Source organism: Bradyrhizobium sp. CCH5-F6 (assembly GCF_001556045.1).
Lineage (GTDB): Bacteria > Pseudomonadota > Alphaproteobacteria > Rhizobiales > Xanthobacteraceae > Bradyrhizobium.
Window position 1 is genome coordinate 1 of record NZ_LSIC01000018.1, and the last position, 115,343, is coordinate 115,343.

Sequence of the window (115,343 nt, forward strand, 5' to 3'; positions counted from 1 at the left end):
CCTCAATCGTGGTGAATACCAGGCGGCCGAATACAAGCGCATCGGCAAGGGCGGCCGCGAGGTGTGGATTCTCGCGTCCTACAATCCGTTGCTCGACGAGAACGGCAAGCCGTTCGGCGTCGCCAAGTTCGCAACCGACGTCACCGCGGAGAAGCTGAAGAATGCCGATCTCGCCGGCCAGATCGCGGCGATCGACAAGGCCCAGGCGGTGATCGAGTTCAACATGGACGGCACGATCATCACGGCCAACGCCAATTTCCTCGGCGCGCTCGGCTATACGCTGGCCGAGATCAAGGGCAAGCATCACAGCATGTTCGTCGATCCCAGTGAGCGCGACGGTGCCGCCTATCGCGAGTTCTGGGCCGCGCTCAACCGCGGCCAGTATCAGGCGGCGGAATACAAGCGCATCGGCAAGGGCGGCAAGGAGGTCTACATCCAGGCGTCCTACAATCCGATCCTCGATCTCAACGGCAAGCCGTTCAAGGTGGTGAAATATGCCACCGACACGACCCGGCAGGTGCTGGTCCGCATGGGCAACGAGCGCGTCCGCGGCATGATGGAATCGGTCGCCGCCGGCTCGGAGGAGCTCAACGCCTCGGTGCGGGAGATCTCCGAGGCCATGACCAAGTCGCGCGAGACCGCGATGGGCGCGGTGGAGCAGGTCGCAGCCGCCGACGCGCAGGCCCAGCGCCTCACCGAAGCCGCACAGGCGATGAGCGGCATCGTCGAGATGATCAACAACATCACGGGGCAGATCAACCTGCTCGCGCTCAACGCCACGATCGAATCCGCGCGAGCCGGCGAGGCGGGCCGCGGCTTCGCGGTGGTCGCGTCCGAGGTCAAGAGCCTCGCCAACCAGGCCAAGCAGGCGACCGACAAGATCGGCCAGGAGATCGGCAGCCTCAACGGCATCTCCGGCGACGTCGTCAGCGCGCTCGGTTCGATCAAGCAGGCGATCACCAGCGTCAGCGAATACGTGACTTCCACCGCCGCCGCCGTCGAGGAGCAAAGCACCGTCACGAACGAGATGTCGAACAGCATGCAGCGCGCCGCGGCGGAAGCGGCGGCGATCGCGGCGAGGGCGTAAGGCGCCACCTCTCTCTCGGCGCTAAAAGTATCGTAGCCCGCATGAGCGGAGCGATATGCGGGAACAGGTGTCCCGGATATCGCTCCGCTCATCCGGGCTACGGCGCGCTCACTGCTTCGGCAGCTTCGCCTTCAACGCATATAACGCATCGAGCGCTTCGCGCGGGGACATCTCGTCCGGATGCAGCGCCTTCACGGCTTGCATCAGCAGCTCGGCTTCGCTCGGTGGTGCGGCTTCCGCTGCGGCGCGTGAGGGCACGGCGAACAGCGGCAGATCGTCGGCCAGCGCCCGTGCGGTCTGGCCGCGGTCCTGCGCCTCCAGCTTGGCCAGCACCGACTTGGCGCGCGTGATCACGGCGGGTGGCAGGCCGGCGAGCTTGGCGACCTGGATGCCGTAGGAGCGGTCGGCCGAGCCCGGCAGCACCTCGTGCAGGAACACGACATTGCCCTGCCATTCCTTCACCCGCACCGTCGCATTGAACATCCGCGGCAGCTTGGCGGAGAGCGCGGTCAGCTCGTGATAATGCGTGGCGAACAGCGTGCGGCAGCGGTTGCTCTCGTGCAGATGCTCGATGGCGGCCCAGGCGATCGACAGGCCATCGAAGGTGGCCGTGCCGCGCCCGATCTCATCCAGAATCACCAGCGAGCGCTCGCCGGCCTGGTTCAGGATCGCCGCGGTCTCGACCATCTCGACCATGAAGGTGGAGCGGCCGCGCGCGAGGTCGTCGGCGGCGCCGACGCGCGAGAACAGGCGGTCGACGATGCCGATCCGCGCGCGCGTGGCCGGCACGAAGCTGCCGATCTGCGCCAAGAGGGCAATCAGCGCGTTCTGGCGCAGGAAGGTCGATTTACCGGCCATGTTCGGGCCGGTCAGTAGCCAGAGCTGGCCGGACTTCTGTCCGGGCGCCGGCGACAAGTCGCAGGCATTGGCGATGAACGGCTCGCCGTTGCGCTTGAGGGCCTGCTCGACCACGGGATGGCGGCCGGCCTCGATCGCAAAGCCCAGCGATCCGTCGACTTCCGGCCGCACATAGTTCTCGTCGACCGCGAGCTTGGCGAGCGACGTCGCGACGTCCAGCAGCGCAAAACCTTGCGCCGCAGCGCGCAGATCGTCGCTGATCGCGAGCGCCTTGGCGCAGAGCCGCTCGAAGATCTCGAGCTCGAGCCCGAGCGCGCGATCGCCGGCATTGGCGATCTTGGCCTCGATCTCGCCGAGCTCGGAGGTGGTGAAGCGCACCTGGCCGGCCAGCGTCTGGCGATGGATGAAGGTGGCGTTCAGCGGCGGCGACATCAGCTTGTCGCCGTGCTGCGCCGTGACCTCGACGAAATAGCCAAGCACGTTGTTGTGCCGGATCTTCAGGCCCTTCACGCCGGTATTGTCGGCGTAGCGCGCCTGCATCGAGGCCACGACCAGGCGCGAGGCGTCGCGCAAATTGCGCGCTTCGTCCAATGCAGGCTCATAGCCCTGTCGAACGAAGCCGCCGTCGCGCTTGATCAGGGGCAATTGTTCGTCGAGCGCTCTGGCAAACTCGGATGCGAGCGCGCGCGACGGGCGCTGCAGCGCCGCCATCACCGCGGCGATCTCCTGCGGCGGCTGGTCCAATTCGCCAAGCCGCGCGAGCGCCTGGTCGGCGGCCATGATGCCGTCGCGGATGCCGGCGAGGTCGCGCGGTCCGCCGCGGCCGACCGAGAGACGGGCGAGCGCGCGCGACATGTCGGGTGCGCCGCGCAGGATGCTTCGGATGTCTTCGCGCGCGGCGGAATCCGCCACGAAGGCGCTGACCGCGTCGAGCCGCCGGGCGATCGCCGCGGCATCGGTCAGCGGCGCCGCCAGCCGCTGCGCCAGCAGGCGCGAGCCGGCGGAGGTCACCGTGCAGTCGATGGCGTCGAGCAGCGAGCCGCGGCGTTCCCCTGCCAATGTCCGCGTCAGCTCGAGATTGGCGCGGGTGGCCGGATCGATCGCCATGGTCGCGCCCGAGGCTTCGCGCGCAGGCGGCGACAGCGGCGGGTGCTTGCCGACCTGGGTGCGGTCGACATAGGTGACGGCAGCCGCCGCGGCGGTGGCCTCCAGGCGCGTGAGCTGGGAGAGCCCGTCCATGGTTGCGACGGCAAAGTAGTCGCACAGCCGCTTCTCGGCGGTCGCGCCGTCGAAGACGTCGCGGGTCAGCGGCGTCACCGCCGGCAGTTCGCGCAGGGTCTGTCCGAGCTCGCTGTCGTTGTAGAGCGCGTCGGTGACGATCGCCTCGTTCGGATTGATGCGCGCCAGCGTCGCGGCGAGCTCGCCTCCGGCGCATTCCGTCACCATGAACTCGGCGGTCGAGATGTCGATCCAGGCGAGACCGAAGCGGTCGCCGCCAGCGGAGGAGCGGGCACGCGCGATCGCCAGCAGGTAGTTGTTGGCACGCGCATCCAGCAGCGTGTCCTCGGTCAGTGTGCCCGGCGTGACCAGCCGCACCACGCCGCGGCGCACCACGCTCTTGTTGCCGCGCGCCTTGGCCGCGGCGGGATCCTCGGTCTGCTCGCACACCGCGACCCGGTGGCCGGCGCCGATGAGGCGATGCAGATAATCCTCGGAGCGCTCGACCGGCACGCCGCACATCGGGATATCCGCGCCCTGGTGCTTGCCGCGCTTGGTCAAGACGATGCCGAGCGTCCTGGAGGCGATCTCGGCGTCCTCGAAGAACAGCTCGTAAAAGTCGCCCATCCGGTAGAACAGCAGCAGGCCCTGATGCGCCGCCTTGATCTCGAGGTACTGTTCCATCATCGGCGTGACGCGCGCGGCGGCTTCGGCCTGCGGCGCGGGCGCCTCGTCGGGGGGCGGGACAGGTATCGGCTGTTGCATCGTCATGGGCGGCGCAACCTACAAAATTTCGCCTGAGCATCCTATCGGTTTGGCTTAGTAGGGCGGGTTTTCCACGTTGTCCGCAGTGGGGTGCGAGGTGCTGCCACATTCCCGGTCGTCATTCCGGGATGCGCCGACAGGCGCAGGCCCGGAATCCATCGGGCGGCAAATCGCGCGGCGGGATGGATTCCGGGCTCGCGACTTCGTCGCGCCCCGGAATGACGGAGAGTTCTGAATATGCCACCCGCGAAACCGTCAATTGACCTGCCGCGGGCGCCCTCCTAAAACTCCGCCGACATTGAAGAATTTGGCCGGACCGCGGCATTCAGGGAGAACAACGATGCGTGACGTCTTTATCTGCGATGCCGTGCGGACCCCGATCGGCCGCTTCGGCGGCTCGCTCGCCAAGGTGCGCGCCGATGATCTCGCCGCCGCCCCGATCAAGGCGCTGATGGCCAAGCATCCCAATCTCGACTGGGCGCAGGTGGACGAAGTCTTCTTCGGCTGCGCCAACCAGGCCGGCGAGGACAACCGCAACGTGGCGCGCATGGCGCTGCTGCTGGCGGGCCTGCCGGATTCGGTTCCCGGCCAGACCCTGAACCGGCTCTGCGCCTCGGGCCTGGATGCAGTCGGCGCGGCGGGCCGCGCCATCCGTTCCGGCGAGATCGAACTCGCCATCGCAGGCGGCGTCGAGTCGATGACGCGTGCGCCGTTCGTGATGGGCAAGGCGCAGGAGGCCTTCTCGCGCTCGGCCGAAATCTTCGACACCACCATCGGCTGGCGCTTCATCAATCCGCTGCTGAAGGCGCAGTACGGCGTCGATGCCATGCCCGAGACCGGCGAGAACGTCGCCGAGGAATTCCAGGTTTCGCGCGCCGATCAGGACGCCTTCGCCATCCGTTCGCAGCAGCGCGCAGGCGCCGCGATCGCAGCCGGCTATTTCGCCGAGGAGATCACGCCGATCACCATCCCCGGCGGCAAGGCCGGTCCCATCACCATCGACAAGGACGAGCATCCGCGCCCCGAGACCACGCTGGAAGGTCTCGCCAAGCTGAAGCCGATCGTGCGCAATCCCGGCACGGTGACGGCCGGCAATGCCTCCGGCGTCAATGACGGCGCCGCCGCCATGATCCTGGCCTCGGAAGCCGCGGTGAAGAAGCACGGCCTGACGCCCCGTGCGCGCATCCTCGGCCTTGCCTCGGCCGGCGTGCCGCCGCGGATCATGGGCATTGGTCCCGTGCCGGCCACTCGCAAGCTGATGGAGCGCCTCGGCAAGAAGATCAGCGATTTCGACCTGATCGAGCTGAACGAAGCCTTCGCCTCGCAGGGCATCGCCTGCCTGCGCCAGCTCGGGGTCAAGGACGATGCGGATTTCGTCAACCCGCATGGCGGCGCGATCGCACTCGGCCATCCGCTCGGCATGAGCGGCGCGCGCCTCGCGCTCACCGCCGTGCACGGCATGGAAAAGCGCGGCGGCAAGCTCGCGCTCGCCACCATGTGCGTCGGCGTCGGTCAGGGCGTCGCGGTCGCGATCGAGAAGCTGAACTGATCGTGGTTTCTCTCGCCTCTCCCCGCAAGCGGGGAGAGGCGAAGGAAACCCGCTTCCCCAAATTAGTTATATCCTATAATGATCGGCGGAAGCGTTGACCGGCCGGACTCCAATGGCCGGGGAGGAGTTCGCCGATGACATTCATCTATCCCACTGACAGCAACAAGGCACATCCGCTGCCGCTGTCGCCCGAGTACAAGAGCTCGATCAAGCGCGCGCCGAACAAGCCGCTGATCCCCATGCGCCACACGCTGTCGGAACTGACCGGCCCGGTCTACGGCCACGAAACCGTGCGCGAGGGCGACAATGATCTCACCACCCAGCACAGCGGCGAGCCGATCGGCGAGCGCATCATCGTGCACGGCCATGTGCGCGACGAGGACGGCCGCGGCGTGCCGAACTCGCTGGTCGAGATCTGGCAGGCCAATTCCTGCGGCCGCTACGTGCATGTCCGCGACCAGCACCCGGCGCCGCTCGATCCGAACTTCACCGGCGCGGGCCGCACCGTGAGCGATGCTTCCGGATACTATCGGTTCGTCACCATCAAGCCCGGCGCCTACCCCTGGGGCAATCATCATAACGCCTGGCGCCCCGCGCACATTCATCTCTCGGTGTTCGGCTATTCCTTCGTCACGCGCCTCGTGACGCAGATGTACTTCCCGAACGATCCCTTGTTCCCGTTCGACCCGATCTTCAACTCGGTGCCGGACGAGAAGGCGAGGGCGCGGATGGTCTCGTCGTTCGATCTCGAGAACACAAAACCCGAATGGGCGCTGTGCTATCGCTTCGACATCGTGCTGCGCGGCAAGAACGCCACCCCCATGGAGAACCATTAAGTGCAAGAGTCCAACGGGATCACCCCATCGCAGACGGTCGGTCCGTTCTTCAAATACGGCCTGACGCCGAACGGCGAATACGCCTGGAACGACGCTTTCACCAACTCGACACTGACCCCCGACGTCTCGGGCGACCGCATCCGCATCGAGGGCCGCGTGTTCGACGGCGACGGCGTTGCCGTGCCGGACTGCATGCTGGAGATCTGGCAGGCGGATGGGCAAGGCCGCTTCTCCGACCCGCAGGACAAGCGTGCGCTGCCGAATGCGAGCTTCCGCGGCTTTGCCCGCTGCGGTACCGACAAGGACGGCAACTACGCCTTCGAGACCATCAAGCCGGGCGCGGTGCCGGATCCCGACGGGAAGCCGCAGGCGCCTCACATCCTGCTTGCCGTGTTCGGCCGCGGCATGCTGCGGCATCTCTACACCCGGATCTATTTCAGTGACGAGGCTGGCAACGCGGCCGATCCGGTGCTGGCCTTGGTGCCGGCGGATCGCCGCGCCACGCTGACCGCGGTGCGCGAGGCCGGCAAGCCGGTGTATCGGCTCGACCTGCGGCTCCAGGGCGACGACGAGACGGTGTTCTTCGAGGTCTGAGCGAGCGTGCCGGCGAAGCCAGGTCGTCGGCACCACGTTCCTTATTCAGCGCAGTCGCGGTGGGCGTTGCCGTGCATCCGGCCCGATCGTCTCTTGCGCGCCTGTGCGTCAGTCCCGTTGACCTAAATCCGATAGAACGACGTCCAACTCCCGTAGTTTTGCGGAGCCTTTCTTCCGGGACGTTCCTGCGGGGCAATTCCGCATTTACCATATTGATCTAGGCTGCTCGCGGCTTCAGCGCGCGCCGTGGATCACTTCATGAAAATCCGTCTGTCATTGTCCTCCGCGATCGTCGCTTTCGGGATCGTTCTTGCCATCGGCTTTACGGCGGTCGTTTCCACCAGCCTCTATGCGCTGCGCGAGCTCAAGGTCGGCGGCCCGCTCTATTCCGACATCAAGCTCGGCAACGACCTGATCGCCGATATCCTGCCGCCGCCGGAATATGTCATCGAGGCCTATCTCGAGGCCACCCTCGCCATGCGCGAGCCGGACCAGCTGGCGGCCCATGCTGAGCGCCTGGTCCAGCTCCGCAAGGACTACGACGAGCGCAAGGCGTTCTGGGTGTCCTCCAGCCTCTCGCCCGACCTCAAGACCGCGCTGGTGTCGAAATCCGATGCGGAGGTGCAGAAATTCTGGAAGGCGTCCGACCAGCTCCTGCCGGCCCTCAAGGCCAAGGACGCGGCTGCTTCCGAGCGCGCCTATGCGCAGCTCAAGGACGCTTATACTGCGCATCGCGCCGTCATCGACAGCATCGTCGAGAACGCGAACAAGCAGAATGCCGCCATGGAGAAGCTGGCCGCGGACCGCGACAGCTCCATCCTCTATATCCTCCTCGGCGTCTCCGCGGCCGTTCTGGCCTTCATTGCCGCCGGTCTGCTTGGTGTTGCCCTCGGGGTGGTCCGTCCGATCGTGCGCATGACGGAGACGATGCAGAAGCTCGCGACCGGCGATCTCGCCGCCGACATTCCGTTCGCGCACCGCCAGGACGAGGTCGGCTCGATGGCGGGTGCGCTCCTGGTGTTCAAGCAGGCGGCGGTCGAGAATTCCCGCCTGCGCGAGGAGCAACTGCGGCAGGAGCAGGAGGCGACGCTTGCCAAGCGCTCCGCCCTGCATCAGATGGCCGAGACGGTCGAGCGCGAGACGGGCCGCTCGGTCGATACCGCGACCGCGGCTACTCAAGGCGTCGAGCGGGCCGCTTCCGGTCTGTCGGAGATCGCAAAGTCGCTCTCTGCGCAGTCGCAGGCCGTCGCGGCGGCCTCTACGCAGGCCCTCGGCAGCTCGCAGGCCGTCTCGGCTGCGGCCGAAGAATTGAGCGCCTCGATCCGTGATATCGCAAGCCAGGTCGCACGGACCAGCAACGTCACCAAATCGGCGGTCGCCGGCCGCGAGCAGGCGCGTTCGACCATCCAGGCGCTGGCCGGGTCGGTGAAGAAGATCGCCGAAGTCTCCGATCTCATCGGCGGCATCGCCGGCCAGACCAATCTCCTCGCGCTCAACGCGACCATCGAGGCGGCGCGCGCCGGCGAAGCCGGCCGCGGCTTCGCGGTAGTTGCCGCCGAGGTGAAATCCCTGTCCGACCAGACCGCCAAATCCACCGAAGAGATCGGACGGCTGATTGCCGAAATCCAGACTTCGACGCAGGCGGCGGTCGATGCGGTCGAGGCCATGGGGGGCCACATCGTCGAGATCGACGGCGTGGCGACCTCGGTCGCCGCTGCGATGGAAGAGCAGGATGCCGCGACGCGCGAGATCACGCGCTCGATTTCCGAATCCGCATCCGCAGCGAAGGAGGTCTCGGCCAAGATCGGCGATGTCAGCCGCGACGCCGCCTCCGTGAACGAACGCGCCGCGGAGGTCAGGCAGGCGATCGCCGGGATGGCGGCCAATCTCGAACAGCTACGGACGGTCGTCGTGCGGACCGTGCACGATTCGACCGCGGCAGCCTGAACCTGACGGCAGCTCGGCCGCTGGTGCCCGGCAGTGAGATCGTGCAGTATGGCGCGGGACAGGGGCATCGTGGTTCATGACATCTCCACAATTGCCGGCGGTCGTTGAGCCCGCCCGACTGACGGCCGCGCTGCGCCGGGGCGGCGTGCTGGACGCCGGCGCGGTGCGCGAAGTGAAGGTGCTGCACCAGCGCGACACCGTCGTGTCACATATCATCCGTCTCGGCCTGCGCTATGTCGGCGAATCCGCCGGCGCCCCGCAGTCGTTGATCCTGAAGACTCCCAATGCCGCGTTCGCGCAGACGCTGGCAAATGGCGGCCGGCGCGAGATCGCATACTACACGCAGCTGACGCCGAGCATGCCGCCGGGACTCGTGCCCCGCTGCTTCGACGGACATTTCGATGAGGACAGCCTCGCCTGGCATCTTCTGCTCGAAGACCTCACGGACAGCCACGACATCGCGACGGCCTGGCCGCTGCCGCCATCGCGCGATCAGGCAATTGCGATCGTTACAACGCTCGCACGCTGGCACGCAGCCTGGTGGGACCATCCCGGACTTGGCGACCCCGTCGGCACCTGGGCAAGCACGGAGGACAGCGCGCAACGCATGGAGACGTTTGCGGGCCATTATGACCGGTTCGCCGATCTGCTCGGGGATCGTCTCAGCGAGGAACGGCGGATCCTCTATCGTCGCCTCATCGATCGGTCGGAACGGCTCTCCGGGCGTTATCATTCACGGCGCAACATGAGCATCACCCATGGCGATGCTCATACCTGGAATTTCCTGCTGCCGCGCGCGGGCGTTGCCGATACCGTGCGCATCTTCGACTTCGATCTTTGGAGCGTCAACGTTCCGACCAACGACCTCGCCTTCATGATGGCCTTGCATTGGTATCCGGAACGCCGGCAGGCGCTCGAACGCCCGCTGCTCGGTCTCTACCACGACACGCTGATCGAAAGCGGCATCACCGGCTACACGCGCGGCGCGCTCGATCGTGACTACCGCTGGGCGGTGCTCTGGCACATCACGAGGCCGGTCTGGCAGTGGAGCATCAACATCCCGCCGCTGATCTGGTGGAATAATCTGGAACGGGTGTTCGCGGCAGTGGATGATCTCGGCTGCGAGGAACTGTTGGGATGATCTCTCGTGCCCCGGACGCATCGCATCGCTACGTGCTGCACCGCGACCGGGACACGAGATCGCGCGAAGTCGACCCTACTCCATCACCGCATGTTCCGGTCCCGCCGCCTGCTTGCGCAGCGTAGCCTTGGTCGAGCCGATCAGGAAGGCGAGCGGGATGGTGCAGAGGATGAAGACCATCACCAGCTGGTAGTCGTGCGCGAAGGCGATGATCTGCGCCTGTATGCTGACCATTCTGTCGGCCATGGCGCGGCCGGTGTCGGTGGATAGATTGATCATGCCGCTGACGTCGGGCATCTGCAGCGCATGATTGAACGGGTTGATGTGCTCGGACAGGATCGCATAGGTCCGTCTCGTTCCCTGCGTCAGCTCGGCGATGACGACGGAGATGCCGACCGAGCTCGCGACGTTGCGCACCAGGGTCAGCATCGCGGAGCCATCGGTGCGCAAATCGTTCGACAGCGTCAGGAACGCCACTGTCGAGAGCGGCACGAAGACGAGGCCGAAGCCGAAGCCCTGGATGACGCTGACGGTGACGATCTCCGGTACCTGGGTCAAATCGGTCCAGGAGGTCATCTGGAAAAGCGAGCCGGCGGTCAGCGTCAGGCCGGCGATGATCAGCGTGCGCGCCTCAAAATAACGCATCATGCGACCGACCAGCATCATGGCGAAGAAAGTGCCGATGCCGCGGGTCGCAAGCAGCAGGCCGGCGGTGATGATGGGATAGCCGATCACGTTCTGCATGTAGGGCGAGGCCAGCGCCATGGTCGAGAACAGCACGAGCCCCATGACGATCATGAAAACGCAGCCGGTGACGAAGTTGCGATCCCGAAACAGCGCGAAGCGGATGAACGGCGTCGACGTCGTGAAGGAGTGCGAGAGGAAGAAATAGAAGGCAACTGCCGAGATGATGAATTCCGCGAGAATCTCACTGGATTCGAGCCAGCCCAATTGCTCGCCGCGATCGAGCGCGAGCTGCAGGGCGCCGATCGCGACGGCCAGCGCGGCGAAGCCGAACCAGTCGAATTTGAGGCTGATATCCTTTCGGGTCTCGTCCATGAAGACAATCAGTCCGATGACCGTGATCGCGCCGAACGGCAGGTTGACGAAAAACACCCAGTGCCAGGAATAGGTCTCGGTGAGCCAAGCGCCGAGCGAGGGGCCCATGATCGGACCCATCATCACGCCCATGCCCCAGATCGACATCGCCTTGGCGCGTTCCTGGAGCGTGTAGTAGTCGAGCATCACCGACTGGGATAGCGGGACCAGAGCCGCTCCGAACACGCCCTGGAGCAGACGGAACAGCACCATCTGATTGATGTCCTGCGCCAGCCCGCACAATACAGACGCCATCGTGAAGCCGGCCGAACAGATGATGAAGATGCGCTTGCGGCCGAAGCGGTTGGAGATCCAGCCCACCGGCGCCGTCATGATCGCGGCGGCGACGATGTAGGAGGTCAGCACCCAGTTGATCTGGTCCTGCGATGCCGACAGCGTGCCCTGCATGTATGGCAGGGCGACGTTGGCGATGGTGGTGTCCAGCGCCTGCATGATGGTCGCGGTCATGGCGCAGATCGTCACCATGTTCCGGCGCAGGCCGGGGACCGTCAGGCTGGCGTTGATATCGGACATCGGATCGGCCCGGTTGCAGTCTCTGGCTTAGTCTTTGTCGTTGTCCTGGCTCGCGGTTGCCGACAGGCCGAACAGGCCGGCGAGCGAGCGCTGGTGGCCGGTATCGATGGTGGCATAGACGCTCATGCCAGCCTTCAGCTTCCGCACATGTTCGTCGGTCTCGTCGAAATAGATGCGGATCGGCACGCGCTGGACCACCTTGACGAAATTGCCCATGGCGTTCTGCGGCGGCAGGATGGCGAACTGCGCGCCGGTGCCGGGCGAGAGCGAACCGATCTTGCCTTTGAAGACGTGGTTCGGGAACGCGTCGACGACGAGCGTCACGGGCTGTCCTTCGGTCACGTAAGTGAGATCGCTCTCCTTCGGATTGGCGTCGACCCAGGGATGGGCGACGTCGATGATGGAAAACACCGGCGTACCTGCGGCGACATAGCGGCCGAGCTGGATCTGCTCGACCTGCGTCGCCACACCATCCATCGGCGCGCGCAGCATGGTATGATTGAGGTTGCGCTCGGCGTCATCCAGCTTGGCTTTCGCCTGAGCGTAAAGCGGGAATTGCTCGAGCGGCAGGTCAGGGTTGCCGAGCAATTGCGTCTTGGCATTGGAGAGCTGCTGCTTGATGTATTGCGCCTGCGCCCCGGCGGTGACCAGTGCGTTCGACGCGTTGTCGAGATCGAGCTGCGAGCCGAAATTGTTCTTCACCAGCGCCTGCTTGCGCTCGACGTCGCGCTGCCTCAAGTCGATGCCCTGCTGCGCCAGATTGAGCATATCGCCGTAGATCTTGATGTTGGCGACCAAGTTGTCGTAGGTCGTGCGGGCCTGCGCGAGTTGCGCCTTGGCTTCCTCGACGGCATGGCGGAACGGCACGGGGTCGATCTCGAACAGCTCGTCGCCCCGCTTGACCGTCTGGCCTTCTTTCACGATCACCTTCTGGATTTTGCCGGAGATGTCGGGCGTCACCAGCACCTTTTGTGCGCCGACATAGGCATTGTCGGTGCCGACGTAGCGGCCGCCATGGAGATAGAAGGTGAGGCCGCCGATGGCGACGACGACCGGCAGCACGACCAGGAGCAGGAAGCGGCGGTAGCGACGCAGGCCCGCCACCAGGCGGCGGCGGGGATCGGTGCCGGCTTTCTTGGTCGGCTTGCGGCCGTCGGTCTTTTGCTCGGGTTGGAACTTGAGGATCTGGTCAGCCATAGCGCTGCTCCTTCCGTGCTTGTTCCGCGCCGCTGGTCTGGATCGCCGTCCGCACGTTTTCCTTGATCGTCTCGAGCTGGCTGAGGAGACGATGGGCGTCCGCCGGGTTGATGCCTTCGAGGGCGTTGGCCGTGAGCTCGGACTTCAGCCCGCTCATCTTGCCGAGCAATTGCCGCCCGGCCTTCTTGAGGTGCAGACGCTTGACGCGGCGATCCGAAGCATCGCTGCGGCGTTCGATCCAGTCATTGTCGCAGAGCTTATCGATCAGGCGCGTCAGCGTGATCGGCTGCATCTCCAGAAGCTCGGCGAGCTCGGATTGCTTCATGCCCTCGCTGCGCTCGACCTTGGCCAGCACCGCCCATTGCGCGCGGGTGATGCCGAATCGCGAGGCCTCCTTGTCGGCATAGACGCGCAACAGACGGTAGAGCTCGCCGAGCGTAAAAAGGAAGTTCTGGTCGACCGACCCGCGGCTCATGAGCTTCGTCTCCAATAAGCTTGTTTATAATAAGCAAGCTTATGATTATTTCACGCGGGGTCGGCGGGACGCTGTCCCGCGGCGAGAGCATGGCTGGCAACCCCCTCGCCCCTGGTGCTTTGGGTTCCCCCGCCGAAATGCTAGAAGGCACCCGCATGACCCTCGCAAAGCCGGCATTTCCCGCGCCCGACCACGATCACGGCCGCTGCACCGCGGACGCGCTGGCGCATGCCGAGGAGGTTTGCGAGCAGCGCGCGCAGAAATTCACGCCGATCCGCCGCCAGGTGCTGAGTGCGCTGCTCTCCAGCCACCGGCCGCTCGGCGCCTATGAGGTGATCGACGAGCTCGCCAAGTCGATGGCGCGGCCGGCGCCGATCACGGTCTATCGTGCGCTCGATTTCCTGATGGCCAACGGCCTCGTGCACCGCATCGAGAGCCGCAATGCCTATCTCGCCTGCGCCGCCCATGATCACGACTCGACCTCGGCCGTGGCGTTCCTGATCTGCGAGCGCTGCGGCCTGGTCGGCGAGATCCCGTCGGCGTCCTTCGCCAAGGACCTCAACGCGGCCGCGCGCGCCTCAGGCTTCGCCCCCAAATTGTCCGTGGTGGAGATCACGGGCGTCTGCACCCATTGTCAGAAAACTGCATAGACCAACAACGGCGCAAAGCCGGTATTCGGGAAGAGATGTCCTCAGCTCAAATCGTTCCTTCCGCCGCGCGCCCCCTCAGTGCCGGCGCCATCGCCCTGATGCTCATGCTGTGCCTGACCTGGGGATTCAACCAGATCGCGGTGAAGCTGGTGCTGCCGGACATTCCGCCGATGCTCCAGGCCACGATCCGCTCGATGGGCGCGCTGCCGGTGCTGTTCATCATCGGCACCTTTCGTGGCGTCAATTTCTTCGAGCGTGACGGCACCTGGAAGCCCGGCCTGATCGCCGGGCTGATGTTCGGCATCGAATTCGTGCTGATCTTCCAGGGCTTGCGCTTCACCTCGGCTTCGCGTGCGGTGGTGTTCCTCTACACGGCACCGTTCTTCGTGGCGCTCGGCTCTTATCAAGTCCTTGGCGAGCGGCTTGGCGGCTTGCAATGGCTGGGACTGGCCATCAGCTTTGCCGGCGTTGCCCTCGCGATCGGCGTCCCGCAGCCCAATGTCGATTCGCAAGTTCTGCTCGGCGACCTCATGATCGTCGGCGGCGCCGGGTTGTGGGCGGCGACCACCCTGGTCGCCAAGGGAACCCGGCTGCGCTTCGCCGCGCCCGAGAAGGCCTTGGGCTATCAGGTCGCCACATCGATCCCGATCCTGGGGAGCGCGGCCTGGCTGTTCGGCGAATCAATCACGCACACGCCGACGCCGCTATCGATCGGTCTGATGGCCTTCCAGGCGATCTGGGTGGTGGGAACCACGTTCACGCTCTGGTTCGCGCTGGTGAAGGCCTATTCGGCCAGCAAATTGTCGGCTTTTACCTTCATCACCCCTTTGTTTGGCGTGGTCGGTAGCTATTTCATCATGCACGACACCCTGAGCCTGACATTCGGGGCCGCCGCGGTCCTTGTAATTGCTGGGCTTTTTCTGGTTAACCGTCCGAGCCAAGCGGCCGCGGCGCCGCGCGATGCATTGCTGAACGTCACCAAAACCTGATATTTGGACCTCATGAACAAGCTCGAAAATCCCCTCGATTCCGACGTCGCGGGTCCGGCGCCCCGGCACCGGACCACCCAGGTCAAGGTTGGCAATGTCGCCGTTGGTGGCGGTGCGCCGATCGTCGTGCAGTCGATGACCAACACCGACACCGCCGACATCGACGGCACCATCGCCCAGGTCGCAGCGCTCGCGCGCGCCGGCTCCGAAATGGTCCGCATCACCGTGGACCGCGAGGAGGCCGCAGCCGCCGTTCCGCACATCCGCGACGGCCTCGCCAAGCGCGGCATCACCACGCCCTTGATCGGCGACTTCCACTATATCGGTCACAAGCTGCTCGCGGCCTATCCGGCCTGCGCAGAGGCACTGGCCAAGTACCGCATCAATCCCGGTAATGTCGGCTTCAAGGACAAGCGCGACACCCAGTTCGCCGACATCATCGAGATCGCGAACAAGAACAACAAGCCGGTCCGCATCGGTGCCAATTGGGGCTCGCTCGATCAGGAGCTTCTGACCAAGCTGATGGACGAGAACGCCGCGTCCGCCAATCCGCGCGACGTGCGGGCTGTGACACGCGAGGCCATGGTGCAATCGGCACTGCTCTCGGCCGCGCGCGCCGAAGAGCTCGGCATGCCCAAGGACCGCATCATTCTCTCCGCCAAGGTCTCGGCCGTGCAGGATCTGATCGCGGTCTACCAGGATCTCGCCAGGCGCTCCGACTACGCCATCCATCTCGGCCTGACCGAGGCTGGCATGGGCTCGAAGGGCATCGTGGCGTCCTCGGCCGCGCTCGGCATTCTGCTGCAGCAGGGCATCGGCGACACCATCCGCATCTCGCTCACGCCCGAGCCCGGCGGCGACCGTACCCGCGAGGTGCAGGTCGGCCAGGAGCTCTTGCAGACCATGGGCTTCCGCACCTTCGTGCCGCTGGTTGCGGCCTGCCCGGGCTGCGGCCGCACCACCTCGACCACGTTCCAGGAGCTGGCACGATCGATCCAGGATTTCATCCGCGACGAGATGCCGAACTGGAAGACGAAATATCCCGGCGTGGAAGAGCTCAACGTCGCGGTGATGGGCTGCATCGTCAACGGCCCCGGCGAATCCAAGCATGCCAATATCGGCATCTCGCTGCCGGGCACGGGCGAAGCGCCGGCCGCGCCGGTTTTCGTCGACGGCAAGAAGTTCCGCACGCTGCGCGGTCCGACCATCTCAGCTGACTTCAAGGCGCTGGTGATCGACTACATCGACCAGCGTTACGGCCAGGGCACCAAGGTGCCGGCGCCTGCGGCGGAGTGATTTCACTCCGCTAGCACCCCATGCTCCGCTGTCGTCCCGGCCTTCGCCGGAACGACCGGTTGTGTTTGCAGTGCAGATTGCACATCCATCGCCGCGCGCTACCATGCTCCCAATCGACAACGATCGGGAGAACCGCCATGAGTTCGCTCGCCGGCAAGCAGGGGCCGCGCTATCGCCATACGGCGGACGATGGCGCGCCTGACGAAGCCATTGCGGTCGAAAAGCTCACCCCGATCATCGCCGCGGAAATCTCCGGCGTCGATATCGGCAAGCTCGTCGAGGGCGATAGCCGGGACCGCTATGCGGTGCGCGCCGGCGCCTGCGTCACCAGCAAAGCCAAGGACTTGCCGGCCGCGATGCTCGAATGGTTCGGTGACGTTGCCGGCTTCGTCGGCCGTCACGGGATCGCAGCAGCGGAGTAGCGCTTGGGTCGGTCGCGGAGCGTCATTGTCGGGCTGGTCGCCTCGATCCTGCTGTCGTCGCTCGCAACTCTTGGCAGCAGCGAGGCCGTTGCCGCGCGAAAGACGGGAGGACCCAACGGCAAGCAGCTGTCACCGGCCAGATGCGAGATGCCCAAGTTCCGGATCGTCGTGGATGTCGGGCACACGCCGGACTCCTACGGCGCGTTGAGCGCGCGCAACGATCCGGAGTTCGGCTTCAACTTCCGACTCGCCAGGCTGATCACGGCGAAGCTCAGGTCTGAAGGCTTTGCCGAAGCCCGCCTGCTCGTCACGGACGGCAAGGCACGGCCGAGCCTGTTGAAGCGCGTCGGCGCCGCGAACGAAGGCCGGGCCGATCTGTTCCTGTCGATCCATCATGATTCGGTGCCTGACAAGCTGCTCGAGATCTGGGAGTTCGACGGCGCGAAGAGTCATTTCAGTGATCGCTTTTCGGGGCACTCGCTTTTCGTGTCGCAGCAGAATCCGCGCTTCGCCACCAGCCTGATGCTGGCGCGGATGATCGGCAGGCAGTTGAAGGAGCAGGGGCTGCGCTATGCCAGCCAGTACACCTTGCCCGTGATGGGCCGCTACCGGCGTCAGCTGCTCGACAAGGATGTCGGCGTCTATCGCTATGACGGGCTCGTCGTGCTGTCGCGGACGCGGAGCGCCGCCGTGCTGCTCGAGGCCGGCTCGATCGTCAATCGCGACGAGGAAATGGAGATGAACTCGGCGGAGCGGCAGGAGGCCGTCGCGGGAGCCGTCGCGGCCGCCATGAGGGAGTTTTGCGACAGGCGGATTTAACCTGCCCGTTCAACAATGAAGACGAGAAGCTACAGCGGCGTTCCCCGATACTCCCGGTTTGCCAGACTTGCTTCCTCCAGATCCAGATCACGCTCGATCCGCCGCCGCGTCTCGTCGGTGATCTGGCCGTCGCGCAGGAGGTCGTGGATGAATTTGCGCTCGGCGGCGATCAGCTCGCGGGTCAGCGCGGTTCCGGCGGCGGAGACGTCGTGGTGGTTGGGGTCGAGCGAATCCGGGAGCTGGTTGAGGCGGATATCGTGTCGTGCGCGCAGCAGCCGCATCACCTCTTCGGACACGTCCTTCTGCGCGGTCAGGGCGTCCAGCGATGCCAGCGCGGCATCGAGCGCCTGGCGGCGGGCGGCGATCTCGGCCTCGTGCTCGGCGGCGTGCTCGTGGCGGCCGGCTTCCGCGACGCCGAGCCAGCGCACGATTGGCGGCAGCGTCAGGCCGACGCCGATGAGCGTGACGAAGATGACGCCGAAGGCGACGAACAGGATCAGGTCGCGATACGGAAAGGCTCCGCCATCAGGCAGCGTGAACGGCAGCGCCAGCGCCGCCGCCAGCGATACCGCGCCGCGCACGCCAGTGAAGGCGAGCACGAACGGCCATTGCCATGGCGGCGACGGGTCGCGCGCGCGCAGCGACTTGCTGAGCATCCGCGGCAGATAGGTCGCTGGATAGAGCCAGGCGAAGCGCGCGATCACGACGATGACCAGGACCACGGCTGTCGCGATGAGAATGTCGTCGAGCGGGAAGGACTTCGACTTCTCGTAGAGCGCGCGCATCTGGAAGCCGGTGAGCAGGAACAGCATGCCCTCGATCAGGTAGATCACCAGATCCCAGAAGAAGATGCCTTGCAGGCGCGTGGCCGACGAGATCAGCAACGGGCCGTTCCAGCTCACATAGAGGCCGCAGGCGACGGTCGCGATCACGCCGGAGCCGCCGACATGTTCGGGCAACCAGTAGGAGACGTAGGGTGTGATCAGCGACAGCGTCAGCTCGACCTGCGGATCGCCGGACCATTTGCGGAAGCGAAGGGAGAGCCAGCCGACGCCGATGCCGAAGGCGATCTCGCTGGCGACGATGAGGAGGAACTCGCCGGCCGCGAGCGGCAGCGAGAAATGTCCGACCATGATCGCGGCAAGGGCAAAGCGGTAGAGGATCAGCGCGGTGGCGTCATTGGCCAGCCCCTCACCCTCGAGGATGACCAGGAGCCGGCGCGGCATGTTGAGCCGGCGCGCGATCGCGAGCGGCGCCACCACGTCGGGCGGCGCGACGATGGCTCCGAGCAGGAAGGCGATCGTCCAGGGAAGGCCGATCAGATAATGCGTGGCGGTTGCCACCATGGCCGCCGTGAAGATCACGGCGCCGACCGCGAGCAGCACGATCGGGCGCAGATTTTTCCTGAACTCGCGCCAGCTCATCGCGACGCTTGCCGAGTAGATCAGCGGCGGCAGCACGAGCAGCAGCACCAGCTCCGGCGGCAGTTCCACCGACGGCATGCCCGGCACGAAGGCGAGGCCGACGCCGGCGAGCATCAGGAGAATGGCAGGCGCGATGTTGAAGCGGCGCGCAGCAAGTGCGGTGCCTGCCAGCACGGCGAGCAGGATGAGAAAAGTCTGAAATTTCGCTTCCATGACGGTTTGTCTTGACCCGGAAGCGGCCGCAACGTCAATGCGCGCGGCTCACGCCAGCCGCTCGGCCACCATCCGCCCAGTTTGCGCGAACACGGACGCGATCTGCGCCGCGGTCGGCGTGCCGCCCTGGACGTAGGCCGTGATCAGGATCGGCGTGTCTGGCTTCGGCCAGGCCACCGCGATGTCGCCCGCTGCGTCCTTGCCGTTGTAGCCGGTCTTGTCGCCGATCTTCCAGTCTGCGGGCAGGCCGCCGCGCAGCCGGTTCGCACCGGTCCTACAGTTCACCATCCACTCGGTGAGCTGCACGCGCGAGGCCGGCGACAATGCTTCGCCCAAGACAAGCCGACGCAGATTCCCGGCCATCGCGGCCGGCGTCGTGGTGTCCCGGGAATCGCCGGGCCGTGAGCGGTTGAGCTCGGGCTCGTTGTGATCGAGCCGCGAGGTGGTATCGCCGAGCGACCGCCAGAATGCAGTCAGCGCGGCGGGGCCGCCGATCCGCGCCAGCAGCAGATTGGCGCAGGTGTTGTCGCTGAGCTCCACGATGGCCTTGCACATCTCGCCGACCGACATCGCGCTGGCCGCGAGATTTTGCCTCGCCACCGGTGCGTACTCCAAGAGATCGGCCTGGCCGTAAGGGATCATGGCCGCAAGCTGCTCCTCGCCGCGATCGACCCGCGCCAGCACGCAGGCCGCCAGCGAGGCCTTGAATGTCGAGCACATGACGAACCGATCGTCGGCGCGCCAGGCGAGCTTTGCGCCGGTGGCCAGGTTCTCCGCATGGACCCCGATCCGCCCGCCGCTCTCGCGTTCATAGGCCGCGAATTCCGGCGGCGCATCCGCTGCCAGCACGGGAGTGGCGGCCATCCAGCAGAGTGAGGCGAGTAGGGAGCGACGGTCGAGAGGCATGGGAGGATTTTCTGGCAAGTGGCAGGAAGATGTGGCCGTTACTTCACCCACGGCGTCATTGCGAGCGCAGCGAAGCAATCCAGCGTCTCTCTGCAGAGGGATTCTGGATTGCTTCGTCGCAAGGCTCTCGCAATGACGTGTGGCGAGAGTTGGGCTCGCAGTGATGAGAAGAGAGCGCCTCCCAATTCGGGGCCGAAGGCTTTGCCCCTCACTCCCTCAGGTCGTACCTGTACGATTTCGACACGATCTGCCAGCCGTCGGCGAGCTTCATCGCGACCAGATAATCGGTGAAGTAGCGCGGCGGCAGCTGGCAGCGCACCTTGATGAAGGCGGTCTTGTCGTCCGAACGGTCGATCGTGACGATGAAATCTTCGCGCGGCTTGCCTTCGGCTTTGGCCGAGGCGCGCTTGCGCACGCGATCGAGCCAGTCGGGCACGGTCAGAACCTGAAGCTCGCCCTTCTCGACCCAGCGCAGATCGGCGGAGGGGTGGAAGATGGCGCCGAGCTTTTCAGCGTCGCCCTCATAAAGTCCGTCAAAATAGGATTGCACGACGGCTTCGACGCTCGACCGGTCCTGGCTCATGAGTCATTCCTTTGCATGATGGCTTCGGGCGAACTTAGTCGTACGCATCAAAATGCGCTATGGGTGTCTCTCGTAAATTGCGCAAGGACGCTGGAATGGTCGGATCAGAGAATTCGAACGCTCGCATCCTCACCGGCGAATGCTATTGCCGCGCTGTGCGCTTTGAAGTGTGGGATGCGTTCTCTTATGCGATGAACTGCCACTGCTCGAACTGCCGTCGCACCACGGGCGCAGCGTTCAAGCCCTTCGCCGGCATCCCGCAAGACAGGCTCCGCATCGTCCATGGAGAGAACCAGCGGATGATTGTCGGCGACGATACCACCCATGATGCGCATTGCGCCTGCTGCGGCTCGCTGCTCTATTCCCGGGTGCGCGAAGGACAATGGGTCCACGTCGCCATGGGAACCCTGCTCGATACCCCCTCGATCCGGCCGAGCGCCCATATTTTTGTGGGCTCGAAGGCCCCCTGGCACGAAATTACGGACAATCTGCCGCAATATCGAGGGCACATCGGGGTTGTCTGAGGGAACCCGGTCCAGCCGTACGTGTCGGCGAACCGCGCCCTCGTTGGCGCGACAAACAAAAGGGTCTTTCAGGCTGTCGTGGGCGTCCCCTTCGTGACCTCCATCACAAGCGCCGGCGATGGATGCTGCTAAAGCGGTCCCAAAGGGCCCGACGGCCCGGAATCATCGGAAGTCGTGTCATGCGCAATGTGCTCAGACTTTGTCCGCTTCTCCTGGCCCTCGTCCTAGCCCTCGCAGTGCTGCTCGGCGCCGGGCCCGCCTTTGCCGGCAAGCGTGTCGCGCTGGTGATCGCCAATTCGGCCTATCAGCACGCGCCCTCGCTCGCCAATCCCGTCAATGACGGGGCGGTGATGGCGAAGACGCTGAAGGAGGCCGGCTTCGACGTCGTCGAGTCCCGGCACGACCTGCCGGCGCTGGACACGCGGCGGGTGCTGCGCGACTTCGCGGATGCGACCCGTGATGCCGATATCGCCGTGGTCTACTATGCCGGTCACGGCATCGAGGTCGAAGGCTCCAACTATCTGATCCCTGTCGACGCCAAGCTCGAGCGCGACACCGATGTCTACGACGAGGCGCTCTCGCTCGACCGTGTCCTGGTTGCTGTGGAGCCTGCAAAGCAGCTTCGCCTGGTGATCCTGGATGCCTGCCGCGACAATCCGTTCGGCAAGAGGATGAAGCGCACCGTTGCCTCGCGCGGCATCGGCCGTGGTCTCGCTCAGGTCGAGCCGACCAGCCCCAACACGCTGATCGCCTATTCGGCCAAGGCCGGCTTCACCGCGCAGGACGGCGACGGCGCCAACAGCCCGTTCACGGTCGCGCTGTCGAAGCATCTGACGACGCCGGGCCTCGACGTCCGCCGGGCCTTCGGCTTCGTGCGTGACGAAGTGCTCAAGTCGACGGGCAACAAGCAGGAGCCGTTCGTCTACGGGTCGCTCGGCGGCGAGGACATGCCGCTGGTGCCGGTCAGGGTGGCGGCCGCGCCAGCGGCTGCGACCAACCCGCAAGCGGATATCCGCCGCGACTACGAGCTCGCGCTCCAGGTCGGCAACAGGCCGGCGTGGGAAGCCTTTCTTGCCCAGCATCCCGACGGTTTCTATGCGAGCCTTGCCAAGCTCCAGCTGGATAAAATCGGCGCCGAGCGGGCTCACGCGGCGGCCATCGAGAAAGCGAAGCAGGCCGAGGCCGAGCGCGATCGTCTTGCTGCGCTCGGCGCGCAGAAGGATGCGCAGGCAAGGGCAGCGGCCGATGCGAAGGCCGCCGAGCAGGCACAGCTCGCCGCGCAGAAGGCCAAGGAGCAGGCGCAGCAGCAGGCGGCCGCCGCCGAGCAGCAGCGCGTCAATCTGGCCGCCTCGGCGCCCAGCACCGCGCCGGCCAGCACGGCGAGCCCCGCCGGCACCAACGTCGCCTCGCTGACCCCGGCGACCACGCCGGCCGATCTCAGCCGCTCGGTGCAGACCGAGCTCGGCCGCGTCGGGTGTTTCTCCGGGCAGGCGGACGGCAACTGGAATACGTCCTCGCAGCGATCGCTGTCGCAGTTCAACCGCTATGCCGGCACCAAGCTCGACGTGAAGGTTGCAAGCACCGACGCGCTCGATACGGTCAAGGCCAAGCCGTCGCGCGTTTGTCCGCTGGTGTGCGAGAACGGCTTCAAGGCCGATGGCGACAAATGCACCAGGATCGTCTGCCGCGAGGGTTACGCGGTCAATAGTGATAATGAATGCGAGAAGCAGCGTGCCGCCAAGCCGGCCAAGCCTGCGACCGCGAAGCGCGACGACGGCGACGAGCGTCCCGCACGGCAGCGTCGTCAGTCCGGCGGCGCGGCTGCGGGCGGCTACGGTGCCGCTGCGGGCATCGCTGGTGCAGGCCGCGCCGCTGGTGGCGGGCAGATCCTCTGCAACAGCGCCGGCTGTCGTCCGGTCCATCGCGGTTGCCGCCTCGAATATCGCGGCGGTGGCGGCCCCGGCAACGACGCCAATACAGAGGTATGTTACTGATCGTGCGCTCTGGATCGTCCCGGCGAAGCCTGGGACGACGGCTAAGCCGAGATCGCGCTCGCTGCGATGTTGACCGTCAGCGCCAGCAAGGCCGTGTTGTAGATGAACGATATGATCCCGTGCGCCGTGGCCGTGCGGCGGATCGTCCTGTCGGTAATGCCGACGTCGGAGACCTGCGCGGTCATGCCGATCACGAATGAGAAATAGACGAAGTCCCAATAGTCGACGTGGTCTTCGTTGCCGCCGCTCGGAAACTGAAGGCCGCCCGGCTTGACGTTTCGATAATAATCATGCGCGTAATGCAGCGCGAAGGTCGTGTGCACGGCGGCCCATGACAGCACGATGGTGGTGATCGCGATCGTGAGCTCCAGCACTCCCCGATGCGGCGTGCCGAGCTCGGAGACGATCGCAGCGATGCTGGCGAAGGCGCCGATCGCCGTCACCAGCAGGATCACGAAGCGGCCATCGTCCTGCATCGCGGCGGCACGGCGGATGTGCTGATGGTCGTTGCACAGCATCATCACATAGACCAGCACGAGATAGACCGCGATCAGCGCGTCCCAGCCGAGCAGGAGCCGTGTCACCAGCCGGTAGGTCCCAGGCAGCAGCAGGCAGACGAGGACGCCGGCCGCGAGTGCGATGAAGGTTCGCGGCCGCGCATAGATCAGCCGCACCGGCCGCGACATCTGGCGGAAGCGGACGAGGGCGGGATCCTCTTTGCCGCCGGCCGCCATCGACGCGCTTCAGTTCTTCCGCTCGGCGACGAAGCGCGCGGCGGCTTGCAGCACGGCGGCGCGGTCGCCGAAGATTGAGACCGCGCTGTCGGCCCGCGCGAGCAAATCGCGTACGCGCTGCTTGGCGCCGTCGATGCCGAGCTGGGTAACGAAGGTGGTCTTGCCAAGCGCGGCATCGGCGCCAGCGGGCTTGCCGAGCGCGGCCGCATCGCCTTCGACATCGAGCAGATCGTCGGCGATCTGGAAGGCTTCGCCGAGCGCGCGCCCGTAATCGTCGAGCGCCTGGTATTCCTTATCCGAGGCCTGGCCGAGGATTGCGCCGGCGATGCAGCCGTAACGCAGCAGCGCGCCGGTCTTCATCTGCTGGATCCGAGCGACATCGATCGGCTCGTTGCCGCCAAAACGGCCTTCGCCGGCGAGGTCGAGGATCTGGCCGCCGACCATGCCGCCGATGCCGGCACAGCGCGCCAGCGCGCGCGTCAGCAGCAGCCGCACATTGGCGTCGCGATGGATCTCGTCGCGGGTGATGATGTCGAAGGCGAGCGTCAGAAGGCCGTCGCCGGCGAGGATCGCGGTGGCGTCGTCGGTCTTCTTGTGCAGGGTGGGACGGCCGCGGCGCAGGTCCGAATTGTCCATCGCCGGCAGATCGTCATGGATCAGCGAATAGCAGTGGATGCATTCGAGCGCCGCGCCGGCGAGCAGGGCCGCCTCGCGCGGCACGCCGAACACGGCGGCGCTCTCCACCACCAGGAACGGCCGGAGGCGCTTGCCGCCATTCAGGCTCGAATAGCGCATTGCGTCCATCAGTCGCTTGGGCCGGGCGATTTCGTCGTGCAGGATGTCGTCCGACAGCAGGCGTCCGAGCAGGGCCTCGGTGTCATCAGCGGTCTTGTCCAGACGTTTGGCGAAATCGGACGGGGACGTGCCGGTCATCAAGAAGGGCTCCAGAACTAAAATTCGGCGGGACAATCCTTTATGAGCCCGCCTCAGTCAATCGTTTGGAAGGCCTAAAAAGTGCTGGAAAAGGCCCGAATTATCACAGACTTAATGGCTCAGCCCGCGGCCGCGGTTCAGTTTGCGCCGGAAAGGTCGATTTGCGCATCGTCAAGATCCTTCTCCTGGTGCTCCTGATCGCGGCTCTCGCGCCCTATGTGATCGCGCCGTTCTACCGCACCGGCCATCCGGTTTCGACGCTGATGGCATGGCGCTCGCTCACGGGCGCGCCGATGCACCGGGAGTGGATCGATCTGTCTGATATGTCGCCCCATCTCCCGCGCGCGGTGGTGGCGGCCGAGGATGCCCATTTCTGCAGGCATCACGGCATCGATTGGGGCGCGCTGCGCGAGGCGATCGACGATGCGAAGGAGGATGGCACCCCCTTCCGCGGCGCCTCCACCATCACCCAGCAGGTGGCGAAAAACCTGTTTCTCTGGCAGGGGCGCGATTTCGTCCGCAAGGCGCTGGAATTCCCGTTGGCGCTATGGATCGACCTCGTGCTGCCCAAGCCCCGGATTCTCGAAATTTACCTCAATATCGCCGAGCTCGGCCCGCAGGGGCAGTTTGGGGTGGAGGCGGCCAGCGCCTATGCCTTCGGCAAATCGGCCGAGAACCTCACCGCCCGGGAGGCGGCGCTTCTGGCCTCGATCCTGCCGAATCCGGTGAAGCGCAGCGCCCGAACCCCGGGACCGGGTGTCCGGAGGCTGGCAGCCACCTATATGGCGCGGGGGCAGGCGAGCTCACTTGCGACCTGCTGGCGTGAAAATCGCTGATTTCGGGCCCGTTCCGGGCGCATTTTCCGCCCCAAGAGCCTAGCTTTACGGCCGGCCTTCCTCTATAAGCCCGGCCTTGATCGGCATTCAGCTCGCCTCGTATTGCGGGTGCTGAGCCGTCCTTCGCGGACGATGCCCTGATGACACCAATCCCTAGAGGATATTGAAATGGCCGTTCCGAGAAGAAAAACCTCGCCGTCGCGCCGTGGCATGCGCCGCTCGGCTGACGCCATCAAGAAGCCGACCTATGTGGAAGACAAGGACTCCGGCGAGCTCCGTCGTCCGCACCATCTCGACCTCAAGACCGGCATGTACAAGGGCCGTCAGGTCCTGAAGAAGAAAGAGTCCTGAAGGCAGGACCTTTCCTCAGGCGGGACGATTGGCTCTGCCTGATTTCGGCCAACCCATGAGCTAGACGGTGACGGCGGCGGAGCAAATGCTTCGCCGCTGCATTGTTCTGTCCGGATATCTTGATCGAGAAGGCATTTCGCCGATGGTCGGTTTCCCGCTGCTTCTGATTCCGCTCGCGGTCTACAACATCATCGTCTTCCTGATGCCCGGCGTGTCCTTCTCGGACGTGCTGTTCAATGTGCCGATGATCACGGGCGAGAGCTGGCCGGTCACGCTCGCCGATCTCCTGCTCGCGCTCGGCGTGGTGCTCCTGCTGCTCGAAGTGGTCAAGGGCGCGCGGCCAGGCGCGAAATTCCTGATGGATCATTTGCTGTCGCTGATCGTCTTCGGAGCGGCCGCAGCCGAATTCGTGATGTGGCCCAAATTCGGCAACTCCACCTTTTTCCTGCTGGTCTTGATGGCGATGGCCGACTTCTTCGCCGGCATTGCCCAGCGCACGCGTCGGCGCGTCACCTATGTTGCCGAGACGACGGTGCCGGCGCCACGCAGGGCCAAGCGCAAGGGCGAAGTGCCGGCGGATGATGCGGACGCCGCCTCCAGGTTCGAGCCGGTGATTGCGCCGCAGCCGGCGCCGGCGGTGCCGCCCGCACCCTCGGCGCAATCCGTCGCCGAATCGGTGCTGATGGATCATCCTGCGCCAAAGCCGGTGCAGGGCTCACCCTCGCCGGAAATTCCCTCGCCGCATCTTCAGCCGGGCAACGGCACGCCGTCGTCCCCCGAGGCGCCGCCACGCTGACCAAGGGCGCTCTTGGGCGCGCCGACCCTTCCGCAAGCGGCAGCGTGCTGCGAGCGTGAGGCAACAATTATCCAATAAGCTGGGGCTTACGCCACCTGCCGCGTTCGCGCGGTGACGCTTCCCAGTGGTCGCTTGCTGCCATAGGCCGTTCGCGCATCTTCGGAAGAGGCGCGGCGGAGCCGGCTGGTCTGGGGCAGAAATTCGGCACTGGCGATGAGCTGGGTGACGAAGCTCGGATCGGGACGCGGCAGCGGCGCCTTGTGAACCCACTGCAACGTCGGCAACAGCGGCACCAGGGCCGTGCCTGCGCCGTTGTTCGCTACGTCTGACCGATCGGTACTCAACATCGCAATCACCGTTGATCCGGCGAGATTGTCGCGTTTCGGGACGCAGGCGCCGGTGCGAGTCCTGTACTCGCAAGGCCTATGCCGGCCGGGCCGGTTTGGTTCCCCGCGCCGGGGAAACGTGGTTTCCAAATTGTTTATCAACTTTGCCTAGGGTTGGGGGCGAATCTGGCTCTATCCTGTGCCGGCGCAGGACTTCTCCACTGTCCCAGAACGAGGCGATTTTGACCCCCGCATTGCCGCAAGCCTCCGACATCCTGGCCGCGCTCGGCCAAGCCGTGTTCGCCTGGGACATCGCCAGCGATGTCATCGTCTGGGGCGAGCAGGTCGGCAGCATCTTTCCCGATATCCCCGCCGAGCGGCTCGCGACCGGGGCCGAGTTCGCCAAGCTGATCGAGCCCGCGCAAACGCTGCGGACCGCGGCCCTGGCGCAGACCTCGGCCGTGCACGGCGCCGACGGCACCCCTTACCGGGTCGAGTACGGCGTCCGCATGAGCGCCGCCGATCCCGTGATCTGGGTCGAGGAGACCGGCCGCTGGTTCGCGGGCCCCGATGGCCGCCCCACGCGCGCGATCGGCTCCGTTCGCATCAACAATGAACGTCATGCCCGCGACGAGGAATTGGCCAAGCTGGCCCGGCTCGATCCCCTGACCGGCGAGCTCAACCGCTCCCATCTGCTGGCGGCGCTGGCCGAGGCGATCGAGGAGACGACCCGCTTCCGTTCGAGCGCGGCCTTCATGCTGGTCGGCATCGACCATCTCGCCCGCGTCAACGACGCCTTCGGCTTCGACGTTGCCGACGCCGTGATCCTCGATGTCGCCAAGCGCATTCGCTCGCGCCTGCGGGGCGGCGACGTGCTCGGACGCTTCTCCGGCAACAAGTTCGGCCTGATCCTGAAGAACTGTACCGTCGATGACATGAACGTCGCCGCCGAGCGCTTCCTCACGGGGATCCGCGACGAGGTGGTGCCAACCAAATCCGGCCCGGTCTCGATCACCGCCTCGATCGGCGCGGTCAGCCTGCCGCGCTACGCCCGCAACACGGACGAGGCGGTCAACCGCGCCCATGAGACGCTGGATGCCGCCAAGCGCCGCCGCGCCGGCTCGTTCGCGGCATGGCGTCCGGATGCCGCGCGCGACGCCCAGCGCCGGGTCAACATCCGCGTCACCGACGAGATCGTCACCGCGCTGAACGAGCGCCGTATCAGGCTTGCCTATGAGCCGGTGGTCTCGGCCAGCTCGCGCGAACGCGCCTTCCACGAATGCCTGGTGCGGATGGACCAGGGCGATGGCCAGGTGCTGCTCGCGCCCGACATCGTGCCGGTCGCCGAACGGCTCGGCCTGATCCGCCTCGTCGATCACCGCGTGCTCGAGCTCGTGGTCGCCGAGCTCGCCGCTGCGCCCGACATCTGCCTCAGCCTCAACATCTCGCCGGACACGACCATGGATCCGGACTGGTGGGCGGGGATCGAGTCGCTGATGCTGGCCCATCCCGGTGTGGCCGAGCGGCTGATCGTCGAGATCACGGAGACGGTGGCGATCCAGGACCTCGACGACGTCCGCGGCTTCGTCACGCGCCTGAAGAATTTCGGCAGCCGCATCGCCATCGACGATTTCGGTGCCGGCTACACCTCGTTCCGAAACCTGCGCAAGCTCGGCGTGGATATCGTGAAGATCGACGGCGCATTCGTGCAGAACATCACCCATTCCGCGGACGACCGCGCCTTCGTGCAGACCCTGATCGATCTTGCCCGCCGCCTCGACATCAAGACGGTGGCGGAATGGGTGCAGGATGAAGAGGCAGCAAACATGCTGCGCGAGTGGGGCTGCGACTATATCCAGGGCCGCCTGATCGGCTTGGCATCGGCCGAGCGGCCGTGGGGCGCTTTAACGGACGGCGCGCTGCCTGCGGCAAGCTGAGATGCCGTAGGGTGGCAAAGGCGCACTTGCGCCGTGCCCACCCTACCTCCGTGATGGATACAGATCGTGGGCACGCTTCCGCCTTCGCTCTTCGAGCTACGGCGGACAAGTCGCTTTGCCCGAGATTCTCACGCCCCCTCGTCCAGCGCCACCAGCTCGCGCTTCTTGCGCAGTGACGGCAATAGCGGCGCGATCAGCAGCACCAGGGCAAACACGAGACACACTGCCGAGATCGGCCGCTGCACGAATGTCCAGAGATCGCCCTGCGACAGGATCAGCGACTTCCGCAGATTGTTCTCCATCATCGGCCCCAGCACGAAGGCGAGCACCAGTGGCGCGGGCTCATAGCCGAGCTTGCGCATGAAATAGCCGATGATCCCGAACGCGATCATCACGTAGACGTCGAACACGTTGTTGCTCGAGCAATAGACGCCCAGGATCGTGAACAGGATGATCAGCGGGAATAGGATGTTGTAGGGCAGCTTGAGCAGCTGCACCCACATGCCGATCATCGGCAGGTTCAGGATCAGCAGCATGACGTTGCCGATATACATGCTGGCGACGATGCCCCAGAACAGCCCGGGGTTTTGCGTGATCAGCAGCGGTCCCGGCTGCAGGCCGTGAATGACGAAGGCCCCTAACAGCAGCGCCATCACGACATTCGGCGGGATGCCGAGCGTCATCAGCGGAATGAAGGCCCCGCCCGCGGCGGCATTGTTCGCCGATTCCGGTCCTGCGACGCCTTCGATCGCACCATGGCCGAAACGCTCGGGCGTCTTCGACAGCCGCTTCTCCAGCGCATAGGAGGCGAAGGACGCCACCACCGCCCCGCCACCCGGCAGGATGCCGAGAAAGAAGCCGAGGATGGTGCCGCGGCCGACCGGGCCTGCGCTCGCCTTCAAGTCTTCTTTGCTGGGCAGGAGATGGGTGATCCTGGTGTTGATGATGTCCCGCTTGATGACCTGCTCGGTGTTGAGCAGAACCTCGGCAATGCCGAACAGGCCCATCACGACCGGCACGAGGCCGATGCCGTCGATCAGCTCCATACGGCCGAATGTCAGCCGCGGCTGCGCGGTGATGCTATCGAGCCCGACCAGCCCGAGCACGACACCGATGCACGCCATCAGCAGCGCCTTCGGCATCGATCCCTGGGTGAGGAAGGTGAGCACGACGAGGCCGAGCACCATCAGGCTGAAATACTCGGCCGGGCCGAACGCGATCGCGACACTGGCGAGCTTCGGCGCCACCAGCATCAAGGCGATCAGCGCAAATGTGCCGGCGGCAAAGGAGCCGAAAGCGGCGATGCCGAGCGCGGGCCCGGCGCGGCCCTGTTTCGCCATCTGGTGGCCGTCGATGCAGGTGACGACGGAGGCGGCTTCGCCGGGGATGTTGACCAGGATCGAGGTGGTCGAGCCGCCATACATCGAGCCGTAATAGATGCCGGCCATCATGATGATGCCGGATTCCGGCGTGCCCGACAGCGTCACCGGCAACAGCAGCGACATCGCCGAGATCGGCCCGATGCCCGGCAATACGCCGACCAGCGTGCCGATGAAGACGCCGATGAAGCAGTAGAGCAGGTTGATCGGCAGCAGCGCGACGCCGAACCCGTGCGCGACATTGGCAAGCGTATCCATGGCGTCAGCCGATCCCGAACAGACCTGAGGGCAACTGGATCAACAGCAGCCGCTTGAGCACCCACCACATGCCTGACGGCACCAGCACCGCGATCGGTATCGCGAGCGTCCAGCGCACGGGATCGATCAGCCGCAACAGCAACAGCATCAGCGGGATCGACGACAACAGGAATCCCAGCGGCTCCAGCGCGAAGGAGAATGCGGTGAGGCAGGCGATGATGAGAAGCGGCTTGCTCCAGCGCACATTCTCCCAGCGCGAGGCCAGCGTCGGACCGCCCTCGGTGACCGCCGAGACGATGATGGCGCCTGCGAACACGCACATCAGGATGCCTGTATAGAAAAGCACGTAACCGGAGCCGGGATCGTTGATGGTGCCGAGCCTGAGCTTCAGGCCCGACCAGATCACGAAGCCGCCAAGCGCAAGCCCGATCAATCCGCCCCAGAGTTCGGAATTCGCGAGGCGGAGCCTGACGTTGGTTGGGTTGTTCATATGAGACACCTCTCGACCTCCGTCACCCCGAGGTGGCCGCTTCTTCAGCGGCCCTCGAAGGGCGACGGCGTCCCGATCCATCCTTCGAGGCGAGCCGCAAGCGCGGCTCGCACCTCAGGATGACGCCAGCATGATTGGCGACACGACCCTACTTCTTCACTTCTTCGCCAGCCCGAGCGTGTCGATCACCTTGCGCTCGGATTCCGTGACCTCGACGACGAATTTCTTGTAGTCGTCGGTGTTCTTGTAGTTCGGCACCATGTCGAATTTGGCGAGCGTCGCGATCACCGCCGGGTCCTCGAGCGCCTTCTTGAAGGCATCATGCAGCTTGGCGACGATCTTGGGATCCATCCCCTTTGGCCCGGCAATGCCGAACGGGGAGTCGTAGACCATGGGATAGCCCAGCTCCTTCAGCGTCGGCACGTCAGGGTAATTCGGCGAGCGGGCGCCGGTCCACACCATCAGCAGCCGCAGCTTGCCGGCGTCGACCAGCGGCCGCCAACCCGTGGAATCAGCCTGAAGCATGGTGTGCTGACCGAGCACGGCGGCGTTGGTCTCTGCACCTCCCTTGAACGGCACCTGCGTCAGCTTGATACCGGCCATCCCCGCGATCTGCTCCATGCCGATATGGAGCGAAGTGCCGGCGCCCGGCGTTGCGTAGGTCACCTTGCCCGGGTTCGCCTTGGCGAACTCCACCACGTCCTTCCAGCTCTTGAACTGCGACTCGGCGCTGGTGGTGACGCCGAAAGTGTAGCCGGTGAGATGGACGATGTAGCTGAAATCCTTCGCCGGATCCCACGACACCTCCTGCATCAGCGGAAGGCGGAACACCGTGATCGGGATCTGCGAGATGGTGTAGCCGTCCGGTTTCGCCGCCGCAGCCATCGTCGCCGGTCCGACCGTGCCGCCGCCGCCAGCCTTGTTGTCGATCACGATCGGCTGCCCCAGGACCTTCGAGGCGCTCTCGGCGATCGCCCGCATCGAGATATCGGTCGAGCCGCCGGCCGGCCATGGCACGATCAGCGTGATCGGCTTGCTGGGATAGTCCTGCGCGTTGACGGCAGTCGAGAGCATTGCTCCCAAGACAGCGTGCACCGCGGCAAATGCGATCGTCTTCAGCCCGTATCCCGACATCGAAGCGCCTCCCTCGCAGCGGCCTCTTTGGACCGCCGCCTCCCGTTCTTGTGAGGTGATTGTTTCCGAAATCGAGGGAGAAGAAAAGCGCATTGCGCAGCCTGGATGCGGCTGTCGGGCAACAATTGCGGCGGAGGTGGCGCGTGCGACAATTCGTCGTTTGGTCGCGTGCCGAGAGGCGGAATTTGAGGGCCCGAAGCCGTCAGGCCACGCGCCGGACCATGTTCAGCCTTTCGATGGTGCGGCCGACCTCCGATGCGAGACACGGCTTGCCGAAATAGTAGCCTTGGACCGCGGTGCAGCCGCATTCGCGGACAAAATCGAGCTGCTCTTCGGTCTCCACGCCCTCAGCCGTGGTCTCGACGCCGAGCACGGAACCGAGGCTTGCGATGGTGCGGACGATGGCAACGCTCTCCGGGCTTTCGCCGAGCGTGCCGACGAAGGAGCGGTCGATCTTGATACGGTCGAACGGAAACTTGCGCAGATAGCTGAGCGATGAATAGCCGACGCCGAAATCGTCGAGGCTGACGCGTACCCCGAGCGCGCGAAGCTGGTGCAGGATCTCGATCGTCGCCTCGCTGTCGTCCAGCAGCGCCGTCTCGGTGACCTCGAGTTCGAGCCGTTGCGGGGGCAGGCCGGCTTCCGCAAGTGCGCTCGTGACCATCGCCACCAGCCCGCGCGCGCGGAATTGCACTGGCGACAGGTTCACCGCGACGGTGACATCGGGCCAGGATGCCGCGGATGCGCAGGCCGTGCGCAGCACCCATTCGCCGATCGGAACGATCAGCCCGTTCTCCTCCGCAATCGGAATGAACTCGGCAGGAGAGACCAAGCCGCGCGAGGGATGATTCCAGCGGAGCAGCGCCTCGAAGCCGGTGAGCTCGGAGGGATCGAGCCGCATCTGCGGCTGGAACACCAGGTGGAATTCGCGTCCTTCCAGCGCGCCGCCCAGATCCTGCTCCAGCGCGTGGCGGCTGCGCGCCGCTTCCTCCATCTCGGGCTCGAACAGCTGATGGGCTCCGCGCCCCCTGGCCTTGGCCTGGTACAGCGCGAGGTCGGCGCATTTCATCAGCTCATCGGCATCCAGGCCGTGGTCGGGTGCGATCGCGATGCCGACGGAGACGCCGACATGGATCGACTGGCTTTCCAGCGGCGGCGGGTGGCCGATGATCTCGACGAGGCGGCGGGCGAGCTGTTCGGCCGATTGCGGCTGAGGTCCGCGCTGAAGTATGGCGAACTCGTCGCCGCCGAGGCGGGCGACGGTGTCGTGCTCGCCGACATTCTCCTTCAGCCGCGCCGCGACCCAGCGCAGCAGGCGATCGCCCGCGGCATGGCCGAGGCGGTCGTTGACGGTCTTGAAGTTGTCGAGGTCGAAGCAAAGCACGGCCATGGCGCCGCCGGCGGTCGCGACCTGGTTCAGTCCCTCGCTCATCTTCTCGCGGAACAAAGTGCGGTTGGGCAGGTCGGTGAGCGAATCGTGCCGCGCCATGTGCGCGACCCGGGCCTGGGCCTTGTGGCGCTCGGTGACGTCCTCGTAGGTGACGACCCAGCCGCCATGCTCCATCCGCTTGTGATTGAGCTTGATGATGCGGCCGTCGCTCAAGTGCCGGTGCAACGTGTGCTCGCCCTCGCGCAACCTCTCGACGTAGTCGGCATAGAGCTTGGCGCCGGTCGTGTCCGGATGGTTGCCGAGCTCGCAACTGTGCTCCATGATCTCGCGCATCGAAACGCCGGGTTTCACGATCTCCGGCGACAGTCCGTACATCTCGATATAGCGGCGATTGCAGACGATCACGCGCAGGCTCGAATCGAGCATGCACAGGCCCTGGCTCATGTTGTTCAGCGCGGCGTCGAAGCGGCGGTACTGCTCGCTCAGCTGCTCGATCGCACGCTCACGCTCCGTGATGTCCTCATAGGTGGCGACGAAGCCGCCCTCGGAGAGCGCACAATAGCGTACCGAAACCACGGTGCCATTCGACATGCGCCGGCGCATCGGCGAGGAGTCGCGAATCGCGATCATCTTGCGCGCGGCTTCGATGAGCTGCTGCGGACTGTGTTCGGAGGAGAACGCACCATTCGCCATCGATCGCTCGATCAGCTCGGCGAGATGCGTGCCGGGCCTGGTCTCCTCCGGCGACAGCCGGTAGATCTTGCGGTAGGTGGTGTTGCAAACCCGAAGGCGCATGTCGCTGTCGTAGAAGGCGAGCCCGTGCGCCATGTTCTCCAGCGCCGCGTCGAGCATGAAGTTCTGCTGCCTCAGCGTTTCCTCATATTGCAGCCGCTCCGTGACGTCCTCGTGCAGCGTCACCCAGCCGCCGTCGGGGAGGAAGCGGGAGACCGCCTGCACCATCCGTCCGTCATAACGCATCACCAGCAGGGTTTTCGCCTTCCTGCGGCGGACATCGTCCAGTCGGCTCTCGTGAAATTCGTCGCCTGACATGCCCGGCATGTTGCCGCGCGACATCCAGTGCTCGATCACCGTACAATGCGGGACGCCCGGCTTCACGATCTCGGGATCGAGGTCGTAGAGCTTCAGGAACCGTTCGTTGCAGACGACGACGCGGCTGTCGACGTCGTACATAATGAGGCCGTGAGACATGTTGGCGAGGGCATGCTGGCTCCGCTCGGTCTGCACGCGCAATTCCGCTTCGAGCCGGGCGAGGCGGCTGACATCGTCGCAGATCGTCATCCAGCCGCCGCCGGGGAGCGGCTTCAGCTCGAGCGACATCACGAGGCCGCTTGCCAGCCGCTGCTCGGTTCGGAACGGCTTGCCCGCGGCGATCTTCGCGATCCGCGCCGAATACAACGCGTCGAGCTGGTCTTGCGGAAAGTTGCCGCACCTCGCGCTGTGCGCGAGCACCTCGCGGTAGGTCGTCCCGACCCGCACGACTTTGGACGACATGTTGAAGAAGGAGAGGTAGCGCTGATTGACCAGCACGATCCGGTTGTGGGCATCGTAGACGCAGACACCCTGTTCCATATGGTCGAGCGCGAGCTGGCTGAGCGCAACCAGGGCCTCCGGGCCCTGCTCGCGGCTTGCACCAAGCTCGTTCTCGGGGGTCGACGTCATGGAATCGGCGGGATCTCGGCGGGCAACAGACTTGACGCAACGTAGTTCAGCTACCGAGGGTAGCGAAGAGGGCGGAAAATTCCCTTAAGTGCTGTAGTTTACGGAGGGTGACTGGCGATGCAGAGATCTGTGTGTCGCGATCTGCATGATGAGGTCCAACTCCAGGCACCGACCTTTCACCGTCATCCCTGAGGTGCCGGAGCGCAGCGGAGGCCTCGGAGGACGACGGCCCGGCTGCATCCCGCCCGTTCATCCTTCGCGGCTCACCGCGCGGCGCGCGGCGAGCACCTCAGGATGATGGAGTTAGAGCGCAGTCCGCGGTTCTACTTAAGGTCCGTACAGCACGAGTTCAGTATCGGTGAGATCGCCGAGCTGTGGCCGGTGCGGGCCCCTGAAGTATTTGCGGCCGCGCCGCTCGGTATAGATGCCGACGAGGCCGGGAATCGGGCCATTGGAATCGACGGCCACCGAGATCTTGCCGAGCCGCAGCAGCAGCCGGCCGATGCGGCCGGCGCATTCGACATATTCCTCGGCACTTCGGCAATAGATCAGCTTCATGGCGGGCGGTGCGATGAAGCCGCGGCGGATGCGCACCGGTTGCAGGATGAAGGGAAACGCTCCCTTCGGCGTGCGGCAGACGAGGCTGAGGCAATTGTAGCGCGCGTGCCGGGTCAGGAGCTCGGTCTCGGCTTCGGAAAGCCCCTTGATCTCCTTGGCATGCGGCGGGATCACCTCGATCTCGCTCCAGCGCGAAACCCGCGCCAGCGCAGGGATCGAGAAGAATATGCCGCAGCAATAGGCGCGAAAGCCCTGCGTCTCGATGATCGGCCAGGTCCACGGCGCCGGGCTGATGTTGAAATAGGTGACGTCCTTGTGCCGCTGGGCGATCTTGGTCAAAAGCGGGGCGTAGTTGCGGTAGGCCGGGTCGACATACCAGCTCGACAGGTTGCACCGGATGACGGTCTCTTCGCCGTCCTTGCGTGCCGTGTAGATCAAGAGCAGCACACCGACCGGTGTGCCGTCATCGTCGAGCATGTAGCCGAAGCGCGGATAGCCCTCCGGCACGGGGCGGAAGGCCTGCCGGCGCAGGCCCTGAATCCAGTATTCGCGCGAACGGCCGACGAAGCCGCGCGTCAGCAAGTCCGCGATCTTGTCGACGTCGGACTCGGTGATTTCGCGGCATCGAACCTTGGTGTGGATCACACTCGTCTTGCCCGTGGAAATGGTCGGCCTCGTGAGTTGGGTTAGCGCCAGCCTTCGCCGTGGGCATCGGCCGCGACATGCGGCTGCAGGCCCAGGACGTCCCGCACCTTGGCGGGCCAGGCGGAAAGATCGGTGCCGTGGGTGTGGAACATGGCGACGGCCAGACGGTCCATGCCGAAGGCAACGCAGCCGGTGTGGGCCGGCTCGCCATCGGCGTCCTGAATTCCCCAGGTCGTGCCGAAATGCTCGCGGTGATAGTTGAAGCTCATGCAGGCGGTCGGCTGCTCTTCCGAGCGCAGCGGAATCAGGAGCTCGAACTTGAGCTGCTGCTGCTTCTGGCTCACCGCCTTCATCTGGCCGACCCGGCCGAAGAAAGGATCGCTGGCGTAGTCGACGCGGAAGGTGAGGCCGAGATCGCGGGCGATCGCCTGCGCACGCACCATCCAGCGCTCGCGAAAATCGGCAACGTCCTCGGGGCTGCCGATGCAGACATATTCGCGCATGCGGAACGATTGCAGCCGGTCGAGATGCTTCGACGGCTCGCGGCGGAAGCAATCCGCGGCGACGTCAAAGCGCAGGCCACCCTTCGGCAATTGGCCGCGGCTCGCCGCGATCGGGTAGACCGGATAGCAGGCAGCCGGTGACAGCACGAGATCGGCGGGGGACAGCGAGGTCGTCCAGTCGCCGCCGGCGTCGAAGCGGCTCACCGCGGCGTTGATCTCGCGTTCGGTGCCGTGCAGGCCGCAGACGCAGCCGAGCAGGTTGGGAAAGCTCTTCAGATAGCCCGATTTCTCCAGCTGGGCCCGGCTCATGACCGGCGGGAAGCGCATCACCTCGGTGCCGGATTCGCGATGGCTGGTGATCAGTGCGGCGAGCTTCTCGACGATGCCCTCGTAGAGCGCGGTTCGGGCGTAGACGCCGTCGGCGCCCATGCGATGGAACAGCTTGTCGGCGAGATGATCGAGCGGATCGATCATCTGCGGGGCGGTGGCGGGCGAGTCGGGGAGGACGGCAACGTTCATGGTTCGATGTCCTGCTATCTCAAAATTGTTCTTGTTGATTCAGTCGCGAGGGCTATTCAATCGCGAAGGCTTGTCGGTACCCCGCTCATCAGCGTCGATGTCGCGGCGTTGGCCAGGATGCGGTCGTTGTTGATCATGATCGGCGACGACAGCACGTCGCGCAGATGACGGCCCATGGTGAACTCGCCGTCGTTGCGGTAGCCGGAAAGGCCCGCGGTGCGCATCGCATGCATCACGGTCTCGACCGCGAGCTCGGAGGCTTGCACTTTCAGCAGCGTGATGGAGGACTGGAAGTCGAGCGAGGACAGCGCGCGCTCGTCATGCTCGGCGCGGGCGAAAGCATCGATATTGGCGGCAATCAGCGCGCGCAGCTTGGCCAGCGACATCTTGGCGGCGGTGAAATGTGCCGCAGCCGGTGGCATCTGGCCGCCGGAAGAGCGCGCCGCCTTGCGGATGAACGCCTGCGCACGGGTCACCGCGGCGGCGGCAATGCCGGCCCAGGCCGACGACCAGCACAGATGCGCGAACGGCGTCATGGTCTGGGCGTGGATCTTGTCATAGGCTTCCGGGAAGACGCGGTCTGCGGGGCAGTCGACCTTCAGCTCGAACCCGGTCGAGCATGTGCCGCGCATGCCGAGCGTTTCCCAGCCCAGCGTCCGCTTCAGCGAATAGTCGTCCTTGGCGAGCGCCAGCAGGACCTGGTCGGAGGCAGCCGCATCGGTGGCGCGGCGGGCGATGGTGACGAGGCCGTCGGCCTCGGCGCCGTAGGAAATCACGGTGGCGTCGCGCACCAGCGAGACGGTGTCGCCGGCATGGTCGACCGCGGCGGCGCTGGCGCGGATGTTGCCGCCATTCTGGCCCTCGGTGGTGGAGGAGGCGAGCAGCCACTGGTCACGCGCGACCCGGCGCATCATGGTCTCCATCCAGGGAATCCCATGGCCGTGCCGGATGACGCAGGCGACCTTGGTCTGGTGCATCGCGTAGATCATCGCCGTGGAAGCGCAGGCGCGTCCGAGCGTGTAGCAGATGTCGGTGACGTCATAGATAGAGGCACCGAATCCGCCGAATTCGACCGGAATCATCACGCCGAGCAGCTTCTGCTCACGCGCGACCTCGAAAGCCTTGTGCGGGAAACGCGCGTCGCGATCGACCCCGTCTGCGTCGGACGCCGCAGCGGCGGCCGTCCGGGCGGCTCGCTCGATCAGGGAGGGACCCTGCTCGAGGAAGCCTGTCTGCATCTCGTCGACAGTAAGGACCGCTTCACGCACGTTCATACTCGTCCGCCTCCGGTTTGCCGTTCGAGATCGCCGGCACCATTCGCGATGCCGCTTGAAGCGATCCTCCAGCCATCTTTGCTTGTGAGAAGGAGGCTACGGATTTAATTCAAATTCGTCGATGAAATAGAGGGTAAACAAAATCGAATTCCGGACGAACAGTTAAGGGCCGGTTGTTCGCACTGCCCGATTTTCCAGCACCGCATTAGGACTTCCGGAAGAAGCCTGAATTCCAGACAATCTGAGTCATCGTTTACTAAGAAACGCGAAGTAATGGTGACGCCCATTGCAGGACCGGCAAGCCGTGCCCACGTAGCCGGCAGTTGGGTCCGACCTCGATAGACAGATGGGAATTTGCCGATGCAGGCGTTCAATAACGACGTGCGAGATCGCATCATCAAGCTGGTGAAGGGCATCCTCGAACAGAATTCACTCGCAGCAGACGTCACACCGTCGGCCAAGCTCGTCGATGCCGGCCTGACCTCGATGGACATGGTCAATCTCATGCTCGGCGTCGAGGCCGAGTTCGATTTCACCATCCCGCAATCCGAGATTACGCCGGAGAATTTCCAGTCCGTCGAGACGCTGGAGCGGATGGTCGCAACCCAGCTGCGGCCGGCGACCGCGGCATAAATCAGGCGTCATTGCCTGTCTTCGCCGCCGTCGCTGCATTCGCACGGACAACGCTGGGCGTGAGGTCGCGTTATCGCTCCTCACGGCGCCTCCGCTCCAACACAGCCGTTCCAAATCCGCCGCAAAACTGGCATAGCTTAACCATGTCACAGGTGGCGGACGGGTTGGAGCAGGCATGGCGCAGGCGGTATTGGGTATCATCGGCGGCTCGGGCATCTATGACCTTCCGGGTCTCGAGGGTGCGCGCGAAGAGGTGATCAAGAGCCCCTGGGGCGAGCCGTCCGCGCCCTTGCGGCGGGGCTCCATCGCCGGTTTGCCGATCGTGTTCCTGCCGCGGCATGACAAGGGCCACCGGCTGTCCCCCTCCGACATCAACTATCGCGCCAATATCGACGTGCTGAAGCGGGCAGGTGTCACCGACCTGATCTCGCTGTCGGCCTGCGGCTCCTTCAGGGAGGAGCTGCCGCCCGGCACCTTCGTGCTGGTCGACCAGTTCGTCGATCGGACTCACAAGCGCGAGAGTTCATTCTTCGGCAAAGGTTGCGTCGCGCATGTGTCGATGGCGCATCCGGTGTCGCCGCGGCTACGCATCCATCTCGCGGCGGCGGCTGAAGCCGAGGGCATCGCCATCGCGCGCGGCGGCACCTATGTCTGCATGGAAGGGCCGCAGTTCTCCACCTATGCGGAAAGCATGACCTACAAGACCTTTGGCTATTCCGTGATCGGCATGACCAACATGCCCGAGGCCAAGCTCGCGCGCGAAGCGGAGATTTGCTATGCCACCGTCGCAATGGTGACGGATTTCGACTGCTGGCATCCCGACCACGATGCGGTCACCGTGCAGGACATCATCCGTGTGCTGAGCTCGAATGCCGACAAGGCAAAGGCGCTGGTGGCACGGCTGGCAAGGGACTTTCCGCGCGAGCACGAGGCGTGCCCGATTGGCTCGGACCGTGCGCTCGACACCGCACTGATCACGGCGCCCGAGGCGCGCGATCCGGAGCTTCTGAAGAAGCTCGATGCGGTGGCCGGACGCATCCTGCGGGCGTGAGGTGAAAGGCAGAATGCCATGAAAGTCGACGGCAAGCATTTTCGCAGCATCTGGCGCGAGCGTGACGGCTGGTCGGTCGGCGCGATCGACCAGCGCAGGCTGCCGCATGAATTCGTCATCGCGCGTCTGACCTCGTGCGAGGAGGCGGCAATCGCCATCCGTGACATGCTGGTGCGCGGTGCGCCGCTGATCGGGGCGACCGCGGCCTACGGCATGGCGCTGGCGATGCGCGAGGACGCGTCCGACGCCGGGCTGAAACGGGCCTATGACACGCTCGTCGTGGCACGGCCGACCGCGATCAATCTGAAATGGGCGCTGGACGAGATGCGTACAACGCTCACGCCGATCGACCCGCTTGAGCGCGCGGAAGCCGCCTATGCGCGCGCGGACGAGATCGTCGAGCAGGACGTCGAGATCAACCGGGGCATCGCCGGCAACGGTCTGAAGCTGATCGAGGCAATCGCCGCGAAGAAGCCGGGCGAGACGGTCAACGTGCTGACCCATTGCAACGCCGGCTGGCTCGCCACCGTCGACTGGGGCACGGCGACGGCGCCGATCTATCTCGCGCATGAGCGCGGTCTCAAGATCCACGTCTGGGTCGACGAGACCCGTCCGCGCAATCAGGGCGCCTCGCTCACGGCGTGGGAGCTCGGCCATCACGGCGTTCCGCACACCGTGATCCCCGACAATACCGGCGGCCACCTGATGCAGCACGGCATGGTGGATCTCGCCATCGTGGGCACCGACCGCGTCGCAGCCAATGGCGACGTCTGCAACAAGATCGGCACCTATCTGAAGGCGCTGGCCGCCCATGACAATCGCGTGCCGTTCTACGTCGCGCTGCCGTCGCCGACGATCGATTTCGCCGTCCATGACGGCATCCGCGACATCCCGATCGAGCAGCGCAGCGGCACGGAAGTCACCGACATGACCGGCCGCACCGCCGACGGAAGGCTGGAGACGGTGCGCATCGTGCCGGAGAACTCGCCGGTCGCGAACTACGCGTTCGACGTGACGCCGGCGCGGCTCGTCACTGGCCTCATCACCGAACGCGGCGTGCTGAAGGCGGATCGTGACTCGCTGGCGGCGGCGTTTCCGGAGCGGATCGCTGCCGTGGCGGAGTAATGAGTAGGGTGGGTTAGGCGAAGCCGTAACCCACCAATGCGTTGGGCGATCGTTGCACCATGGTGGGTTACGCTGCGCTAACCCACCCTACTTCTTTTACCCCAGCTTCAGTCCCGTCGCCGCTTCCAGCTCGGCGATCGCCTGCGCGCCGCTCGTGACCTTGATCGTGGTCATGCCCATCTGACGCGCCGGCTTCAGATTGACGCCGAGATCGTCGAGATAGACGCAATTGTTCGGATCTACCCTCAGCGTCTCGACCATCATCTGGTAGATGCGCGGGTCGGGCTTGCGCAGGCCGATCTTGGCGGATTCGATGACGTGATCGAACAGCACCATCACCTCGGCAATGTATAGGGAGCGTCCCGTCATGCTGCCGATGGCGTTCGCCGGCAAATTGTTGGTGATGCAGCCGGTCTTGAATTGCGCCTTGATCCGCTTCAAGGCCTCGACCATCTCGGGCCGCAGATCGCCCTGGAGCAGCGGCAGCACGTCGCGTCCGCGGACCTCGGCGCCAAGCGCCAGTGATTCCGCAGCGAACAGGCGGTCGAAAGTGTCGATATCGACCTCGGCCCGCTCGAATCTGGCCCAGGCGTTTTCCAGATGGTTGGCGGCATTGGTCCGCCGGATGATGTCGTTGGGCAACCCGCGCTCGGTCTCGAACCGCGCGAACGCCTCGAACGGGGAACTCGTCAGCACGCCGCCGAAATCGAAAATAATAGCTTCAATAGCCAATGGTCTGCCCTCGTCAGTTCTTTGCCAAGACGGCTAGCATGCGGTATCGGCAGGGGCCAGTCCGAAGCAGTCCCGAATCTTCGCCAACGCGAGCGCCACGACGTTTCCCATGAAGAAGCTTGCCTCGTTCATCGCAGCTGCGCTGCTGCTCGCCACGCCTGCCCACGCCATCGTCGGCGGTGGCACGCCGCAGGCCGATGGTGTCGCGCGGGCCGTCGTCACCATCGTCGGTTCGCGAGGCAATTTCTGCACGGGCAGCCTGATCTCCCCTGGAGTGGTGTTGACGGTCGCTCATTGCGTGCAGCCCGGCGCCGACTACAAGATCGTCGATCGTGGTGCCGACGGCCAACCGCAATTGCTGAACGTCCGCACCGTCGCGGTCCATCCGAACTTCAACATGCAGGCGATGCAGGCGCACCGCGCCACCGCCGACGTGGCGCTGCTGCAACTGGAAATTCCACTCAAGGGAAAATCCACGGTAAGGGTCGGCATGCCGACCATTCCAATTCAGGTCGGCAGCCGTTTCGTCATTGCCGGCATCGGCGTCACCGTGCGCGGTGACGGCAAGAGCGGCGGCACGACGCGTGTTGCCGGACTCGTTGCCACCGGGCAGCCCGGCACCCTCCAGATCCGCCTGGTCGATCCCGTAACCAACGGTGTTCGCGACGGAATTGGCGCCTGCACCGGCGATTCCGGTGGCCCCGTATTCGAGGACAAGCCGAATGGTCCCGTGCTCGTCGGCCTCATCAGCTGGTCGACAGGGCCGAACGGCGCCGCCGGTTGTGGCGGATTGACCGGCGTCACGCCGCTCACGCTCTATCGCGACTGGATTTTACAGACCGCGCGGAGCTGGGGTGCGGCGCTGTGATTTGACCGCGGCTTGATCTATGTCATTTTGTAGCGGAAGCGCGGCGGGCGAAACTGCCCGTCGCGGAGGAAACGCGCCGTCCGGTCAAGGGCGGCCACAAAAACAAGCAAGGCATAGAAACAACAATGAATGTCGCTGTTCGCAGTCACGCCACGGCCAAACAGGCCTCTGAACATTTCGACGTGTTGATCGTCGGTGCCGGCATCTCCGGCATCGGCAGCGCCTATCATCTCACGAAGCAGCTGCCGGGCACGAGCTTCGTCATTCTGGAGACTCAGGCGACTTTCGGCGGCACCTGGACCACGCATCGTTATCCCGGCATTCGCTCGGATAGCGACCTCCACACTTTCGGCTATCGCTTCAAGCCCTGGGTCGGACCGCCGATCGCGACCGCCGAGGAGATCCTCGCCTACATGAACGAGGTGATCGAAGAGAACGATCTCGCGAAGCACATTCGCTACAAGCACAAGATCAGCTCCGCGAGCTGGTCGAGCGAGCAGAATCTGTGGACCATCGAAGCGGTAACGACCGACACCGGCGAGTCCAGGACGTTCACCGCGAACTTCCTCTGGATGTGCCAGGGCTATTATCGCCACTCCGAGGGCTACACGCCGCAATGGAAGGGCATGGACAACTTCAAGGGCCGCATCGTCCATCCGCAGACATGGCCCGATGACATCGACCTCACGGACAAGAAGGTCGTCGTGATCGGCTCGGGCGCGACGGCGGCGACGCTGGTGCCGAACATCGCGGACAAGTGCGCGCATGTCACCATGCTCCAGCGCTCGCCGACCTACTTCCGCCTCGGCCGCAACGCCATCGAGATCGCGGAAGAACTGCGCCGGCTTCAGGTTGACGAGACCTGGATCCACGAGATCGTGCGGCGTAAGATCCTGTTCGAACAGGACGCGTTCACGAAACTCTGCGTGTCCAAGCCCGAGCAGGTCAAGAAGGACCTGATCGGCCAGATCAGCGCAGTCCTGGGTCCCGACTACGACGTCGAGACTCACTTCACGCCGAACTACCGCCCGTGGCGGCAGCGCATCGCCTTCGTGCCGGATGCCGATCTGTTCAAGGGCATTGCCAGCGGCAAGGCCTCCGTCGTGACCGACGAGATCGAATGCTTCGTCGAGAACGGCATCCAGCTCAAATCCGGCAAGCTGCTGGAGGCCGATGTCATCGTCACCGCGACCGGGTTTAATCTCGCCGCGCTCGGCGACATCGAATTCGAGATCGACGGCAAGCCGCTCGCCTTCGGCAACACGGTCACCTATCGCGGCATGATGTTCACGGGCGTTCCGAACATGGTCTGGGTGTTCGGCTACTTCCGCGCCAGCTGGACGCTGCGCGTCGACCTCGTCGCCGATTTCGTCTGCCGGCTGCTCGGACACATGAAGGCAAAGGGCGCGAAGAAGGTCGAGGTGAAACTGCGCCCCGAGGATCACAACATGCCGATCCTGCCCTGGATCGATCCGGAAAACTTCAACCCCGGCTACATGATGCGCAACATGAACCTCTTGCCCAAGCGCGGCGACAAGCCGGAGTGGCAGCACAGCCAGGATTACTGGACCGAGAAGGACGAGATCCCCAAAACGGACCTGGACGACAAGGCGTTCGTTTACGGGTGAGTGGGGAGGAGGCGGCAGTTGCGGCGGACGCGCTCGCCACACACTCCATTGTCGTCCCGGGGCGCGACGCGAACCCGGGACCCATAATCACAGGGAGCGGTGGTTACGGGGATTCGGAGTTACCAACTCGCGCCAAAACTATTCCCTGTGGCTATGGATCCCGGATCTGCGCTACGCTTGTCCGGGACGACACCGGTTGTTGGGTCGGTGGCGTGTCAACTCACGCTCACGAATTCCGCCTTGTCGCATTCGCCGCAATGGCCGCGGCGGCCGTCCGGTTCTCGACGCCGAGCTTGGCGTAGATCTGCTCCAGATGCTTGTCGACCGTGCGCGGGCTGAGACCCAGGATTTGCGCGATGTCGCGGTTGGTCTTGCCCTTGCTGAGCCAGGCCAGCACCTCTCCCTCGCGGGTGGTGAGGCCGAGTTCGCTGGTGAATTCGGGCGGCAGCGCGGTGCCGGATTCCCTGGAGAGCCGAAGCAGGAACTCGTTCGGCGCGGTCTCACCCATGTAGAACAGCCGGAGCTGAGGATTGTCCGGCAAGGAAGCGCCTTGCGACTTCGAACTGCCCTTGGCCTTGGCCTGTTCCAGCCATTGCAGCAGCGGCGGCGGCAGGACGAAATCGTCGGCCTGGGCGCCGTGATGGTCGGACAGCAGTTTCTGCGCCTGCGGCGTCGCCCAGAGCACGTTGCCCTCGCGATTGACCGCGAACAGGAAGCGGCCTGAGACGTCGAGTGCCGCGCGCGCGCTCTGAGTCAGGCGGGCATTGCCGAGATGGACGCGGATGCGCGCCAGCATCTCCTCGATCACGATCGGCTTGGTCACGTAATCGACGCCGCCGGCCTCCAGCCCGCGCACGATGTGCTCGGTCTCGGCAAGTCCCGTCATGAAGATCACGGGAACATTGGCAAGACCGGCATCGCGCTTGAGCCGACGGCAGGTCTCGAAGCCGTCGATGCCGGGCATCACGGCATCGAGCAGAATGATGTCGGGGGTGATCTGGTCGACGATGCGCATCGCCGCGGCGCCGTCGAGTGCGACCATCACCGTCATGCCGGCACCGTCGAGCGCGTCGGTGAGCAGCCGCAGCGTTTCGGGAGAGTCATCGACAACGAGCGCGACGTCGCGCTTCTTCGACTCAATGCTCATGCGCATGCAACGTCTTCAGTGTGGCCATGTACTGGTCGAAGTCGAAGCGATCGACCAGCGACCGCATTTGCGCGACGAAGTCGGCATGCTCGGGATGCTCGCTGCCGATCTCGTCCAGCTTCAACTGGATGCCCTTGACGTAGCCGATCTGGCCGAGCCCGATCAGCGCCTCGATGTGGCGAACCGGCGGCTTCGATCCGGTCTCCGGATGCCAGAACGGCACCGCGACCTCTTCCGAACCGTATTGCCATTCGATCTTGAGCAGCTGACGGATCGTTTCCAGCAGCCGCGGGATGTCGATCGGCTTCATCAGATAGCCGTCGTGGAATGGTTGCGCCAGCGGCGCGCCGTGGGCCTCGAGCGCGCTTGCGGACACCATCAGGATGCGCGCCTGATGGTGGCCGCTCGCGCGCAAGGCTTCGGCCACGGCCCAGCCGTCCATCGTAGGCATCGAGATATCGAGCAGGAACAGGTCGGGCCGGCAATGCTGTGCCAGCGCGAGGCATCCGGCACCGTCGGGCGCGCTGAGCAGGATGAAACCGAGCGGCGTCAGCACCTCGCGCAGGAGGTCGCGATGAACAGGGTCGTCGTCGGTGACGAGGATGGTCTTGCGGGCGCCGTGATAGCCGGAGACCGGAGCCTCCACCGGGGCAATGCGCTGGGGATTGGTGACTTCCGACAGCAGGATCTTGACCTTGAACGTCGAGCCGGTGCCGACGGTGCTCGTGACCTTGATATCGCCGCCCATCACGCCGGCGAGCAGGCGGCTGATGGTCAGGCCGAGTCCGGTGCCGGTCTGCGGCTGCGAGACGCCGAGCGCGCCGCGCTCGAAGGGTGCGAAGATGCGTTCGAGATCGTCGCTCCGGATGCCCGGGCCGGTGTCGATCACCTCGAACTCTGCAACGGGGCTGCGATAGTGCACCACGAACTGCACGCTGCCCGTCTGGGTGAACTTGATGGCGTTCGAGAGCAGGTTGATCAGCACCTGACGCAGCCGCTTCTCGTCGGCATAAACCACGCGCGGCAACGACGCCGGTCGCCTGAACACGAAATCGATGCCCTTGGCTGCGGCCTGAAGGCGGAACATGCCGACGAGCTGATCGAGGAATTCGCCGAGGCGTACCTCGTCACGCGATAGATACAGCCGGCCCGCCTCGATCTTGGAGATGTCCAGGATGCCGTCGATCAGGCCGGAGAGGTGGTCGGCGCTGCGGCGCACGACGCGAACCTGGTCGCGCGGCTTCGGGCCCAGCGTCGTATCCTGCTCGAGCAGCTGTGCATAGCCGCTGATCGCATTCAGAGGCGAGCGCAGCTCGTGGCTCAGGCCCACGACGTAGCGGCTCTTGGCCAAATTGGCGGACTCGGCGACCTCCTTGGCGCGTTGGAGCTCGGCGTCGGTGCGCTTGTGCGCATCGATCTCCTGGATCAGAAGCGTCGTCTGGCGCCGTGTTTCGGCCTCGGCGGCGCGGCGGCTCTGCTGCGCCAGCACGAACAGCCAGGCAACCACGCCGATGATGATGCTGAGCGAGAAGAAGACCTTCCACAGCACGTCGGACACGAGCTCGTTCTCGCCATGCACGTTCGCCGACGTCTGCAGATAGATCAGTCCCAGCACCAGCGCGACCAGGCCGGCAGAGACCACGAACACGCCGACATAGTGGCCGAGCTGCGAGTTGATCCGGGCATAGATCGGTCGCGGCATCAGCCTGCCCAGCGTCTCCGACACCTGCGCCTGGATGCGTGCATGCGGCTTGCAGAGGTCGTGGCAGCGCGCGTCCAGCGAACAGCACAGCGAGCAGATGGGCCCCGCGTAAGCGGGACAGGAGGCCATGTCTTCCGGCTCGAACGAGTGCTCGCAGATACAGCACTGGATCGCTTCGATGTTCTGCCAGCTCCGCTTCGGCTTGCGTGCGATGTAGTACTTGCCGCCCGTGGCCCAGGCAATCGCCGGCGCGGTGAGGAAGGCCGCCGCGAGCGCGATGAAGGCTGACAGCGCCTTCGCGGTAGGCCCGAACAGGCCGTAAAAGGCGCTGATGGAGACGATGGTTGCGATCGTCATCGCACCGACGCCGACCGGATTGACGTCGTAGAGATGCGCGCGCTTGAATTCGATCTGCTGCGGCCGTAGTCCAAGCGGCTTGTTGACGACGAGGTCGGCGACCAGGGCGCCGACCCAGGCGATCGCGACGTTCGAATAGAGTGCCAGCGTCTGCTCGAGAGCCTTGTAGACGCCGATCTCCATCAACAGCAGCGCCACGATGACGTTGAAGACCAGCCAGACCACGCGCCCGGGATGGCTGTGGGTCAAACGCGAAAAGAAGTTCGACCAGGCGATCGAGCCGGCATAGGCGTTGGTGACGTTGATCTTGACTTGCGACAGGATCACGAAGGTGCCGGTCAAGGCCAGCGCGAGCTCGGGCTGCGACAGCACATAACGGAACGCTTCGAGATACATGTGCGCCGGCTCGGCGGCCTCCTCGGGCGGCACGCCGTGGCTGAGCGCGAAGAAGGCGAGAAACGAGCCGGCCAGGAGCTTCAGCGCCCCCAGCACGATCCAGCCGGGCCCTGCGCTCATCAGCGCCATCCACCAGGAGACCCGCGAGCCACGGCGGTCGCGCGGAAGAAACCGCAGGAAGTCGACCTGCTCGCCGATCTGCGCCACCAGCGAAAACACGACCGAGGCGGCAACGCCGAACAGCAACAGATCGAAATGTCCGTTGAGGTCTCCGTGCTCGCCCGAGAATTTGCGCCACTCCGTGAAGGAGTGCGGGTTGTGCCAGGCGATCGCCGCGAACGGAATGATGTGGAGGATCACCCATAGGGGCTGCGTCCACAACTGGAAGCGGCTGATCAGCGTGATGCCGTAGGCCACCAGCGGGATGATGACGACGGCGCTGATGAGATAGCCGACCGGCCGCGGAATCCCGAAGCACATTTCGAGCGCCGACGCGAGGATCACGGCTTCGATCGCAAAGAAGATGAAGGTGAAGGACGCGTAGATCAGCGAGGTGACGGTCGAGCCGATGTAACCGAAGCCGGCGCCCCGCGTGAGCAGGTCGATGTCGATGCCGCATTTGGCGGCATAGTACGCAATGGGCATGCCGCAGCAGAAGATGATGACCGAGACCACGAGGATGGCGGCAGTCGCGTTGGTGACGCCATAGTTCAGGGTGATGGTTCCGCCGATCGCCTCCATTGCCAGGAACGAGATCGCGCCGAGCGCCGTGTTGGCGACACGGGCGGCGGACCAGCGGCGCGCGCTCTTCGCGGTGAAGCGAAGGGCGTAGTCTTCCAGCGTCTGGTTGGCGACCCATTGATTGTACTGGCGCCTGACGCGGTCTATTCGCTGCCGCCCTGCCACTTGACCCCACTCCCGATACGGCCCGAGCCCTCGCAAGTTCCGTACCAAAAGCCTACGTCGGCATTTTGCGGTGCAGTATACGCGATCTTGCGTATGCTTCGGCTGCATAAATCCGAGCCATCCTCACGGCACCAATCGCGTGTTCTCGAACAAAAGTGGGGTGCTCATGTCAGACGAAGCGAACAAGGGCCTGTTGTCGCCGCTGCGGCGCAAATTATTGATGGGGATGGCGGCCGTGCCGGCCATCACCATGCTGCCGCGGGCGTCCTTTGCGCAGGCTCCGGCGACCTCGGCGGTCAACACCACGGGTCTTGCGGTCACCGACACCGAGGTGACGGTCGGCATTCTGCATTCGGCGACCGGCACCATGGCGATCTCCGAAACCGGCTCGATCGAGGCCGAAAAGCTCGCGATCGAACAGATCAACGCCGCCGGCGGCGTGCTCGGGCGCAAGATCAAGTTCATCCAGGAGGACGGCGCGAGCGACTGGCCGACCTTCGCCGAAAAGGCCAAGAAGCTGCTGGTCAACGACAAGGTCGCGGCGATCATGGGCTGCTGGACGTCGGCCTCGCGCAAGGCCGTGCTGCCTGTCATGGAGCAGTATAACGGCATGCTCTACTACCCGACCTTCTACGAGGGCCTCGAGCAGTCCAAGAACGTCATCTACACGGGCCAGGAGGCGACCCAGCAGATTCTCGCCGGCCTGAACTGGATCGCCAAGGAGAAGGGCGCGAAGACCTTCTTCTTCATCGGCTCCGACTACATCTGGCCGCGCACCTCGAACAAGATCGCGCGCAAGCACGTCGAGAACGTTCTGAAGGGCAAGGTGGTCGGCGAGGAGTACTATGCGCTCGGCTCGACCCAGTTCAACTCGGTCATCAACAAGATCAAGTTGACCAAGCCCGACGTGATCTTCACCGACGTCGTCGGCGGCTCCAACGTCGCCTTCTACAAGCAGCTCAAGGCCGCCGGCATCGACCTCGCCAAGCAGCCGCTGCTGACGATCTCGGTGACCGAGGACGAAATCGACGGCATCGGCGGTGAGAACATTGCGGGTGCGTATGCCTGCATGAAGTACTTCCAGTCGCTCGACAATCCCAACAACAAGGCCTTCGTGTCCGCGTTCAAGAAGATGTGGGGCGAGAAGACCGTGATCGGAGACGTCACCCAGGCTGCCTATCTCGGCCCGTGGCTGTGGAAGCTGACGGTGGAGAAGGCCGGTTCCTTCGACATCGACAAGATCGCCGCCGCCTCGCCGGGCGTCGAGTTCAAGGGTGCTCCGGAAGGTTACGTGCGCATTCACGAGAACCATCATCTCTGGTCGAAGACCCGGGTCGGACGCGCCAAGCTCGATGGCCAGTTCGAGCTGATCTACGAGACCGCTGATCTCGTCGAGCCCGATCCGTTCCCGAAGGGTTACCAGTAAGCGGCATCCGTCGCGCTTTCTCCCGGGACACCAAGCCGCTCCCTGGCGTGGATCGCAAGTCCATGCCCAAGCCCCCGCGTCGCGAAACTGCTCGCGACGCGGGACCCCATCTCGACGGAGGACATAGATGTTCGGCGACTATTCGATTGGCGACCTTGGCTCGATCTTCGTCATGCAGGGGTTCGCCGGACTGATCTTGTTCTCCGTCTATGTCCTCATGGCCCTTGGGCTTGCCATCATCTTCGGCCAGATGGGCGTCATCAACATGGCCCATGGCGAGTTCATGATCCTCGGGGCCTACGTCACCTGGATGACCTCGAACGTCTTCCAGGCCTACATGCCGAGCCTGTTCGGCGGCTACTTCTTCCTCGCGATGATCCTGGCCTTCATCGCATCCGGCGCGCTTGGCATGCTGGTGGAGTGGGTGCTGATACGGCACCTCTACAAGCGTCCGCTCGACACGCTGCTTGCCACCTGGGGCCTCAGCCTGATGCTCCAGCAGGCCTATCGCTCCGTGTTCGGCGCGCGTGAGGTCGGCGTCGAGCTGCCGCAATGGATGCTGGGCTCGCTGCACGTCACCGACAGCATCGAAGTGCCGATCAACGGCGTCTTCGTGATGGGTCTCACGGTATTGATCACCGTCTCCGTCGCCTACGTCCTCTATCTTTCGCGCTGGGGCCGTCAGGTGCGTGCGGTTGTGCAGAACCGCATCATGGCCGGCGCGGTCGGCATCAACACCGAGAAGGTCGACCGCTACACTTTCGGTCTCGGCTGCGGCATCGCAGGCGTCGCGGGCAGTGCCTTCACCATGATCGGCTCGACCGGGCCGACGTCGGGACAGCTCTACATCGTCGACACGTTCCTGGTCGTCGTGTTCGGCGGCGCCGCGAGCCTGCTCGGCACCATCGCCTCCGCCTTCTCGATCTCGCAGACGCAGTCGACCCTCGAGTTCTTCATGTCGGGCTCGATGGCCAAGGTGCTCACGCTGCTCGCCGTCGTCGGCATCCTGATGCTGCGGCCGCAGGGTCTCTTCGCCCTCAAGGTCCGCAAATAACGAGAAGCAGGCAAGTCATGATCATCAACTCACGCTTCTTCAACCGATCCGAACTCATGGGATTCATCGTCCTGGCCGCAGTGCTGTTCGTGATCCTGCCGCTGTCGCTGGACGTGTTCCGCCTCAATCTCGTCGCGAAATACCTGACCTACGCCTTCGTCGCGGTCGGTCTCGTGCTGTGCTGGGGGTATGGCGGCATCCTGAGCCTGGGGCAGGGCGTGTTCTTCGGCCTCGGCGGCTACTGCATGGCGATGTTCCTCAAGCTCGAGGCCTCCAGCGTCGAGAACACCAAGATCCAGTCGACGCCCGGCATCCCCGACTTCATGGACTGGAATCAGATCACCTCGCTGCCGTTGTTCTGGCAGCCGTTTCACAGCCTGACCTTCACCATCCTCGCCATCATCCTGGTCCCCGGCCTGTTTGCCCTGATCATCGGCACCGCGATGTTCAAGCGCCGCGTCGGCGGCACCTACTTCGCGATCATCACCCAGGCGGTCGCCGCCATCCTGACGATCCTGATCGTCGGGCAGCAGGGCTACACCGGCGGCATCAACGGCATGACCGACCTCCGCACGCTCAAGGGATGGGACATCCGGCCCGACCACGCCAAGATCATCCTGTACTTCGTCGAGGTGGTGCTGCTGTTCGCCTGCATCGGCATCGCGCAGTTCATCCGGCTGACCAAGCTCGGCCGCATCCTGGTGGCGATGCGCGAGCAGGAGGACCGCGTCCGCTTCTCCGGCTACAGCGTCGCCAATTTCAAGATCTTCGCCTTCTGCATGGCCGCGATCTTCGCCGCGATCGGCGGCGCCATGTTCGCGCTCAACGTCGGCTTCATGTCGCCCTCCTTCGTCGGCATCGTGCCGTCGATCGAGATGGTGATCTACACCGCGGTCGGCGGGCGGATGTCGATCTTCGGTGCGGTATGGGGCGCCATTCTCGTGAACTTCGCCAAGACCAGCCTCTCCGAATCCTTCCCGCAGCTCTGGCTGTTCGGCCTCGGCGCGCTGTTCATCGCGGTCGTCCTTGCCTTCCCGAACGGTCTGTCCGGGCTCTGGGCAGACTACGTGCAGCCCCGCATCGACCGGTTGTTCGCCTCGCGCAAGGCGAAGGCGGGCTGGAACGACAACTCCGTTGCCGACGGCGCGCCGGCAGAGTGAGGAGACCACCATGCTTGTCGGACATCAGCCCAAGGAATTCCTGCTCGCCGTCTCCGGACTGACCGTCTCGTTCGACGGGTTCAAGGCGGTCAATGATCTCTCCTTCTACGTCGAGGAGAACGAGATCCGCGTCATCATCGGTCCCAACGGTGCGGGCAAGACCACGGTGCTCGACCTGATCTGCGGCAAGACCAAGGCGACGTCGGGCTCCATCCAGTTTCGTGGCAAGGAGCTCACGAAGATGAAGGAGAACGAGATCGTGCGGACCGGCGTCGGGCGCAAATTTCAGACGCCGTCGGTGTTCGAGGACCTCACCGTGTTCGAGAACCTCGAGATCTCGTTTCCGCGCGGTCGAACCGTGTTCGGCTCGCTGACCTTTCAGCGCGACCAGCTGGTGAAGGACCGGGTCGAGGAGGTCGCGGAGATGATCTTCCTCAAGGACAAGCTCAACACCTATGCCGACGAGCTCAGCCACGGCCAGAAGCAGTGGCTCGAGATCGGCATGCTGCTGATCCAGGACCCGGACTTGCTGATGCTGGACGAGCCCGTCGCTGGCATGAGCGTCTCCGAGCGCGCCAAGACCGCCGAACTGCTCAACCGCATCATCAAGAACCGCTCGGTGCTGGTGATCGAGCACGACATGAAGTTCGTCGAGGACATCGCGCACAAGGTCACCGTGCTTCACCAGGGCCAGATCCTCTCGGAGGGGACGATGGAGAAGGTGAAGAACGATCCCAAGGTCGTCGAAGTCTATCTGGGCCACTGAGACATGACGAAGGTGAGTGAAACAGTTGCGGCTCGGGCGGTGCACCTCTCCCCTTGTGGGAGAGGTCGGATCGCATCGCCAGATGCGATCCGGGTGAGGGGTGTCTCTCCGCGCGTCAAACTGCCTAGTGCATCCGCGGATGCAAACCCCTCATCCGTCGCGGACTGCGTCCGCGCCACCTTCTCCCACAAGGGGAGAAGGAAGGCGTTCGTGCCTCACCATTCACTCTGAACCAGGAAGACGCTGATGCTGGCTATCTCCGATCTCCACGTCGCCTACGGCCAGAGCGAGGTGCTGCACGGGCTCAACGTCAAGGTCGCGCCGAAGGAAATCGTGGCGATCATGGGCCGCAACGGCATGGGCAAGACCACGCTGATGAAGTCGCTGATGGGTATCCTGCCGGCAAAGAGCGGATCCGTCAGCATGGACGGTGCCGAGCTCGGCAGCTTGCCGAGCTACGCGCGTGTCGCCAAAGGCCTCGCCTATGTGCCGCAGGGCCGCATGATCTTCTCGACCATGACGGTGAAGGAGAACATCGAGACCGGCCTCGTCGTCTCCGGCGGGTCGGAGGTTCCGGCTGACATCTACGAATTGTTCCCGGTCCTGCTCGAGATGAAGGGGCGCCGCGGCGGCAATCTCTCCGGCGGCCAGCAGCAACAGCTCGCAATCGCGCGCGCACTCGCCACGAAGCCGAAAGTGTTGCTGCTGGACGAGCCGACCGAAGGCATCCAGCCCTCGATCATCAAGGAGATGGCGCGCACCCTGAAGCGCATCCGCGACGAGAAGGGCCTCTCGATCGTCGTGTCCGAACAGGTCCTGAGCTTCGCGCTCGACATTGCCGACCGCGTGCTGGTGATCGAGAACGGCGAGATCGTGCGCGACGACCCGCGTGACGCCGTCGATGCCGCGCAGGTCTCCAAATATCTGTCCGTCTAACCAACCGTGTAAAAGGGGAGCCTCTCGATGCCAGAGACACTGATCAAGGTCGATCTCACCAAATCGGCCTATGAAAACGACATGGTGCACAACCGCTGGCACCCCGACATCCCGATCGTGGCCTGGGTCAATCCCGGCGACGATTTCATCATCGAGACCTATGACTGGACCGGCGGATTCATCAAGAACAACGATTCCGCCGACGACGTGCGCGACATCGACCTGTCGATCGTGCACTTCCTTTCGGGTCCGATCGGCGTCAAGGGCGCCGAACCCGGCGACCTCCTCGTCGTCGATCTGCTCGATGTCGGTCCGCTCAAGGAGAGCCTGTGGGGCTTCAACGGCTTCTTCTCCAAGCAGAACGGCGGCGGCTTCCTCACCGATCATTTTCCGCTGGCGCAGAAATCGATCTGGGACATCAAGGGCCTCTACACTTCGTCCCGCCACGTGCCCGGCGTCAACTTCGCCGGCCTGATCCATCCCGGCCTGATCGGCTGTCTGCCCGATCCGAAGATGCTGGAGATGTGGAACAAGCGCGAGGCCGAGCTGATCTCGACCAATCCGACCCGCGTGCCCGGTCTTGCCAATCCGCCGTTCGCGCCGACCGCCCATGGCGGCCGCGCCAAGGGCGATGCCAAGGCCAAGATCGGTGCGGAGGGCGCGCGCACGGTGCCGCCGCGCGAGCACGGCGGCAATTGCGACATCAAGGATCTCTCGCGCGGCTCCAAGATCTACTTCCCGGTCTACGTGCCCGGTGCGGGTCTCTCGATGGGCGATCTGCATTTCAGCCAGGGCGATGGCGAGATCACCTTCTGCGGCGCGATCGAGATGGCCGGCTGGCTGCATCTGAAGGTCGAGGTGATCAAGGACGGCATGTCGAAATACGGAATCAAGAACCCGATCTTCAAGCCGTCGCCGATTACGCCGAACTACAAGGACTATCTGATCTTCGAAGGCATCTCGGTGGACGAGGCCGGCAAGCAGCACTATCTCGACGTCCACATCGCCTACCGCCAGGCCTGCTTGAACGCGATCGAGTACCTGAAGAAGTTCGGCTATTCCGGCGCCCAGGCCTACTCGATCCTCGGCACAGCGCCGTGCCAGGGCCACATCTCCGGCGTGGTCGACGTACCCAATGCCTGCGCCACGCTGTGGCTGCCGACGGAGATCTTCGACTTCGACGTGATGCCGTCTTCGGCAGGCCCGATCAAGCACATCAAGGGCGACATTCAGATGCCGATCTCGCCGGACAAATAGTCCCTGCGCGACCGGGTGCGGGACGGCGCGTCTTGTGCCGCCCCGCACCCGCCGCCGGATGGTTTGAACAGACAAGAGCGTGGGGATGATGCGATGCCGGTCTATGAATATCTCTGTGACGACTGCGGTCCCTTCAAGGACCTGCGCCCGATGGCGGAATGCGACGATCCGCAAAGCTGTCCGCACTGCGAGGCGCTTGCGCCGCGGGTGATCCTGACCGCGCCGAATTTCTTCTGCATGCCGGCGGAGAAGCGCAAGGCGCACGCCGTCAACGAGCGCAGCACGCACGCGCCGCAGACGCTGGCGCAATACAAGGCCTCGCATGGTCCGGGCTGCGGCTGTTGCTCCCCCGGCAAGACCGTCAAGGACAAGAGCTCGCCGGACCGAAAGAAGCCGGCGCGGTTGATGACGAAGACCAGGAGCGGAGCCAAAGGCTTTCCGACGGCGCGGCCCTGGATGATCAGTCACTAACCCACGCGACCGCCCGATCGGCGGCGACCCAGAACAACGAGTCAAGTACAGGAGCGGTCAACATGCTTCACGGCGATATTTCCAGCAGCAACGACACGGTCGGCGTTGCGGTGGTCAATTACAAGATGCCCCGGCTGCATACCAAGGCCGAGGTGCTCGATAACGCCCGCAAGATCGCCGACATGATCGTTGGCATGAAGCTCGGCCTGCCCGGCATGGACCTCGTGATCTTCCCGGAATATTCCACGCAAGGCATCATGTACGACTCCAAGGAGATGTACGAGACGGCATCCATGGTGCCGGGCGAGGAAACCGCGATCTTCGCCGAGGCCTGCCGCAAGGCCAAGGTCTGGGGCGTGTTCTCGCTGACCGGCGAGCGCCACGAGGAGCATCCGCACAAGGCGCCCTACAACACCTTGATCCTGATGAACGACAAGGGCGAGATCGTGCAGAAGTACCGCAAGATCATGCCGTGGGTGCCGATCGAGGGCTGGTATCCCGGCAATTGCACCTACGTCTCCGAGGGGCCGAAAGGGCTCAAGGTCAGCCTGATCATCTGCGACGACGGCAATTATCCGGAGATCTGGCGCGACTGCGCCATGAAGGGCGCCGAGCTGATCGTGCGTTGCCAGGGCTATATGTATCCGGCCAAGGAGCAGCAGGTCATGATCTCCAAGGCCATGGCGTGGGCCAACAACGTGTATGTGGCAGTCGCCAACGCCGCCGGCTTCGACGGCGTCTATTCCTATTTCGGCCATTCAGCGATCATCGGTTTCGACGGCCGCACCCTCGGCGAGTGCGGCGAGGAGGATTACGGCATCCAGTACGCCCAGCTCTCGAAACATCTGATCCGCGATGCGCGCCGCAACGGCCAGTCACAGAATCATCTCTACAAGCTGGTCCATCGCGGCTACACGGGCATGATCAATTCCGGCGACAGCCCGCGCGGCGTCGCGGCGTGCCCGTATGATTTCTACAAGAACTGGATCAAGGATCCCGAAGGCACCCGCGACATGGTCGAGGCGATGACCCGCGCGACGCCGGGCACCGACGAGTGCCCGATCGACGGCATCCCGAACGGATCATCGCCAAGCAACTACTGAGCAATGCTGGGATACGTTACCCGCTCGTACGCCGGATGTCGGGTGCCATGTAGCGGGTACTAGCGCTTCTGTTCCGTGGGTCTGCGCGGGGGGCGCGGTGCGACCGGCGTTCCCGCCATCTTGTTGGCGGTCTCGCTGACGTCGAGCAGCGAGCGGCGGATATCCTCGATGTAGCCAGCCGACTTCTTCTTCATGGTGGCGGCGAGCTCGTGCAGTTCCTGTATCTTTTCGAACAGCTCGTCGGCCTTGCCGTCGACGAAGCCGGGTACCGCGCCCTCGATCTTGCTGACCGCCTTGTCGAAGCCCGCGAAGGCGCTGTCGACCTTGGCCATCACGGAATCGATCTCCCCGCCCTTGCTCCTGAGATCGCCGGTGGAGGCCTCGAATGTACGAAGCCCCTCCTTGATCGCGGGGGCGTTGCTCACGATGGTGCGGTCGACGCTGTGCAAGGTGTCGACGATCGATTCGGCGTCGCTGAGATCGGCGGTCAGGATGGGGATGCCGTCCAAGTCCAGAGGCACCGGCGGCGCGGAAGGCGCGCCCCCGATCAGCGAGATCGCGGCGATGCCGGTGAGGCCCTGAAACTCGATGCCCGCGACGGTGTCCTTGCGGATCGGCGCGCTGTTGTCGACCATCACCAGCGCCACGATCCTGCGCGGACTGTCCAGCTTGATCGACAGAATCTGCCCCGCGGGGACACCGTCGAAATTGACCGGGCCGCCACGGCGCAGGCCGCTGGCGGAACCGCCCTCGAACACGACGCGCAACTGGCTGCGGCTCTGGATGCTGCGCCATTTCTGCGCGCCGAGGACGCCGCCGAACGCTACGGCGATCGCCGCCAGCGTCGCCGTGCCGATCACAAGATTGCTCGCGCGTGCCATGGGGCTGAGTCTACGGCCAAAGCGGGATGGTTGGAAGGTGCTCGAATGGCCGCGATTCTAGGTAGGGCGGGTTAGGGAAGCGTAACCCAGCCAATGCGTCGCGCTTGGATGGACCGAATTGGCGGGCTGCGCTGCCGCCAATCCGCCCTGCGACATCCTCAATGCCCGGCCGCGCGCTTGGCCGCGGCATTGTTCAACACGATCAGCGCATCGACGGCCACGCCTGTCCTGGTGTTGATCAGGAAGGGGTTGATGTCGATCGAGGCGATCCGGTTGCCGGCATCCGCGATCAAATTGGACAGGCCGACCAGCGCTTTCACCGCCGAGGCCTCGTGCAGGGCCGGCTTGCCGCGATAGCCGCGCATCTTGATGCCGGCCTTGGTGCGGCCGATCAAAAGGCGAGCCTCGCCCTCGTCCAGCGGCGCGCCGGCGAGTGCGACGTCCTTCATCAGCTCGATGTCGATGCCGCCGGTGCCGAACAGCACGACCGGCCCCATCTCGGCGTCGAGCGAGGCGCCGACCACGAGCTCGAGATCGGCCTTGACCTGCTGTGCGATCAGGATGCCGTCGAGCTTCGGCTTGCCCTTCAGCTTCTTGACGCGTGCGGTGATGTCGGTGAATGCCTTCTTCACCTCGGCCGCGCTGTTGAGATTCAGCACCACGCCGCCGATGTCGGACTTGTGCAGGATCTCCGCACTGACGACCTTCGCCACGACCGGGAAGCCGATCTGCTTCGCAATCTTCACCGCCTCCGCCGCGGTCTGCGCGATCGCTTCCTTCGAGATCGGGATGCCGTAGGCCTTGAGCAGTTTCTTCGAGGCGACCTCGTCGAGCGCGGCGCCAGTTGCTGATCTCAACGTCTTCTCCAGCAAGGCGCGCGCGGTGGGTTTCGAACTCGGGACGACGTCGGGAACCTCCTTGCGCAGCTTCGCATAGTCGAGCAGCGATTTGATCGCGGTCACCGCGCGGTCCATGCCCTGCATGACCGCGAGGTACGGCAGCGACTTGCGCAAGTCCTTGGTGAATTCGGTGAAGCCGATCGAGATCGCGCTGATATAGATCACCGGCTTGCCGGCCTCGCTCGCCATCTCGTTGACGATGCGCAAATTGCGCTCGCGCAGCTCGTGCGGCGCTTTCGGCAGCTCGGCATCGACGATGACGATGTCGATATCGGGGTCGTCGATCATCAGCTTGATCGACTTCATGTAGACCGATGGATCGACCACCGCGGCGAAGCCGGCGTCGAGCGGATTGCCGACGATCGAGCCGGGCCCGAGCATCTTCGCCAGCTCCGAGCTGACATGCGGACTCAGTGGCGCGAAGCTCAGGCCTGCGGCATGGAAGGCGTCGATCAGCATGCCGCGCTTGCCGCCGGACAGCGTGACGGCGGCGAGACGATCGCCCTTGGGCACGGCTGCATGGACGAAGCACTCGGTGGTCTCGATCAGTTCGTCGAGCCCGCCGACCCGAATGACACCTTCGCGCGTTGCAATGGCGTCGAATGTCTCGATCGAACCTGCCAGCGCGCCGGTATGCGCCATCGCCGCGGCGCGGCCGCCTTCGGACGTGCCGAGCTTGAGCGCGATCACGGGCTTGCTCGCGGCGCGCGCCGCCTTGCAGGCATCGCGAAACGCCTTGGTGTTGCGCACGCCTTCGAGGTAGACGACGATCACCTTGATGCTGGGATCCTCGGCGAAATAGCGCATCAGGTCCGGCGTCTCGAGGCCAGCCTCGTTGCCTGTGGTCACCATGTAGCCAACGCCGACACCCCGATCCTCCAGCGCCTGGCGAATCGCCATGACGATGGCGCCGGATTGGCCGGCGATCGCCACCGCGCCTTGTTCCATGGTGACGATTCGATCGTCGATGTTGGTGAAGAGCTTCTCGCCGGCGCTCAAATTGCCGAGGCAGTTCGGACCGGTGACGGCAAGCCCCGTCTCGCGCACGGCCGCCTGCAGTTCGGCGGCGAGCTTCTGGCTCTCCTCGTCCTGCAGCTCGCTGAAGCCCGAAGTGACGATGGTGGCCGAACGTGCGCCGGCCGCGGCGGCATCGCGGATCACCTGCACAACGAAGCGAGCAGGCACCAGCACGAGGACGTGATCGGGCTTCTCGGGAAGGCTCGCAAAATCCTTGTAGCAGGGCACGCCCCAGATCGCGTCGCGCTTGGCGTTGACCGGATAGAGCCCGCCCTCGTAGCCGTACTTGGTCAGGTTGTTCCAGATGCGTTCGGCGTAATTGCCTGGCTTGTCGGTCGCGCCCACCAGCACGATGTTGCGCGGGTGCAGCATGGCGTGGATGCCCTTGACGATGTCGCTTGCGTCGGGCGGCGGAGACCATGGGCGGGACGCGGACGCTGTAGACACATGGGCTTCCATGGCGTGACCTCACCGCTTGTTCTTGTTTGGTGGCGCGTCGCTCTGTTCTATGGCGAGTCCTTCGGGGTGGCAACCATGTGGGCGTCATGCCGTGTGGTGGAATGAAGCGTGCATGAGCGCGAATCGCGCGTCCGGTGGGCGCTCTATCCGTCGGCTCCGATCAATGTCGCATGCAGGATGTAGCGCCCAGGGCCGGGCGTGACGGCGTCGAATGGCCAGCAGGTCGCGAGAATGAGCTCGAAGCCCCGCGCCGTGGGATCGATGCCGGATGCATCGAAACGGACCACGGCCGAGGAATCTGCGCGGTAACGAAAATGTCGACCATCGATGCGTGTGACATCGATGACGTCACCAATGGCAATGTTCCGCAGGAAGCGGAAATGAGTGTCGCGATGGGCGGCATACACGGCAGTCCCGCGTTCTCCCGCATCGGCCGTATGCTGGATATGGCCGGGCCCGAAAGCCAGCGCCTGTCCGCTCGCGCCTTCCAGCACGATGGCGCTGGCGCCGATCCGCTTCACCTCGATCCGCGCGACCGGCCAGGTGTCGGCCCACGACCATGGCTTGACCGCCTGTCCCGTCGCAATGCTCCTGTCGAACGCGCGCTCCAGCAGCATTTGCGCGAGCCATGCCTTGGCGTGGATGTAGGCGCCGTCGCCGAATAGGAAGAGGCCGACAAGCGTGAGAATCAGCGGAGAGATGAGGCGGGGCATCGTTCCACACGCTCTGAGTCTGAGGAAAAAGGCGCGCGCGGCCGTTGTGCAGGGGACGGGCAGCCGCGCGCGCTGAAGCAGAGGAGTTCGGGGGGCTGCTCTCTCAAGCGACGTCGGTGAGCAAGGGCCGACGTCGGTTGAACACGAACAGGATCAGGGCGAGCACGATCAGGACCAGGCCTGCGATCATCTTCAGCTCGGCCGAGGTTGCAGTCTTTGGCAGGCGGATCGCATCGGGCGCGGCAGGCGCAGGCCGCCTCAGCTCCGGCTGGCTGCGCGCATCGGCATGGCGTTCACGCAGCTGCGTCGGGACCTGGGGTCGCTCGCCGAACACCTTCTCGAAGTCCCAGCCGGCGGGCAGGTTGATGGGCAGCTCGCTGAGCTTGAGCGGCGCGCCCTCGGGGCGGCTCGGCGTCTTGTCGACCGCGACGAGGCTGGTCAGTCGCGTGACGATCTGGTGGTCGAGCGCCAGCGCCAGGATCGCCTTGTCTGCTTCCTCAGTGGTCAACTCGCGCAGGGTGCGCGCGACTTCCGCATCGGCGATCTTGCGCCTGGCCCAGAGCTTTGACAGGCCCTTGCCTTCGGCGGCGCTTTGCAGAGGTATCGTCACCGTCCACGGGCGGTCGCCGACGCGTCCCTTGATCTCGAGTGAGCCTGCGAGCTTGTCCAGCCTCGCCGCCAGCACCAGGGGCTCGTCGCGGTAAACGTCGGGAATGATCGCCGGGGTGACATCTGCCGTGCTCTCCGAGAAGTTTGCGGTGAGGCCTGTCACGGCCGGGTTCTCGAGCTTGGCGAACAGGCCGCGCATGCGCTCCTCCACCTGCTCGACGGAGCCGATATGGGTGAAGGCGCCGCGGCCCAGCTCGGCGGCGCGCGTCATCAGATAGGTATTGGGTGCGGATCCGATGCCGACCATGAACACGCGCGAACGGCCGCGCATCGCGGTGATCGTTTCGAACAATTGCTGCTCATTGCCGATCGCGCCGTCGGTCAGGAACACGACCTGGCGGACCATGCCGTTGTCGCCGAGCTTGTCGGCCAACGCAGCGCGCATCGCCGGTACCATCTCTGTTCCGCCGCGCGCCTGCAAGGCGCTGACGAACGAGGTCGCCTCGCCGACGTGCGCCGTGTCCGCCGGCACGGAGGCCGGAAACAGCGTGTCCATGGTGTCGTCGAAACGGATCACGTTGAATCGGTCAGTCGGCTGGAGACGAGAGAGCGCGTAAGTGAGGCTGGCCTTGGCCTGGACAATCGACGTGCCGCCCATCGATCCTGAATTGTCGATCACGAACACGACCTCGCGTGATTGCGGCTTCTGCGTCGCCTGCTCGACGGTGGGTGGGGTGACGAAGGCGAGCAGGTAATCGGCACCGCCGATGCGCTCGCGGAACAGGCCGACCGACGGCGCCTTCTCCGCAGCCGGCTTCCAGGTCAGCTCGAAATCGCGGTCGGCGGGGACGGTCCCGTCGGCGAGCGTGACGAGGCGCGTCGCATCGTCCGGGCTTTCGACCTTGACGTCGTGGTGATGGCTCGTGACCTCGCCGAGCGAAAAGCCGGCTTTCAGGCGCACGGTGATGCTGGTCGGATTGACCGGCGCATTCCTGGCGGGATCCAGCACGGAAGGCGAGATGCGGTCGCGGTCCGGAACCGAATCTGACGTCGCTGCGCCCCAGCCCGAGCCGTCCTTGCGGAAGTCGACGCTCTGCACGATTGGCGCCGGATTGTAGCGCGGTCCGACCACGAGCGGCAGGCGCAAGGAATATTCGCTTCCGGCCTGATGCACCGGCTCCTGGTACTCGATCTGGACCAGAACGGTCTCGCCGGGGCCGATATTGGCCACCGAATTGGTGAAGATGTTCGGCCGCTCCTGCTCGGTGAGCGCAGCCTTCTGGCCGGTGCGACGCGCCTGCTCGTAGATCACGCGAGCCTGCTGCCGTTCCTTGATGTCGCCGACGATGACGCGGTCGCCGACCACCATCTTCAGGGTATCGACGGCGCCACCGCTCGCGAGCGGGTAGACGTAAGTCGCCTCGACCCAATCCTTGGTCGGATTGCGGAAGATCTGCGTAACCCGGGCGCGCAACGTCGGACCCGAGACCGTGACCTCAACGTCGATGCCGAGGCGGATCGCTTCGGTGTAGGCGCCGTCCTCCTTCAAGAGCAGGGTGCCGGACCTTGTATCGCCGGGCTGGAGCAGGCTTGCCTGTTCGGTCGTTGCCGACCAACTTGCTCCCAGGCTCACCAGAAGGGCCAGGAAGGCGACCAGCATCACTGCGATGCCCTGCGCCAGAAGGAACAGCCCGACCTTGATGACGCGGCTCAACAGGGGATGTTCGTCGATCTCGGCCGTGTCGTAGGTGTCCATTTTCTTGCTCCCGAAGCATGTTTGCTGGCCTCAACATCCGTCGGCAGGGCAGCTTTTCGCGAGCAGAATGATCGGCAATGTTCTGCCGTGGCCGGCCCGGGCAGGATGCGGACGCGGCGGCCATGTGCGGTTTTGTGCTGGTTTGTCCGGCCTGCTAGAGTGACGGCGCTGGAGCAGGGCTAACGATGCATACGCAGGATAAACTCACCGACAAGCAGCTCTCGGAAGAGCAGAGTCGCGAGATCGCCGAAACCATCCGCGAGGAGCTCGCCAGACGCCGGATCTCCCGGCAGGCGTTGGCCGAGCAGGCCAAGCTCAGCCTGTCGACGCTGGAGAAGGTGCTCGGCGGTCGCCGGCCGTTCACGCTGGCGACGACGGTCCGGCTGGAGCAGGCGCTGGGCGTCTCCTTGCGCAAAAGTACCGTCGCCGTGACGCCTCCGGCGGCAAACGACGTCGCGCCCGACAGTCTCGGCTCCTATGCCCATCGCGCGGTGACTTGGCTCGAGGACGTCTACATCACCCTGCGGCCGTCTTTCGGCGACAAGGATGCAATCTTCGCCTATCGCACCGAGATCGCCTGGGAGCCGAAAGTCTCTTCGCTGGTCTTCCGCGAGGGCGATCGGACTGATGCCGCTTACGAGCACACCGGTGAGGTCGCCGTTCCCCACCAGTCCGGCTTCATCTACCTCGTCATCATCAAGCACGGTCAGCATCGCGTGATCACGGTGTCGCGGCCGACGGTTGCCGGCGAGATGTACGGCATCATCTCGACGCTCCGCGCCGGGCCCGGCTCGCAGCTCACGCCGATCGCCGCGCCCATCGCCTACGTGCCGCTCAGGAATATTCCGAAGCCGTCCTTGGGGCGGGTTGCGCCCGACGACGGCAACTACGTCCTGTATCGAAAGCATCTGCGCCGCACGGTGGATGAGGCCTTCGCGCTGTTCTTGCCGGCGTAGCCTCGCTTCGACCTCGTTTGCAGACAAAAAGATAGCGGCCTTTTCGGCCGCTATCTGGGCTGGGCAATGCTCAGCTGATGCGAGCTAACCCCCGGTCTCGGCGCTGATGATGTCGCCGAAGAGCTCCCACTGACCGGCCTTGAAGCGGATCATCTTGAGTTGCTCGATCGGCGCGAAGTCGTTGGCGCCAGTGTTGATCTTGATGCCGGGGATCAGCGTGTCGGGCGCAAAATCCTTCAGGCTCGCGGCCTGCTTCATCACGTTCTCCCGCGTCAGGTTGTCCCCACACTGCTTCAAGGTCTGAACCAGGGTCTGCGCGGCGGCATAGCCATAGACGATGTTGGTGTCGGAGACGTTGGCGCCCGGCATGTACTTGTCGATGAAGGCGAGAAACTTCTTCATGCCTTCGTCGTCCTTCCATTGCGGGTCCGATGCGTCCTTCAGATAGCTCGCCGACAGCACGCCTTCCGACGCATCGAGCCCGGCCGGCTTCATCACGGCGCCGATCGAGATCGACACGTCGGTCATCACGTGCATCGGCCTCCATTCGAGCTCGGCGATCTTCTTGATCGCCTGTGCCGCGAATTTCGGCGTCGAGATGTTGACGAAGACGTTGGCGCCGGTGCCCTTCAGCTTGACGATGTGGGAATCGATCGACGGCTCGGTGGTCTCGTAGCTCTCCTCCGCCACGATCAGCGAGGAGGCCTTGTCGCCGAAGATCTCCTTGATGCCGGCGACGTAGTCCTTGCCGAAATCGTCATTGGCATAGAAGATCGCGACCTTCGCGTCCGGCTTCGCCTGCAGGATATATTTGGCGAAGATCCGCGCCTCGACCCGATAGCTCGGCTGGAAGCCCATGGTCCAGGGAAAACCCTTGGGGTCATTCCACTTGCTGGCGCCGGTTGCGAGGAAGAGCTGCGGGACCTTCTTGGCGTTGTGGTACTTCTGCACGGCGGTCTGGGTCGGCGTGCCCAGCGCGTTGAAGACGAGGAACACCTCGTCGCTTTCGATCAGCTTGCGGACCTGCTCCACCGTCTTGGGCGGCGAATAGCCGTCATCATAGGAGATCCAGTTGATCTTGCGGCCGTTGATGCCGCCCTGGTCGTTGATCATCTTGAAATAGGCTTCTTCGGTCTTGCCGATGATCCCGTAGGCGGAAGCGGGACCCGAATAGGCCTCGACATTGCCGATCTTGATCTCGGTGTCGCTGGCGCCGGTGTCGTATTTCTTCTGTGCGAAGGCGCCCTGAACAGAGAGCAAGGTCAGGGTTGTTGCCGCGGCGAGCAGGGCGAGTTTCTTCTTGTTCATGGAAATTCCTTGAGGTTTCTTATGGTTTGGATAGGCACTTCAAAAAAAAGCGCCCGCAAGGGGCGCTTTGGTCAGGCATTCGCGACCTTCTTGTCGACCTCGGAGGCGACCGAGAACTCCTTGCGTAGGGTCGGCTTGTGGATCTTGCCGGTGGCGTTGCGCGGCAGTGCCTCGACGAAGCTGATCTGACGCGGGCATTTGAAACGCGCGAGATTGGCCGCGCAATGGGCGAGGACCTCAGCCTCCGTCAGCTTTTGTCCCGGCTTGACCGCGATGATGGCAAGGCCCACCTCGCCCCATTGCGGATCGGGAATGCCGATCACGGCAGCCTCCGCGATGGCCGTGAGCTGGTGCAGGACGTTCTCGACCTCGGCCGGGTAGACGTTCTCGCCGCCGGAGATGTACATGTCCTTCCAGCGATCGACGATGTAGTAGAAGCCTTCCTCGTCGACCCGGGTCGCATCGCCGGTGTGCAGCCAGCCGTCGGTGAAAGACGTCTTGTTCGCTTCCGGCCTGTTCCAGTAGCCCGGCGTGATGTTGGGGCCCTTGACCCAGAGCTCGCCGAGCTCGCCGACATCGGCATCGCTGCCATCGGGGCGGACGATGCGCACTTCCGTGTGCAGCACCGGTTTCCCGGCCGACCCGGCCTTGCGCACGGCGTCTTCGCGGTCGAGCACCAGCACGGCTGGCGACGTCTCGGTCATGCCGTAGCCCTGCTGAAGCGCAACGCCGCGTGCTTCCCAGACCTTGAGCAGCGGCACCGGCATCGGCGCGCCGCCGACACCGCCGACGATCAGCCGGCTGAGATCGGTCGTCGCGAAGGCCGGGTGCTGCGCCATGAACTGGTAGATCGCGGGTACGCCGAAGAACACGTTGATCCCCTGCGCGGGATCGTTGATCAGGCCGAGCGCGGTGCCGGGATCGAAGGCGCGCATGATCATCACGGTGCCGCCGGCGTGCAGCACCGGATTGGTGTAGCAATTGAGTCCGCCGGTGTGGAACAGCGGCAGCACCGTGAGCAGCACCGAGGCCGGTCCGATGCAGGCGGGGCCGCCGAGATTGACGCAATTCCAGAAGGTCATGCCGTGGGTGATGGTCGCACCCTTCGGATGGCCCGTCGTGCCCGAGGTGTACATTACGGTGGAGACGTCATCGAGCGTGACTTCTTCGGCGCGGTCGAGCGGCTTCGCGGCAGCGATGCCGGCTTCGTAGGTGCCGCTCGGGCCGAGCAGCAGGCTGGTGGCAACGTTGCAGAGCTTTGCGACGGCGAGCGCCGTCTCGGCCAGATCTGTGTCGTGGATCATCACCTTCGGCGCACAGTCGGCAGTGATGAACTGGAGCTCGGGAACGGTGAGGCGCGTGTTCAGCGGCACGAAGATGGCGCCGAGCCGGCCGCAGGCGAACTGCACCTCCAGCGTATCGGTCGTGTTCAGCGCCAGCACCGCGACACGATCGCCGCGCGAAACGTTGAGCGTGTGGCGCAGGAACGAGGCAAGGCGCGAGACGCGGGCGTCGAGCTGCGAGTAGCTGAAGCGGCGCTCGCTCGCGAGGTCGATCACCGCAACCTTGTTCGGCGTGCGGCGGCCATGATGGGCGATCCAATCGTAGTAACGAACGGCCAAGAATTCCTCCCTCGGCGGTCGGTGCCGCCCTCCGTCTTGCTACCTGTGCGCGATGCCCGGCGTGGCGCTGGCGCCGGCCAGAGTCTGTGCAGCAACGTTTCTTTTGAGCCAGAGTTAGCCTGTGCGGGACGAAAATCGTCTTGCGTGGAGTTGCTAGGCCATAGGCTGCGGTGGAGCGGCTTCTGCGGGCAGCCACTCTGCGCAAGTGAATGGCAAATGTTCCAGCCATGGTGGACGAGCGAATCCGCCAACAGGGCGAGACTGCAATGAAGAGCCCTTTCTATACCGCCGAGCACGACGCCTTCCGCGACGTCATGCGCCGTTTCGTCGAGAAGGAGATCACCCCGTTCGCCCATGAGTGGGACGAGGCCGGTGAATTCCCGCGCGTGCTCTATCGCAAGGCGGCCGAGATCGGCCTTCTGGGGCTCGACTTTCCCGAGGAATATGGCGGGATCGCCGCCGACCAGTTCATGAAGATCGTCGCCAGCCAGGAGCTGGCGCGCGCCGGCGCCGGCGGCGTCAGTGCCAGCCTGATGAGCCACACCATCGGTTCGCCGCCGATCGCGCGCGCGGCTCGACCGGAGGTGAAGGCGCGCGTGCTGCCGCAAGTGCTGTCCGGCGAGAAGATCTCCGCGCTCGCGATCACAGAGCCGGGCGGCGGCTCCGACGTCGCAAACCTGAGCACCCGGGCGCGGCGTGACGGCGATCACTACGTCGTGAGCGGCGAGAAGACCTTCATCACCTCGGGCATGCGCGCCGATTATCTGACCGTGGCGGTGCGCACCGGTGGCGAGGGCGCCGGCGGCGTCAGCCTGCTGCTGATCGAAGGCGACACGCCCGGCCTGTCGCGGACGAAGCTGAAGAAGATGGGCTGGTGGGCCTCCGACACCGCGACGCTGCATTTCGACGAATGCCGCGTCCCGGCCGAAAACCTGATCGGCGAGGAAGGCCAGGGTTTCAAGATCATCATGCAGAACTTCAACAGCGAGCGCATGGGCATGGCGGCGAGCTGTACCGCCTTTGCGCGAGTCTGCCTCGACGAGGCGATTGCTTACGCGAAAGAGCGCAAGACCTTCGGCAAGCCACTGGCCCAGCATCAGGTGATTCGCCACAAGATCGTCGATATGGCACAGAAGGTCGCGGCCTCGCAGGCGATGCTGGAGATGCTGGCCTGGCGGCTCGAGCAGGGCGAAAGCCCGGTGGCGGAAATCTGCATGATGAAGAACCAGGCGACGCAGACCATGGCCTTCTGCGCCTCGGAAGCCGTGCAGATCTTCGGCGGCGCCGGATTCATGCGCGGCATCAAGGCCGAGCGCATCTACCGCGAGGTCAAGGTCAACGCCATCGGCGGCGGCACCGAGGAGATCATGAAGGATCTGGCGTCGAGGCAGATGGGGTTGTGACGGACACCGTCATTCCGGGGCGGCGCGTAGCGCCGAACCCGGAATCCATCGAGCCGCAGATGTCGTAGAAGAATGGATTCCGTGTTTGCGCCTCGCGCCCCGGAATGACGAGAGGATAAAATGCTGTTTACCACCGACCACGACGATATCCGCCGATCCCTGCAGAAATTCATCGCCAACGAGATCAATCCTCATGTCGATGAATGGGAGAAGGCCGACATCTTTCCGGCGCACGAGCTGTTCAAGAAGATGGGCAATCTCGGCTTCCTCGGGCTGAACAAGCCGGTCGAGTTCGGCGGCTCCGGCCTCGACTACTCTTACGCGCTGATGATGGCGGAGGAGCTGGGCGCGATCACCTGCGGCGGCGTGCCGATGGCGATCGGGGTGCAGACCGACATGGCAACGCCCGCGCTGGCACGATTCGGCTCGGACGAGGTGCGGCGCGAGTTTCTGGCGCCCTCGATTGCCGGAGATTACGTCGCCTGCATCGGCGTCTCCGAGCCCGGCGCCGGCTCTGACGTCGCCTCGATCAAGACCCAGGCGCGCTCTGACGGCGACGACTACGTCATCAACGGCGGCAAGATGTGGATCACCAACGGCACGCAGGCCGACTGGATCTGCCTGCTCGCCAACACCGGCGACGGGCCGGTTCATCGCAACAAGTCGCTGATCTGCGTGCCCATGAAGAGCAAGGGCGTCACCGTCGCCCGCAAGCTCGACAAGATGGGCATGCGCTCGTCCGACACCGCGCAGATCTTCTTCGACAATGTCCGCGTGCCCAAGCGCAACCGCATCGGCGAGGAGGGCAAGGGCTTCACCTACCAGATGATCCAGTTCCAGGAGGAGCGGCTGTGGGGCGCGGCCGCCTGCCTCAAGTCGCACGAATACATCATCAACGAGACCATCACATACACCCGCAACCGCAAGGCCTTTGGCCAGAGCATCCTCGACAATCAGGTCGTGCACTTCAAGCTGGCGGAGATGCAGACCGAGGTCGAGCTGCTGCGCGCGCTGATCTATCGTGCCGCCGAGCAGCTGGTGGCGGGCGAGGACGTGACCAGGCTGGCGACCATGGCCAAGCTGAAGGCCGGCCGCCTCGGCCGCGAACTCACCGACGCCTGCTTGCAATATTGGGGCGGAATGGGCTTTACCAACGAGACGCCGGTCAGCCGTGCCTATCGCGACAGCCGCCTGACCTCGATCGGTGGCGGTGCCGACGAGGTCATGCTGATGGTCCTGTGCAAGATGATGGGCACGTTGCCCGGCAGCAAAGGGAGTGCTTGATGATCACGCTCTATCACTGCGACGCCGCGCGCTCGTTTCGTCCGCTCTGGATGCTGGAAGAGATGGGGCTGCCCTACGAGCTGAAGATGCTGCCGTTCCCGCCGCGCGTCTTCGCCAAAGAGTATCTCGCGATCAATCCGCTGGGCACGATTCCCTTCATGGTCGACGGCGAGACGAAGATGACCGAATCCTCCGGCATCTGCCACTATCTCGGCGTCAAATACGGCCCGACGCCGTTGATGGTCGGACCGGAGGATCCAGCCTATGGCGCCTTCCTGAACTGGATGTATTTCAGCGACGCCACGTTAACCTTCCCACAGACGCTGGTTCTCCGATACACCCAGCTCGAACCGGAGGAGCGCCGCAACCCGCAGGTAGCTACCGACTACGCAAAATGGTTCTTGGGAAGACTGCGCGCCGTCGAGGCAGCCACGGCGAATGCCGAAACTTTGTGCGCGGGCCGCTTCACCGCCGCTGACATTGTCATCGGATATGCGCTTCGTCTGGCCAGCAACATCGGGCTCGCCAAGGATTTCGGGCCAAATGTCGCAGCCTATTGGGCTCGCCTGCAGCAGCGCGACGGTTTCAAGCGTGCAGTTGCTGCGGAACAGAAGGCCGGTGCCGAGCAGAATGTTGCGCCGAGGGCGAGGGCGTAAGTTTCCGCCTTCCGGGGCGATGCGCAGCATCGAGCCCGGAATCTCGAAGTTCCGGGCTCGGTCCTGCGGACCGCCACGGAACGACGATGCATGTTTCCATGACAGCGCTATCCTGTCGTGACAGCGGCCAAATTTCCGCTAAGGTGACCTCCGTCCGCAGCGGCCAGAGAGCCGCGCGAGGAGGACCCCAATGGAAGATAAAGGTCGCGAATCCGACCATCTGATGCTGATCACGCCGGAGCGGGTATTTTATGCGGGCCTGCTGGGCCGGCCCCGCAAGCGGACCCCCGGTTGCTGCCATGTCTATGTCGCGGTGAAGGGCAGCCTGCATCTGACGATCGACGACGTCCAGACGTCGGACGAATTGATCGTCACCCTGCCGAACCAGCGGCACACCATCGCCAGCGACTATCGCACTGTGATCAGCGTGACGCTGGAGCCGGAAAGCATGCCGGATGGCGTGATCGAAGCACTGGCCGAGCGGCTCCGGGGGCCGGACAAGGCCGCCTACGCCCGCAAGATCCTTGCCGCCTACGCGCTGCTGCGCCAGCGCCGCTACGGCGACATCACCACCGCCGAATTCGACGAGATGTGTTTTGGCGAGGCCCTGCCGCGCCGCGTGCTCGATCCGCGCGTGATGCGTGCGGTTGCGCGCATTGAGCGCTTCTCCGGCGAGCCGGTGACCGCCGATACCTGCGCCGCCGAGGCTGGACTCTCGGCCTCGCGCTTCCTGCACCTCTTCAAGGAGGAGACCGGCATCTCGTTCCGCTCGTTCCGTGCCTGGAAGCGTGCGCGGCACCTGCTGCACTTCGCCAACCAGGATCTCAATCTCGCCCATCTCGCGCAAGACATCGGCTATCCCGACTCGACCCATTTCAGCCATTCGATCCGGCGCTTTTACGGCTTGAAGCCGCGCGCGATCTTCGTCGGCTCGCGCGATCTGGCGATCTATCGCAGCACCGAGACGGTGCGGCTCGCAGAGGCGAGTTGATCGGTTTGTAGGGTGGATTAGCCGAAGGCGTAATCCACCTCTTTGGTTTTCGCGGCGACAGAAGTGGTGGGTTACGCCTTCGGCTAACCCACCCTACGAATTCGTCGTTTTTTCCAGCTTCTCCGCGCAAGAAGCCGCATGCCACCCACCCCATGATCGCAAGCGTTGAATTCTCAACGTGCGAGACATTATTGGCATGAGCGACAAGGCCGTCATCACCTGCGCGCTGAACGGCGTGCTCACCGACCCGAAGCAGCACAACGTGCCTGTGACGCCCGAGCAGATGGCGCGCGAGGCCAAGGCTGCATTCGACGCCGGCGCGTCCATCATGCACATCCATCTGCGCCAGCAGGCGCCGGGCAAGGGGCATCTGCCGTCCTGGGAGGTCGCTGTCAGCAAGGAAATTCAGCAAGCGATCCGCGAGGCGTGCCCGGGCGTGATCATCAACCATACTTCGGGGGTCTCCGGCCCGAACTACAGTGGCGCGCTCGATTGCATCCGCGAGACCAGGCCGGAGATCGCCGCCTGCAATGCCGGCTCACTGAATTACCTGAAAGTGAAGGCCGACAACACCTGGGCCTGGCCGCCGATGATGTTCGACAATGCGGTCGAGAAGGTGAATGACTATCTCGACGTCATGAACGCGGTCGGCACCATCCCCGAGTTCGAATGCTTCGATGTCGGCATCGTCCGCTGCGTCGGCATGTATCGCCAGGTCGGCATGTACAACGGCCCGCTCGAGTATAATTTCGTGATGGGCGTCGCCTCCGGCATGCCTGCTGATCCCGAGCTGTTGCCGATCCTGATCAAGCTGAAGCGCCCCGAGGCGCATTTCCAGGTCACCGCGATCGGCCGCGAGGAGATCTGGCCGCTGCACCAGCGCTGCGCCGAACTCGGCGGCCATTTGCGCACCGGCCTCGAGGACACCTTCTATCTCGCCGACGGCACGAAGGTGACCTCGAACGGCCAGTTGATCGAAGCCATCGCCGCCTGCGCGCGGCGTGCCGGCCGCGACATCGCGAGCCCCGCCGAGGCGCGGAAGATCTTTGGGACGAACAGGTAAGGTATCGCCTCACCCGTCATTGCGAGCGAAGCGAAGCAATCCTGAATCTCTCCTCGGATGCAGTCTGGATTGCTTCGTCGCTTCGCTCCGGGCAATGACGAGCAGGGTCAAGTCATGTCTCTCATCGAAAACACCGTTTCCCCCGGCAGCGCCGCCTACCAGGCCAACCGCGATGGCATGCTCGCGCTGATCGACCGCATGCGCGCGCTGGAAGAGCGCACACGGGCAGCGTCGGCCGCAGCCAAGGACCGCTTCCACAAGCGCGGACAGTTGCTGCCGCGTGAGCGCGTCGCGCTGGTGCTCGATCCCGGTGCGCCCTTCATCGAGCTGTCGACGCTCGCGGGCTACATGTTCGACGTGCCCGATGCGGCCAAGAGCGTGCCGGGCGGCGGCGTCATCGCCGGCATCGGTTTCGTCTCGGGCGTGCGCTGCATGGTCAGCGCCAACGACGCCGGCATCGATGCCGGCGCGCTCCAGCCTTATGGCCTCGACAAGACGCTGCGGGTGCAGGAGCTCGCACTGGAGAACAAGCTGCCTTACGTCCAGCTGGTCGAAAGCGCCGGAGCCAATCTGCTGCGCTACCGTGTCGAGGATTTTGTTCGCGGCGGCAACATCTTCCGCAACCTCGCGCGATTGTCAGCAGCGGGCCTGCCGGTCGTCACGGTCACGCACGGCTCGTCCACCGCAGGCGGTGCCTATCAGACCGGTCTCTCCGACTACATCGTCATGGTCCGTGGCCGCACCCGCGCCTTCCTCGCCGGGCCGCCGCTGCTGAAGGCCGCGACCGGCGAGATCGCGACCGAGGAGGAGCTCGGCGGCGCCGAGATGCACACGCAGGTCTCCGGCCTCGGCGACTATCTCGCCGAGGACGATCGTGACGCGCTGCGCATCGCCCGCGAGATCATGGCCGCGCTGGAATGGGAGCGGCCGGGCCGGGCGGCTCCCGAGTTCAAGCCGCCGCGCTACGACCAGGACGAGCTGCTCGGCATCATGCCGATGGACCACAAGCGCCCGGTCGACATGAAGCAGGTGATCGCGCGCATCATCGACGATTCCGATTTCACCGAAATGGCGCCGAACTACGGGCCCGCCACCGTCTGCGGCCATGCCCGCATCGAAGGGCAGGCCATCGGCATCATCACCAACAACGGGCCGCTCGATCCCGCCGGCGCCAACAAGGCGACGCATTTCATCCAGGCCTGCTGCCAGACCCGCACGCCGTTGCTCTACCTGAACAACACCACCGGCTACATGGTCGGCAAATCCTACGAAGAGGCCGGCATGATCAAGCACGGCTCGAAGATGATCCAGGCGGTCACTTCGGCCACGGTGCCGCAGATCACGATCTATTGCGGCGCCTCCTTCGGCGCCGGCAATTACGGCATGTGCGGGCGCGGCTTCCATCCGCGCTTCTGCTTCTCCTGGCCCAATGCCAGGACCGCGGTGATGGGCGGCGAGCAGGCGGCCGAGACCATGGCGATCGTGACGGAAGCCGCCGCTGCGCGCCGCGGCAAGCCGATCGAGAAGGACAAGCTCGAGGCCATGAAGGCGCAGATCGTCGGCGTGTTCGACGGCCAGATGGACGTGTTCTCGACCAGCGCGCGCGTGCTCGACGATGGCGTGATCGACCCACGTGACACCCGCGCGGTGCTGTCCGAGGTGCTCGCGATCTGCCGCGAGGGCGATGCGCGCGCACCCCAGCGCATGCAGTTCTCGGTGGCCCGGCCATGAGGAACGGATCAGTGCAGCACCGGCCGTTCTTCAAGGTCCTGATCGCCAACCGCGGCGAGATCGCATTGCGCGTGATGCGCAGCGCGCGGCGCTTGGGCCTAGGCGTCGTCGCGGTCTATTCGGATGCCGATCGCGACGCGCTCCATGTACGGCAGGCCGACCAGGCCGTGCGCATCGGCGAAGCTTTGCCGGCGCAGTCCTATCTCAACATCCCCGCGATCATCGCCGCCGCCAAGGCCAGCGGCGCGGACGCTGTCCATCCCGGCTACGGCTTCCTGGCCGAGAACGAGGAGTTCGCGCAGGCCTGCAAGGATGCAGGTCTCGTCTTCATCGGGCCGTCGCCGCAGGCGATCGCGGCGATGGGCAACAAGGCCGGCGCCAAGGAAATCATGAAGAAGGCCGGCGTGCCCATCGTGCCCGGCTATCAAGGCGCCGAGCAGGGCGACGAGGTCATGCTGGCGGAAGCCAGAAAGATCGGCTTTCCCGTGATGATCAAGGCGGTTGCCGGCGGCGGCGGGCGCGGCATGCGGCTCGTTGCCGATGCTGCGTCATTTCCTGATGCCCTGCGTAGCGCGCGGTCGGAGGCCAAGGCGGCGTTCGGTGATCCCACGGTGATTCTCGAACGCGCCATCCAGAACCCGCGCCATATCGAAATCCAGGTGTTTGGCGACAGCCACGGCAACGCCATACATCTCGGCGAGCGCGATTGCTCGGTGCAGCGGCGGCACCAGAAGCTGATCGAGGAGGCGCCGTCGCCCGCCGTGACGCCGGAGCTGCGGGCAAGGATGGGAGAGGTCGCCGTCGCCGCAGTGAAGGCGCTGCGTTATGAGGGCGCCGGCACGCTGGAATTCCTGCTCGATGCGAGCGGCGAGTTCTACTTCATGGAGATGAACACGCGCCTCCAGGTCGAGCATCCCGTGACCGAGGCGATCACCGGGCTCGATCTCGTCGAGCTTCAGCTGCGCGTCGCGCGTGGCGAGCCATTGCCGGTGAAGCAGCAGGACATCCGCTTCACAGGCCACGCCATCGAGGTGCGGCTGTGCTCGGAAGACGCCGGACAGGACTTCATGCCGCAGTCCGGGCGCATGGCGTGCTGGCAGGTGCCCGACGGCATCCGCGTCGAGCATGCGCTGCAATCGGGCTCGGAGATTCCGCCGTTCTATGATTCCATGATCGCCAAGGTGATCAGCCACGGCGTCAATCGCGAGGAGGCGAGGGGACGGCTGATCGTCGGCCTCGAGCAGCTCACCGCGTTTGGCGTGACCACAAATCAGGCGTTCCTGATGTCCTGCCTGCGCCATCCCGGGTTTGCCAGGGGCGAGGCGACGACGGCATTCATCGGCGCACATCGCGAGGAGCTGCTGGCGCCCTCTGCGAACGCCGCATTCGATACTGCACTGGCCGGGCTCCTGCTCTACGTCACCAACCCGCGTGCGCCGTCATGGCAGGGTGGGCGGAGCCTCGCCGCCTCCTTTCCGCTGCCGGCGAAGATCGAAATCGCCGGCCACGCGCACGAGCTCGAAGTCACGCGCGAGCGCGATGGCAGCTACACCGTCGCCGGCGACGGCCGTCAGGACAGATTCGAGATCGAACAGCTCGATGGCGATGCGGTTCGTTTCCGCCATGACGGAGTGATGGACAGCGCCAAATTCCTGCGCGATGGCGACCGGCTCTACCTTCAGCATCGCGGCATCCCCCTTGCGGTGAATGATCTCACGCTGGCCGCGCCGAAGGCGGCCGCGAGCAATGGCGGCGACGGCAAGGTGCGCGCCGCCATGAACGGCCGCGTCGTCGCGGTGCTGGTCAAGCCGGGCGACCGCGTCACCGCGGGCCAGCCGGTCATGACGTTGGAAGCGATGAAGATGGAGCACGTCCACAAGGCCGGCATCGACGGTGTCGTCGCAGCGATCGACGTTGCCGAAGGCGAGCAGGTGACCACGGGCAGGATCGTGGCGGAGATCGGGGCCTAGTCTCGCGTCCCGGATGCGTCGGGCGCGCCGGGATCCAGTTCACCCAGGATGCGCGCGCTTCTGGGGCGCGCTTTCGCGGTCAGCGAGACCTGCGCCGGCCGCGCGCCCCCAATTTGGGCGAACGTGCTACCGGTGTGACTCATAATCAAATGATTCCAAAGGCATAACCGCGAAGGTAGAGCCGTAGCAGCCTCCATTGAACATTGTTCATTGTGTTGATACTAATATGAACATTGTTCAATTAAATCGGAGGCCTGCATGTTGCGCGTCAATGAGTCTGCCCGAGCGACCGGCGCCAAGCTTCCCCCGGCGTCCGGCGGACTCGCAGCACCGAACGTTCGGGAAAAGTATCTGATCGCCGCGCTGGTCGTGCTGACGATGGTGGCGCTGCTGGCACCCCCGCTGCCGGCCTCCGCCTGGCACATTCCGCATTACGTCGACACCCGCAATTGGCTCGGCTTGCCCAATGCCGGCGACGTGCTGAGCAATCTCGCCTTCCTGGCGACGGGCGTCTGGGGCTTCGCGCGGCTGCGCAACTGCCGCGATGTGCCCGCGGGTGCAGGCTGCCTCTTCCTGGGATTGATCCTCACTTGCATAGGGTCGGCCTTCTATCACCTGGACCCCGACGCCCCGCAGCGGCTCGTGGCCGATCGGCTTGGCATGGCGGTGGCGTTCGCGGGCTTTCTGGGCATCGCTGCAGGCGAGCGCATCAGCGTGCGCGCCGGTCAGGCGATGGTGGTGCTGGTGATGGCTGCGGGCCTGCTCGCCGCCTGGGTCGCACGCGAGAACCTCACGCCATGGGTGGTGGTGCAGTTCGGCGGCATCGCGCTCGCGGTGGCTCTCGCGTTGACGCCGACCCGGCCTGGCGCGCTCGGCATTCCGCTCGGCGGCGTGCTATTCTTCTACGTGCTGGCCAAGCTCTTCGAGCTCGGCGATGTCACCGTGTTCGAAGCGACCGGACATATCGTCTCGGGCCATACGCTCAAGCACCTGGCCGCCGCGCTCGCGGCGTGGCCAGTGATACGGACGTTGAGGCCTATTGCCCCCGCCCGGTCCCCTCGTTGAGCAAACACGCCACCTGATGCCCGTCGCCCGCATCCACCAGCGCCGGCCGCTCCGTCCTGCAACGCTCCATCGCAAACCGGCAGCGGGTGTGAAACGCGCAGCCGGAGGGCGGGTCGACCGGGCTAGGGACATCGCCGTCGACCAGCGGCGCGAGCTTCTTCGCCAACGGATTGGCGATCGGCACGGACGCGAGCAGGGCCTGCGTATAGGGGTGACGCGGGTTGCGGAATAGCTCGTCCTTGTCGGCGATCTCGACGATACGTCCGAGATACATCACGGCGACGCGGTGGCTGATATGGGCGACCACGGCGAGATCGTGGGCGATGAACAGGTAGGAAAAGCCGTGCTGGCGCTGGAGATCGATCAGCAGATTGATCACCTGCGCCTGGATCGAGACGTCGAGCGCGGAGACCGGCTCGTCGCACACTATCAGGCGCGGCCCGAGGGCGAGCGCGCGTGCGATGCAGATGCGCTGGCGCTGGCCGCCCGAAAACTGATGCGGAAAATTGCGCGTCTGGTCGGGCCGCAGTCCCACTTGCTCGAACAGTGTCGCGACCCGCGCCTCGAGCGCCTTGCCTGTGGCGAGCCCATGCACGATCAGCGGCTCGCCGACGATGTCGCCCGCGGTCATGCGCGGATTGAGTGAGGCAAACGGATCCTGGAACACGATCTGCATCGAACGGCGGTGCGGGCGCAGGGCCGTCTTGGACAGATCGGTGATGTCCTCGCCATCGAGACGGATCCGGCCCGAGGTCGGCTCCACCAGCCGGAGCACGCTGCGCGCCACCGTGGACTTGCCGCAGCCGGACTCGCCGACGAGGCCGAGCGTCTCGCCGGCCGCAAGCGCGAACGAAACGCCGTCGACCGCATGGACGGTGCCGACTTGCCGGCGCAACACGCCGGCGCGCACCGGATAGTGCTTCTTGAGGTCGGTGACTTCGAGCAGCGCTTCGGTCATGCCACCTCCGCGACTTCTTCCGCGCGCCAGCACGCCGCGAGATGGCCGCCGCCCCAGTCCGCCAGCGGCGGATACTCGGCCTCGCAGCGCTTGATGGCGAGCTTGCAGCGCGGCGCGAAGGCGCAGCCCTGCGGCAGCCCCACCAATGATGGCACCGTGCCGGGGATTTCGTTCAGCCGGGCCTGCACAGGGACGCCGGAGGCCGGCACCGCCGGGATCGAGGCCATCAGCCCGCGCGTATAGGGATGCTTGGGTGCGGCGAACAGCGCCTCCACGCTGGCTTCCTCGACCTTCCGGCCCGCATACATCACGATCACGCGCTGGGCCGTCTGCGCAACGACGCCGAGATCGTGCGTGATCAGAACGAGGCCGGTGCCGAGCTCCTTTTGGAGATCGAGGATCAGCGCCAGGATCTGCGCCTGGATGGTGACGTCGAGCGCGGTGGTCGGCTCGTCCGCGATCAGCAGCGCCGGCCGGCACGCGAGCGCCATCGCGATCATCGCACGCTGGCGCATGCCGCCGGAAAGCTGGTGCGGATATTCCCGCGCGCGCCGCGCCGGCTCGGGGATACGTACCAGCCGCAGCATCTCGACCGCGATACCTCGCGCATCCTTCGACGAGATGCTTCGGTGCAGCCGCACCGCCTCGGCGATCTGATCGCCGATCCGCATCACCGGATTGAGCGAGGTCATCGGCTCCTGGAAGATCATGGAGATGCGGTTGCCCCTGACCGCGCGCATCTGCACTTCATCCAGCGATAGCAGATCGGTGCCTTCCAACGCGACCGAGCCGCCGACGATGCGGCCGGGCGGATCGGGCACCAAACGCATCAAGGACAGCGCGGTGACGCTCTTCCCGCAGCCGGATTCGCCCACGATCGCCAGCGTCTCGCCGCGCTTCACGGTGAAGGACACGTCGTCGACAGCCTTGAACAGACCGGAATTGGTGAAGAACACCGTCTTCAGGTTCCTCACGTCTAGCACGAGATCGGATTTGTCCGCCATCAGCCGCGCTGCCTCGGATCCAGGATGTCACGCAAGGCGTCGCCGAACAGATTGGCTCCGAAGACGGCGAGGCTGATTGCGATGCCCGGGAAGATCACCAGCCACGGCGCGGTGCGGACATACTCGGCGGCGGACTCCGACAGCATGCGTCCCCATGACGGATAAGGCTCGGGAATGCCGAGGCCGAGGAAGGAGAGGGAGGCCTCCGTGAGGATGGTCGAGCCGAGCTGCGCGGTCGCCAGCACGATCAGCGGCGCCAGCGTGTTCGGCAGCACGTGGCGCAGCGCGATCCGCATCTCGCTCATGCCGATCGATTTCGCTGCTTCCACGAACGGCTGCTCGCGTAGCGCCAGGGTGTTGGCGCGGATGACGCGGGCAACCGTCGGGATCAGTGGAATGGCGATGGCGAGGATGACGTTCGGCAGCGACGGGCCAAGCGCGGCCGTCATCACCAGGGCCAGCACCAGGAGTGGCAGCGCCTGGAGGACGTCGGAGACGCGCTGGAAGATGAGATCGACCCAGCCGGAGAGATAACCGGAGGTAAGGCCAACGATCACGCCGATCGTGCCGCCGAGCGCCGTCGAGCCGATGCCGACCGCGAGCGAGATCCGCGCGCCGTGAATGATACGGCTGAACACGTCGCGGCCGAACGAATCCGTGCCCATCCAATGTGCCAGGCTGGGCCGCATCAGTGCGCGGGTGGAATCGACGGTCAACGGATCGTAGCGCGCGATGAAGTCGGCGAAGATCGCGGTGAGAACGAAGGCCGCCATGATGACGAGCCCGGCCGCGCCCAGCACATGCCGCTGCGCCATGAACAGCACGCGGCGCCAGCCGCCGGTCGCATGCGCCCCGGCGCGTCTCAGTTCAACGTCGAAGTCGATCGCAGCCAAGCTGGTCTCCTAATCCGTATACCTGATCCGGGGATCGAACACCGCATAGAGCATGTCGACGGTGAAATTCGCGAACACCACCACGACGGCGATGAACATCACGAGGTTCTGCACGATCGGATAGTCACGCCAGCGGATCGCCTCGACCAGGTAGCGGGCGACGCCGGGAATGTTGAACACCGTCTCGGTCACGATCAGGCCGCCGATCAGGAATGCGGCCTCGATGCCGATCACGGTGATGACGGGCAGGATCGCATTCTTTAGCGCGTGGTGATAATTGACGGCTGCCTCGGATGCGCCCTTGGCGCGAGCGGTGCGGATATAGTCCTGCCGCAGCACCTCCAGCATCGAGGAGCGGGTGATGCGCATGGTCAGCGCCGCGCTGCGGAAGCCGACGGCGGCCGCCGGCACGGCGTAGGTCGCAAACGCCTCGAGCCAGGTCTGCGGATTCGGATTGAAGATCGGCATCTGGCCGAACATCGCGACCGATGCGGTGAGGATGAGCAAGCCCAGCCAGAATGAGGGCAGCGACAATCCACTGAGGCTGACGACACGCAGAGCATAGTCGAGCCGTGTGCCCTGCTTCACCGCGCTGATGACGCCAAGCGGGATGCCGATCGACGCCGAGAACAGGAGCGCGAGGCCGGCGAGCCGCGCCGTAATCGGAATCCGCGGCAGGATCTCCTGCAGCGCCGGCTTTTCCGAGACGTAGGAATAACCAAAATCGCCGCGCAGGAATCCACTGATCCAGTGCCAATATTGCACGATCAGCGGCCGGTCGATGCCGAGTTCCTTCTCCAGATTGGCCTTGTCGGCCGGGTCGACATAGCCGGCGGCGGCGAACAGGATGTCGACGATGTTGCCGGGGACGATGCGCAGCAGGAAGAAGATGACGATCGATATCCCGAACAGGGTCACGAGCATCAGGAACAGGCGCCGCACCAGATAGGCAAACATCCACCGCCTCCTGTCGAGCCCGTCAGTCGTCCGCGGCCTGCGCTACTTGTCCAGCCACACGTCCTCGTAGCGATAGCCGTTATAGGAGCTGTTCGTCATGATGGTGATGCCCTTGACGTAGGGCTGCCAGCAGCTGCCCATGCGGCTGTGGAAGATGATGGGCCGTGCGACGTCCTCCTGCAATTTCTTGTCGATGTCCCAGACCAGCTTCTTGCGCTTCTCGACATTGGTCTCCTGCGATTGCACGTCGAACAGCTTTTCGATCTCTCTGTTGCAGTAGTTGGTGTAGTTGCGCTCCGAGCCGCAGGAATAGTTCTCGTAGAACGACTGGTCGGGATCATCCACGGCGTTGCCGGTCAGATTGAGCCCGATCATGTAGTCCTTGCGCGCAACCTTCGGGAACCAGTTCGCGGTCTCGACGACGTCGATCTCGCCGTCGATATAGATGTTCTTGAGCTGGTCGATCAGGATCACCGCGGGATCGCGATAGATCGGGATGTTGCGCGTGGAGACCTTCACGGCGAGATGCTTGTCCGGTCCGTAGCCGGCCTTCTGCATCAGTTTCTTCGCCTCCTCGCGGTTGGCCTTCACGTCGGGGCCATAGCCCGGAATGGTCTCCAGCATCTCCTTCGGCATGCCCCACAGACCGTTCGGCGGCGGCAGCATGGTGCCGCCGATGTCGCCCTGGCCCTCGAACATGATCGAGATGAAGGCCTTGCGGTCGAGCGCCATCGCCATGGCGCGGCGGATGTCGACATTGTCGAAGGGGGGCGACGACGAGTTGACGATGATGTTGGTCGTGACATTGGTCGGCGCGATCTCGCAGATCGCGTTCGGCGCCTGCGACTTGACGTCCTTCACCAGCGGGATCGTCACCTCCGTCGGAAAGGTCATGTCGAACTTGCCGGCCACGAAGGCGAGGATCGCGGTCGAGCGGTTCGGGATGATGGTGAACTCGATGCCGTCGAGATAGGGCCGGCCCTTGCGCCAATAGTCGGGATTGCGGGTCAGCTTGATGGACTCATTGGCCTTGAACTCGACGAACTTGAACGGGCCGGTGCCGATCGGGTGGGTGCGCATCTCCGCCGGCGAGACGTGGCAGGGATAAACCGGCGTGTAGCCCGAGGCGAGCAGCGCGAGCAGCGAGGGCTGCGGCCGCTTCAGATTGAAGGAGACCTCGGAGTCGCCGTTGACCGAGATGTCGACGACCTGATCGTACCAGGACTTGCGCGGGTTCTGCCGGAACTTCTGCTGCGCCTTGCCCATCAGCATGTCGAAGGTGCATTTGACGTCGGCCGAGGTGAACGGCTTGCCGTCGTGCCATTTCACGCCTTGGCGCAGCTTGAAGGTCAGCGTCTTGTTGTCGTTCACCCAGGCCCAGCTCTCGGCGAGCTCGGGGACGATGCTGTCCATGCTGTTCTGGGCCACGTCCTGCTTGTAGATGACGAGGTTGTTGAACACGGGCATGAAGGGAACGTTGAGCGAGTAGGTCGCGCCTTCATGAATCGAGGCACTGCCGGGGCTGTCGCGGTGATACATCCGCAGAATGCCGCCCTGCTTGGGCTCGCCGGCCAGCGTGGCGGTTGAGGTCGTCAGCACAGATAGCGCCGCCATTGCGGCGAGCGCCCGCACGCTCCGCATTCTCATCCTCCCTGGACAACGGCCTTTGCGGCCTGTTTGTCAGACGATAGCGACGCGGGCGCGGCGAGGCAACCGGCAAGGCCGCAGGACGCCTCGACAATTCGGATGACGGATGGCGGAGTGTTTTCTCAAGACGTGAGAGTGCAGGTGCGAAGAGATGGCTCCTGCGCCTTGTGCCGATGTTGTGCGTAGCCGCATCCACAAGCTCCGTCGTCGTGCGACGTGAGTGCCAAGGCCGCCTGTAGAGCTCACACGATCCGCGACGCCTTGTTCCCCCAATACCGGTCCCTGAGCAGCCGTTTGTACAGCTTGCCGGTCGGCAGCCGCGGCAATTCCTTCTCGAAGTCGACCGAGCGTGGCACCTTCTGCCGCGACAGCGATTTTGCGCAGAAGGCGATCAGCTCTTCGGCGAGAGCCGGCCCCGGCACGACACCCGGAATCGGCTGTACCACGGCCTTCACCTCTTCGCCGAGATCGGCATTCGGCACGCCGAATACTGCGGCATCGGCGACCTTCGGATGGGTGATCAGCAGATTCTCGCATTCCTGCGGATAGATGTTCACGCCACCGGAGATGATCATGAACGTCGCGCGATCGGTCAGGTACAGGAAACGGTCGGCGTCGACATAGCCGACGTCGCCGACCGTGCTCATGCTGCCGTCGGCCGAACGCGCCTCTTTGGTCTTCTCCGGATCGTTGAAATATTCGAACGGTGTAGCCGTCTTGAACCAGACCTGGCCCGGTGTGCCGGTTGGGCACTCCTGCATGTTCTCGTCCAGAATGTGCAGGTCGCCGAGCAGCACCTTGCCGACGGTTCCGCGATGGGCCAGCCATTCATCGCTGTTGCAGGCGGTGAAGCCGAGGCCCTCGGTCGCGCCGTAATATTCGTGGATGATCGGCCCCCACCATTTGATCATGTCGTCCTTGACCAGGGCCGGGCAGGGCGCGGCGGCGTGGATCGCAATCTCCAGCGAGGAAAGGTCGTAGCGGCCACGCACCTCCTCCGGCAGCTTCAGCATGCGCGAGAACATCGTCGGCACCAGCTGGGTGTGGGTGATGCCCCATTGCTCGACGAGCTGGAGGTAACGTTCGGGATCGAAACTCTCCATGATGATCACGGTGCCGCCCATGCGGATCGTGAGGTTCACGGCTGCTTGTGGCGCCGAGTGGTAGAGCGGGGCGGGCGACAGGTAGATCATGCCCTCGCGGTAGTGCCAAAGCTTGGTCAGAAAATCGAACAGCGGCAGATTGTGCTTCGGCGGCTCTTCCGGCAGCGGCCGCAAGATGCCCTTCGGCCGTCCCGTCGTGCCGGACGAATAGAGCATGGCGGTACCGAGCCACTCATCCGCGATCGGCGTTTTCGGCAGATCGGCGGTGATCTCGGCAAGGCCGACGATGCGCTCGCTCTCGCCGGGGCCATCGGCGACGATGCACAGCCTGACGTCGGGGCAGGCCTTGATCGCCTCGCGCGCGATGTCGAGCTTGGCCACTGACGTAATCAGGATCTTCGACTGGCTGTTGACGAGGAGATAGGCGAGTTCGTCCGGCGTCAGGAAGGAGTTGATGCAGGTGTAGTAAAGCCCGGAGCGTTCACCCGCGCCACAGGCCTCCAGATAGCGCGCATTGTTCTCCATGAAGATCGAGTAGTGATCGAGCCGCTTCAAGCCTTGCTTGCGGAACAGATGCGCCAGCCGGTTGCTGCGTGCATCGAGCTCGCGATAGGTGACGGTCTCGCCCGTCGCCGCCATGATGAAGGCGGGCTGGAGCGGGCGCAGGCGGGCATGCGTACCAGTATACATCGATCCTCCGGCTTTCGATCAGGCGGCTAGAAGCAGGATTTCGCGCACGTCGGCGGGGCCATCGATCTTGCGCGGGTTCCGCGGAATCCAGTTCGTTCGCATCGCCTGTTCGGCGATGGCGTCGAAATGCTGTGGCGACACACGCACGTCAGCGAGGCTGCGCGGCATGCCGAGCGAGCGGATGAAGGCATCGAGCACGTCGGCGGCGTCATGGCCGGGATAGCCCATGGCGGCCGCGACGATCATTTGCCGTTCGGCGTTGTCGCGCGCGTTCCAGCGCATCACCGCCGGCAGCATGATGCAGGACGTGTAGCCGTGCGGCACGTCGAAGGCAGCGCCCAGCACATAGCCGATACCGTGACTCGCACCCATCGGCACGCCGGCTGCGAGTGCGCCCATCGACAGCCAGGTGCCGATCTGCGCGTCCATCCGCGCGTCGAGATCGGCAGGATTCGCCTTCACCCTCGGCAGCGCGTCGGCGAGCATGGCAAGGCCCTTCACCGATTGCGCATCGGCATAGGGGTGCGTCTCGCGCGAGCAGATTGCCTCGACGCAATGGTCGACGGCGCGGATGCCGGTCGACAGGAACAGCCATTCCGGCGTGTGCACGGTGATGGCGGGATCGAGGATGGTTGCGCGCGGCACCGCAAGCGGATGCCGCAGCATCTGCTTCACATCCGTGCTGCGGTCGGTGACGCCCGCGATCGCGCTGAACTCGCCGCCGGCGATGGTGGTCGGCACGCTGATCTGACGCACGGTCGGCGCATTCATCTCGGGCGCGACACCCTTGTGCACACGGATGCGCTCGATGCCGTCGACATCGTCGATGCCGTTGGCGAGACAAAGCTGCACCGCCTTGGCGCCGTCGGTGATGGAGCCTCCGCCGACGGTGACGATCAGATCGGCGTCCGCCTCGCGCGCCGCTTGGGTCGCTGCGATCACCGCCTCACGGGGCGTATGTGCCGGCATGGCATCGAACAGGCCGGCGCAGCGCGGGCCAAGCGCGTCCTTGATCTTCGTGATCTCGTCGGTCTGCCGGTTGAGCGTGCCCGAAACCATCAGGAACGCGCGGCGCGTTCCCAGCCGATCCATCTGCGCGACGACGGCACCGGCCGCAGGATGGCCGAATACGACCTCATCGATCGCGCCGAAAACGACACGTCCCTGGTGCACGCCTGTCCTCCCCGGACAATTCGTCTTGATTTTGTTGGGAATAATCTAGCCCAGCCGACGCCACGCGTCATGTGCGAAGACGCTGGCCCCGGCCTTCTCCTCGCCCCGCGGTTACGGTGCTCTTGCGGCGAGAGGCAAAGAAGCCTTGTCAACCCGCCATCCGGTCAGGGCCTCTTGCCCAGCATTGCGTCCGACGTCGTCTTGATAAGTTCATTCTTGGCACCCATCTTGCGTGGCCCGCGGGTAGGCGAGTACCCTGTTGTTTCTGCGGGCTTGATGCGAGGACCTGGGATGAGCGGACCGGACGGAAGCGAGCAGTTTGTCAAGAAGCACGATTTCGTTCAGCTCCGGCTCGGCGCAATCGGAGGGCTTCTCGCCGCGGCGTTTGTCCTCGCCGGCTGCGACAAGCCGGCGTCACAGGCCGCCGCCCCGCCGCCTGCGCCGGTGACGGTCGCCCAGCCGGTCAAGCGCACCGTCACCGATTGGGACGAGTTCACCGGCCGCTTCGAGGCGGTTGAGGAAGTGCAGGTGCGCCCGCGCGTCGGCGGCTTCGTCAACTCGGTCGAATTCCAGGACGGCGCGATCGTGCGCCAGGGCGATCTGCTTTACGTGATCGACCCGCGACCCTTCGAGGCGGTGGCCACGCAGGCGGAGGGCCAGCTGTCGGATGCACGGGCCAAAGTGGAGCTCGCCAAGCGCGAGCTCGATCGCGGCCTCAGCCTGGTGCAGACCAGCGCCGTTTCCGAACAGGTCGTCGATCAGCGCCGCCAGGCCTTGCAGGCCGCGCATGCAGCCGAGATGCAGGCCGAAGGAGCGCTGAAGGCCGCAAAGCTCAACATCGAGTTCACCCACGTGACCGCTCCGATCACGGGCCGCGCCAGCCGCCATCTCGTCAGCCCCGGCAATCTCGTGCAGGGCAGTGACAACGGCACGTCGACGCTGCTGACCTCCATCGTCACGCTTGACCCGATCTACATCTATTTCGACATGGATGAGGCGACCTTCATCAAATACAGCAAGCTGTGGTTCGAAGGTCGGCGTCCAAGCTCGCGCGATACCGCCAATCCGGTGCAGGTGACGCTCGCCGGTGAAACCAACCGGTCCCGTGAAGGCACCGTCAATTTCCTCGACAACCGCCTCGACGTGTCGACCGGCACGCTGCGCAGCCGCGCCGTGGTCAAGAACACGGATCTCTCGATCCTGCCCGGCCAGTTCGGCCGCGTCCGCCTGATCGGCAGCGCGCCCTACGAGGCGCTGCTGATCCCCGACGTTGCTGTCGCGACCGATCAGTCCCGCAAGATCGTGTTCGTTGTGAAGCCCGACGACACCGTCGAGGCGCGTCCCGTCGTCCTCGGACCGCTCGATGACGGCCTGCGCGTGATCCGCGAGGGGCTGAAGCCGGACGACCGCGTCATCGTCAACGGCATCCAGCGCGCCCGTGTCGGCGCCAAGGTCGCCCCGCAGACCGCTCAAGCGCCGGCCGGTGGCAAGTCATGAATCTAGGCCGCCTCTCCATCAACCAGCCCATCCTGGCGATGGTGCTGTCGATCGTGCTGCTGATCGTCGGCGCGCTCGCTTACACCACGCTGCCCGTCTCCGAATATCCGCAGGTGGTGCCGCCGACCGTCGTCGTCACCACGCAATATCCCGGCGCCTCCGCGCAGACCGTGTCGGACACGGTCGCCGCTCCCATCGAGCAGGAGATCAACGGCGTCGAGGACATGCTGTATCTCTACAGCCAGGCGACCTCGAACGGCCAGCTCACCATCACCGTTACCTTCAAGCTCGGCACCGATCTCGACAAGGCCCAGGTGCTGGTGCAGAACCGCGTCGCCATCGCGCAGCCGCGCCTGCCGGAAGAGGTGCAGCGCAACGGCGTGACCACGCGCAAGAACTCGCCCGACATCCTGATGGTCGTGTTCATGCTGTCGCCGGACGACACCTTCGACCAGCTCTACATCTCGAATTATGCGCTGCTCCAGGTTCGTGACCAGCTGCTGCGCCTCGACGGCGTCGGCGACATCCAGATCTTTGGCGCGCGCGACTACTCCATGAGGTTGTGGCTCGATCCTGACCGCATCGCCAATCTCGGCCTGACCTCCACCGAGGTGCTGGCGGCGATCCGGGCCCAGAACGTGCAGATCGCGGGCGGCCAGATCGCCGAGCCGCCGATCGCCGATCGCGCTTTCCAGCCGAACCTAACTTTCACGGGGCGTTTGAAGGACCAGAGGCAGTTCGAGGACATCCTGATCAAGGCCGGCTCCGACGGCCGCACGGTGCGCCTGCGCGACGTCGCCCGCATCGAGCTCGGGGCGCTGTCCTACACCACCAACAGCTTCCTGCTGCGCAAGTCGGCCGTCGCCATGCTGGTGACGCAGCGGCCGGGATCCAACGCGCTCGCGACCGCGAAGAACATCTCCGACACCATGACGAGGCTCAAGGAGAACCTTCCGAAAGGCCTCGACTACAACATCGGCTACAATCCGACCGAGTTCATCGCGCAGTCGGTCCACGAGCTGATCAAGACCATCTACGAGGCGATGCTGCTCGTGGTCGTCGTGGTGCTGGTTTTCCTGCAGGGATGGCGGCCGGCGATCATTCCGATCATCGCGATTCCAGTCTCCCTCGTCGGCACCTTCGCGGTGATGGCGGCGCTGGGCTTCTCGATCAACAATCTCACGCTGTTCGGCCTCGTGCTCGCCGTCGGTATCGTCGTCGACGATGCCATCGTGGTGGTCGAGAATGTCGAGCGGCATCTCGAGCACGGCATGAGCCGGCGTGATGCCGCGCTCAAGACCATGGAAGAGGTCGGCGGCGCGCTGGTCTCGATCGCGCTGGTGCTGTGCGCGGTGTTCGTGCCGACCGCGTTCCTCGGCGGCATCTCCGGTCAGTTCTTCCAGCAATTCGCCGTCACCATCGCGGTTGCGACGGCGATTTCCTGCTTCTGCTCGCTGACGCTGTCACCGGCATTGGCGTCGCTCATCCTCACGCCGCACGAAGAGAAGCGGCCGCCGGCCGCCTGGAATGTCGTCGCGCGCGGCTGGAATGCCTTCACCGGCGTGTTCAACCGCGTATTCGACCGCCTGGCGCATGGCTATGCCGGTCTCGCCAATTTCGTGATCCGGCACTCCGTCGTGATGCTCCTGATCTACGTCGTGCTGATCGGCAGCGCCGGCTGGCTGATCGTGACCACGCCGCAGGGCTTCATCCCGGCGCAGGATCGCGGTTACGTCATCATCTCGGTGCAACTGCCCGGAGCGGCCTCGCTGGCGCGCACCACCGAGGTCGTGCGCGAGATCGAGCGGATTTCGCTGGATACGCCCGGCATCGTCCGTGTCGCCGCCTTTGCCGGCTTCTCCGGTGCGACCCGCACGCAGGCCGGCAACGCCGCAGCGCTGTTCCCGGTGTTCGACGAGCCTGAGGCGCGGATCAAGAAGGGGCTGACCGCAAACGCCATCACGGTCGATTTGCGCAAGCGCCTGTCCGCGATCCAGGGCGCCTTCATCATCGTGATTCCGCCGCCGGCCGTGCCCGGCATCGGCACCGGCGGCGGATTTGCCATCCGCATCCAGGACCGCCAGGGACGTGGGCCCGAAATGCTCGCAGCCGCGACCGACGAGCTTGTGGCCGCCGCGCGCAAATCGCCCTTGCTGCTCGCTCCCTCGGTGTTCTCGCCATTCTCGGCCAACACGCCGCAGCTCTTCGTCGACATCGACCGCACCAAGGCGCAGAAGCTCGGCGTCCCCATCTCCAATATCAACGATACGATCCAGACCTATTTCGGATCGACCTATGTCAACGACTTCAACCTCTTCGGCCGCACCTATCACGTCACCGCGCAGGCCGATTTCCCGTTCCGAAAGGAGCCGAGTGACCTTTCGCGGCTGCGCACGCGCAACGCCTCCGGCGACATGGTGATGCTCGGTAGCGTGGTCGAATTCAAGGACGTCTCGGGGCCCGATCGTGTCGCGCGCTACAATCTCTACGCAGCATCCGAACTCCAGGGCGAGCCGGCGCCGGGCATAAGCTCGACCACCGCGCTCAACACCATCAAGCAGCTCGCCGACGATACCCTGCCGAGCGGCTTCACCTTCGAATGGACCGACCTGTCCTATCAGCAGGTCACCGGTGGCAATGCCGGTCTCTACGTGTTCCCGATCTGCGTGCTGTTCGTCTATCTCGTGCTCGCCGCACAATATGGCAGCTGGACCCTGCCGTTCGCGGTGATCCTGATCGTGCCGATGTGCCTGCTCGCCGCCACCATCGGCGTTCGCATCATGGGGCAGGACGTCAACATCCTCACCCAGATCGGCTTCGTCGTGCTGGTGGGACTGGCGGCGAAGAACGCGATCCTGATCGTCGAGTTCGCGCGCGACATCGAGAACGAGGGCAAGTCGCGGCTCGAGGCCGTGATCGAGGCCTGCCGCCTGCGCCTGCGGCCGATCCTGATGACCTCATTCGCCTTCATCCTCGGCGTGTTGCCGCTGGTGATCTCGAGCGGTTCCGGCTCGGAGATGCGGCAGGCCGTCGGCGTTGCCGTGTTCTTCGGAATGATCGGCGTCACCCTGTTCGGGCTTCTGTTCACGCCGATCTTCTACGTGGTGGTGCGGAACCTCGCGGAGGGGCGGCGGGACAAGAAGCCGGAGGTGGCCGCATAAAGGCTAAATATCGTACCGGCTTTATGCTTCGCTTCGTTGCGCGCGTGCGGGAATATCCGTGGCGATGCGTGTTTCATACTAACGACCAACACGCAACGGATGGGCACGCGCGGCGTTCTTCACTAGTATCCGCGCGATTTCACAACAGAACACTGCCGGGAGTTAACATATGAAATCAGCATTTTTGGTCGCCGCAGCGTCGGCCGTGTTGCTGGCCGCGCCGGCCGCCGCGCAAGGCGTCAAGATCGGCATCCTCAACGACCAGTCCGGCGTCTATGCCGATTACGGCGGCAAATGGTCGGTCGAGGCCGCAAGGATGGCGATCGAGGATTTCGGCGGCGAGGTGCTTGGCCAGAAGATCGAGCTCGTCACCGCCGACCACCAGAACAAGCCCGACCTCGCCGCCTCGATCGCGCGGCGCTGGTACGACGTCGAGAACGTCGACATGATCACGGAGCTGACGACCTCCTCGGTCGCGCTCGCGATCCACGAGCTCTCCAAGGAAAAGAAGAAGATCGACATCGTCGTCGGCGCCGCGACCTCGCGCCTCACCGGCGATGCCTGCCAGCCCTATGGCTTTCACTGGGCCTACGACACCCGCGCGCTCGGCGTCGGCACCGGCGGTGCGTTGACGAAGGCCGGCGGCGACACCTGGTTCTTCCTCACCGCGGATTACGCCTTCGGCTATGCGCTGGAAAAGGACACCAGCGAGATCGTCACGGCCAATGGCGGCAAGGTGGTCGGCTCGGTGCGTGTGCCGCTCAACTCCTCGGACTTCTCCTCCTTCCTGCTCCAGGCGCAGAGCTCGAAGGCGAAGATCGTGGGCCTCGCCAATGCCGGCCTCGACACCACCAACTCGATCAAGCAGGCCTCCGAGTTCGGCATCGTCTCCGGTGGCCAGAAGCTCGCTGGCCTTCTGATGACGCTCGCCGAGGTCAACGGCCTCGGCCTCCAGGCCGCGCAAGGCCTGGTGCTGACCGAGGGCTATTACTGGGATCTCAACGATCGCACCCGTAATCTCGGCGAACGCTTCCTCAAGCGGACCGGTCGCATGCCGAGCATGATCCACGCCGGCACCTATTCGGCGACGCTGAGCTATCTCAAGGCCGTCAAGGCCGCCGGCACCAAGGATCCGGATGCGGTCGCCAGGAAGCTGAAGGAGCTGCCGGTCGACGACGACTTCGCGCAAGGCGGCAAGGTGCTCGAGAACGGCCGCATGGTCCACGACATGTATCTGTTTGAGGTCAAGAAGCCCTCGGAGTCGAAGAAGCCGTGGGACTATTACAAGCTGCTCGCCACCGTCCCCGGCGACAAGGCGTTCTTCACCGCCAAGGAAAGCGGCTGCCCGCTGACGAAGTGAGGCGCGACGCGCTCTCCACACACTCGGTGTCGTCCCCGCGAACGCGGGGACCCATATGTGGACGGCCCCGAGTGTGTGGTCGCCGCTCGTGCTTCACTTCACCAATCGCAACACCACCGCTCCCAGTGCCCCCGCCCACAGCGCAAACGCGGCGAGAAACTGGATCGCAAAGCCCGGGCCGCGCTTGGCGGCCGCCTTGGAATAGCCGACGAAATAGACGATGCGGCCGATGATCCAGACCGCGCCGATGCCCGCCGCGATCACGTCGCCGATGTAGATCGCGAACAGCCACAGCGCCGGCAGGAAGATCGGCATCCATTCCAGCGTGTTCATCTGGATGCGGAATGCGCGTTCAAAATCCGGATGGCCCGACATCGCCGGCACCTTGACGCCGGTCGCGGTGCGCGACCGCGAGACGTTGATGCTGGTGAAGAAATAAAATGCGATCGCCAGCAGCGTGACGAGGGCGGTGAGATGATACATCGCTAGTCCCTTCCAAGAGGTCGCGCTTCAATACCCTGTCAGCTCGAGATAGCCAACGCCGTCATGCGAGCCGGCAAAGCTGATCGGTCCTTCCCAATAGGAGAAGCCGGTCCCCATCCAGGCCATGGGGTTGAGCGGTTTGCAGGCAATCGAGAACGATCGCGAGGGGATCGCGATCTGCCATTCCACCGGTACCTTGCGTCCGGCAACGTCCACCGTCTCCTTCGGAATCATCTGGATATCGCCGCCCGCAATCATCTGCGTCTCGCCGGCGGCGCTGATCCAGTTGCCGAACGGATGGTTCTGGCCGTCCTTCTGACGCAGCCGGTAAAGCATCAGCTTGTCGCCGGACGCGAGATGCAGGGACAGCCAGTCCCATCCGGTCTGGTCGGCATCGAGCGGCTGGCTGCTCCATTCGCGGTCCATCCAGGCCTGGCCCGAGACATCGACCTGCTGGTCGTCGATCGTGAGCGTGCCGCGCGCGCGGTAGAACGGCTGGCTGTAGTAATAGGACGCCTGGCCCCGCTCCGACTTGCGGCTGTAGCCGCGATCACCCTGCAACACCACCGGACGATCGGCCTCCAGGATGAGCGCATAGCTGAAGTCGGTACCGGAGGCCTTCAACGTCAATGGCGCCAGCGTGCTGTCGCTGGTGCGGTCAGATCCTTTCATCTCCCAATCGTCGATCCAGGCTGCAAACGGCTTTGCCGTGACGCCGGCTTGCCCGACGCCGCCGCGTGAAAACGTTTCGTTGAAGCGGTGGGTGTCCGCCCGTGTCACGGCGGCATGCGCCATCCAAACCTGCTGGTTGGCCCAGCCCTCGCCTTGCGGGCCCGGTTGCGTCGCCTGACGGAACAGCGTCCATTGCAGGCCGCACGCCGCGCCGCTGCCATCGACGAGGTTTGCCGTGAGATACCACCACTCGATCCGAAATTCGGGATGCGGCCCGTGATCGGCCGGAAAGCTGAACGGCTTTCCGGGCGTCACTTTCGCAAAGCCGTCGGCGGTCTCGCCGAGCCCGGCATAGCCCTGCGCGCTGGCGCGGTTCGCGAGGGCGAGCGCGGCCATGCCGCCGGCAAAGGTGCGCCGCGAGATTGCGTCAACGCTCATTGGCAAACACCTTGACGAGGCTCGCCGGCTGCATCCGCGCCAGCCGCAACATCGGCAGCAGGGCGGCCATGAGCGAAGCAAGCAGCGCGACCGCGACCAGCTCGACCAGCTGCAGCGGAAACACGTGGAACGGCAGCCGCCAGCCGAATGCCTTCACATTGACGATGGCGATCAGGCACCACGCCACCATGAGGCCGAGCGGCACCGCCAGCATCGACGTGAACAGCGCGACCGAGAGCGTCTTGGTCAGCTCGATCGCGGCAAGGCGCGGCCGCGTGATGCCGATCGCCCAGAGCGGGGCGAGTTGCGGCAGGCGAGAGTTTGCCAGCGTCAGCAGGCTGGTGAGCAGCGCGATGCCGGCGACGCCGAGCGTGAAGGCGTTCAGCGCGGAGGTCACCGCGAAGGTGCGCTTGAAGATGCGGATCGACTCCGCCTTCACCGTCGCCTGGTCGGCGACGCTGCGGTCGTCGAGCCCGAACTGCGTCTGCAAGGCCGCGATCAGGCCGGGGATGTTCTCCCTCGCGACGATCAGGCCGATCCGCGTCTGCGGCGTCTGCGGAAACTGCCGGATCAAAGCGGCGACATTTACCGTGAGCTGCCCCTTGGGGTTGCCGTAATCGGCATAGATGCCGACGATGTCGAGCTCCCAGGTTCCGCCCGGCGCCGGCACCTCGATGACGTCGCCGATCCGCACGTTCAGCCGGCGGCTCAATTGCTCGCTGATGAAGGCGGCATTGCCCGGCACGAGCCGGGTCCAGGCCTGCGGCGCGGCCTCCAGCAGCGGCCAGCGCTCGCGATAGAGCGCGTGATCGGGCAGGCCGAGCAACTCCACCGGCTGTCCCCAAACCTGCGCCTCCGCACGTCCGCCCGAGAGGATGGCCTGCACCTCGGCGCGTTCCTTGAGCCAGTTCCGGATCGCTACGCCTTTCGCATTGTCGGACGCGCTGATGTAGACGTCGGCGGCAAGCCGCCCGTCGAGCCAGCCGATGAAGGTGCGGCTGAACGTTTCCACCATGGTGGACACACCGACATTGACGGCAAGCGCGAGCAGCAGCGCCATCAGCGCCAGCGACAATCCGGAGAGCTGCTGCCGGCTGTCCGCCCAGAACCACAGCGCCAGCGGCCCCTTCGCCAAGCGCTGGCCGATGAGCAGGATGATGTCGAGGAAGGCCGGCAGGATCAGCGCCGCACCCAACATCAGCGCCGCGAGCACGCCAAAGCCCGCGATCAACGATTGACCGTACTGGAGCAGCAGCAGCGCGACGGCGAACACCATGCACGCCGCAGCACTTTGCAGCACCAGCCAGCGGCGCTGTTGCTGCTGCCAGGCTCGCGGCTGCGCGGTCGCGAGCACCGGCATCCTGATCGCCTTGATCAGGCTGGTCGCGGCCGCCACCAGCGCGCCGGCAATGCTGATGCCGATGCCGGCCAGCCACCATTCGCCCCGCAAGCCGAGCTGCCCCGGGATCTGCGCGCCGTAGAGCCCGCGCAGCGACGCCGCCACGTCGGGCAAGAGTGCGGCGGCGATGAAATAGCCGCAGACGAGTCCGATCAGCCCGGCGACCAGCGCCAGCGCCACCAGCTCGACCACCAGCGCCGTGTTGACCAACCGCGCCGACGCGCCGCAGGCGCGCAAGGTCCGCAGCATCGGCAGCCGCTGCTCGAAGGCGAGCCCGACGGCCGAGTTGACGATGAACAGCCCGACGAAGAACGAGAGCAGGCCAAACGCCGTGAGGTTGAGATGAAAGCTGTCGGTGAGCCGTTCCAGCTCCGTTTCGGTATCCGGCTCGACCCGCTGCAACCGGTCGCCAGCGACGCTGGCCAGCGGCGCCGGCTTGCCCTTCGGCTTGCCGATCAGGAGCCGCGACACCTGGTCCGGCTTGTTGAGCAGCCGCTGCGCCACGCCGATATCCACCACCAGCACATCGGGCACGAGCTGCGGCAGCACGCGCAGCGGCGGCAGCTTTGCGCCATTGCTGATTGCCGGCGCCCCGCCTTCCGCCTCTTGCAAGTCGGCCAGCGTCTCCCGCGCCACCAGCGTCTGGCCCGGCGGCGCGACGAAGCTGCTCAGATCCGAGGCGCCGAGCCGCGGCGCGTTGCCGACGTCGGCCGGCAGCGTCACCGGCTCGATGCCGAGCAGCCGCACCGAGCGCCCGTTGATCTGGACCCGCCCCTCCAGCACCGGCGAGACCGGCCAGCCCGCGCGCCGGAGCTTGACGAACAGCTCCTGGGAAAAGGTCGCCGCATCTGGCGCCACCAGCATCGCCGTGCGCACGCCGCCGAACGTCGCCGCGGCACGGTCATAGGCATTGCGGGCCTGCTGGTTGATCGCCTGCACGCCGCTCCACAGCGCGGTCGCTGCGATCAGTCCGATCAGCAGCGTGGCGAACTGCATCTTGTGCCGGCGCCAATGGCTGAGCAGTACCGCGAGGACCCAGAGCGCGCGCCTCATGCAATGCGTCCCGCATGCAGGGTCACGTGGCGGTCGAGCGTTGCGGCCAGATGCAGGCTGTGCGTCACCATCAGGAAGCCGCAGCCGGTGCGTGCGACTAGGTCGCGCGTCAGCGCCAGCACGTTCTCGGCGGTGGCTTCGTCCAGATTGCCGGTCGGCTCGTCCGCGAGCAGCAGCGAGGGTTTCGTCGCCAGCGCCCGGCCGATCGCGACCCGCTGTTGCTGCCCGCCTGATATTTGCTCTGGATAACGCTTCAGCAGTCCGCCGAGTCCGAGCCGCTCGACCAGCTCCTTGGTCCAGGCCGTATCATGCCGGCCGGCGATCCGCGCCTGGAAGACGAGATTGTCCGCGACGGAGAGGCTCGGGATCAGGTTGAATTGCTGGAAGACCAGGCCGATGCGATCGCGCCGCAACTCCGCGCGCCCCGCGTCCGACAGCTTCGTGACTTCGATGTCCGCCAGCCGGATCGTGCCGCCATCGGCGGCGTCGAGCCCGGCGATCAGGTGCAACAATGTACTCTTGCCGCTGCCGGACTCGCCTGTCAGTGCGACGCGCTCGCCGGCGCTGAGTTCGAGATCGACGCCGCGCAGCACGTGGACCGGCTCACCGGCCGAGGAGAACGTCTTGGAGAGATTCTTGATGCTCAGCACGATGAATAACGCCGGACGAAATTGACACAATTGCTGCGTAGCACACTTGCTGTGGAAATGCCCGTTGCGTTGGCTCCAAAGCCGTTGTTAGCTTCCAAGATGGCCAAATCAAAAAAGTGCCAAAAGGACATACGGGGAGATTGATGAGCGCTCAGGGAACGCCAGCGGTGGCGGGAAGGACGGCAGGGGAATCCAAGGCAACGCCGAAGGGCGCCTGGACCATTACATTTCTCCTCTTTCTCTTCATGGTGGTGAACTTCGCGGACAAGATCGTCGTCGGTCTTGCCGGCGTGCCGATCATGACCGACATGAAGCTCAGCGCCGAACAATTCGGCCTGCTCGGGTCCTCGTTCTTCTTCCTGTTCTCGATCTCGGCCATCGTGGTCGGCTTCATCGTCAACAAGGTGCCGACGCGCTGGGTGCTGCTTGCTCTGGCCGTCATCTGGGCGCTGGCGCAATTTCCGATGGTCGGCACCGTCTCCTTCACCACGCTCCTGATCTGCCGCATCGTGCTGGGCGCCGGCGAAGGCCCGGCCTTCTCGGTCGCCGCGCACGCCATCTACAAATGGTTCCCCGACGAGAAGCGTACGCTGCCGACCGCGATCCTGTCACAGGGTTCTGCTTTCGGCGTCATCCTCGCGGTGCCGGCGCTGAACTGGATCATCGTCAACCATTCCTGGCACTATGCTTTCGGCGCGCTCGGAATCGTCGGCCTGATCTGGGTTGCGGCCTGGCTCGCGCTCGGCAAGGAAGGGCCGCTGGAGGACACGCAAGTCTCCGCTGCGGCCGAGCCGAAGATCCCTTACTTGCAGCTCCTCACCTCGCGCACCTTCATCGGCTGCGTCGCCGCGACCTTCGGCGCCTATTGGGCGCTCTCGCTTGGCCTGACCTGGTTCACGCCGTTCATCGTCAAGGGGCTTGGCTTCTCCCAGAGCCAGGCCGGCTGGATTTCGATCCTGCCCTGGGTGTTCGGCGCCACCATCGTCATGCTGACCGGCTGGATCTCTCAGGTGATGATGGCGCGCGGCTACAACACCCGTGTTGCTCGCGGCGTTCTCGGCTCGGTTCCGTTGGTGATCGGCGGGCTGATCCTGGCGATGATGCCGCATGTCCAGGGCGCGGGCCTTCAGATCGCGCTGCTCGTGGTCGGATCGGGCCTGTGCGGGGCGATCTATGTCGTCTGCCCGCCCATGCTCGGCGAATTCACGCCGACCTCGCAGCGCGGTGCGATTCTCGCGATCTATGGCGCGCTGTACACACTGGCCGGCATCATCGCGCCGACCGTGATGGGCGCCACGATCCAGCGTGCCGGCAGCACGATCGATGGCTACATGACGGGCTTCACCATCAATGCCGCGATCATGGTCGGCTCCGGCCTGCTCGGTCTGCTCCTGCTCTGGCCGAACACGGAGAGGGCCAGGCTGACGCGCGGTGCCGCTCCGCAGGCGGCACTGAAGGGCGCGGTGTCGCCGACGTAAGGCGATGCTTTCTTACCCTGCCCTGGAGGGGAGGGTAAGCAAGGCGGCCGCATCGCCTAATTCACTTCCTGCGCGCCACGAATCAGCTTGCCTGGGCGACGCCCCGTCGCCTCGCCATCTCGCCGCGTCACCACGCCTGACACGATGGTCGCGTCGTAGCCGTCGACATCCTGCAGCAACCTCCGTCCGCCGACCGGCAGATCGTAATGCACCTTCGGCGGATGCAGATGCAGGCGGTCGTAGTCGATCACGTTGACGTCGGCCTTGTAGCCGGGCGCGATCAGGCCGCGGTCGGTGAGGCCGACCGAGAGCGCGGTCTTGCGCGACTGCGCCGCCACCACGAACGGGATCGTGAGCTTCTCGCCGCGCTTGCGGTCACGCGTCCAGTGCGTCAGCAGATAGGTCGGGAAGCTCGCATCGCAGATGATGCCGCAATGCGCGCCGCCGTCGGACAGGCCCGGCACCGATTGCGGATCGAGCAGCATCTCGCGTGTCGCATCGAGATTGCCGTCGGAATAGTTCAGGAATGGCACGTAGAGCATGCCGCGGCCCTCGTCCGACAGCATGGCGTCATAGGCGAGCTCTTCCGGCTGACGCCTCTGCCTGCGCGCCTGCGGCCCCAGCGCGTTCTCCGGCGGCTGCTCGTAATCGGGGGGATCGCCGAGCAGGAACATCTTGTCGTAGTTGGGGCGGAAGAACAGCGGATCGTCGGTCGCGGTCGCCGTCTCGCTCAGGATCGCCTTGCGCACCTCCGGTTGATGCAGCCTCGCCAGCCGCTCCTGCAACGGTAGATGCGCGATCGCCTTGTAGCTCGGATGGGTCTGGAACGGATTGCGCGACAGCTCGAGTCCGAGCAAGAGGCCGACGGGCCGCGCCGCGATCTGCGCCGTGATGGAGAGGCCGCGCTTGGCTGCCGCGTTGATCTCGTCGAGCGTCTGGCGCCAGCGCTGAGGTGCCTTGTCGTTCTGCGTGATCGAGAACGAGATCGGGCACTTCGTGCTATCTGCGACCCGCAGCATCATCGGCAGGTCTTCATGGATGGTGGAGAGGTCGAGCACGAATTGCAGCACGCTGCGGCCCTGCCGGTGCATCGCGCCGGCAATGGCGGTGAGCTCGTCCTCTCCTGCTTTCAGAGTCGGCGTGAAATCGCCGGTCGAGGTGCGGTGGTTGAGCGTCCGCGACGTCGAGAAGCCGAGCGCGCCCGAGCGTACCGCCTCGCCCGCGAGCCTCGCCATCGCCGCATTGTCCTCCGCGGTCGAGGGATCGCGGCGCGCGCCGCGCTCGCCCATGACGTAGACGCGCAACGCCGCATGCGGCAATTGCGCGCCGACATCGATGTCGAAATCGCGCTTCGAGAGCCAGTCCATGTAGTCCGGAAAGCTCTCCCAGGCCCACGGAATGCCGGCACTCAGCACCGGCTCCGGAATGTCCTCGACGCCCTCCATGAGCTGGATCAGGCGGGTGTGGTCATCAGGCTTGCATGGCGCAAAGCCGACGCCGCAATTGCCCATGATCGCCGTGGTGACGCCGTTCTGCGAGGACGGCGTGATGTCCTGGCTCCAGGTGACCTGGCCGTCGTAGTGCGTGTGAACGTCGACAAAACCCGGCGTCACCAGCTTGCCGCGCGCGTCGATCTCTTCGTTGCCCTTCGCGGAGACCGTCCCGACCTCGCTGATCTTGCCGCCGGTAATGGCGACATCAGCCTCGAACAGCGTGCCGCCGCTTCCATCCGCGACGGTGCCGCCGCGGATCACGAGATCAGGATTGCTCATGGTGTTTCTTCCCGTTTTGTTGTTTTGCTTTTCTCTATCCGTCGTCCCGGACAAGCGAAGCGCAGATCCGGGACCCCTGCGCGAGCGCTTGCGTTCGTCGCCATAACCACAGGCAGATGTTTTGCGAAGACCCGGAGTTACCAACTTCGCGCGACGATTGCTCCCTGTGGTTATGGGTCCCTGCGTTCGCAGGTACGACAGTTGAGTTTGTAGCTACGCCTTCGCTGGCTTCCGTTCCGTGAACGGCGACAGCACCACCGTCGCGACCATGAAGATCACGGACGCGCCGAACACCCAATGCGGCGCGCTCTGGTCCATGATCCAGCCGAACAGCAGCGGGCTGACGATGCCGCCGAGATTGAAACCGGTGGAGACGATGCCGAAAGCGCGCCCGGCCGCGCCGGGAGGCGCCGCGTTGCGCACCAGCATGTCGCGCGAGGGCGCGATCACGCCGGAGAGGAAGCCCGCGGTCGCCATCGTGGCGGTCAGCGCCCAGCCCGGCAGCGTCACCAGCGCAATCAGCAGCACGATTGCGGCGTTCGCCGCAAAGCAGGCAGCCGCGACATAGCCGTGACGCTCGGTGCGGTCGGCGAGGAAGCCACCTGCGAGCACGCCGATGGCGCTGGCGCCCAGGAACGCCGTCAGCGCGATGTTGGCGGCGGAGTAAGAGGCGCCGTAGCCGCTCATCAGCGCCACCACGCCGAAATTGTTGATGCCGGCGACGGACAGGCTCAGCAGCATGAACAGCGCGGTCAGCGTGATCAGCGCCGGCGTGATGACGGCCTGTCTCGGTGCGGTCGCGTTGCCGGGCTTGTTCTTATGCGCGCCGGCGTCCGGAATGTTCATGACGATCAGCAACAGCGCCACTGCTATACCAATCGCGCCGGACGCGATCAGCGCCCCAGCGCCACCGGACAAGGTGACGAGCGCTGCGACGATGGCCGGCGCCACCGCACCGCCGAGAAAGCCGGCAAAGGTGTGGATCGAGAACGCGCGACCCATCCGCGCCTCGTCCATGTGTTCGGCCAGAATCGCGTAGTCGGCGGGATGGTAGACGCTGTTGGCGAGGCCGAGCAGCACGGCGCAGGCGATCAGCGAGGCGTAGCTGAGGTGCAGCCCGAGCAGGATCAGCGCGACACCGCCGAGCGTCAGCCCGGCCAGCAAAATCCTGCGCGCACCGAAATGGTCGACCAGATAGCCCGTCGGCGCCTGCGTCAGGCCGGACACCACCGCAAACACGGTGAGCGCGAAGCCGAGCTCGATATAGCCGACGCCGAGCTGGCTCTTGAGAAACGGGAACAGCATCGGCAGCACCAGGAGATGGAAATGGCTGACCCAATGCGCGATCGAAATTCCCGTCAGCGTGCGTAGCGCGCTGTCCGCCTTGCCTTGCTGCGGTGCGGCGAGAACGTCGACCATTGCAGTTCCGTTTCACTCCCGATGGAGGCGCAAACTATCGGGGAGAGCGGTTATTTGTCCATGAACGCAGGCGCATGGCTGGTAGTGCGGGCGCGGCGTGAGGGTGCCGTGATGCCTCTACCTCGACGCATTGGAGGAGGTTGTGCCAGCCTGCATTCAATCGGCTGGCGTCGCCTCACAACGGCTCGTCATCCGGCCCGTAGCGGTCGCGCTTCGGCGTTGCGATATCGCCGTCTTCGTAATCGTCGTCATCGAGCTCGCGCGGCGGCAGAGGCTTCTTCGCCTTGTCGTCCGCCGACCTGTTCTCGGTGGTCTTGGGCGGCTCGCTCGGCTTGCCAGTCTTGGCCATGATTGGTCCCGGATGGTGATGCTGAACCCGATCCTATCCGGAAAGTGCTTGCAGCGCCTGACCTATCGCAAGCCGATGGCCGTTCAGTGCAGCACCGGCCCGCCTGCCTTCTTCCAGGCGTCGATGCCGCCGGCAATGTGCGCGGTGTTGGACAGGCCGGCCGCCTTGGCGGCGGCCACCGCCATCGCCGAGCGTTCACCGAAGGCGCAGAAGAACACCACGCGGCGGCCGGTGGCAGCCGCGACCTCGCGCAACATGCCGCCGGGCTTGAGGCTCTCCTCCACGGACTGGTAGGGCGTATGCAGCGCACCTTCGAGCGTGCCGTGCTTGGCGCGCTCGTTGCTCTCGCGCAGATCGACCAGCAGGATGTCGGGACGGCCCAGCGAACGGATCGCCTCGGTCGGGCTTAGCGCGCGGCCCTCCTTCTCGAGCTCTTCCTGGTGCAGGCCGACATGCATGTTGGCGGGCACTGCCACGTCCATCATCTTCGGATTGGGCAGCTTCAGATTGGCCATCAGCTCGATATATTCCTCGACCGAGCGTACCTGGAGCCGCGGATTGTAGCGCTTTTCCTCACCGATGGTGGAGACGGTGTCGCCCTTGTAGTCATGTGCGGGGAACACCATCGTCTCGTCCGGCAGCTTGAGCAGGCGGTTGAAGATCGAGTCGTATTGCGCGCGCGACGAGCCATTCTGGAAGTCGGTGCGCCCGGTGCCGCGGATCAGCAGCGTGTCGCCGGTGAAGACGCGGTCGCCCATCAGATAGGAATAGGAATCGTCGGTGTGTCCGGGCGTGTACATCACGTCGAGCGAGAGGCCCTCGATCGTCACCTTGTCGCCGTCCGCGACCCGCATGGCGACCACGTCGGCCTTGGTCTGGTCGCCCATCACGGTCATGCAATGGGTGCGGTCGCGCAGCTCGCCGAGGCCGGTGACGTGGTCGGCATGCAGATGCGTGTCCACCGCCTTCACCAGCTTGAGGTCGAGCTCGCGCAGCAATTGGCAGTAGCGATCGACCTTCTCCAGCACGGGATCGAGGATGAGCGCCTCGCCGCCGGGGCGGCTCGCAAGCAGATAACTGTAGGTGCCCGAAACGCTGTCGAAGAGCTGGCGAAAGATCATGGCAGGAAGTCCGGCATTGGAACTGATTTCGACGATTCTACTACGTTCCCGGCAAAAAAGAGAAGCAATTCACTGTCTGGGCAGGAAGATCTGGAAGATTCTTGTTGCGGTGCGGGTATAGGAGATGGTCGGCCATGCCATTGCCTCACGCCCAGCTGTCATCGCCCGCGAAGGCGTGCGATCCAGTATTCCAGAGGCCGAAGTGAGATACGGAGACGCTGCGGAGTACTGGATTCCCGCTTTCGCGGGGAATGACACTGAGCACGTGGGGCGCCGTGGCACGGAATAATCCTACGGCCTCACCAATGTGTACCCGTTCTCCGCCAGGAACAGGATTTGCCCAACTCCCACCTGCACCGGCGTGGCGGCCGGGATGAACTCCGGCCGCTTTCCGGTCTCCCGCTCGATCGTATCGAGGGTGTTGAGGCAGATGTCGAAGCGCACACCCTGTGCGATCAGGCTCTCGACCTGCTTGCGGCGCTCGCCGCCGGCAAGAAGCAAGTCGATGCCGGGACCGAACGCCACCACCTCGATAGCGATCTTGTCGGGGTCATAGGCCCTCAGCAGATTGTTGGCGACGCTGAGCACCAGCGCCTGCTTCTTCGGATCGCCGTCGGAGAGCTGGAGCACGACCTTGTGCTCCGCGAACGGCTTGTCCTGGAGTGGCACCTGCTGCGCACGAGCCGGCGCAATCGCTGCCCAGAGGAGCAGTGCCAGCATGATCGCGGATGAGAGTCGCAGCCACATCATCCCTGTTCCGCAATGCCTGGATTGCCCTCGACGCCTTTCAGCGTGACGCCGGAGCCGAGCCGCTCCGGCATGGTCCGGCCAGAGCGCAGATGTTTGCCGACGACCTCCCACACCGGCGCGCCCTGCTGGCCGTTGACCGAGGCCCAGCCAGCGACCTTGTAGCGGTGGCCGGCGTTGAGTGCCTTGCCGTTACTGAGCTTCAGTTCGGAGATACGTGCCCCGATCGCAGCATCCGGCGTGCAGGTATAGCTGAGCCCGCCGGTGCGCACCATGTCGCCACCCTGCTGGTAGTAGGGGTCGGCGTTGAAGAGATTATCGCAGATGTCCTCCAGCACGTCCTTGATCTGTGCGCCGGTCATCTCCTGCACATAGGTCTCGGGATAGGTGATCGCGGTTTCCGCGAGCAGATCCTCCATGGTCAGCGGCTGGCCCGGCAGCGCGGTGACGCCCCAGCGGAAGCCCGGCGATAGCGCGATTTCGGCATCGAGCTCGCTACGCAGCGCGGTGCAGATCAGTTCGTCGACGGTTCCTGTGAAATTGCCGCGCCGATAGAGCAGGCGGTCCGGCGTTGCGATCTTCTCCGACCAGTCGCTCACATGCGCCGCGCGTAGCCGCCCGATCAACTCGGCCATGGCAGCGTCCGGCTTCAGCAGTTCGGAATAGACCGGCAGCAGATGATAGTGAATGTCGCTGACCTTGCCCTTGTCGATCGCGAGATCGAGCACGGCCAGGAATTTCCCGTTTGAGCCGGCATTGGTGACGAGCGTGGTGCCGCCGGCGTTCTTCACGGCAATCGGCTGCGGCACGGCATCATGGGTGTGGCCGCCGAGGATGACGTCGATCCCGGTGACGCGGCTTGCAAGCTTGAGATCGACATCCATTCCGTTGTGCGACAGCAGAATGACGGCATCGGCCTTGTCGGCCTTGCGCAGGGAGTCGACGTGCTTCTGCAACTCTTCCTCGCGGATGCCAAAGGTCCAGTCCGGCGTGAACCGTTTGGGATGCGCGATCGGTACGTAAGGGAAGGCCTGGCCGACGATCGCGACGCGATGGCCGCCGAGGTCCCGGATCATCGAGGGCTTAAAGACGCGCCCCGTGGCCTTGTCGAAGGCAGGGGCGTCGTTGAACGCGGCTTCCTCGGTCAGAAACACGTTCTGCGCCAGAAACTCGCCCTTGAAGCGCTCGAGATTGTCGCGCAACATTTGCTCGCCATAGGTGAACTCCCAGTGCCCGGTCATCGCCTCGATGCCGAGCAGGTTGGCCACCTCGACCATGTCGCGGCCCTCCATGACGTTGGCAAGGCCGGTGCCCTGCCAGAGATCGCCGCCATCGACCAGCAGGGAGCGCTTCTCGCCGACATCGCTGCGCAAGCGGTCGACCAGGGTTTTGAGATAGGCAAAGCCGCCGAGCTTGCCGAAGCGTCCCGCGGACTTCTCGAAATCGAGGCAGGTGAAAGCGTAGGCATCAGCGCTGTCGGGACGGATGCCGAACCGCTCCAGGAATGCCTGTCCGACCAGATGCGGCGGCCGCCCCGCCATCTCGCCGACGCCGATATTGACGCTGGGCTCACGGAAATAGACCGGATTGAGCTGCGCGTGCGTGTCGGTGATGTGCAGGATCCGCGCGTTGCCGAACCGCTCGATGTCGTAGATGCTCGCGGTCTCGGTGCCGCGGGCCAGCCGCGGCAGGCCGAGCGTTGCGGCGGCAAGGCCTGCACTTTTCAGGAAATCGCGGCGGCGGATCGCCATCCAAGAATTCTCCGCGCCTCTCGTGATCGTAGGACTATTCCACTCAGGCGCAGTCTAGCGGATTTCCATCGCCTTCCAGGCTTCTTTTTCGGACGTGGCCTGGAAGATCGACGCCTTCGCCAGCGCCTCGGCCTCCTTGGCTGCTGCAACCGCACGGTCGAAATCGCCGCTGTCGGCAGCCTTCTTGGCTGCTGCCAACGCGGATACGGTCACCGTCCATTGATTGCGCATGCCGGCTGCTTCCTTGGAGGCGGCTTCGGCGGCGGCATAGGCCGCCTTGTAGTCCGCCTCGTTTGCCGCGCGCGCGGATGGCGCAAGGCTCAAGACAAGCAGCATGGCGAGAGCAAGTGACCGCTTCATGGCCGTGCTCCCGGCCCGGAGATCGGCAGGCCGTTGGCGACGTAGGACAGGAAATATTCGACGTCGCGATATTCGTCCGATTGCGGCTCCAGCGGAACCGCGCGGGTCTGGCTGTTGCAGGTGACGAAGCGGCGGCTGATGGTGCCCATGCCGCTCCATTCGGAGCGGTAGATCGGCATCGCATTGAGGATGCCGAGCGCAGGCGCCAGAACCTCGGCGCGGATGCGTTCGCCCGGGCTCTGCACGTGGCAGCTCGCGCAGGAGAAATTCATCTGTCCGCGCCGCGTGTAGAAATAGCGCTTGCCGTTCTCGAACGCTTCGAGCGCCCGCGGGTCATCGGGAATCTTGATGTCCATCGGCTTGCCGCGCGAAGTGTAGGCCATGTAGGCGGTGAGCGAGGCCATCTCGTCCTTGACGTAGGAATAGGGCGCTTCGCCATTGGCCTCGCGGCAGCGGTTGAGCGCGAGCTCGAGCGTGACGACCTTGCCTTCCCGGGTGTCGAAATACGGATAGTTCTGGCGAATGCCGATGCCGTTATTCGGGAAGCAGTCGGCATAGGTCTTGCCGTTCTTGAACGGGGTGGAGAACATCTCCTTGCCGGCGTCGAGCGCGAACTCGTAGGGCGGGAATTCTTCCTTCTCCTGCCATTGCCGCTTCATGTCCTCGTTCATGGAATAAGGACCGTTGACGAAATCCTCGTGCTTCACGTTCGGAAACTTCTGGAAGAAGAAGTTCTGGAACGCCCTGGCGTCGGCGACGGGATCGACCTTGTCCGCGGCGACCACGCGCGGAGACGCAGTTGCGAATGCGACGAGCGCGACGAACACCGAGCCGAGCAGGAGCGAGAGGCGGGCCTTCATCACGCGATCTTGGCGGTGGTCGTATCCGACGCACCCTTGTTGTCGGTCCAGGAGATCTTGAGCTCGTCGCCCTTCTTGGCACCTTTGAAGCTGAACTTGACGTAAGGGTCCTTGGAGACCGCAGTGCCCCAATTGGCGACGAAGACGTCCTTGCCGTTACATTCGAACTTCAGCTCCTGGATGAAGTGCGCCGGAATCGGCTCGCCCCTGGAATCCTTGACCAGGCCGGTGTCCATGGGGTGCTGGATCAGCGTCTGCACCTCGGTGATGTCGCCGTTGGATGTCGCGCGTACGCGAATGCTGGATGCCATGTCGAAATGCCTCGCTTAACCGCCGCAACCGCCGACGGTGACCTTGACCTCTTTGGTCGCGCTGTAGAGCTTGCCGTCGGCTTCCACGATCGCGGTCAATCTGGTGGTCTTGGCCATCTTCAGCCGGTTGGCGACAGCAGGGATCGTGCCATCGGGAATCTTGTAGCTTGCCGCGAGCGCGTTCGGGTTCTCGGCCACGAAGAACGAGATCGAGGTGACCTTGTCGAGTGACGTCGTCACCGACACCGGCACCACGCCGCCATTCTCGGCGATCTCCGGCGCATCCAGCTTCACCTTGTCCGACGGCTCCGCGGTCCTGCCATAGAGTGCCTTGATCGCGTCGGCCTCGTTCTTCTGCTTGAACGCCTCTTCCGGATATTTGTCGTTGGCTGCGGCGCGGGCGGGAGCGGCCCCGAACGGCAGATTGCCGAGACCGAGCAGCGCGACACTGGCCGCGCCTTGAAGGATCAGGCGCCGCGTCGGATGAGGGCCGGTGGTCGTGGTCATCTGGGTTCTCCTGGCGGCCGTTACAGGGTCTGCAGAAAATCAACGATCGCGTTGATCTCCTGGTCGGTCAAAATCCGGTTTCGGCCGAACGGCGGCATCATGGTCTGCGGATTGCGCTTGGTTTCGTCGAAGATGACGGCGAACAGCTCGTTGCGGTCGGGATATTTTTCCTTGATGTCCTTCAGTTCAGGCCCGATCGTTCCGGGCAGGTCGCCGCCCTTGATGACGTGGCAGGTCAGGCAATTGCCCTTGCCGCGGTCGAAAGCGAGCTTCCGGCCTTCAGTCGCGGCGGACTGCGCCACCGCCGGAGCCACGGCCGCGCCGGCGAGGAGGGCCAACGCGACAAGCAGGGCGGGCTTGCAAGGAAAGACGGTCAAGGCATCGTCCTGAAGCGTTATGTCGATGATCTCATTTATGGAATTGTTCAAAAGCACAAAGGGCATCGCCTGACAATCAAGACTATGCACGGGGCAAAATGGGGTTAATATCCCGCGCATTGCAACCGATGAGATAGTTTCGTTCAGCAGATGGGCTGCAGCTAGCAGATTATTCTCGAGCGTTCGGCCGTCATGGCCGTCTTTTCTGATTCACATTTTTGGGGACGTCACTTGGCTGAATATGTCGTCGAATTTGGCAGGGACGGCGGACGAGTCGAGCCGGATGGCCGGCTCGACGCACCGGCCTTCCATCGCAATCACGAATCGATCTGGGCGGCGCTGGAGAAGCATCTCGCCGGCGCGACCGGCAACGTGGTGGAACTCGGCAGTGGAACCGGCCAGCACGTGGTTCATTTCGCCCGCTACACGCCTGGCCTGGTCTGGTGGCCAAGCGACCTCAACCAGCGTCACCTCAAGAGCATCGAGGCCTGGCGCGTGCATGCGGGCCAGCCGAACATCCGCTCGCCCCTGCGGATCGACCTCACCGATCCCGACTGGTGTCCGGAGATGAAAGGCGGGCAGGGGCCGACGAGCCTTGCGGCCGTGTTCTGCGCCAACGTCATCCACATCGCGCCCTGGGCCGTGGCCGAAGGCCTGTTCGCCGGCGCCGGTCGCTATCTCCGCGCCGACGGCAAGCTGTTCCTCTACGGCCCCTTCAAGCGCGACGGCAAGCACACCGCGCTCAGCAATGCTGTGTTCGACACCTCCTTGCGCGAAGGCAATCCCGAATGGGGCGTGCGCGACATCGCCGATGTCGAGGCGCTGGCGAAAGGCGCAAGCCTTCGTCTCGTCGACACCACCGAAATGCCCGCGAACAATCTCACGCTGGTGTTTTCGCGCTGAGGCCTTGCTGGCTTAGGCCTCAAGTGGCGCGCCACGAAGGCGGTCCGCTCCCTCCCCCGCTTGCGGGCAGGGCTATCGCATATGAGAGCTTTTCCCTGCGGCCATCCTTCGAGACGCCCGCTTTGGCGGGCTCCTCAGGATGAGGACAGAGTGCTTGGCTGCAGTTTCAACGGGCACCGACGTTGATGAGCCTCATCCTGAGGAGGCGCGTGAGCGCCGTCTCGAAGAACGAGGCGTGCGCGCAGGCCGCCGCAACGAGCCATATGCGATGGCCCTGCGCTTGCGGGAGAGGCAAGGGCCGCCCGTGGCTATCACCTTTCACAAGGCGCCTCACGCCTCCACATCCTTCCACCCGATCTTCTCCTTCAAGAACCGGAAGCCCAGCACTTCGAAGCCGGCGCGCTCCTTGTTGTCCTTGCCGTAGCCGTGGCCGCCGGCTTCCGGCTCGTAGAGCCAGGCTTCAAAGCCCATCGCCTGGAGCTTGGCCGCCATCTTGCGCGCGTGGCCGGGATGGACGCGGTCGTCGCGCCGCGTTGTGGCGATCAGGATCGGTGGATAGGCCTGACCGGGCCTGACGTTGTGATAGGCCGAATAGGTCTTCAGCCACTCCCATTCCTCGGGCTTGTCGGGGTCTCCATATTCCGCGATCCAGCTCGCGCCCGCGAGCAGCTTCGTGTAGCGGCGCATGTCGATCAGCGGGATGGTGCAGAACAGCGCGCCGAAGCGCTCGGGATAGCGCACCAGCATGTTGGTGATGAGGATGCCGCCGTTCGATCCGCCCTGCGCCGCGATGCGCTTCGGCTGCGTCACGCCGCGGCGGACCAGATCGGCCGCGACCGCGGCGAAATCGTCATGCGACAGCTTCTTGCCGGCGAGACGGCCGGCATCGTGCCAGCGCGTGCCGAACTCGCCGCCGCCGCGCAAATTCGCCTGCACCGTGGTGCCGCCGCGCTCCAGCCACAGCTTGCCGAGCGAGGCGTTGTAGTACGGCTTCACGGCAAGCCCGAAGCCGCCATAGGCGCTCATATAGACCGGCGCATCGCCGGTCTCGCCGGCCGGCCCGGTCTGCACATAGGGAATGCGTTCGCCGTCGATCGAGATCGCCTCGTGCTGGGTCACTTTGAGCCCGTCGGCGGTGAACGTCTTCGGCGCCTGCTTCAGTACGGCCGGGCTGGCGACGCCGCGCTCGATCAGCAGCAGCGAGGGTGGCGTGAGCGGATCCTGCACATTGGCGAGCAGGTCGCCATTGCTCTCGGAGGGATGGCGATCGAGCGGCCAGACGTCGACGACGCCGATCTGCGGCAGGCCGGAAAGCGCCTTGCGGCTCCAGCCCGTCCCGGATGGCGTGCAGATCTCGAAATACGGCTTGAGCTCGTCGAGGATCGAGAGCACCAGCTGTCCGGCCGCCCAGAACAAACCCTGCAGCGCGCGTCGCGGTGCGGGCTCGAACAGGATCGCAAAATCGCGGCTGCCGGCAAGGAACGCCGGGAGCGAGATGCCGAGCACGGTGTCGGTGGCATAGGTCCGGCCCTGGACCGTCCAGTCCTTGCGCAGCTTCATCGCGAACCAGTCGCCGTGCGCCTGCATCCAGATTCCGGTCGGCAGATCGAGCTTCGTCGTCGCATCACTCGCATCGCGGAGCCAGACCGCATGATTGAAGAAGTCGATCTGGTCGATGATCCAGACGCGCGGTGCCGCACCGGTGTCGTCGACGCTGCCATGGATCGTCATGTGATCGGCCGCGGTCTCGATGATCACCTGCGCCTGATCGACGGGCTGGCCGCGCCGCCAGAGGCGAACGGTCCGCGCATATCCCGAGCTCGTGGCCATGCTCTCGCCGTGCGCGCTCGACAGCAGCAGCGTGTCGGCATCGAGCCAGTCGACGCCGCCCTTGGCTTCCGGCAGCGCAAAGCCGTTCGGCACGAAGCTCTTCGCGGCGAGGTCGAATTCCCGCAAGGTGACGGCGTCGCTGCCGCCGCGCGACAGGCTCAGGATAGCCCGCGAGCTTCCCGGCATCGTGGCGATACCGCTGAGCAGCCAGTCCTCGCCTTCGCTCGCCGCGAGCTGGTCGATGTCCAGCATGGTCTCCCATGCCGGATCGGGTTTGCGGAATTCCGCCAGCGTCGTCCGCCGCCACAGGCCGCGCGGGTTGCTGGCATCCTTCCAGAGATTGTGGAGATCGTTGCCGCGCCGGCTGACATAGGGAATGTTGTCCGGACGGTCATAGATCGCTGCGAGGATGTCGCGATCGCGTTCGAAGGCCGCTCCGCCGAATGCGGCGAGCGTGAGTTGACTCTGCCTCCCGACGAAATCGAGCGCCTGCGTGCCCTCGATCTCCTCCAGCCACAGCCAGGGATCGTCGTCGGGAGCGCTGAGCGTGGGCCTGTCGTCGACGGTCATGAACGAAACTCCAGCAAGTCGCGGCGGATAGGATTTGATCGAACTCAAGCCGTCAAGGGTGCAGCCCGTTATCATCTGTTCGATTGCGTCGGGGGCATGGCCTGCGCCCGTTTGCGCCGGTTGCCCGCCTTTCCGCGCCCCTCCATAGTGCCGGGAATCAATAGAGCCCTCGTGAGCCCTTGGGGCGGAAATGCCGATGCTGGACGTGACTGCTGTCAATGAGATCGCCGACGATACCCGCGCGCGTGCCAATGTGGTGCGCCTTGCCGCCGCTCAGGCGCTGACCGGCGCCAATTCGGCGGTGATCTTCGCCACCGGTGCGATCGTTGGCGCTACGCTCGCGCCGGACATCTCGTTCGCGACCGTGCCGATCTCGATGTATGTGGTGGGGCTCGCTGCCGGCACGCTGCCGACCGGCGCGATCTCGCGCCGCTTCGGTCGCCGCGTGGCTTTCGTCATCGGCACGGGTCTCGGCACGCTCACCGGCCTGCTCGGCTCGCTCGCGATCCTGCATGGCTCGTTCGCACTGTTCTGTGCCGCGACCTTCCTCGGCGGCCTCTACGGCGCCGTGGCGCAGTCCTACCGCTTCGCCGCCGCCGACGGCGCCAGCGCGGCCTACCGCCCGAAGGCGGTGTCCTGGGTGATGGCGGGCGGCGTGTTCGCCGGGGTGCTCGGTCCGCAGCTCGTGCAATGGACCATGGATGTCTGGCCGCCCTATCTGTTCGCCTTCAGCTTCCTGGTGCAGGCCGCGGTGGCGCTCGTCGCCATGGGCATCGTCGCGGGCGTCGACATGCCCAAGCCCGCGCCGGCCGATCTGCATGGCGGCCGGCCGCTGCTCACGATCGTGACGCAGCCGCGCTTCATCGCCGCGGCGCTGTGCGGCGTGATCTCCTATCCCATGATGAATCTGGTGATGACCTCGGCGCCGCTCGCCATGAAGATGTGCGGCCTCAGCGTTTCCGATTCCAATTTCGGCCTGCAATGGCACATCGTCGCGATGTACGGACCGAGCTTCTTCACGGGCGCGCTGATCGCCCGCTTCGGTGCGCCCAGAATCGTGGCCGCCGGCCTGCTGCTGGAAGCCGGCGCCGCCGGCATCGGCCTCTCCGGCCTCACCGCGATGCATTTCTGGGCAACGCTGATCGTGCTCGGCGTCGGCTGGAATTTCTCCTTCATCGGCGCCTCCGCGCTGGTGCTGGAGACGCACCGGCCGCAGGAGCGCAACAAGGTGCAGGCCTTCAACGATTTCCTGGTGTTCGGCATGATGGCGATCGGCTCGTTCTCCTCCGGCCAGTTGCTCGCCAATTACGGCTGGTCGGCGGTGAACCTGGTGGTGTTCCCGCCCGTTGTGTTGGGCCTTGCCGTGCTCTCGCTGGTCTCCTGGGCCCGCCGCCGCAAGGCGCGGCTGGACGCGGCCATGGGCGAGTTCCCGGATGCGGTCTAGGTTGGCGGGAGGCTGTCAGCATCGTTGACGCTTCGATCGCCGTCGAAGTGATTTTTGGGTGAGGGTTGGTTAGATGTCGTCATGGCCGGGCTTGTCCCGGCCATCCACGTCTTTGCTGCATCGAAGGAAGAGCGTGGATGCCTGGGCATAGGCAAGCGGAAGCGACGCCGTCCTTCAGACGGCTATGCCCGGGCACGACGGAGTAAGCGGCAATGCTCGACAATCCTCAACAGCCCGTAACCGACGAATCCTCCTCCCGCTACGAAGGCTGGCGCATCGTCGCGGTCTGCTTCCTGCTCGCCACCTTCGGCTGGGGCCTCGGCTTCTACGGCCAGAGCGTCTACGTCGCCGAGCTCCAGCGCGCGCGGGGCTGGCCGACCACGCTGATCTCCGCAGGGACGACGTTCTTCTACCTGTTCGGCGCGCTGCTCGTCGTCTTCGTCGGCGAAGCCGTGCGGAAGTACGGTCCTCGTATCTGTCTGATTGCCGGGACGCTGGCGATGGCGGCGGCCGCGGTCGCGATCGGCGCGGTGCGCGAGCCCTGGCAGCTTTATCTCGCGAATGCCGTGCTGGCCTTCGGCTGGGCCGGCACCAGCCTCGCCATGATCACCAACACGATCAGCCTGTGGTTCGACCACAAGCGCGGCATGGCGATAAGCCTCGCGCTGAACGGCGCCAGCTTCGGCGGCATCGTCGGCGTGCCGCTGCTGGTGGCGCTCATCGGCCATGTCGGCTTCGCCAGCGCGATGTATGCCGCCGCCGGCGCCATGCTGGTGCTGCTCGTGCCGGTCATCCTCCTTGTGGTCGGCCGCCCGCCCGATCGTCATGGCTGGCACGCGACGACGAAAGCCAAACCGCAATCCTCGTCCCAGATTCGCGCCTGGGCGCTGCGCGACGTCGGCTTCCTCACGGTGACGATCGCCTTCGCCCTGGTGCTGTTCGCCCAGGTCGGCTTCATCGTGCACCTGATCTCGTTCCTCGATCCCGTGATCGGCCGCGAGCGGGCGGCGGTCGCCGTCGCGGTGCTGACGGCGATGGCCGTGGTCGGCCGCGTGCTGTTCTCGTTGGTGATCGACCGCCTCGATCAGCGCCTCGCCTCCGCGCTGTCGTTCCTCAGCCAGGCGGCGGCTCTTCTCGTCGTCATCAACCTGCACAATGACTACGTGCTGATCGCGGCCTGCGCGGTGTTCGGCTTCTCGGTCGGAAATCTCATCACGCTGCCGTCGCTGATCGTGCAGCAGGAGTTCGACAGCGCCGCGTTCGGCGTTCTGATCAGCCTGAACACCGCGATCAACCAGGTGACCTATGCGTTCGGCCCCGGCGTCGTCGGGGCCTTGCGCGATTGGTCCGGCGGCTATTCGCTGCCGTTCTATCTCTGCATCGCGCTGGAGGTGATGGCCGCGGCGCTGATCATGGTGCGGGGAAGGCCACCCGCCAAGTTGAAATAGACGCGGCGGCGCCTCAACAAACTCCGTCATTGCGAGCGCAGCGAAGCAACCAGAGCCTTGCCGTGCAGGGATGGATTGCTTCGTCGCTTCGCTCCTAAAAATGACGAGGAGAGAGCGGAGATCACCCCTCCCGCTGCTTCAGCAACGCCTCCACATCCAGCCGCCTGGTGAACATCGCAAGCTTCCCGTCCGCCCCGAACGGCCATTGCTCCCTGGGCTTGTCCCAGTACAACTCCACGCCGTTCTCGTCCGGATCGCGCAAATACAGCGCCTCGCTGACGCCGTGATCGCTGGCACCATCCAGCGCAATGCCGGCCGACAGCACGCGATGAAGTGCGTCCGCCAGCGCGGGGCGCGTCGGATACAGGATCGCGGTATGAAACAGCCCGGTCGTGCCGGGCGGCGGCGGCGAGCCGCCCTTGCTTTCCCAGGTGTTGAGCCCGATGTGGTGATGATAGCCGCCGGCCGAGATGAAAGCCGCCCCGGAGCCCATGCGCTGCATCAGCTCGAAGCCGAGCACGCCGCAATAGAAGCCGAGCGCGCGATCGAGATCGGCGACCTTGAGATGAACGTGCCCGATCCTTGTGCCGGCGGCGACGGCCTGGTTCTGCGACATGTGGCTGCTCCGTTGATGACTTCCACATAAGGCGGGTCTCGGGACAGCGCTATCGCCCATCCCGAAACCCATCGTTTCCGGATGGGAAACTTAAGAGAGTTCCGGCACCTCGCCGTCGGGCAGCCCGAACTCGAAGGTGTTCAGCGTCATCGACACCAGCGTGTAATAGCCGCACAGCCCGATGACCTCGACGACGCCGCGCTCGCTGAGCACCTTCACCGCCTCGTCGTAGAGCCCCTTCTCGACGCCGTGGCCTTCATGCAGCGACTTCGCGAGATCGTAGATCATCTTCCCCTTGGGATCGTCGAATTCGGGCGTACGGCGGTCGCGGATCGCGTCGATGATCTCGGGCTTCATGCCGCCGGCAAGCGCGAGGCGC

At 64.8% G+C, this 115,343-nt stretch carries 98 protein-coding genes (1 of these 98 running past the window's edge); 46 read left to right on the forward strand and 52 right to left on the reverse strand.

Features of this window, described 5'->3' with window-relative positions; genetic code table 11:
* A partial coding sequence (locus AX729_RS03755) for a methyl-accepting chemotaxis protein (RefSeq protein WP_156456692.1) occupies nt 1-1,087 on the forward strand: 1,087 nt, incomplete at its 5' end.
* A 108-nt stretch (nt 1,088-1,195) separates the two neighbouring features.
* Here the strand turns inward: AX729_RS03755 and mutS are convergent.
* Nucleotides 1,196-3,934, reverse strand: a complete 2,739-nt coding sequence (gene mutS / locus AX729_RS03760; protein WP_061020566.1) for a DNA mismatch repair protein MutS — start codon at nt 3,932-3,934, stop codon at nt 1,196-1,198.
* 334 nt (nt 3,935-4,268) lie between these two features.
* Between mutS and pcaF the strand changes: the two genes are divergently transcribed.
* The 5 genes from pcaF to AX729_RS03785 all read left to right on the forward strand — a co-directional run bounded on the left by pcaF (nt 4,269) and on the right by AX729_RS03785 (nt 9,995).
* The gene (gene pcaF / locus AX729_RS03765) at nt 4,269-5,477 is read left to right on the forward strand and encodes a 3-oxoadipyl-CoA thiolase (protein WP_061020567.1); all 1,209 of its coding nucleotides are present in this window, start codon (nt 4,269-4,271) and stop codon (nt 5,475-5,477) included.
* 134 nt (nt 5,478-5,611) lie between these two features.
* A complete protein-coding gene (pcaH, locus tag AX729_RS03770; RefSeq protein ID WP_061020568.1) occupies nt 5,612-6,313 on the forward strand; it encodes a protocatechuate 3,4-dioxygenase subunit beta in 702 nt (233 codons plus the stop codon).
* Nucleotides 6,314-6,907, forward strand: a complete 594-nt coding sequence (gene pcaG, locus AX729_RS03775) for a protocatechuate 3,4-dioxygenase subunit alpha (RefSeq protein WP_061020569.1) — start codon at nt 6,314-6,316, stop codon at nt 6,905-6,907.
* Nucleotides 6,908-7,165: 258 nt separating this feature from the next.
* On the forward strand, nt 7,166-8,854 hold the full coding sequence (locus AX729_RS03780; RefSeq protein ID WP_061020570.1) for a methyl-accepting chemotaxis protein: 1,689 nt from the start codon (nt 7,166-7,168) through the stop codon (nt 8,852-8,854).
* Nucleotides 8,855-8,930: 76 nt separating this feature from the next.
* The gene (locus AX729_RS03785) at nt 8,931-9,995 is read left to right on the forward strand and encodes a phosphotransferase (RefSeq protein WP_061020571.1); all 1,065 of its coding nucleotides are present in this window, start codon (nt 8,931-8,933) and stop codon (nt 9,993-9,995) included.
* Nucleotides 9,996-10,070: 75 nt separating this feature from the next.
* Here the strand turns inward: AX729_RS03785 and AX729_RS03790 are convergent, their stop codons facing one another.
* From AX729_RS03790 to AX729_RS03800, 3 genes are read right to left on the reverse strand one after another with little or no spacing between them, the layout of a single operon-like run.
* Nucleotides 10,071-11,627, reverse strand: coding sequence for an MDR family MFS transporter (locus AX729_RS03790; RefSeq protein WP_061020572.1), 1,557 nt, complete (start codon nt 11,625-11,627; stop codon nt 10,071-10,073).
* A gap of 27 nt (nt 11,628-11,654) precedes the next feature.
* Nucleotides 11,655-12,824 (reverse strand): HlyD family secretion protein, encoded by a 1,170-nt coding sequence (locus tag AX729_RS03795; protein ID WP_061020573.1) that lies wholly within the window; start codon nt 12,822-12,824, stop codon nt 11,655-11,657.
* Nucleotides 12,817-13,299 carry a MarR family winged helix-turn-helix transcriptional regulator gene (locus AX729_RS03800; protein ID WP_061020657.1) on the reverse strand — a complete coding sequence of 161 codons (483 nt, stop codon included), beginning with the start codon at nt 13,297-13,299 and terminating at the stop codon, nt 12,817-12,819. Before AX729_RS03800 ends, AX729_RS03795 begins: the two co-directional genes overlap by 8 nt.
* A gap of 155 nt (nt 13,300-13,454) precedes the next feature.
* Here AX729_RS03800 and AX729_RS03805 point away from each other — a divergent pair, with 155 nt between their 5' ends.
* The gene (locus AX729_RS03805; protein WP_061020574.1) at nt 13,455-13,949 is read left to right on the forward strand and encodes a Fur family transcriptional regulator; all 495 of its coding nucleotides are present in this window, start codon (nt 13,455-13,457) and stop codon (nt 13,947-13,949) included.
* Between the two features lie 46 nt (nt 13,950-13,995).
* Here AX729_RS03805 and AX729_RS41000 read toward each other — a convergent pair whose 3' ends face one another.
* Nucleotides 13,996-14,169 carry a hypothetical protein gene (locus AX729_RS41000; protein ID WP_245325057.1) on the reverse strand — a complete coding sequence of 58 codons (174 nt, stop codon included), beginning with the start codon at nt 14,167-14,169 and terminating at the stop codon, nt 13,996-13,998.
* Here AX729_RS41000 and AX729_RS03810 point away from each other — a divergent pair.
* The 4 genes from AX729_RS03810 to AX729_RS03825 all read left to right on the forward strand — a co-directional run bounded on the left by AX729_RS03810 (nt 14,090) and on the right by AX729_RS03825 (nt 17,475).
* Nucleotides 14,090-14,938: a DMT family transporter gene (locus tag AX729_RS03810; RefSeq protein ID WP_245325056.1), complete on the forward strand. Its 849-nt coding sequence runs from the start codon at nt 14,090-14,092 to the stop codon at nt 14,936-14,938. The two genes, AX729_RS41000 and AX729_RS03810, sit on opposite strands and share 80 nt — an antisense overlap.
* A gap of 12 nt (nt 14,939-14,950) precedes the next feature.
* Nucleotides 14,951-16,234 carry a flavodoxin-dependent (E)-4-hydroxy-3-methylbut-2-enyl-diphosphate synthase gene (gene ispG, locus AX729_RS03815; protein ID WP_061020576.1) on the forward strand — a complete coding sequence of 428 codons (1,284 nt, stop codon included), beginning with the start codon at nt 14,951-14,953 and terminating at the stop codon, nt 16,232-16,234.
* 137 nt (nt 16,235-16,371) lie between these two features.
* A complete protein-coding gene (locus AX729_RS41005) occupies nt 16,372-16,656 on the forward strand; it encodes a hypothetical protein (protein WP_061020577.1) in 285 nt (94 codons plus the stop codon).
* A 147-nt stretch (nt 16,657-16,803) separates the two neighbouring features.
* The gene (locus AX729_RS03825) at nt 16,804-17,475 is read left to right on the forward strand and encodes an N-acetylmuramoyl-L-alanine amidase (RefSeq protein ID WP_156456703.1); all 672 of its coding nucleotides are present in this window, start codon (nt 16,804-16,806) and stop codon (nt 17,473-17,475) included.
* A gap of 29 nt (nt 17,476-17,504) precedes the next feature.
* Here AX729_RS03825 and AX729_RS03830 read toward each other — a convergent pair whose 3' ends face one another.
* The 3 genes from AX729_RS03830 to AX729_RS03840 form a co-directional block, all read right to left on the reverse strand.
* A complete protein-coding gene (locus AX729_RS03830; RefSeq protein ID WP_061020579.1) occupies nt 17,505-19,112 on the reverse strand; it encodes a Na+/H+ antiporter in 1,608 nt (535 codons plus the stop codon).
* Nucleotides 19,113-19,160: 48 nt separating this feature from the next.
* The gene (gene bla / locus AX729_RS03835; RefSeq protein ID WP_061020580.1) at nt 19,161-20,018 is read right to left on the reverse strand and encodes a class A beta-lactamase; all 858 of its coding nucleotides are present in this window, start codon (nt 20,016-20,018) and stop codon (nt 19,161-19,163) included.
* A 208-nt stretch (nt 20,019-20,226) separates the two neighbouring features.
* Nucleotides 20,227-20,601, reverse strand: coding sequence for a nuclear transport factor 2 family protein (locus AX729_RS03840; protein WP_061020581.1), 375 nt, complete (start codon nt 20,599-20,601; stop codon nt 20,227-20,229).
* 95 nt (nt 20,602-20,696) lie between these two features.
* Here AX729_RS03840 and AX729_RS03845 point away from each other — a divergent pair, with 95 nt between their 5' ends.
* Nucleotides 20,697-21,125 carry a GFA family protein gene (locus AX729_RS03845; RefSeq protein WP_061020582.1) on the forward strand — a complete coding sequence of 143 codons (429 nt, stop codon included), beginning with the start codon at nt 20,697-20,699 and terminating at the stop codon, nt 21,123-21,125.
* Between the two features lie 179 nt (nt 21,126-21,304).
* Nucleotides 21,305-23,119 carry a caspase family protein gene (locus tag AX729_RS03850; protein ID WP_061020583.1) on the forward strand — a complete coding sequence of 605 codons (1,815 nt, stop codon included), beginning with the start codon at nt 21,305-21,307 and terminating at the stop codon, nt 23,117-23,119.
* A 41-nt stretch (nt 23,120-23,160) separates the two neighbouring features.
* Here the strand turns inward: AX729_RS03850 and AX729_RS03855 are convergent, their stop codons facing one another.
* Complete coding sequence (locus AX729_RS03855; RefSeq protein WP_061020584.1) at nt 23,161-23,853, reverse strand: DUF1345 domain-containing protein; 693 nt, start codon at nt 23,851-23,853, stop codon at nt 23,161-23,163.
* 9 nt (nt 23,854-23,862) lie between these two features.
* Nucleotides 23,863-24,786, reverse strand: a complete 924-nt coding sequence (locus tag AX729_RS03860; protein ID WP_061020585.1) for a polyprenyl synthetase family protein — start codon at nt 24,784-24,786, stop codon at nt 23,863-23,865.
* 161 nt (nt 24,787-24,947) lie between these two features.
* Here AX729_RS03860 and mtgA point away from each other — a divergent pair, with 161 nt between their 5' ends.
* From mtgA to AX729_RS03875, 3 genes are all read left to right on the forward strand, one after another.
* Entirely contained in the window at nt 24,948-25,622 is a 675-nt protein-coding gene (mtgA, locus tag AX729_RS03865; protein WP_061020586.1) for a monofunctional biosynthetic peptidoglycan transglycosylase, read from the forward strand.
* 168 nt (nt 25,623-25,790) lie between these two features.
* Nucleotides 25,791-25,973 carry a 50S ribosomal protein L32 gene (rpmF, locus tag AX729_RS03870; protein WP_007598106.1) on the forward strand — a complete coding sequence of 61 codons (183 nt, stop codon included), beginning with the start codon at nt 25,791-25,793 and terminating at the stop codon, nt 25,971-25,973.
* A 142-nt stretch (nt 25,974-26,115) separates the two neighbouring features.
* A complete protein-coding gene (locus AX729_RS03875; protein WP_061020587.1) occupies nt 26,116-26,769 on the forward strand; it encodes a hypothetical protein in 654 nt (217 codons plus the stop codon).
* An 86-nt stretch (nt 26,770-26,855) separates the two neighbouring features.
* Here AX729_RS03875 and AX729_RS03880 read toward each other — a convergent pair whose 3' ends face one another.
* Nucleotides 26,856-27,116, reverse strand: a complete 261-nt coding sequence (locus tag AX729_RS03880) for a hypothetical protein (RefSeq protein ID WP_061020588.1) — start codon at nt 27,114-27,116, stop codon at nt 26,856-26,858.
* 221 nt (nt 27,117-27,337) lie between these two features.
* On the opposite strand from AX729_RS03880, the gene AX729_RS03885 reads away from it, so the two are divergent.
* Complete coding sequence (locus AX729_RS03885; RefSeq protein ID WP_061020589.1) at nt 27,338-29,032, forward strand: bifunctional diguanylate cyclase/phosphodiesterase; 1,695 nt, start codon at nt 27,338-27,340, stop codon at nt 29,030-29,032.
* A 128-nt stretch (nt 29,033-29,160) separates the two neighbouring features.
* Here AX729_RS03885 and AX729_RS03890 read toward each other — a convergent pair whose 3' ends face one another.
* The 7 genes from AX729_RS03890 to AX729_RS03920 form a co-directional block, all read right to left on the reverse strand.
* Nucleotides 29,161-30,669 (reverse strand): tripartite tricarboxylate transporter permease, encoded by a 1,509-nt coding sequence (locus tag AX729_RS03890; RefSeq protein ID WP_061020590.1) that lies wholly within the window; start codon nt 30,667-30,669, stop codon nt 29,161-29,163.
* 4 nt (nt 30,670-30,673) lie between these two features.
* Nucleotides 30,674-31,159, reverse strand: coding sequence for a tripartite tricarboxylate transporter TctB family protein (locus AX729_RS03895; protein ID WP_061020591.1), 486 nt, complete (start codon nt 31,157-31,159; stop codon nt 30,674-30,676).
* 156 nt (nt 31,160-31,315) lie between these two features.
* Nucleotides 31,316-32,293, reverse strand: a complete 978-nt coding sequence (locus AX729_RS03900) for a tripartite tricarboxylate transporter substrate binding protein (protein WP_061020592.1) — start codon at nt 32,291-32,293, stop codon at nt 31,316-31,318.
* 202 nt (nt 32,294-32,495) lie between these two features.
* Nucleotides 32,496-35,363, reverse strand: a complete 2,868-nt coding sequence (locus AX729_RS03905) for a PAS-domain containing protein (RefSeq protein ID WP_061020593.1) — start codon at nt 35,361-35,363, stop codon at nt 32,496-32,498.
* Nucleotides 35,364-35,690: 327 nt separating this feature from the next.
* On the reverse strand, nt 35,691-36,566 hold the full coding sequence (locus tag AX729_RS03910; protein WP_061020594.1) for a GNAT family N-acetyltransferase: 876 nt from the start codon (nt 36,564-36,566) through the stop codon (nt 35,691-35,693).
* Nucleotides 36,567-36,607: 41 nt separating this feature from the next.
* Nucleotides 36,608-37,588 carry an amino acid--[acyl-carrier-protein] ligase gene (locus tag AX729_RS03915; protein ID WP_061020595.1) on the reverse strand — a complete coding sequence of 327 codons (981 nt, stop codon included), beginning with the start codon at nt 37,586-37,588 and terminating at the stop codon, nt 36,608-36,610.
* Nucleotides 37,589-37,644: 56 nt separating this feature from the next.
* Nucleotides 37,645-38,862, reverse strand: coding sequence for an acyl-CoA dehydrogenase family protein (locus AX729_RS03920; RefSeq protein WP_061020596.1), 1,218 nt, complete (start codon nt 38,860-38,862; stop codon nt 37,645-37,647).
* Between the two features lie 360 nt (nt 38,863-39,222).
* On the opposite strand from AX729_RS03920, the gene AX729_RS03925 reads away from it, so the two are divergent.
* The 3 genes from AX729_RS03925 (at nt 39,223) to mtnA (ending at nt 41,671) form a co-directional block, all read left to right on the forward strand.
* On the forward strand, nt 39,223-39,495 hold the full coding sequence (locus AX729_RS03925) for a phosphopantetheine-binding protein (protein WP_061020597.1): 273 nt from the start codon (nt 39,223-39,225) through the stop codon (nt 39,493-39,495).
* Between the two features lie 175 nt (nt 39,496-39,670).
* Nucleotides 39,671-40,546, forward strand: coding sequence for an S-methyl-5'-thioadenosine phosphorylase (locus AX729_RS03930; RefSeq protein WP_061020598.1), 876 nt, complete (start codon nt 39,671-39,673; stop codon nt 40,544-40,546).
* 18 nt (nt 40,547-40,564) lie between these two features.
* Nucleotides 40,565-41,671 carry an S-methyl-5-thioribose-1-phosphate isomerase gene (mtnA, locus tag AX729_RS03935; protein ID WP_061020599.1) on the forward strand — a complete coding sequence of 369 codons (1,107 nt, stop codon included), beginning with the start codon at nt 40,565-40,567 and terminating at the stop codon, nt 41,669-41,671.
* A 96-nt stretch (nt 41,672-41,767) separates the two neighbouring features.
* Here the strand turns inward: mtnA and AX729_RS03940 are convergent, their stop codons facing one another.
* Nucleotides 41,768-42,403, reverse strand: coding sequence for an HAD-IA family hydrolase (locus AX729_RS03940; RefSeq protein ID WP_061020600.1), 636 nt, complete (start codon nt 42,401-42,403; stop codon nt 41,768-41,770).
* Nucleotides 42,404-42,512: 109 nt separating this feature from the next.
* Here AX729_RS03940 and AX729_RS03945 point away from each other — a divergent pair, with 109 nt between their 5' ends.
* Together AX729_RS03945 and AX729_RS03950 are read left to right on the forward strand one after the other, a co-directional pair.
* Nucleotides 42,513-43,271 (forward strand): S1 family peptidase, encoded by a 759-nt coding sequence (locus AX729_RS03945; RefSeq protein ID WP_061020601.1) that lies wholly within the window; start codon nt 42,513-42,515, stop codon nt 43,269-43,271.
* Nucleotides 43,272-43,396: 125 nt separating this feature from the next.
* Nucleotides 43,397-44,899 carry a flavin-containing monooxygenase gene (locus AX729_RS03950; protein ID WP_061020602.1) on the forward strand — a complete coding sequence of 501 codons (1,503 nt, stop codon included), beginning with the start codon at nt 43,397-43,399 and terminating at the stop codon, nt 44,897-44,899.
* A gap of 226 nt (nt 44,900-45,125) precedes the next feature.
* On the opposite strand, the gene AX729_RS03955 is transcribed toward AX729_RS03950, so the two are convergent.
* Both AX729_RS03955 and AX729_RS03960 read right to left on the reverse strand, forming a co-directional pair.
* The gene (locus tag AX729_RS03955; protein WP_061020603.1) at nt 45,126-46,052 is read right to left on the reverse strand and encodes a response regulator; all 927 of its coding nucleotides are present in this window, start codon (nt 46,050-46,052) and stop codon (nt 45,126-45,128) included.
* Nucleotides 46,036-49,407: a hybrid sensor histidine kinase/response regulator gene (locus AX729_RS03960; protein ID WP_061020604.1), complete on the reverse strand. Its 3,372-nt coding sequence runs from the start codon at nt 49,405-49,407 to the stop codon at nt 46,036-46,038. The genes AX729_RS03955 and AX729_RS03960 overlap by 17 nt, the downstream gene beginning before the upstream one ends.
* Before the next feature lie 166 nt (nt 49,408-49,573).
* On the opposite strand from AX729_RS03960, the gene urtA reads away from it, so the two are divergent.
* The 8 genes from urtA (at nt 49,574) to AX729_RS04000 (ending at nt 57,580) form a co-directional block, all read left to right on the forward strand.
* Nucleotides 49,574-50,833 (forward strand): urea ABC transporter substrate-binding protein, encoded by a 1,260-nt coding sequence (gene urtA, locus AX729_RS03965; RefSeq protein WP_061020605.1) that lies wholly within the window; start codon nt 49,574-49,576, stop codon nt 50,831-50,833.
* 127 nt (nt 50,834-50,960) lie between these two features.
* On the forward strand, nt 50,961-51,887 hold the full coding sequence (gene urtB, locus AX729_RS03970) for an urea ABC transporter permease subunit UrtB (RefSeq protein ID WP_028180850.1): 927 nt from the start codon (nt 50,961-50,963) through the stop codon (nt 51,885-51,887).
* Between the two features lie 17 nt (nt 51,888-51,904).
* Nucleotides 51,905-53,047: an urea ABC transporter permease subunit UrtC gene (gene urtC / locus AX729_RS03975; protein ID WP_061020606.1), complete on the forward strand. Its 1,143-nt coding sequence runs from the start codon at nt 51,905-51,907 to the stop codon at nt 53,045-53,047.
* Nucleotides 53,048-53,057: 10 nt separating this feature from the next.
* Entirely contained in the window at nt 53,058-53,813 is a 756-nt protein-coding gene (urtD, locus tag AX729_RS03980) for an urea ABC transporter ATP-binding protein UrtD (RefSeq protein ID WP_061020658.1), read from the forward strand.
* Nucleotides 53,814-54,059: 246 nt separating this feature from the next.
* Nucleotides 54,060-54,749 carry an urea ABC transporter ATP-binding subunit UrtE gene (urtE, locus tag AX729_RS03985; RefSeq protein ID WP_061020607.1) on the forward strand — a complete coding sequence of 230 codons (690 nt, stop codon included), beginning with the start codon at nt 54,060-54,062 and terminating at the stop codon, nt 54,747-54,749.
* 27 nt (nt 54,750-54,776) lie between these two features.
* The gene (gene fmdA / locus AX729_RS03990; RefSeq protein ID WP_061020608.1) at nt 54,777-56,006 is read left to right on the forward strand and encodes a formamidase; all 1,230 of its coding nucleotides are present in this window, start codon (nt 54,777-54,779) and stop codon (nt 56,004-56,006) included.
* 93 nt (nt 56,007-56,099) lie between these two features.
* Complete coding sequence (locus tag AX729_RS03995) at nt 56,100-56,477, forward strand: FmdB family zinc ribbon protein (RefSeq protein WP_061020609.1); 378 nt, start codon at nt 56,100-56,102, stop codon at nt 56,475-56,477.
* Between the two features lie 62 nt (nt 56,478-56,539).
* Complete coding sequence (locus AX729_RS04000) at nt 56,540-57,580, forward strand: aliphatic amidase (protein ID WP_061020610.1); 1,041 nt, start codon at nt 56,540-56,542, stop codon at nt 57,578-57,580.
* Between the two features lie 59 nt (nt 57,581-57,639).
* Here the strand turns inward: AX729_RS04000 and AX729_RS04005 are convergent, their stop codons facing one another.
* From AX729_RS04005 to AX729_RS04020, 4 genes are all read right to left on the reverse strand, one after another.
* Nucleotides 57,640-58,461 carry an MlaD family protein gene (locus AX729_RS04005; RefSeq protein ID WP_061020611.1) on the reverse strand — a complete coding sequence of 274 codons (822 nt, stop codon included), beginning with the start codon at nt 58,459-58,461 and terminating at the stop codon, nt 57,640-57,642.
* Between the two features lie 158 nt (nt 58,462-58,619).
* Nucleotides 58,620-60,836, reverse strand: coding sequence for an acetate--CoA ligase family protein (locus tag AX729_RS04010; RefSeq protein WP_061020612.1), 2,217 nt, complete (start codon nt 60,834-60,836; stop codon nt 58,620-58,622).
* 143 nt (nt 60,837-60,979) lie between these two features.
* Entirely contained in the window at nt 60,980-61,549 is a 570-nt protein-coding gene (locus AX729_RS04015) for a class GN sortase (protein ID WP_061020613.1), read from the reverse strand.
* A gap of 103 nt (nt 61,550-61,652) precedes the next feature.
* Entirely contained in the window at nt 61,653-63,914 is a 2,262-nt protein-coding gene (locus AX729_RS04020) for a marine proteobacterial sortase target protein (RefSeq protein ID WP_061020614.1), read from the reverse strand.
* A gap of 185 nt (nt 63,915-64,099) precedes the next feature.
* On the opposite strand from AX729_RS04020, the gene AX729_RS04025 reads away from it, so the two are divergent.
* Entirely contained in the window at nt 64,100-64,870 is a 771-nt protein-coding gene (locus AX729_RS04025) for a helix-turn-helix transcriptional regulator (RefSeq protein ID WP_061020615.1), read from the forward strand.
* A gap of 84 nt (nt 64,871-64,954) precedes the next feature.
* Here AX729_RS04025 and AX729_RS04030 read toward each other — a convergent pair whose 3' ends face one another.
* Both AX729_RS04030 and AX729_RS04035 read right to left on the reverse strand, forming a co-directional pair.
* Nucleotides 64,955-66,178, reverse strand: a complete 1,224-nt coding sequence (locus AX729_RS04030) for an ABC transporter substrate-binding protein (RefSeq protein WP_061020616.1) — start codon at nt 66,176-66,178, stop codon at nt 64,955-64,957.
* 71 nt (nt 66,179-66,249) lie between these two features.
* A complete protein-coding gene (locus AX729_RS04035) occupies nt 66,250-67,800 on the reverse strand; it encodes an acyl-CoA synthetase (RefSeq protein ID WP_061020617.1) in 1,551 nt (516 codons plus the stop codon).
* Between the two features lie 266 nt (nt 67,801-68,066).
* Here AX729_RS04035 and AX729_RS04040 point away from each other — a divergent pair, with 266 nt between their 5' ends.
* From AX729_RS04040 to AX729_RS04075, 8 genes are all read left to right on the forward strand, one after another.
* Nucleotides 68,067-69,203: an acyl-CoA dehydrogenase family protein gene (locus tag AX729_RS04040; RefSeq protein WP_061020659.1), complete on the forward strand. Its 1,137-nt coding sequence runs from the start codon at nt 68,067-68,069 to the stop codon at nt 69,201-69,203.
* A gap of 120 nt (nt 69,204-69,323) precedes the next feature.
* Nucleotides 69,324-70,487 (forward strand): acyl-CoA dehydrogenase family protein, encoded by a 1,164-nt coding sequence (locus AX729_RS04045; RefSeq protein WP_061020618.1) that lies wholly within the window; start codon nt 69,324-69,326, stop codon nt 70,485-70,487.
* On the forward strand, nt 70,487-71,143 hold the full coding sequence (locus AX729_RS04050) for a glutathione S-transferase family protein (RefSeq protein WP_061020619.1): 657 nt from the start codon (nt 70,487-70,489) through the stop codon (nt 71,141-71,143). Before AX729_RS04045 ends, AX729_RS04050 begins: the two co-directional genes overlap by 1 nt.
* Nucleotides 71,144-71,333: 190 nt before the next feature.
* On the forward strand, nt 71,334-72,134 hold the full coding sequence (locus AX729_RS04055; RefSeq protein ID WP_061020620.1) for a helix-turn-helix domain-containing protein: 801 nt from the start codon (nt 71,334-71,336) through the stop codon (nt 72,132-72,134).
* A gap of 196 nt (nt 72,135-72,330) precedes the next feature.
* A complete protein-coding gene (locus tag AX729_RS04060; protein ID WP_061020621.1) occupies nt 72,331-73,197 on the forward strand; it encodes a beta-keto acid cleavage family enzyme in 867 nt (288 codons plus the stop codon).
* A gap of 114 nt (nt 73,198-73,311) precedes the next feature.
* A complete protein-coding gene (locus AX729_RS04065) occupies nt 73,312-74,928 on the forward strand; it encodes an acyl-CoA carboxylase subunit beta (RefSeq protein WP_061020622.1) in 1,617 nt (538 codons plus the stop codon).
* Nucleotides 74,925-76,898 carry an acetyl-CoA carboxylase biotin carboxylase subunit gene (locus AX729_RS04070; protein ID WP_061020623.1) on the forward strand — a complete coding sequence of 658 codons (1,974 nt, stop codon included), beginning with the start codon at nt 74,925-74,927 and terminating at the stop codon, nt 76,896-76,898. The genes AX729_RS04065 and AX729_RS04070 overlap by 4 nt, the downstream gene beginning before the upstream one ends.
* A 258-nt stretch (nt 76,899-77,156) precedes the next feature.
* Nucleotides 77,157-77,963 carry a hypothetical protein gene (locus AX729_RS04075; RefSeq protein WP_061020624.1) on the forward strand — a complete coding sequence of 269 codons (807 nt, stop codon included), beginning with the start codon at nt 77,157-77,159 and terminating at the stop codon, nt 77,961-77,963.
* Here AX729_RS04075 and AX729_RS04080 read toward each other — a convergent pair.
* The 7 genes from AX729_RS04080 to AX729_RS04110 all read right to left on the reverse strand — a co-directional run bounded on the left by AX729_RS04080 (nt 77,935) and on the right by AX729_RS04110 (nt 86,388).
* Complete coding sequence (locus tag AX729_RS04080; protein ID WP_061020625.1) at nt 77,935-78,921, reverse strand: ABC transporter ATP-binding protein; 987 nt, start codon at nt 78,919-78,921, stop codon at nt 77,935-77,937. The genes AX729_RS04075 and AX729_RS04080 overlap by 29 nt on opposite strands.
* Nucleotides 78,918-79,925, reverse strand: a complete 1,008-nt coding sequence (locus AX729_RS04085; protein ID WP_061020626.1) for an ABC transporter ATP-binding protein — start codon at nt 79,923-79,925, stop codon at nt 78,918-78,920. The genes AX729_RS04080 and AX729_RS04085 overlap by 4 nt, the downstream gene beginning before the upstream one ends.
* Complete coding sequence (locus AX729_RS04090; RefSeq protein ID WP_061020627.1) at nt 79,925-80,818, reverse strand: ABC transporter permease; 894 nt, start codon at nt 80,816-80,818, stop codon at nt 79,925-79,927. Before AX729_RS04090 ends, AX729_RS04085 begins: the two co-directional genes overlap by 1 nt.
* A 9-nt stretch (nt 80,819-80,827) precedes the next feature.
* Complete coding sequence (locus AX729_RS04095) at nt 80,828-81,775, reverse strand: ABC transporter permease (protein WP_061020628.1); 948 nt, start codon at nt 81,773-81,775, stop codon at nt 80,828-80,830.
* A gap of 42 nt (nt 81,776-81,817) precedes the next feature.
* Nucleotides 81,818-83,416, reverse strand: a complete 1,599-nt coding sequence (locus AX729_RS04100) for an ABC transporter substrate-binding protein (protein WP_061020629.1) — start codon at nt 83,414-83,416, stop codon at nt 81,818-81,820.
* Between the two features lie 248 nt (nt 83,417-83,664).
* Nucleotides 83,665-85,215 (reverse strand): AMP-binding protein, encoded by a 1,551-nt coding sequence (locus AX729_RS04105; RefSeq protein WP_061020630.1) that lies wholly within the window; start codon nt 85,213-85,215, stop codon nt 83,665-83,667.
* An 18-nt stretch (nt 85,216-85,233) separates the two neighbouring features.
* Nucleotides 85,234-86,388 (reverse strand): iron-containing alcohol dehydrogenase, encoded by a 1,155-nt coding sequence (locus AX729_RS04110; protein ID WP_061020631.1) that lies wholly within the window; start codon nt 86,386-86,388, stop codon nt 85,234-85,236.
* A 291-nt stretch (nt 86,389-86,679) separates the two neighbouring features.
* Between AX729_RS04110 and AX729_RS04115 the strand changes: the two genes are divergently transcribed.
* The 3 genes from AX729_RS04115 (at nt 86,680) to AX729_RS04125 (ending at nt 92,406) form a co-directional block, all read left to right on the forward strand.
* Nucleotides 86,680-87,885 carry an efflux RND transporter periplasmic adaptor subunit gene (locus tag AX729_RS04115; RefSeq protein ID WP_061020632.1) on the forward strand — a complete coding sequence of 402 codons (1,206 nt, stop codon included), beginning with the start codon at nt 86,680-86,682 and terminating at the stop codon, nt 87,883-87,885.
* A complete protein-coding gene (locus AX729_RS04120) occupies nt 87,882-91,046 on the forward strand; it encodes an efflux RND transporter permease subunit (RefSeq protein ID WP_061020633.1) in 3,165 nt (1,054 codons plus the stop codon). Before AX729_RS04115 ends, AX729_RS04120 begins: the two co-directional genes overlap by 4 nt.
* Before the next feature lie 169 nt (nt 91,047-91,215).
* Nucleotides 91,216-92,406 (forward strand): ABC transporter substrate-binding protein, encoded by a 1,191-nt coding sequence (locus AX729_RS04125; protein WP_061020634.1) that lies wholly within the window; start codon nt 91,216-91,218, stop codon nt 92,404-92,406.
* Nucleotides 92,407-92,499: 93 nt separating this feature from the next.
* Here AX729_RS04125 and AX729_RS04130 read toward each other — a convergent pair whose 3' ends face one another.
* From AX729_RS04130 to AX729_RS04145, 4 genes are read right to left on the reverse strand one after another with little or no spacing between them, the layout of a single operon-like run.
* Nucleotides 92,500-92,889 (reverse strand): MAPEG family protein, encoded by a 390-nt coding sequence (locus AX729_RS04130; RefSeq protein ID WP_061020635.1) that lies wholly within the window; start codon nt 92,887-92,889, stop codon nt 92,500-92,502.
* A gap of 27 nt (nt 92,890-92,916) precedes the next feature.
* Nucleotides 92,917-93,999 (reverse strand): lipocalin-like domain-containing protein, encoded by a 1,083-nt coding sequence (locus tag AX729_RS04135; protein ID WP_061020636.1) that lies wholly within the window; start codon nt 93,997-93,999, stop codon nt 92,917-92,919.
* Nucleotides 93,989-96,451, reverse strand: coding sequence for an ABC transporter permease (locus AX729_RS04140; RefSeq protein ID WP_061020637.1), 2,463 nt, complete (start codon nt 96,449-96,451; stop codon nt 93,989-93,991). Before AX729_RS04140 ends, AX729_RS04135 begins: the two co-directional genes overlap by 11 nt.
* Nucleotides 96,448-97,101 (reverse strand): ABC transporter ATP-binding protein, encoded by a 654-nt coding sequence (locus AX729_RS04145; RefSeq protein WP_061020638.1) that lies wholly within the window; start codon nt 97,099-97,101, stop codon nt 96,448-96,450. Before AX729_RS04145 ends, AX729_RS04140 begins: the two co-directional genes overlap by 4 nt.
* A 143-nt stretch (nt 97,102-97,244) precedes the next feature.
* Here AX729_RS04145 and AX729_RS04150 point away from each other — a divergent pair, with 143 nt between their 5' ends.
* On the forward strand, nt 97,245-98,579 hold the full coding sequence (locus tag AX729_RS04150) for an MFS transporter (protein ID WP_061020639.1): 1,335 nt from the start codon (nt 97,245-97,247) through the stop codon (nt 98,577-98,579).
* Nucleotides 98,580-98,635: 56 nt separating this feature from the next.
* Here AX729_RS04150 and AX729_RS04155 read toward each other — a convergent pair whose 3' ends face one another.
* From AX729_RS04155 to soxX, 11 genes are all read right to left on the reverse strand, one after another.
* Nucleotides 98,636-100,351 (reverse strand): N-acyl-D-amino-acid deacylase family protein, encoded by a 1,716-nt coding sequence (locus AX729_RS04155; protein ID WP_061020640.1) that lies wholly within the window; start codon nt 100,349-100,351, stop codon nt 98,636-98,638.
* A gap of 213 nt (nt 100,352-100,564) precedes the next feature.
* Nucleotides 100,565-101,770: an MFS transporter gene (locus AX729_RS04160; RefSeq protein ID WP_061020641.1), complete on the reverse strand. Its 1,206-nt coding sequence runs from the start codon at nt 101,768-101,770 to the stop codon at nt 100,565-100,567.
* A gap of 175 nt (nt 101,771-101,945) precedes the next feature.
* Nucleotides 101,946-102,119, reverse strand: a complete 174-nt coding sequence (locus AX729_RS39380; RefSeq protein ID WP_061020642.1) for a hypothetical protein — start codon at nt 102,117-102,119, stop codon at nt 101,946-101,948.
* Nucleotides 102,120-102,202: 83 nt separating this feature from the next.
* On the reverse strand, nt 102,203-103,240 hold the full coding sequence (locus tag AX729_RS04170) for an MBL fold metallo-hydrolase (RefSeq protein WP_061020643.1): 1,038 nt from the start codon (nt 103,238-103,240) through the stop codon (nt 102,203-102,205).
* Between the two features lie 291 nt (nt 103,241-103,531).
* Nucleotides 103,532-103,990 (reverse strand): DsrE family protein, encoded by a 459-nt coding sequence (locus tag AX729_RS04175; protein ID WP_082770331.1) that lies wholly within the window; start codon nt 103,988-103,990, stop codon nt 103,532-103,534.
* Nucleotides 103,987-105,738 carry a thiosulfohydrolase SoxB gene (soxB, locus tag AX729_RS04180; protein WP_061020645.1) on the reverse strand — a complete coding sequence of 584 codons (1,752 nt, stop codon included), beginning with the start codon at nt 105,736-105,738 and terminating at the stop codon, nt 103,987-103,989. Before soxB ends, AX729_RS04175 begins: the two co-directional genes overlap by 4 nt.
* Before the next feature lie 54 nt (nt 105,739-105,792).
* Nucleotides 105,793-106,098: a hypothetical protein gene (locus AX729_RS04185; protein WP_061020646.1), complete on the reverse strand. Its 306-nt coding sequence runs from the start codon at nt 106,096-106,098 to the stop codon at nt 105,793-105,795.
* On the reverse strand, nt 106,095-106,958 hold the full coding sequence (gene soxA, locus AX729_RS04190; RefSeq protein WP_061020647.1) for a sulfur oxidation c-type cytochrome SoxA: 864 nt from the start codon (nt 106,956-106,958) through the stop codon (nt 106,095-106,097). Before soxA ends, AX729_RS04185 begins: the two co-directional genes overlap by 4 nt.
* Nucleotides 106,958-107,269 (reverse strand): thiosulfate oxidation carrier complex protein SoxZ, encoded by a 312-nt coding sequence (gene soxZ / locus AX729_RS04195; protein WP_061020648.1) that lies wholly within the window; start codon nt 107,267-107,269, stop codon nt 106,958-106,960. The genes soxA and soxZ overlap by 1 nt, the downstream gene beginning before the upstream one ends.
* Nucleotides 107,270-107,284: 15 nt before the next feature.
* Complete coding sequence (gene soxY, locus AX729_RS04200; RefSeq protein WP_061020649.1) at nt 107,285-107,776, reverse strand: thiosulfate oxidation carrier protein SoxY; 492 nt, start codon at nt 107,774-107,776, stop codon at nt 107,285-107,287.
* Between the two features lie 20 nt (nt 107,777-107,796).
* Nucleotides 107,797-108,153 (reverse strand): sulfur oxidation c-type cytochrome SoxX, encoded by a 357-nt coding sequence (soxX, locus tag AX729_RS04205; RefSeq protein ID WP_061020660.1) that lies wholly within the window; start codon nt 108,151-108,153, stop codon nt 107,797-107,799.
* 231 nt (nt 108,154-108,384) lie between these two features.
* On the opposite strand from soxX, the gene AX729_RS04210 reads away from it, so the two are divergent.
* Entirely contained in the window at nt 108,385-109,056 is a 672-nt protein-coding gene (locus AX729_RS04210) for a DUF938 domain-containing protein (RefSeq protein ID WP_061020650.1), read from the forward strand.
* Between the two features lie 330 nt (nt 109,057-109,386).
* On the opposite strand, the gene AX729_RS04215 is transcribed toward AX729_RS04210, so the two are convergent.
* A complete protein-coding gene (locus AX729_RS04215; protein ID WP_061020651.1) occupies nt 109,387-111,456 on the reverse strand; it encodes a prolyl oligopeptidase family serine peptidase in 2,070 nt (689 codons plus the stop codon).
* Between the two features lie 196 nt (nt 111,457-111,652).
* Here AX729_RS04215 and AX729_RS04220 point away from each other — a divergent pair, with 196 nt between their 5' ends.
* Together AX729_RS04220 and AX729_RS04225 are read left to right on the forward strand one after the other, a co-directional pair.
* Nucleotides 111,653-112,900, forward strand: a complete 1,248-nt coding sequence (locus tag AX729_RS04220) for an MFS transporter (protein ID WP_061020661.1) — start codon at nt 111,653-111,655, stop codon at nt 112,898-112,900.
* A gap of 212 nt (nt 112,901-113,112) precedes the next feature.
* Nucleotides 113,113-114,348, forward strand: a complete 1,236-nt coding sequence (locus tag AX729_RS04225; protein ID WP_061020652.1) for an MFS transporter — start codon at nt 113,113-113,115, stop codon at nt 114,346-114,348.
* Nucleotides 114,349-114,469: 121 nt separating this feature from the next.
* On the opposite strand, the gene AX729_RS04230 is transcribed toward AX729_RS04225, so the two are convergent.
* Together AX729_RS04230 and AX729_RS04235 are read right to left on the reverse strand one after the other, a co-directional pair.
* Entirely contained in the window at nt 114,470-114,964 is a 495-nt protein-coding gene (locus tag AX729_RS04230; RefSeq protein ID WP_061020653.1) for a VOC family protein, read from the reverse strand.
* Between the two features lie 90 nt (nt 114,965-115,054).
* Nucleotides 115,055-115,343: the 3' portion of a carboxymuconolactone decarboxylase family protein gene (locus tag AX729_RS04235; protein ID WP_061020662.1), read on the reverse strand. It continues 257 nt past the right edge of the window; 289 of the gene's 546 nt are visible here — the last part of the coding sequence; the start codon falls outside the window, past its right edge; the stop codon is at nt 115,055-115,057.

What these genes read in the sequence shown, in the direction of transcription:
- mutS (WP_061020566.1), bottom strand. Translation starts at nt 3,934, where the DNA reads ATGACGATGCAACAGCCGATACCTGTCCCGCCCCCCGACGAGGCGCCC.
- pcaF (WP_061020567.1), top strand. Translation starts at nt 4,269, where the DNA reads ATGCGTGACGTCTTTATCTGCGATGCCGTGCGGACCCCGATCGGCCGC.
- pcaH (WP_061020568.1), top strand. Translation starts at nt 5,612, where the DNA reads ATGACATTCATCTATCCCACTGACAGCAACAAGGCACATCCGCTGCCG.
- AX729_RS03780 (WP_061020570.1), top strand. Translation starts at nt 7,166, where the DNA reads ATGAAAATCCGTCTGTCATTGTCCTCCGCGATCGTCGCTTTCGGGATC.
- AX729_RS03785 (WP_061020571.1), top strand. Translation starts at nt 8,931, where the DNA reads ATGACATCTCCACAATTGCCGGCGGTCGTTGAGCCCGCCCGACTGACG.
- AX729_RS03790 (WP_061020572.1), bottom strand. Translation starts at nt 11,627, where the DNA reads ATGTCCGATATCAACGCCAGCCTGACGGTCCCCGGCCTGCGCCGGAAC.
- AX729_RS03795 (WP_061020573.1), bottom strand. Translation starts at nt 12,824, where the DNA reads ATGGCTGACCAGATCCTCAAGTTCCAACCCGAGCAAAAGACCGACGGC.
- AX729_RS03800 (WP_061020657.1), bottom strand. Translation starts at nt 13,299, where the DNA reads ATGAGCCGCGGGTCGGTCGACCAGAACTTCCTTTTTACGCTCGGCGAG.
- AX729_RS03805 (WP_061020574.1), top strand. Translation starts at nt 13,455, where the DNA reads ATGACCCTCGCAAAGCCGGCATTTCCCGCGCCCGACCACGATCACGGC.
- AX729_RS41000 (WP_245325057.1), bottom strand. Translation starts at nt 14,169, where the DNA reads ATGAACAGCACCGGCAGCGCGCCCATCGAGCGGATCGTGGCCTGGAGC.
- ispG (WP_061020576.1), top strand. Translation starts at nt 14,951, where the DNA reads ATGAACAAGCTCGAAAATCCCCTCGATTCCGACGTCGCGGGTCCGGCG.
- AX729_RS41005 (WP_061020577.1), top strand. Translation starts at nt 16,372, where the DNA reads ATGAGTTCGCTCGCCGGCAAGCAGGGGCCGCGCTATCGCCATACGGCG.
- AX729_RS03825 (WP_156456703.1), top strand. Translation starts at nt 16,804, where the DNA reads ATGCCCAAGTTCCGGATCGTCGTGGATGTCGGGCACACGCCGGACTCC.
- AX729_RS03830 (WP_061020579.1), bottom strand. Translation starts at nt 19,112, where the DNA reads ATGGAAGCGAAATTTCAGACTTTTCTCATCCTGCTCGCCGTGCTGGCA.
- bla (WP_061020580.1), bottom strand. Translation starts at nt 20,018, where the DNA reads ATGCCTCTCGACCGTCGCTCCCTACTCGCCTCACTCTGCTGGATGGCC.
- AX729_RS03840 (WP_061020581.1), bottom strand. Translation starts at nt 20,601, where the DNA reads ATGAGCCAGGACCGGTCGAGCGTCGAAGCCGTCGTGCAATCCTATTTT.
- AX729_RS03845 (WP_061020582.1), top strand. Translation starts at nt 20,697, where the DNA reads ATGGTCGGATCAGAGAATTCGAACGCTCGCATCCTCACCGGCGAATGC.
- AX729_RS03850 (WP_061020583.1), top strand. Translation starts at nt 21,305, where the DNA reads ATGCGCAATGTGCTCAGACTTTGTCCGCTTCTCCTGGCCCTCGTCCTA.
- AX729_RS03855 (WP_061020584.1), bottom strand. Translation starts at nt 23,853, where the DNA reads ATGGCGGCCGGCGGCAAAGAGGATCCCGCCCTCGTCCGCTTCCGCCAG.
- AX729_RS03860 (WP_061020585.1), bottom strand. Translation starts at nt 24,786, where the DNA reads ATGACCGGCACGTCCCCGTCCGATTTCGCCAAACGTCTGGACAAGACC.
- rpmF (WP_007598106.1), top strand. Translation starts at nt 25,791, where the DNA reads ATGGCCGTTCCGAGAAGAAAAACCTCGCCGTCGCGCCGTGGCATGCGC.
- AX729_RS03875 (WP_061020587.1), top strand. Translation starts at nt 26,116, where the DNA reads ATGGTCGGTTTCCCGCTGCTTCTGATTCCGCTCGCGGTCTACAACATC.
- AX729_RS03880 (WP_061020588.1), bottom strand. Translation starts at nt 27,116, where the DNA reads ATGTTGAGTACCGATCGGTCAGACGTAGCGAACAACGGCGCAGGCACG.
- AX729_RS03890 (WP_061020590.1), bottom strand. Translation starts at nt 30,669, where the DNA reads ATGGATACGCTTGCCAATGTCGCGCACGGGTTCGGCGTCGCGCTGCTG.
- AX729_RS03895 (WP_061020591.1), bottom strand. Translation starts at nt 31,159, where the DNA reads ATGAACAACCCAACCAACGTCAGGCTCCGCCTCGCGAATTCCGAACTC.
- AX729_RS03900 (WP_061020592.1), bottom strand. Translation starts at nt 32,293, where the DNA reads ATGTCGGGATACGGGCTGAAGACGATCGCATTTGCCGCGGTGCACGCT.
- AX729_RS03905 (WP_061020593.1), bottom strand. Translation starts at nt 35,363, where the DNA reads ATGACGTCGACCCCCGAGAACGAGCTTGGTGCAAGCCGCGAGCAGGGC.
- AX729_RS03915 (WP_061020595.1), bottom strand. Translation starts at nt 37,588, where the DNA reads ATGAACGTTGCCGTCCTCCCCGACTCGCCCGCCACCGCCCCGCAGATG.
- AX729_RS03920 (WP_061020596.1), bottom strand. Translation starts at nt 38,862, where the DNA reads ATGAACGTGCGTGAAGCGGTCCTTACTGTCGACGAGATGCAGACAGGC.
- AX729_RS03925 (WP_061020597.1), top strand. Translation starts at nt 39,223, where the DNA reads ATGCAGGCGTTCAATAACGACGTGCGAGATCGCATCATCAAGCTGGTG.
- AX729_RS03930 (WP_061020598.1), top strand. Translation starts at nt 39,671, where the DNA reads ATGGCGCAGGCGGTATTGGGTATCATCGGCGGCTCGGGCATCTATGAC.
- mtnA (WP_061020599.1), top strand. Translation starts at nt 40,565, where the DNA reads ATGAAAGTCGACGGCAAGCATTTTCGCAGCATCTGGCGCGAGCGTGAC.
- AX729_RS03945 (WP_061020601.1), top strand. Translation starts at nt 42,513, where the DNA reads ATGAAGAAGCTTGCCTCGTTCATCGCAGCTGCGCTGCTGCTCGCCACG.
- AX729_RS03950 (WP_061020602.1), top strand. Translation starts at nt 43,397, where the DNA reads ATGAATGTCGCTGTTCGCAGTCACGCCACGGCCAAACAGGCCTCTGAA.
- AX729_RS03955 (WP_061020603.1), bottom strand. Translation starts at nt 46,052, where the DNA reads ATGCGCATGAGCATTGAGTCGAAGAAGCGCGACGTCGCGCTCGTTGTC.
- urtA (WP_061020605.1), top strand. Translation starts at nt 49,574, where the DNA reads ATGTCAGACGAAGCGAACAAGGGCCTGTTGTCGCCGCTGCGGCGCAAA.
- urtB (WP_028180850.1), top strand. Translation starts at nt 50,961, where the DNA reads ATGTTCGGCGACTATTCGATTGGCGACCTTGGCTCGATCTTCGTCATG.
- urtC (WP_061020606.1), top strand. Translation starts at nt 51,905, where the DNA reads ATGATCATCAACTCACGCTTCTTCAACCGATCCGAACTCATGGGATTC.
- urtD (WP_061020658.1), top strand. Translation starts at nt 53,058, where the DNA reads ATGCTTGTCGGACATCAGCCCAAGGAATTCCTGCTCGCCGTCTCCGGA.
- urtE (WP_061020607.1), top strand. Translation starts at nt 54,060, where the DNA reads ATGCTGGCTATCTCCGATCTCCACGTCGCCTACGGCCAGAGCGAGGTG.
- fmdA (WP_061020608.1), top strand. Translation starts at nt 54,777, where the DNA reads ATGCCAGAGACACTGATCAAGGTCGATCTCACCAAATCGGCCTATGAA.
- AX729_RS03995 (WP_061020609.1), top strand. Translation starts at nt 56,100, where the DNA reads ATGCCGGTCTATGAATATCTCTGTGACGACTGCGGTCCCTTCAAGGAC.
- AX729_RS04000 (WP_061020610.1), top strand. Translation starts at nt 56,540, where the DNA reads ATGCTTCACGGCGATATTTCCAGCAGCAACGACACGGTCGGCGTTGCG.
- AX729_RS04005 (WP_061020611.1), bottom strand. Translation starts at nt 58,461, where the DNA reads ATGGCACGCGCGAGCAATCTTGTGATCGGCACGGCGACGCTGGCGGCG.
- AX729_RS04010 (WP_061020612.1), bottom strand. Translation starts at nt 60,836, where the DNA reads ATGGAAGCCCATGTGTCTACAGCGTCCGCGTCCCGCCCATGGTCTCCG.
- AX729_RS04015 (WP_061020613.1), bottom strand. Translation starts at nt 61,549, where the DNA reads ATGCCCCGCCTCATCTCTCCGCTGATTCTCACGCTTGTCGGCCTCTTC.
- AX729_RS04020 (WP_061020614.1), bottom strand. Translation starts at nt 63,914, where the DNA reads ATGGACACCTACGACACGGCCGAGATCGACGAACATCCCCTGTTGAGC.
- AX729_RS04025 (WP_061020615.1), top strand. Translation starts at nt 64,100, where the DNA reads ATGCATACGCAGGATAAACTCACCGACAAGCAGCTCTCGGAAGAGCAG.
- AX729_RS04030 (WP_061020616.1), bottom strand. Translation starts at nt 66,178, where the DNA reads ATGAACAAGAAGAAACTCGCCCTGCTCGCCGCGGCAACAACCCTGACC.
- AX729_RS04040 (WP_061020659.1), top strand. Translation starts at nt 68,067, where the DNA reads ATGAAGAGCCCTTTCTATACCGCCGAGCACGACGCCTTCCGCGACGTC.
- AX729_RS04045 (WP_061020618.1), top strand. Translation starts at nt 69,324, where the DNA reads ATGCTGTTTACCACCGACCACGACGATATCCGCCGATCCCTGCAGAAA.
- AX729_RS04050 (WP_061020619.1), top strand. Translation starts at nt 70,487, where the DNA reads ATGATCACGCTCTATCACTGCGACGCCGCGCGCTCGTTTCGTCCGCTC.
- AX729_RS04055 (WP_061020620.1), top strand. Translation starts at nt 71,334, where the DNA reads ATGGAAGATAAAGGTCGCGAATCCGACCATCTGATGCTGATCACGCCG.
- AX729_RS04060 (WP_061020621.1), top strand. Translation starts at nt 72,331, where the DNA reads ATGAGCGACAAGGCCGTCATCACCTGCGCGCTGAACGGCGTGCTCACC.
- AX729_RS04065 (WP_061020622.1), top strand. Translation starts at nt 73,312, where the DNA reads ATGTCTCTCATCGAAAACACCGTTTCCCCCGGCAGCGCCGCCTACCAG.
- AX729_RS04070 (WP_061020623.1), top strand. Translation starts at nt 74,925, where the DNA reads ATGAGGAACGGATCAGTGCAGCACCGGCCGTTCTTCAAGGTCCTGATC.
- AX729_RS04075 (WP_061020624.1), top strand. Translation starts at nt 77,157, where the DNA reads ATGTTGCGCGTCAATGAGTCTGCCCGAGCGACCGGCGCCAAGCTTCCC.
- AX729_RS04080 (WP_061020625.1), bottom strand. Translation starts at nt 78,921, where the DNA reads ATGACCGAAGCGCTGCTCGAAGTCACCGACCTCAAGAAGCACTATCCG.
- AX729_RS04085 (WP_061020626.1), bottom strand. Translation starts at nt 79,925, where the DNA reads ATGGCGGACAAATCCGATCTCGTGCTAGACGTGAGGAACCTGAAGACG.
- AX729_RS04095 (WP_061020628.1), bottom strand. Translation starts at nt 81,775, where the DNA reads ATGTTTGCCTATCTGGTGCGGCGCCTGTTCCTGATGCTCGTGACCCTG.
- AX729_RS04100 (WP_061020629.1), bottom strand. Translation starts at nt 83,416, where the DNA reads ATGCGGAGCGTGCGGGCGCTCGCCGCAATGGCGGCGCTATCTGTGCTG.
- AX729_RS04105 (WP_061020630.1), bottom strand. Translation starts at nt 85,215, where the DNA reads ATGTATACTGGTACGCATGCCCGCCTGCGCCCGCTCCAGCCCGCCTTC.
- AX729_RS04115 (WP_061020632.1), top strand. Translation starts at nt 86,680, where the DNA reads ATGAGCGGACCGGACGGAAGCGAGCAGTTTGTCAAGAAGCACGATTTC.
- AX729_RS04120 (WP_061020633.1), top strand. Translation starts at nt 87,882, where the DNA reads ATGAATCTAGGCCGCCTCTCCATCAACCAGCCCATCCTGGCGATGGTG.
- AX729_RS04125 (WP_061020634.1), top strand. Translation starts at nt 91,216, where the DNA reads ATGAAATCAGCATTTTTGGTCGCCGCAGCGTCGGCCGTGTTGCTGGCC.
- AX729_RS04130 (WP_061020635.1), bottom strand. Translation starts at nt 92,889, where the DNA reads ATGTATCATCTCACCGCCCTCGTCACGCTGCTGGCGATCGCATTTTAT.
- AX729_RS04135 (WP_061020636.1), bottom strand. Translation starts at nt 93,999, where the DNA reads ATGAGCGTTGACGCAATCTCGCGGCGCACCTTTGCCGGCGGCATGGCC.
- AX729_RS04140 (WP_061020637.1), bottom strand. Translation starts at nt 96,451, where the DNA reads ATGAGGCGCGCGCTCTGGGTCCTCGCGGTACTGCTCAGCCATTGGCGC.
- AX729_RS04150 (WP_061020639.1), top strand. Translation starts at nt 97,245, where the DNA reads ATGAGCGCTCAGGGAACGCCAGCGGTGGCGGGAAGGACGGCAGGGGAA.
- AX729_RS04155 (WP_061020640.1), bottom strand. Translation starts at nt 100,351, where the DNA reads ATGAGCAATCCTGATCTCGTGATCCGCGGCGGCACCGTCGCGGATGGA.
- AX729_RS04160 (WP_061020641.1), bottom strand. Translation starts at nt 101,770, where the DNA reads ATGGTCGACGTTCTCGCCGCACCGCAGCAAGGCAAGGCGGACAGCGCG.
- AX729_RS39380 (WP_061020642.1), bottom strand. Translation starts at nt 102,119, where the DNA reads ATGGCCAAGACTGGCAAGCCGAGCGAGCCGCCCAAGACCACCGAGAAC.
- AX729_RS04170 (WP_061020643.1), bottom strand. Translation starts at nt 103,240, where the DNA reads ATGATCTTTCGCCAGCTCTTCGACAGCGTTTCGGGCACCTACAGTTAT.
- AX729_RS04175 (WP_082770331.1), bottom strand. Translation starts at nt 103,990, where the DNA reads ATGATGTGGCTGCGACTCTCATCCGCGATCATGCTGGCACTGCTCCTC.
- soxB (WP_061020645.1), bottom strand. Translation starts at nt 105,738, where the DNA reads ATGGCGATCCGCCGCCGCGATTTCCTGAAAAGTGCAGGCCTTGCCGCC.
- AX729_RS04185 (WP_061020646.1), bottom strand. Translation starts at nt 106,098, where the DNA reads ATGAAGCGGTCACTTGCTCTCGCCATGCTGCTTGTCTTGAGCCTTGCG.
- soxA (WP_061020647.1), bottom strand. Translation starts at nt 106,958, where the DNA reads ATGAAGGCCCGCCTCTCGCTCCTGCTCGGCTCGGTGTTCGTCGCGCTC.
- soxZ (WP_061020648.1), bottom strand. Translation starts at nt 107,269, where the DNA reads ATGGCATCCAGCATTCGCGTACGCGCGACATCCAACGGCGACATCACC.
- soxY (WP_061020649.1), bottom strand. Translation starts at nt 107,776, where the DNA reads ATGACCACGACCACCGGCCCTCATCCGACGCGGCGCCTGATCCTTCAA.
- AX729_RS04215 (WP_061020651.1), bottom strand. Translation starts at nt 111,456, where the DNA reads ATGACCGTCGACGACAGGCCCACGCTCAGCGCTCCCGACGACGATCCC.
- AX729_RS04220 (WP_061020661.1), top strand. Translation starts at nt 111,653, where the DNA reads ATGCTGGACGTGACTGCTGTCAATGAGATCGCCGACGATACCCGCGCG.
- AX729_RS04225 (WP_061020652.1), top strand. Translation starts at nt 113,113, where the DNA reads ATGCTCGACAATCCTCAACAGCCCGTAACCGACGAATCCTCCTCCCGC.
- AX729_RS04230 (WP_061020653.1), bottom strand. Translation starts at nt 114,964, where the DNA reads ATGTCGCAGAACCAGGCCGTCGCCGCCGGCACAAGGATCGGGCACGTT.